General features: G+C 65.5%; 101 protein-coding genes, 1 pseudogene and 1 riboswitch (1 of these 103 only partly in view). Of the genes and pseudogenes, 49 read left to right on the forward strand and 53 right to left on the reverse strand.

The window, feature by feature from the left end:
* The 3 genes from MHX64_RS00835 to MHX64_RS00845 all read right to left on the reverse strand — a co-directional run.
* Positions 1–412: the 5' portion of a hypothetical protein gene (locus MHX64_RS00835; RefSeq protein WP_239355592.1), read on the reverse strand. 116 nt of this gene lie to the left of the window's left edge; only the first 412 of its 528 coding nucleotides appear in the window; its start codon is at positions 410–412; its stop codon lies beyond the left edge, outside the window.
* 40 nt (positions 413–452) lie between these two features.
* Positions 453–974 (reverse strand): transcription elongation factor GreA, encoded by a 522-nt coding sequence (gene greA / locus MHX64_RS00840; protein ID WP_034999593.1) that lies wholly within the window; start codon positions 972–974, stop codon positions 453–455.
* Between the two features lie 106 nt (positions 975–1,080).
* Positions 1,081–1,539, reverse strand: a complete 459-nt coding sequence (locus tag MHX64_RS00845) for a DUF4307 domain-containing protein (RefSeq protein ID WP_239355591.1) — start codon at positions 1,537–1,539, stop codon at positions 1,081–1,083.
* Positions 1,540–1,655: 116 nt separating this feature from the next.
* On the opposite strand from MHX64_RS00845, the gene mca reads away from it, so the two are divergent.
* From mca to MHX64_RS00860, 3 genes are read left to right on the forward strand one after another with little or no spacing between them, the layout of a single operon-like run.
* Positions 1,656–2,510 (forward strand): mycothiol conjugate amidase Mca, encoded by an 855-nt coding sequence (mca, locus tag MHX64_RS00850; RefSeq protein WP_239355590.1) that lies wholly within the window; start codon positions 1,656–1,658, stop codon positions 2,508–2,510.
* Positions 2,511–2,810 carry a hypothetical protein gene (locus tag MHX64_RS00855; RefSeq protein WP_239355589.1) on the forward strand — a complete coding sequence of 100 codons (300 nt, stop codon included), beginning with the start codon at positions 2,511–2,513 and terminating at the stop codon, positions 2,808–2,810.
* Between the two features lie 18 nt (positions 2,811–2,828).
* Positions 2,829–3,608: an isoprenyl transferase gene (locus tag MHX64_RS00860; protein WP_194560363.1), complete on the forward strand. Its 780-nt coding sequence runs from the start codon at positions 2,829–2,831 to the stop codon at positions 3,606–3,608.
* Here the strand turns inward: MHX64_RS00860 and coaA are convergent, their stop codons facing one another.
* Entirely contained in the window at positions 3,609–4,532 is a 924-nt protein-coding gene (gene coaA, locus MHX64_RS00865) for a type I pantothenate kinase (RefSeq protein WP_194560362.1), read from the reverse strand.
* Positions 4,533–4,645: 113 nt separating this feature from the next.
* Here coaA and glyA point away from each other — a divergent pair, with 113 nt between their 5' ends.
* The gene (gene glyA, locus MHX64_RS00870; RefSeq protein ID WP_370642045.1) at positions 4,646–5,938 is read left to right on the forward strand and encodes a serine hydroxymethyltransferase; all 1,293 of its coding nucleotides are present in this window, start codon (positions 4,646–4,648) and stop codon (positions 5,936–5,938) included.
* On the opposite strand, the gene MHX64_RS00875 is transcribed toward glyA, so the two are convergent.
* Entirely contained in the window at positions 5,935–6,363 is a 429-nt protein-coding gene (locus tag MHX64_RS00875) for a DUF5997 family protein (protein ID WP_370642044.1), read from the reverse strand. The genes glyA and MHX64_RS00875 overlap by 4 nt on opposite strands.
* Here MHX64_RS00875 and MHX64_RS00880 point away from each other — a divergent pair.
* The 3 genes from MHX64_RS00880 (at position 6,362) to MHX64_RS00890 (ending at position 8,223) form a co-directional block, all read left to right on the forward strand.
* Positions 6,362–6,940, forward strand: coding sequence for a LysR family transcriptional regulator substrate-binding protein (locus MHX64_RS00880; RefSeq protein ID WP_239355587.1), 579 nt, complete (start codon positions 6,362–6,364; stop codon positions 6,938–6,940). The two genes, MHX64_RS00875 and MHX64_RS00880, sit on opposite strands and share 2 nt — an antisense overlap.
* A gap of 53 nt (positions 6,941–6,993) precedes the next feature.
* Complete coding sequence (locus MHX64_RS00885) at positions 6,994–7,578, forward strand: hypothetical protein (RefSeq protein WP_239355586.1); 585 nt, start codon at positions 6,994–6,996, stop codon at positions 7,576–7,578.
* Between the two features lie 114 nt (positions 7,579–7,692).
* Positions 7,693–8,223: a GNAT family N-acetyltransferase gene (locus MHX64_RS00890; RefSeq protein WP_239355585.1), complete on the forward strand. Its 531-nt coding sequence runs from the start codon at positions 7,693–7,695 to the stop codon at positions 8,221–8,223.
* On the opposite strand, the gene MHX64_RS00895 is transcribed toward MHX64_RS00890, so the two are convergent.
* The 4 genes from MHX64_RS00895 to MHX64_RS00910 form a co-directional block, all read right to left on the reverse strand.
* A complete protein-coding gene (locus MHX64_RS00895; RefSeq protein WP_239355584.1) occupies positions 8,220–9,779 on the reverse strand; it encodes an MDR family MFS transporter in 1,560 nt (519 codons plus the stop codon). The two genes, MHX64_RS00890 and MHX64_RS00895, sit on opposite strands and share 4 nt — an antisense overlap.
* Complete coding sequence (locus MHX64_RS00900; protein ID WP_239355583.1) at positions 9,773–10,381, reverse strand: TetR/AcrR family transcriptional regulator; 609 nt, start codon at positions 10,379–10,381, stop codon at positions 9,773–9,775. Before MHX64_RS00900 ends, MHX64_RS00895 begins: the two co-directional genes overlap by 7 nt.
* Before the next feature lie 27 nt (positions 10,382–10,408).
* A complete protein-coding gene (locus MHX64_RS00905) occupies positions 10,409–10,921 on the reverse strand; it encodes a hypothetical protein (protein WP_239355582.1) in 513 nt (170 codons plus the stop codon).
* A gap of 65 nt (positions 10,922–10,986) precedes the next feature.
* Positions 10,987–12,387, reverse strand: a complete 1,401-nt coding sequence (locus tag MHX64_RS00910) for a class II fumarate hydratase (protein WP_239355581.1) — start codon at positions 12,385–12,387, stop codon at positions 10,987–10,989.
* A 103-nt stretch (positions 12,388–12,490) separates the two neighbouring features.
* Here MHX64_RS00910 and MHX64_RS00915 point away from each other — a divergent pair, with 103 nt between their 5' ends.
* Entirely contained in the window at positions 12,491–13,183 is a 693-nt protein-coding gene (locus MHX64_RS00915) for a CPBP family intramembrane glutamic endopeptidase (protein WP_239355580.1), read from the forward strand.
* Between the two features lie 8 nt (positions 13,184–13,191).
* On the opposite strand, the gene glpX is transcribed toward MHX64_RS00915, so the two are convergent.
* Positions 13,192–14,202: a class II fructose-bisphosphatase gene (glpX, locus tag MHX64_RS00920; RefSeq protein ID WP_239355579.1), complete on the reverse strand. Its 1,011-nt coding sequence runs from the start codon at positions 14,200–14,202 to the stop codon at positions 13,192–13,194.
* 122 nt (positions 14,203–14,324) lie between these two features.
* Between glpX and MHX64_RS00925 the strand changes: the two genes are divergently transcribed.
* A complete protein-coding gene (locus MHX64_RS00925) occupies positions 14,325–14,906 on the forward strand; it encodes a DUF4245 domain-containing protein (RefSeq protein ID WP_239355578.1) in 582 nt (193 codons plus the stop codon).
* Here MHX64_RS00925 and MHX64_RS00930 read toward each other — a convergent pair.
* Both MHX64_RS00930 and xseA read right to left on the reverse strand, forming a co-directional pair.
* Positions 14,872–15,135 carry an exodeoxyribonuclease VII small subunit gene (locus tag MHX64_RS00930; protein WP_239355577.1) on the reverse strand — a complete coding sequence of 88 codons (264 nt, stop codon included), beginning with the start codon at positions 15,133–15,135 and terminating at the stop codon, positions 14,872–14,874. The genes MHX64_RS00925 and MHX64_RS00930 overlap by 35 nt on opposite strands.
* An 11-nt stretch (positions 15,136–15,146) precedes the next feature.
* The gene (xseA, locus tag MHX64_RS00935) at positions 15,147–16,388 is read right to left on the reverse strand and encodes an exodeoxyribonuclease VII large subunit (protein ID WP_239355576.1); all 1,242 of its coding nucleotides are present in this window, start codon (positions 16,386–16,388) and stop codon (positions 15,147–15,149) included.
* A 95-nt stretch (positions 16,389–16,483) separates the two neighbouring features.
* Here xseA and MHX64_RS00940 point away from each other — a divergent pair, with 95 nt between their 5' ends.
* A complete protein-coding gene (locus tag MHX64_RS00940) occupies positions 16,484–17,461 on the forward strand; it encodes a 4-hydroxy-3-methylbut-2-enyl diphosphate reductase (protein WP_239355575.1) in 978 nt (325 codons plus the stop codon).
* 17 nt (positions 17,462–17,478) lie between these two features.
* On the opposite strand, the gene MHX64_RS00945 is transcribed toward MHX64_RS00940, so the two are convergent.
* The 3 genes from MHX64_RS00945 to MHX64_RS00955 are packed head-to-tail and all read right to left on the reverse strand — an operon-like array spanning position 17,479 to position 20,619.
* Complete coding sequence (locus MHX64_RS00945) at positions 17,479–18,150, reverse strand: DUF6542 domain-containing protein (protein WP_239355574.1); 672 nt, start codon at positions 18,148–18,150, stop codon at positions 17,479–17,481.
* A gap of 11 nt (positions 18,151–18,161) precedes the next feature.
* Positions 18,162–19,208, reverse strand: coding sequence for a DNA recombination protein RmuC (locus tag MHX64_RS00950; protein WP_239355573.1), 1,047 nt, complete (start codon positions 19,206–19,208; stop codon positions 18,162–18,164).
* Positions 19,209–19,239: 31 nt separating this feature from the next.
* On the reverse strand, positions 19,240–20,619 hold the full coding sequence (locus tag MHX64_RS00955; protein ID WP_239355572.1) for an AI-2E family transporter: 1,380 nt from the start codon (positions 20,617–20,619) through the stop codon (positions 19,240–19,242).
* 94 nt (positions 20,620–20,713) lie between these two features.
* On the opposite strand from MHX64_RS00955, the gene ychF reads away from it, so the two are divergent.
* From ychF to MHX64_RS00975, 4 genes are all read left to right on the forward strand, one after another.
* On the forward strand, positions 20,714–21,802 hold the full coding sequence (ychF, locus tag MHX64_RS00960) for a redox-regulated ATPase YchF (protein WP_239355571.1): 1,089 nt from the start codon (positions 20,714–20,716) through the stop codon (positions 21,800–21,802).
* Positions 21,803–21,820: 18 nt separating this feature from the next.
* The gene (locus tag MHX64_RS00965) at positions 21,821–22,225 is read left to right on the forward strand and encodes a recombinase family protein (RefSeq protein ID WP_074299875.1); all 405 of its coding nucleotides are present in this window, start codon (positions 21,821–21,823) and stop codon (positions 22,223–22,225) included.
* 227 nt (positions 22,226–22,452) lie between these two features.
* Complete coding sequence (locus MHX64_RS00970; RefSeq protein WP_239355570.1) at positions 22,453–24,237, forward strand: hypothetical protein; 1,785 nt, start codon at positions 22,453–22,455, stop codon at positions 24,235–24,237.
* Positions 24,224–24,958 (forward strand): ATP-binding cassette domain-containing protein, encoded by a 735-nt coding sequence (locus MHX64_RS00975; protein ID WP_016456434.1) that lies wholly within the window; start codon positions 24,224–24,226, stop codon positions 24,956–24,958. Before MHX64_RS00970 ends, MHX64_RS00975 begins: the two co-directional genes overlap by 14 nt.
* A 133-nt stretch (positions 24,959–25,091) precedes the next feature.
* Here MHX64_RS00975 and MHX64_RS00980 read toward each other — a convergent pair.
* A pseudogene (locus tag MHX64_RS00980) lies at positions 25,092–25,214 on the reverse strand (IS3 family transposase); the annotation flags it as partial.
* Between the two features lie 729 nt (positions 25,215–25,943).
* Here MHX64_RS00980 and erm point away from each other — a divergent pair.
* Positions 25,944–26,798: a 23S ribosomal RNA methyltransferase Erm gene (erm, locus tag MHX64_RS00985; protein WP_049172293.1), complete on the forward strand. Its 855-nt coding sequence runs from the start codon at positions 25,944–25,946 to the stop codon at positions 26,796–26,798.
* Positions 26,799–26,869: 71 nt separating this feature from the next.
* Here erm and MHX64_RS00990 read toward each other — a convergent pair whose 3' ends face one another.
* Both MHX64_RS00990 and MHX64_RS00995 read right to left on the reverse strand, forming a co-directional pair.
* A complete protein-coding gene (locus MHX64_RS00990; RefSeq protein ID WP_016423158.1) occupies positions 26,870–27,223 on the reverse strand; it encodes a type IIL restriction-modification enzyme MmeI in 354 nt (117 codons plus the stop codon).
* A 371-nt stretch (positions 27,224–27,594) separates the two neighbouring features.
* Positions 27,595–27,945, reverse strand: coding sequence for a VOC family protein (locus tag MHX64_RS00995; protein ID WP_239355569.1), 351 nt, complete (start codon positions 27,943–27,945; stop codon positions 27,595–27,597).
* A gap of 332 nt (positions 27,946–28,277) precedes the next feature.
* On the opposite strand from MHX64_RS00995, the gene MHX64_RS01000 reads away from it, so the two are divergent.
* Both MHX64_RS01000 and MHX64_RS01005 read left to right on the forward strand, forming a co-directional pair.
* Complete coding sequence (locus tag MHX64_RS01000; protein WP_005290974.1) at positions 28,278–28,559, forward strand: type II toxin-antitoxin system RelE/ParE family toxin; 282 nt, start codon at positions 28,278–28,280, stop codon at positions 28,557–28,559.
* Positions 28,560–28,593: 34 nt separating this feature from the next.
* Entirely contained in the window at positions 28,594–28,854 is a 261-nt protein-coding gene (locus tag MHX64_RS01005) for a HigA family addiction module antitoxin (RefSeq protein ID WP_239355712.1), read from the forward strand.
* 13 nt (positions 28,855–28,867) lie between these two features.
* Here MHX64_RS01005 and MHX64_RS01010 read toward each other — a convergent pair whose 3' ends face one another.
* From MHX64_RS01010 to MHX64_RS01020, 3 genes are all read right to left on the reverse strand, one after another.
* Complete coding sequence (locus MHX64_RS01010) at positions 28,868–29,458, reverse strand: putative glycolipid-binding domain-containing protein (RefSeq protein ID WP_239355568.1); 591 nt, start codon at positions 29,456–29,458, stop codon at positions 28,868–28,870.
* A gap of 48 nt (positions 29,459–29,506) precedes the next feature.
* Positions 29,507–29,950, reverse strand: a complete 444-nt coding sequence (arfB, locus tag MHX64_RS01015) for an alternative ribosome rescue aminoacyl-tRNA hydrolase ArfB (protein ID WP_239355567.1) — start codon at positions 29,948–29,950, stop codon at positions 29,507–29,509.
* A gap of 64 nt (positions 29,951–30,014) precedes the next feature.
* A complete protein-coding gene (locus MHX64_RS01020) occupies positions 30,015–31,217 on the reverse strand; it encodes a hypothetical protein (protein WP_239355566.1) in 1,203 nt (400 codons plus the stop codon).
* A 124-nt stretch (positions 31,218–31,341) separates the two neighbouring features.
* Between MHX64_RS01020 and MHX64_RS01025 the strand changes: the two genes are divergently transcribed.
* Positions 31,342–31,761: a VOC family protein gene (locus tag MHX64_RS01025; protein WP_239355565.1), complete on the forward strand. Its 420-nt coding sequence runs from the start codon at positions 31,342–31,344 to the stop codon at positions 31,759–31,761.
* Positions 31,762–31,802: 41 nt separating this feature from the next.
* Here the strand turns inward: MHX64_RS01025 and MHX64_RS01030 are convergent, their stop codons facing one another.
* Positions 31,803–32,861: an FUSC family protein gene (locus MHX64_RS01030; protein WP_181888128.1), complete on the reverse strand. Its 1,059-nt coding sequence runs from the start codon at positions 32,859–32,861 to the stop codon at positions 31,803–31,805.
* Between the two features lie 154 nt (positions 32,862–33,015).
* Between MHX64_RS01030 and MHX64_RS12030 the strand changes: the two genes are divergently transcribed.
* From MHX64_RS12030 to MHX64_RS01055, 5 genes are read left to right on the forward strand one after another with little or no spacing between them, the layout of a single operon-like run.
* Positions 33,016–33,831: a CPBP family intramembrane glutamic endopeptidase gene (locus MHX64_RS12030; protein ID WP_239355564.1), complete on the forward strand. Its 816-nt coding sequence runs from the start codon at positions 33,016–33,018 to the stop codon at positions 33,829–33,831.
* Positions 33,832–33,855: 24 nt separating this feature from the next.
* The gene (gene chrA / locus MHX64_RS01040; protein ID WP_239406311.1) at positions 33,856–35,013 is read left to right on the forward strand and encodes a chromate efflux transporter; all 1,158 of its coding nucleotides are present in this window, start codon (positions 33,856–33,858) and stop codon (positions 35,011–35,013) included.
* A 5-nt stretch (positions 35,014–35,018) separates the two neighbouring features.
* Positions 35,019–35,441: a GNAT family N-acetyltransferase gene (locus MHX64_RS01045; protein ID WP_239355563.1), complete on the forward strand. Its 423-nt coding sequence runs from the start codon at positions 35,019–35,021 to the stop codon at positions 35,439–35,441.
* A 9-nt stretch (positions 35,442–35,450) separates the two neighbouring features.
* On the forward strand, positions 35,451–36,089 hold the full coding sequence (locus MHX64_RS01050; protein ID WP_239355562.1) for a Fic family protein: 639 nt from the start codon (positions 35,451–35,453) through the stop codon (positions 36,087–36,089).
* A 16-nt stretch (positions 36,090–36,105) separates the two neighbouring features.
* Positions 36,106–37,206: a Dyp-type peroxidase gene (locus MHX64_RS01055; RefSeq protein WP_239355561.1), complete on the forward strand. Its 1,101-nt coding sequence runs from the start codon at positions 36,106–36,108 to the stop codon at positions 37,204–37,206.
* On the opposite strand, the gene MHX64_RS01060 is transcribed toward MHX64_RS01055, so the two are convergent.
* Together MHX64_RS01060 and MHX64_RS01065 are read right to left on the reverse strand one after the other, a co-directional pair.
* Positions 37,189–38,220: a HAMP domain-containing sensor histidine kinase gene (locus MHX64_RS01060; RefSeq protein ID WP_239355560.1), complete on the reverse strand. Its 1,032-nt coding sequence runs from the start codon at positions 38,218–38,220 to the stop codon at positions 37,189–37,191. The genes MHX64_RS01055 and MHX64_RS01060 overlap by 18 nt on opposite strands.
* A complete protein-coding gene (locus MHX64_RS01065; protein ID WP_239355710.1) occupies positions 38,217–38,885 on the reverse strand; it encodes a response regulator transcription factor in 669 nt (222 codons plus the stop codon). The genes MHX64_RS01060 and MHX64_RS01065 overlap by 4 nt, the downstream gene beginning before the upstream one ends.
* A gap of 94 nt (positions 38,886–38,979) precedes the next feature.
* Between MHX64_RS01065 and MHX64_RS01070 the strand changes: the two genes are divergently transcribed.
* Entirely contained in the window at positions 38,980–39,819 is an 840-nt protein-coding gene (locus MHX64_RS01070; RefSeq protein ID WP_239355559.1) for a DUF418 domain-containing protein, read from the forward strand.
* Positions 39,800–40,645 (forward strand): trypsin-like serine protease, encoded by an 846-nt coding sequence (locus tag MHX64_RS01075; protein WP_239355558.1) that lies wholly within the window; start codon positions 39,800–39,802, stop codon positions 40,643–40,645. The genes MHX64_RS01070 and MHX64_RS01075 overlap by 20 nt, the downstream gene beginning before the upstream one ends.
* Here the strand turns inward: MHX64_RS01075 and MHX64_RS01080 are convergent.
* The 5 genes from MHX64_RS01080 to MHX64_RS01100 all read right to left on the reverse strand — a co-directional run bounded on the left by MHX64_RS01080 (position 40,635) and on the right by MHX64_RS01100 (position 46,073).
* The gene (locus tag MHX64_RS01080) at positions 40,635–42,623 is read right to left on the reverse strand and encodes a bifunctional UDP-sugar hydrolase/5'-nucleotidase (protein ID WP_370642043.1); all 1,989 of its coding nucleotides are present in this window, start codon (positions 42,621–42,623) and stop codon (positions 40,635–40,637) included. The two genes, MHX64_RS01075 and MHX64_RS01080, sit on opposite strands and share 11 nt — an antisense overlap.
* Positions 42,624–42,697: 74 nt before the next feature.
* Positions 42,698–43,240: a DUF488 family protein gene (locus MHX64_RS01085; RefSeq protein WP_239355557.1), complete on the reverse strand. Its 543-nt coding sequence runs from the start codon at positions 43,238–43,240 to the stop codon at positions 42,698–42,700.
* A 25-nt stretch (positions 43,241–43,265) separates the two neighbouring features.
* On the reverse strand, positions 43,266–44,798 hold the full coding sequence (locus MHX64_RS01090; protein ID WP_239355556.1) for an HNH endonuclease signature motif containing protein: 1,533 nt from the start codon (positions 44,796–44,798) through the stop codon (positions 43,266–43,268).
* A 107-nt stretch (positions 44,799–44,905) separates the two neighbouring features.
* Positions 44,906–45,538, reverse strand: coding sequence for a hypothetical protein (locus MHX64_RS01095; RefSeq protein ID WP_239355555.1), 633 nt, complete (start codon positions 45,536–45,538; stop codon positions 44,906–44,908).
* 37 nt (positions 45,539–45,575) lie between these two features.
* Positions 45,576–46,073, reverse strand: a complete 498-nt coding sequence (locus MHX64_RS01100) for a DUF1707 domain-containing protein (protein WP_239355554.1) — start codon at positions 46,071–46,073, stop codon at positions 45,576–45,578.
* A gap of 48 nt (positions 46,074–46,121) precedes the next feature.
* Here MHX64_RS01100 and MHX64_RS01105 point away from each other — a divergent pair, with 48 nt between their 5' ends.
* Positions 46,122–46,895, forward strand: coding sequence for a MerR family transcriptional regulator (locus MHX64_RS01105; protein ID WP_239355553.1), 774 nt, complete (start codon positions 46,122–46,124; stop codon positions 46,893–46,895).
* Positions 46,896–46,915: 20 nt separating this feature from the next.
* Here MHX64_RS01105 and MHX64_RS01110 read toward each other — a convergent pair whose 3' ends face one another.
* The 4 genes from MHX64_RS01110 to MHX64_RS01125 form a co-directional block, all read right to left on the reverse strand.
* On the reverse strand, positions 46,916–47,668 hold the full coding sequence (locus tag MHX64_RS01110; protein ID WP_194560329.1) for an ABC transporter ATP-binding protein: 753 nt from the start codon (positions 47,666–47,668) through the stop codon (positions 46,916–46,918).
* A 3-nt stretch (positions 47,669–47,671) separates the two neighbouring features.
* On the reverse strand, positions 47,672–48,757 hold the full coding sequence (locus MHX64_RS01115; RefSeq protein WP_239355552.1) for an iron ABC transporter permease: 1,086 nt from the start codon (positions 48,755–48,757) through the stop codon (positions 47,672–47,674).
* Positions 48,758–48,760: 3 nt separating this feature from the next.
* On the reverse strand, positions 48,761–49,999 hold the full coding sequence (locus MHX64_RS01120; RefSeq protein ID WP_239355551.1) for an ABC transporter substrate-binding protein: 1,239 nt from the start codon (positions 49,997–49,999) through the stop codon (positions 48,761–48,763).
* Positions 50,000–50,114: 115 nt separating this feature from the next.
* Entirely contained in the window at positions 50,115–51,008 is an 894-nt protein-coding gene (locus MHX64_RS01125; RefSeq protein ID WP_239355550.1) for a Ku protein, read from the reverse strand.
* A gap of 35 nt (positions 51,009–51,043) precedes the next feature.
* Here MHX64_RS01125 and MHX64_RS01130 point away from each other — a divergent pair, with 35 nt between their 5' ends.
* Together MHX64_RS01130 and MHX64_RS01135 are read left to right on the forward strand one after the other, a co-directional pair.
* Positions 51,044–53,329 (forward strand): ATP-dependent DNA ligase, encoded by a 2,286-nt coding sequence (locus MHX64_RS01130; RefSeq protein ID WP_239355549.1) that lies wholly within the window; start codon positions 51,044–51,046, stop codon positions 53,327–53,329.
* A gap of 10 nt (positions 53,330–53,339) precedes the next feature.
* Entirely contained in the window at positions 53,340–53,831 is a 492-nt protein-coding gene (locus MHX64_RS01135) for a 2'-5' RNA ligase (protein WP_239355548.1), read from the forward strand.
* Between the two features lie 4 nt (positions 53,832–53,835).
* Here MHX64_RS01135 and MHX64_RS01140 read toward each other — a convergent pair whose 3' ends face one another.
* Positions 53,836–54,564: a spermidine synthase gene (locus MHX64_RS01140; RefSeq protein WP_239355547.1), complete on the reverse strand. Its 729-nt coding sequence runs from the start codon at positions 54,562–54,564 to the stop codon at positions 53,836–53,838.
* Between the two features lie 81 nt (positions 54,565–54,645).
* Between MHX64_RS01140 and MHX64_RS01145 the strand changes: the two genes are divergently transcribed.
* Positions 54,646–55,161, forward strand: coding sequence for a pyridoxamine 5'-phosphate oxidase family protein (locus tag MHX64_RS01145; RefSeq protein ID WP_239355546.1), 516 nt, complete (start codon positions 54,646–54,648; stop codon positions 55,159–55,161).
* Here MHX64_RS01145 and MHX64_RS01150 read toward each other — a convergent pair whose 3' ends face one another.
* The 5 genes from MHX64_RS01150 to MHX64_RS01170 all read right to left on the reverse strand — a co-directional run bounded on the left by MHX64_RS01150 (position 55,162) and on the right by MHX64_RS01170 (position 60,681).
* Positions 55,162–56,613 (reverse strand): DHA2 family efflux MFS transporter permease subunit, encoded by a 1,452-nt coding sequence (locus MHX64_RS01150; protein WP_370642042.1) that lies wholly within the window; start codon positions 56,611–56,613, stop codon positions 55,162–55,164.
* Positions 56,614–56,632: 19 nt separating this feature from the next.
* A complete protein-coding gene (locus MHX64_RS01155; RefSeq protein ID WP_239355545.1) occupies positions 56,633–58,084 on the reverse strand; it encodes a DUF4185 domain-containing protein in 1,452 nt (483 codons plus the stop codon).
* A 141-nt stretch (positions 58,085–58,225) separates the two neighbouring features.
* Positions 58,226–58,645 (reverse strand): cupin domain-containing protein, encoded by a 420-nt coding sequence (locus MHX64_RS01160; protein WP_239219127.1) that lies wholly within the window; start codon positions 58,643–58,645, stop codon positions 58,226–58,228.
* Positions 58,646–58,698: 53 nt separating this feature from the next.
* Positions 58,699–59,751: a hypothetical protein gene (locus tag MHX64_RS01165; protein ID WP_239355544.1), complete on the reverse strand. Its 1,053-nt coding sequence runs from the start codon at positions 59,749–59,751 to the stop codon at positions 58,699–58,701.
* 21 nt (positions 59,752–59,772) lie between these two features.
* Positions 59,773–60,681, reverse strand: coding sequence for a DUF808 domain-containing protein (locus tag MHX64_RS01170; RefSeq protein ID WP_239355543.1), 909 nt, complete (start codon positions 60,679–60,681; stop codon positions 59,773–59,775).
* An 86-nt stretch (positions 60,682–60,767) separates the two neighbouring features.
* Positions 60,768–60,887, forward strand: a riboswitch (TPP riboswitch).
* Between MHX64_RS01170 and MHX64_RS01175 the strand changes: the two genes are divergently transcribed.
* From MHX64_RS01175 to MHX64_RS01190, 4 genes are all read left to right on the forward strand, one after another.
* On the forward strand, positions 60,884–61,501 hold the full coding sequence (locus MHX64_RS01175) for an ECF transporter S component (protein ID WP_239355542.1): 618 nt from the start codon (positions 60,884–60,886) through the stop codon (positions 61,499–61,501). Its footprint overlaps the riboswitch before it by 4 nt.
* Positions 61,502–62,833 (forward strand): ABC transporter ATP-binding protein, encoded by a 1,332-nt coding sequence (locus tag MHX64_RS01180; RefSeq protein WP_239355541.1) that lies wholly within the window; start codon positions 61,502–61,504, stop codon positions 62,831–62,833. It begins immediately after the preceding gene.
* A complete protein-coding gene (locus MHX64_RS01185) occupies positions 62,830–63,591 on the forward strand; it encodes an energy-coupling factor transporter transmembrane protein EcfT (protein WP_239355540.1) in 762 nt (253 codons plus the stop codon). Before MHX64_RS01180 ends, MHX64_RS01185 begins: the two co-directional genes overlap by 4 nt.
* Positions 63,588–64,055 (forward strand): (d)CMP kinase, encoded by a 468-nt coding sequence (locus MHX64_RS01190; RefSeq protein ID WP_239355539.1) that lies wholly within the window; start codon positions 63,588–63,590, stop codon positions 64,053–64,055. The genes MHX64_RS01185 and MHX64_RS01190 overlap by 4 nt, the downstream gene beginning before the upstream one ends.
* Here MHX64_RS01190 and MHX64_RS01195 read toward each other — a convergent pair.
* From MHX64_RS01195 to MHX64_RS01220, 6 genes are all read right to left on the reverse strand, one after another.
* The gene (locus MHX64_RS01195; RefSeq protein WP_239355538.1) at positions 64,042–66,009 is read right to left on the reverse strand and encodes an ABC transporter ATP-binding protein; all 1,968 of its coding nucleotides are present in this window, start codon (positions 66,007–66,009) and stop codon (positions 64,042–64,044) included. The genes MHX64_RS01190 and MHX64_RS01195 overlap by 14 nt on opposite strands.
* Positions 66,006–67,007: an ABC transporter permease gene (locus MHX64_RS01200; RefSeq protein WP_370642051.1), complete on the reverse strand. Its 1,002-nt coding sequence runs from the start codon at positions 67,005–67,007 to the stop codon at positions 66,006–66,008. Before MHX64_RS01200 ends, MHX64_RS01195 begins: the two co-directional genes overlap by 4 nt.
* A gap of 86 nt (positions 67,008–67,093) precedes the next feature.
* Positions 67,094–68,077, reverse strand: a complete 984-nt coding sequence (locus MHX64_RS01205) for an ABC transporter permease (protein ID WP_181888158.1) — start codon at positions 68,075–68,077, stop codon at positions 67,094–67,096.
* A gap of 135 nt (positions 68,078–68,212) precedes the next feature.
* Complete coding sequence (locus MHX64_RS01210) at positions 68,213–69,919, reverse strand: ABC transporter family substrate-binding protein (protein ID WP_239355536.1); 1,707 nt, start codon at positions 69,917–69,919, stop codon at positions 68,213–68,215.
* A 364-nt stretch (positions 69,920–70,283) separates the two neighbouring features.
* Positions 70,284–70,820: a DUF402 domain-containing protein gene (locus MHX64_RS01215; protein ID WP_239355535.1), complete on the reverse strand. Its 537-nt coding sequence runs from the start codon at positions 70,818–70,820 to the stop codon at positions 70,284–70,286.
* Between the two features lie 3 nt (positions 70,821–70,823).
* On the reverse strand, positions 70,824–71,504 hold the full coding sequence (locus MHX64_RS01220) for a hypothetical protein (protein ID WP_239406312.1): 681 nt from the start codon (positions 71,502–71,504) through the stop codon (positions 70,824–70,826).
* Between the two features lie 156 nt (positions 71,505–71,660).
* Between MHX64_RS01220 and typA the strand changes: the two genes are divergently transcribed.
* The 8 genes from typA (at position 71,661) to MHX64_RS01260 (ending at position 79,702) form a co-directional block, all read left to right on the forward strand.
* On the forward strand, positions 71,661–73,577 hold the full coding sequence (gene typA, locus MHX64_RS01225; RefSeq protein WP_194560307.1) for a translational GTPase TypA: 1,917 nt from the start codon (positions 71,661–71,663) through the stop codon (positions 73,575–73,577).
* Positions 73,578–73,588: 11 nt separating this feature from the next.
* Positions 73,589–75,271, forward strand: a complete 1,683-nt coding sequence (locus MHX64_RS01230) for an ABC transporter substrate-binding protein (RefSeq protein ID WP_239355533.1) — start codon at positions 73,589–73,591, stop codon at positions 75,269–75,271.
* Positions 75,268–76,140, forward strand: a complete 873-nt coding sequence (gene mshB / locus MHX64_RS01235) for an N-acetyl-1-D-myo-inositol-2-amino-2-deoxy-alpha-D-glucopyranoside deacetylase (protein WP_239355532.1) — start codon at positions 75,268–75,270, stop codon at positions 76,138–76,140. Before MHX64_RS01230 ends, mshB begins: the two co-directional genes overlap by 4 nt.
* On the forward strand, positions 76,137–76,460 hold the full coding sequence (locus tag MHX64_RS01240; RefSeq protein ID WP_239355531.1) for a hypothetical protein: 324 nt from the start codon (positions 76,137–76,139) through the stop codon (positions 76,458–76,460). Before mshB ends, MHX64_RS01240 begins: the two co-directional genes overlap by 4 nt.
* 13 nt (positions 76,461–76,473) lie before the next feature.
* Entirely contained in the window at positions 76,474–76,797 is a 324-nt protein-coding gene (fdxA, locus tag MHX64_RS01245; RefSeq protein WP_239355530.1) for a ferredoxin, read from the forward strand.
* Positions 76,798–76,801: 4 nt separating this feature from the next.
* Positions 76,802–77,902, forward strand: coding sequence for a succinyldiaminopimelate transaminase (gene dapC, locus MHX64_RS01250; RefSeq protein ID WP_239355529.1), 1,101 nt, complete (start codon positions 76,802–76,804; stop codon positions 77,900–77,902).
* A 60-nt stretch (positions 77,903–77,962) separates the two neighbouring features.
* Positions 77,963–78,526, forward strand: coding sequence for a GtrA family protein (locus MHX64_RS01255; protein WP_239355528.1), 564 nt, complete (start codon positions 77,963–77,965; stop codon positions 78,524–78,526).
* An 87-nt stretch (positions 78,527–78,613) separates the two neighbouring features.
* Positions 78,614–79,702, forward strand: a complete 1,089-nt coding sequence (locus tag MHX64_RS01260) for an HNH endonuclease signature motif containing protein (protein WP_239355527.1) — start codon at positions 78,614–78,616, stop codon at positions 79,700–79,702.
* Here the strand turns inward: MHX64_RS01260 and MHX64_RS01265 are convergent.
* The 5 genes from MHX64_RS01265 to MHX64_RS01285 are packed head-to-tail and all read right to left on the reverse strand — an operon-like array spanning position 79,645 to position 84,909.
* Entirely contained in the window at positions 79,645–80,196 is a 552-nt protein-coding gene (locus MHX64_RS01265) for a GNAT family N-acetyltransferase (protein WP_239355526.1), read from the reverse strand. The two genes, MHX64_RS01260 and MHX64_RS01265, sit on opposite strands and share 58 nt — an antisense overlap.
* A complete protein-coding gene (dapD, locus tag MHX64_RS01270) occupies positions 80,186–81,160 on the reverse strand; it encodes a 2,3,4,5-tetrahydropyridine-2,6-dicarboxylate N-succinyltransferase (protein ID WP_194560299.1) in 975 nt (324 codons plus the stop codon). Before dapD ends, MHX64_RS01265 begins: the two co-directional genes overlap by 11 nt.
* A 5-nt stretch (positions 81,161–81,165) precedes the next feature.
* On the reverse strand, positions 81,166–82,530 hold the full coding sequence (locus MHX64_RS01275; protein WP_239355708.1) for an amino acid permease: 1,365 nt from the start codon (positions 82,528–82,530) through the stop codon (positions 81,166–81,168).
* Positions 82,530–83,918, reverse strand: coding sequence for an amino acid permease (locus MHX64_RS01280; RefSeq protein WP_239355525.1), 1,389 nt, complete (start codon positions 83,916–83,918; stop codon positions 82,530–82,532). Before MHX64_RS01280 ends, MHX64_RS01275 begins: the two co-directional genes overlap by 1 nt.
* A gap of 58 nt (positions 83,919–83,976) precedes the next feature.
* Positions 83,977–84,909, reverse strand: a complete 933-nt coding sequence (locus tag MHX64_RS01285) for a succinyltransferase (protein WP_239355524.1) — start codon at positions 84,907–84,909, stop codon at positions 83,977–83,979.
* A 29-nt stretch (positions 84,910–84,938) separates the two neighbouring features.
* Between MHX64_RS01285 and dapE the strand changes: the two genes are divergently transcribed.
* Genes dapE through MHX64_RS01320 form a run of 7 tightly spaced genes read left to right on the forward strand, consistent with a single transcriptional unit; the run spans position 84,939 to position 89,786 of the window.
* On the forward strand, positions 84,939–86,045 hold the full coding sequence (dapE, locus tag MHX64_RS01290; RefSeq protein WP_239355523.1) for a succinyl-diaminopimelate desuccinylase: 1,107 nt from the start codon (positions 84,939–84,941) through the stop codon (positions 86,043–86,045).
* A gap of 3 nt (positions 86,046–86,048) precedes the next feature.
* A complete protein-coding gene (locus tag MHX64_RS01295; RefSeq protein ID WP_239355522.1) occupies positions 86,049–86,834 on the forward strand; it encodes a TIGR00730 family Rossman fold protein in 786 nt (261 codons plus the stop codon).
* Complete coding sequence (gene folP, locus MHX64_RS01300) at positions 86,827–87,678, forward strand: dihydropteroate synthase (protein WP_239355521.1); 852 nt, start codon at positions 86,827–86,829, stop codon at positions 87,676–87,678. Before MHX64_RS01295 ends, folP begins: the two co-directional genes overlap by 8 nt.
* Positions 87,675–88,391, forward strand: a complete 717-nt coding sequence (locus MHX64_RS01305; protein ID WP_239355520.1) for a glucosyl-3-phosphoglycerate synthase — start codon at positions 87,675–87,677, stop codon at positions 88,389–88,391. Before folP ends, MHX64_RS01305 begins: the two co-directional genes overlap by 4 nt.
* 10 nt (positions 88,392–88,401) lie before the next feature.
* Positions 88,402–88,710 carry a cell division protein DivIVA gene (locus MHX64_RS01310; RefSeq protein ID WP_239355519.1) on the forward strand — a complete coding sequence of 103 codons (309 nt, stop codon included), beginning with the start codon at positions 88,402–88,404 and terminating at the stop codon, positions 88,708–88,710.
* Between the two features lie 15 nt (positions 88,711–88,725).
* Positions 88,726–88,896, forward strand: a complete 171-nt coding sequence (locus MHX64_RS01315) for a DUF3117 domain-containing protein (RefSeq protein ID WP_070475087.1) — start codon at positions 88,726–88,728, stop codon at positions 88,894–88,896.
* Between the two features lie 26 nt (positions 88,897–88,922).
* A complete protein-coding gene (locus MHX64_RS01320; protein ID WP_239355518.1) occupies positions 88,923–89,786 on the forward strand; it encodes an SAM-dependent methyltransferase in 864 nt (287 codons plus the stop codon).
* Positions 89,787–89,799: 13 nt separating this feature from the next.
* Here MHX64_RS01320 and MHX64_RS01325 read toward each other — a convergent pair whose 3' ends face one another.
* Both MHX64_RS01325 and glgA read right to left on the reverse strand, forming a co-directional pair.
* Positions 89,800–91,200 (reverse strand): GH32 C-terminal domain-containing protein, encoded by a 1,401-nt coding sequence (locus MHX64_RS01325; RefSeq protein WP_239355517.1) that lies wholly within the window; start codon positions 91,198–91,200, stop codon positions 89,800–89,802.
* Entirely contained in the window at positions 91,197–92,354 is a 1,158-nt protein-coding gene (gene glgA, locus MHX64_RS01330) for a glycogen synthase (RefSeq protein ID WP_239355516.1), read from the reverse strand. The genes MHX64_RS01325 and glgA overlap by 4 nt, the downstream gene beginning before the upstream one ends.
* A 67-nt stretch (positions 92,355–92,421) precedes the next feature.
* Here glgA and glgC point away from each other — a divergent pair, with 67 nt between their 5' ends.
* Positions 92,422–93,639, forward strand: coding sequence for a glucose-1-phosphate adenylyltransferase (glgC, locus tag MHX64_RS01335; RefSeq protein WP_239355515.1), 1,218 nt, complete (start codon positions 92,422–92,424; stop codon positions 93,637–93,639).
* Here the strand turns inward: glgC and MHX64_RS01340 are convergent.
* Positions 93,636–93,986, reverse strand: a 351-nt coding sequence (locus MHX64_RS01340; protein WP_370643371.1) for an O-methyltransferase, incomplete at its 5' end; no start/stop codon positions are given. The genes glgC and MHX64_RS01340 overlap by 4 nt on opposite strands.

Below are 93,986 nucleotides of genomic sequence, written 5' to 3' on the forward strand. Positions count from 1 at the left end.
TGTCCGGGGAGACAACGACGCGGGTGCCGGTGCCCTCGGCGAGATCCTCGCCCCACTGCTCCCAGACGATGTTTTCGAGGAAGTCGTCCTGGTTCTTGCAGTCCACGGTCAGGCGGTCCGGGCGCACCAGGTCGGTGGCGCCGCAGTTATTGAACACCGGGGCGGCGGCGACCGCGGCCTCTGCGGTCTCCTGCTCCTGCGCCGCGTTGGCCTCGGTGACGTTGGTCGCCGTCGCGGTGCTGGTGGCGGTGGTTGCAGTGCCGGCGCCCTTCAGCGAGTCCGGGTCCTGGGTGGTGGCGGTGTCGACCTTCTCGGAGGAGGGGTTCTGGTGCGGCGGGGTGCAGCCTGCCAGAGCGATGGCGGCCAGGGCGGCGACGCCGGCTACAGCTTTGCGGGAAGAGGTGGCAATCACAGGAATGGTCCTTCTGTTTTTGAAAAGAGAAAAGTACTGGCTACTTCGCGCGGGGCGTGGAGGCCTTGACTGAATCATACGGCTCGGCGGAGACGATGGTGACGGAAATCTCGCGGCCGTTCGGGGCGGTGTACTTGCGGGTTTCGCCCTCGGAAGCGCCGACGACGGCAGCGCCGAGCGGGGACTGCTCCGAGTAGGTCTCCAAATCCGCGTTGTCCGTCGAGGCTGCGCGGGTGCCGATGAGGAAAGTCTCGCGGTCGTCCTCGTCGCCGTCGTAGTAGACGTGCACGACGGAACCGACGTGGGCGACACCCTCGACGATGCCGGTGCGCTCGGTGGTGGAGTTGGACAGGATCTCGGAGATCTGCTTGATGCGCGCTTCCTCCTGGTCCTGCTGCTCGCGGGCTGCGTCGTAGCCGGCGTTCTCCTTGAGGTCGCCCTCCTCGCGGCGCTCGTTGATCTCGGCCGCGATGGCGGGGCGGTTGTCAATGAGCTGCTGCAGTTCGGCCTCGAGCTTGGCCTTCATTTCAGGAGTGATGTACTGCTGCTGGGATTCAGCCATAGGGGTCTAAACCTTCCCTGATACGTGAAATCGGCCCGCCGCTCGCGGGCCAATGTGTGCAGATATACAGCCGAAAGATTACCACACGCGAAAGTGGCGGTTTCCGCTAGCGTGCTGCGTAGAAGCTGCTCTCCGGGTCCATGTAGAAGGGGAGATTTTCGGAGCAGCCGTAGATGCGCCCCGACACCAACGGCTCGCGCACCGGCAGGTCCACGGCGATGCGGGAGTGCTCGTCGCCGCCGGCTGGCAGGACCACCTCGCGGCGGCCCACCTCGGCGTGGGAGTAGTCCACCGCCGTGACGATGCAGTACGCGGGCGTGTCCGGGTTTTTGCGGTTCACGTCGATCCAGAGCCGGCCCGTGTCGTCGTCGATATGCTCCTGCGAAATGAATTCGGCGCGGACCGGTTCGTTGAAGCGCTCCATGATCGTGCGGGCGCCGACGAAAAGAAGGGCGATCATGAGCAGCCCGGAGACAATCGCCACCACTTTGCCGCCGATCGAGCCGCCGGAGCCGCGGTTGCGGCCGTAGCGTTCGGCGGGGCGGGGAGAGGTGGCGGTGCTCACGTAAACGGCTCCTTGCAGGTGGTAAGGACTTTAGCGTTGATGGTACTAAGATGGCGCGGAGGTACAGAACTGACCCCTACGAAAGTTGGATTGATCGAGTGACCGGGTTTCGTCTCATGGCAATTCACGCCCACCCAGACGACGAGTCCTCAAAGGGTGCGGCCACCATGGCCAAATACGCCGCGGAAGGCAACCGCGTCAAGGTCGTCACGTGCACCGACGGCAGGCGCGGCGACATCCTCAATCCGGCTATGGACCGCCCCGGCGTGCTAGACAACATCCTCGACGTGCGCCGCGAGGAGATGGCGCGCGCCGCGGCGGCGCTCGGCGTCGAGCACGTCTGGCTGGGCTACGAGGACTCCGGGCTGCCGGAGGGCGACCCACTGCCGCCGCTGCCGGAAGGCTCGTTCGCGGTGCAGGACCCGGAAGAAGTGGCAGTGGAGATTGTGAAGCAGATCCGCGAATTCCGCCCGCACGTGATCATCACCTACGACGAAAACGGCGGCTACCCGCACCCCGACCACCTGATGGTGCACGCGATCTCCATGATCGCCTGGGAGCGCGCGGGCGACCCGGATTTCGCCCCCGGCGCCGGCGAGCCATGGACGCCGCTGAAGCTGTACTACTCGCACGGCTTCATCTTGCAGCGCATGAAGCTTCTGCAGGAGCGGCTCATCCAGCGCGGCGAGAAGAGCCCGTACGAGCTGATGATCAAACGTTGGGAGGAAAACGAGGGCGACGTCTTCGACCGCGTGACCACCCAGGTGGAGTGCGCCGCCTACTTCCCGCAACGTGCCGAAGCGCTGACGGCCCACGCCACGCAGATCGACCCCGCCGGCGCCTTTTTGGCCAGCCCGGTGGAGGACCAGCAGGACGTCTGGCCCACCGAGGAGTTTGAGCTGGCCGCGACCAGGGTAAAGACCACCCTGCCGGAAACGGACCTGTTTGCCGGCATCGAGGAGGAAAACTAAATGTCTACGTTCACCATCGCCGCGGCCAGCGCCGCGAACTTCGTGCTGGCCCAGAACCCGGGCGAGACCCCGGTCGGCCCGGACTTCGGCAAAGCCTCGCCGATCGGGTTGCTGCTGCTGGTGGTCCTGGCCATCGTGGTGCTGTTCATCGGCTGGTCGTTTCACCGCCGCTTCTCCCGTTTCAAGCGCCGCCAGGCGTTCGCGGAAGCCCGCGGGATTGATCCGTTCGACGAGAAAGCGATCGACGAGGCCATGGAGAAGGCTGGTTTGAAGGACCAGCGGAAGAAAAACGCTTTCTAGCTGGCTAGAATTTATCCCGTGTCTGTCCTTTCGAAGCTGCGATACCCGCTGTACCCGCTGTATGAGGCGCGCCTGAAGCGCGAGCTGCGCGGCAAAAAGCGCCCGAAGCACATTGCCGTGATGGCCGACGGTAACCGGCGCTGGGCGCGCGAGGCGGGCTTCGAGGACATCTCCCACGGCCACCGCGTCGGCGGCGCGAAGATCGGCGAGCTCGTACGCTGGTCCGCGGAGATGGACGTGGACGTGCTCACTATCTACTTGCTGTCCACGGAGAATCTGCAGCGCACCACCGAGGAGGTGGAGCTGCTGTTCGACATCATCTCCGGGGTCATCGAGGATCTCGCCACGGAGGACTACACCTGCCGCGTGCGGTTGGTGGGGCATCTGGATTTGTTGCCGGAGGACGTCGCTAAGCGGATGCGCGAGGGCGCGGCCGCAACCGATACGAAGCACGGCCTCACCGTGAATATCGCGGTCGGCTACGGCGGGCGCCAGGAGATCGTGGACGCGGTGCAATCGCTTATCGACGACAAAGCCCACGCCGGAGTGCCAGCCACGGAAATGGCCGCCGAGATCACCGTGGAGTCCATCGCGGAGCACCTGTACACCTCCGGCCAGCCGGACCCGGATTTGGTCATCCGCACCTCCGGCGAGCAGCGCCTGTCCGGTTTTTTGCTGTGGCAGGCGGCGTACTCGGAGATCTGGTTCACCGATATTTACTGGCCGGCGTTCCGCAAAATCGACTTCTTGCGCGCGCTGCGCGATTACTCGCAGCGCTCCCGCCGCTTTGGCAAGTAGCTACATCTTGCGCATGCGCACGCGTTGGACGGTGTGGTCGTAATCCTTGCGCAGCACCAGCGAGGCGCGCACGCGGGTGGGCAGGATGTTTTCAACCAGGTTGGGCAGGTTGATGGTCTGCCACAGCTCGCGGGCGGCGTAGGCGGCCTCGGCGTCGTCCATGCCGGCGAAGCCTTCGAAGTGGTTTCCGGGCTGCTGGAACGACGTATCTCGGAGTTTGAGGAAGCGCTCGATGTACCAACGCTCGATGTCTTCGGTCTTCGCGTCGACGTAAATGGAGAAATCGAACAGGTCGGAGACCATCAGCGTCGGGCCCGTCTGCAGCACGTTTAACCCCTCGAGGATGAGGATGTCGGGCTGGCGGACTTCCACGAATTCGTCGGGGAGGATGTCGTAGGCCTCGTGCGAGTAGATCGGGGCCTTGACCACCGGCTGGCCGGATTTGACCTCGGTGACAAACCGCATGAGGTTTCTGCGGTTGTAGGACTCCGGGAAGCCCTTGCGTTTCATGATCCCGCGCTCTTCCAGCACCGCCTTCGGGTGCAGGAAGCCGTCGGTGGTGACTAGGTCCACCCGCGGGTGCGAATCCCAGCGCTGCAAAAGCACCTGCAGCACGCGTGCGGTGGTGGACTTGCCCACGGCCACCGAGCCGGCCAGGCCGATGATGAACGGCACGTGCCCCGGGTCGCCGCCGATGAAGGTCTCGGTGGCGTTGGTGAGCTTCTGTCGGGCGCGCACCTGCAGGTGAATCAGGCGCGACAGGGGCAGGTAGATGTCCTCGACCTCCTGCAGGTCGAGGTTTTCGCCGATGCCGGAGAGTTTCTTCAGCTCTTCCTCGGTGAGCACCTGGGGCATCTTGGCGCGGCGCTTGCGCCAGTCCTCGCGGTGGAAGTCGAGGTACGGCGACGAATCGGCTCGTGACATAGCCACCATTGTTGCACCCGCGCAAAAGGGGAATAAATCAGCCTTCTGGGCGTGCCGACTTTCCTATACTTCGAGGAGCCGTAATCATCGCGAAAAGAAAGGACCCGGTCGACGTGTCTGAAGACCTCCGTTACCAGGATCTGGCCACCTACGATCCCGAGGTGCACGCCGCAATTGTGGACGAGCTGGCGCGCCAGCGCGACACCTTGGAGATGATCGCCTCCGAGAATTTCGTGCCCCGCTCAGTGCTGCAGGCGCAGGGTTCGGTGCTGACCAACAAGTACGCCGAGGGTTACCCGGGCCGCCGCTACTACGGTGGCTGTGAGCACGTGGACGTGATCGAGGACTTGGCGCGCGACCGCGCTAAGGAGGTCTTCGGTGCCCAGTACGCAAACGTGCAGCCGCACTCGGGTGCGCAGGCCAACGCCGCGGTGCTCATGGCGCTGGCGGAGCCGGGCGACACCATCTTGGGTCTGGACCTGGCGCACGGCGGCCACCTCACCCACGGCATGAAGATCAACTTTTCCGGCCGTCTCTACAACGTGGAGGCGTACCAGGTGGAGGAGGACACCCACCAGATCGACATGGCCAAGCTGCGCGAGCAGGCCCGCGAGGTCAAGCCGAAGGTGATCATCGCCGGCTGGTCCGCGTACCCGCGCCACGAGGACTTCGCGGAGTTCCGCTCCATCGCCGACGAGGTCGGCGCTTACCTGTGGGTGGACATGGCCCACTTCGCAGGCCTGGTCGCCGCCGGTCTGCACCCGAACCCGGTCCCGCACGCGCATGTGGTGTCCTCCACGGTGCACAAGACTCTCGGCGGCCCGCGCTCCGGTTTCATCCTCACCAACGACCTGGAGCTGCACAAGAAGCTCAACTCCGCGGTTTTCCCGGGCCAGCAGGGCGGCCCGCTGATGCACGTCGTGGCTGCGAAGGCGACCGCGTTCAAGATCGCGGGGAGCGAGGAGTTCAAGGACCGCCAGCAGCGCACCCTCGACGGCGCGAAGGTGCTAGCGGAGCGTCTGCTTGCCGACGACGCACGCGAGGCCGGCGTTTCCGTCGTCTCCGGCGGCACCGAGGTGCACCTCGTGCTGGTGGACCTGCGTAACTCGCCGATGGACGGGCAGCAGGCCGAGGACTTGCTGCACTCGGTGGGCATCACCGTCAACCGCAACGCGGTGCCGTTCGACCCGCGCCCGCCGAAGGTGACCTCCGGCCTGCGCATCGGAACTTCCGCGCTGGCCACCCGCGGCTTCGGCGAGGAGGATTTCCGCGAGGTCTCCGAGATCATCGCGGAGACATTGATCAAGGCCGAGAATGCCGACGTTGATGCGCTGCGCGGCCGCGTTGAGGCCCTGGCGCGCAAGTACCCGCTCTACCCGGACCTCGAGGATTGGAAGATGCTCTAGTCTTCCTCGGCTTCTCCGGCGTCGGCGCTTGCGCCGTCGCCGCCGTCGACTGCGTGCCCGCGCTGCTCTGCAAGAGTGGCGCGGGCTTTTTGCAGCCACTCGGGCTGGTCGTCCAGCAGCGCGCGGATTTCGGCGGTGGTCATCGCTTGGTCCACGCCGGCGTTTTTCAGCGCGGTCACGGAAATCCCCAGCTTGCGGGCCACTTCGGGGCGCGGGTGCGGGCCGGAAAGCCGCAGCTCCTGCAGCCACTGCGGCGGGTTGTCCTGGAGTTCGCGCAGTTCGGCGTGGGTCACGGCGCCGTCCTGAAACTCCTGTGGGGTGGCGGGAAGGTAGATGCCCAGCTTCTTTGCGGCGGTCACCGGCTTCATGGCGGTGCCGGAGGGGGTCTGTTCAGTCATGGCCAAAACGGTAGCATTGGTAGCCATGCTCACCATTGCCTTCGTCACCGGCACTGAGCCGGGGAAGTGGTTCCGCCGATACGAGGAACTCACAAGAAGTCGCCTTGAGACGGTGCCGTCGGATGATCCGTTCGTGCTCGTCGGCAAGCAAGCAACTGCGGCGCTCGTGCGGCTCCCGGACGAGCGCGTCACCGACGAGCACCACGTGGTGCGCCTCTACGAAGAGGCGGCCGGTGTCGCGGTGCCGAAAGATTCCGTCTACGCGGAGGTAGGGGAGGTCACCCGCGAGGATTTGGCAGATGAGATCGTGAACTTTGACGGGCAATCGCCTATCGACGACCTCCGGTCCGCCCTTCAAATCGTCGCCGCAAACGTCGGTGTGGCTTACGCGCCCCTGCCATTGTTGAAGAACCTCGCGCGAAAGCAGATAAAAGCGTTACAACTTGCTGGGGAAGAACCGGCGACCCAGATCGCGCTCGTCTGGCGCAAGGCGGACGATTCGGACGCTGTGCAGGACTTTGTCGGAGTGACGAAGGGTCGCACAGTGCGTTCCTCGCGCGGAAAGGCGCACCCCCGATCGGGTGCAAAGAGGGCTCGACGTTAACGCAAAGTTCATAATGGACGGCGCACTAATTTCAAGAATGAAAGGTATTGATTATGTTCTCCCGTAAAATCGTCGCTTCCGCAGCTGCACTGACCCTTGGCGCAACCGGCCTGGTTGCTTGCTCCGACGACGGCGAGGGTGAGCCGACCTCCACCGAGGTTGTCTCCGAGACCGCCACCGAGACCGAGGTCGCCACCGAGACCGCCGGCGAGGGCGACGCTGACGCTACCGACGGCGCCGCAGCTGGCGATGCTGAGGCTACCGAGGAGATCACCACCGCTGACGGCGCAACCGCAATGGTGCCGGCCGGCGTGAAGGCGGCTATGGATCAGTACGCTGAGCCGGAGTGGGGCGAGCCGATGGCGGTTGAAGAGACCGACGGCGGCTGGATCGTCACCTACGACAACGAGCACTACATCACTTGGAACGAGAACACCGGCGGCGCACCGACCTGGGGCCAGATCGCTAACGAGTGGATCACCGACGTCCGTCTGGACCAGAAGATGGGCTTCCCGCTCGCACCGGAGACCGAGAACGCTGATCAGTCCGGCTGGACCCAGGAGTTCGAGAACGGCACCATCGAGTGGACCCGCGGCGGCACCGAGGATGCGTTCACCGCAATCGTCACCGAGAAGTAAAACTGGGCGTAGCCTCGCCTGATTTCGAGCGCCACCTGGCTGCGGCCGGGTGGCGCTTTTGTGTTGTCTCGCCCACGTTTGCGCGCCGTGGCGCGGATCTGGACAATGGAGCGCATGCAAAAATCGGACTTTGCCATCCGGCCCATCCGACCGGAAGACTATCCGCAGGTACGAGCCATCTACGAGATGGGACTACAAACAGGCAACGCCTCTTGGGAAACCAAGGGGCAGAACTGGGAGCAATTCTCCCGCAAGAAGATCATGGAGACCGTCTTCGTGGCGGTCGATGCGGACGACGACAACAAAGTCCTCGGCTGGGTGGGGGCCGCAAAAGCCTCTACCCGCAGCGTGTTCCATGGCGTTGTTGAAGACTCGATCTACACCCACCCGGACGCACGCGGCCGTGGCGTCGCCGGCGCGTTGCTAGACCACCTGATCCAGACTTGCATCAGCCTGCACAAGTGGTCCATCCACTCCTGGATCTTCCCCGAAAATGAAGGATCCGCGGGCCTGCATAAGTCCCGCGGATTTGAAAAGGTGGGCACGTTCCACAACATGGCGCAGATGGCCTACGGCGAGCGCCAAGGCGAGTGGCGCGACTGCGACATCTGGGAGCTGATTCTGCCGATGTCGCGCAACTCCTAGCTCAGGTCTTCCTTGAGCGCCTCCTCGCGCACGGGCAGAAGCAGCAGGAAGGCGAGGATAGCCAGGGGGACCATCAGTAAGAACACCGGCGTCAAACCGTCGTTGTAGCTGCTCAGCACGGCTTCCCGGAGGGGATCAGGAAGCTGGGCGACTGTGCCGGGGGTGAGGCTATTCGCCCCGCCGTCCTGGAACTTCGCGGCGTACGCTTCGCCCTCCGGCCCCAGCTTCGCCAGCGCCTCCGGCAAGCGCTGCTCCAGGTTGTCGCGCATGTTGTGGATGAACAGCGAGCCCGAAAGCGACGCGCCAATGGACGAGCCGATCTGACGGAAGAAGTTGTTCGTCGACGTCGCTGTGCCGACGTGCTTGAGCGGGAACGAGTTCTGCACGATGAGCACCAGCACCTGCATGACCAGGCCCAGGCCAAAGCCGAAGATGAACATGTAGATGCCCAGCCTGGTCAGCGACGTGGTGACATCCAGGCGCGAGAACAGGAACAGCCCCAGCGTGGTGATGAGCATGCCAACCAGCGGGTAGATCTTGTATCGGCCGGTCTTGGAGATGATGAAGCCGACCGTCATGCCGGTGACGAGCATGCCGATGACCATCGGCAGCATCATCAGGCCCGCCTCGGTGGGGGTGAGCTGGTGGACCATCTGCAGGTAGGTGGGCAGGTACGCCAGCCCGCTGGTCATGGCCAGGCCCAGCACGGTGCCGGCCAGGGTAGTCAGGACCATGTTGCGGTTTTCGAACAGGTCCATCGGGATCAGCGGGTTGGTCACGCGCAGCTCCACGAACACGAACGCCACGGCCGCAACCAGGGCGATCAGCGAGGTGGTGATGATGGTGGGGGAGCTCCACTCGTACTGGGTGCCGCCCCACGTGGTGGTGAGGATCAGCGAGGCGGTGGCCACCACCATCAGCGTGGTTCCGAGGTAGTCGTAGTGCATGCCCTTGGCGGTCCCGCGGCGCAGGCGCAGCACGGCGGCGCACACGCTCATCGCGAGCAGGCCGAGCGGAATGTTCATCCACAGTGCCCAGCGCCAGCCGGGCCCGTCGGTGAACCAGCCGCCGAGCACCGGGCCGAGCACCGAGGACACACCGAAGACGGCGCCCATGACACCCATGTACTTGCCGCGCTCGCGGGCGGGGACGACCTCGGCGATGATGGACTGCGAGTTCACCATCATCCCGCCCGCGCCCAGGCCCTGCACGGCGCGACCGATGATCAAAAGCTCCATGGTGTGGGCGAAGCCGCCGATGGTGGAGCCGACCACGAACAGGCCGATGCCGGTGATGTAGAGCCACTTGCGGCCCAGGATGTCGCCGAGTTTGCCGTTGATCGGCATCGCGATGGTCATGGTGACCAAAAACGCTGAGATGACCCAGCTCATGTGGTCCACGCCGCCGAGCTCGCCCACGATGGTGGGCAGGGCGGTGGCGAAAATCATCTGACCCAGCGAGCTCATCAGCATGGTCAGCAGCAGGGCCGAGAACACCAGCCCCACGTTTGGCGTGCTGGCCTGGGGCGGTTGTTTGTCCGCGCGGGTTTCTACCATTTCATCTCCTTTGCGTAAACGGTCAGATCGTGTGCGTTTGCCAGCAATTGTTTGACGGGGTCGTCCTGATCCGGAGGGTGCCACAGGTAGCGGCTCACCGCGCCCTGGAAGAGGATCACGATGAACTGCGTCTCGTCCTCCAGCGTCCCGGGGAATTTGCGGTCCTCGGGGAAGCGTTCGAAGTGGGCGTAGACGGCGCGGCCGACCTCGGTGAGGAAGCCTCGTTTGCGCGCGGCCTCGGCGTGCATCAGCCCTGGGTTGTTTTCCAGTAACTCGTGGCGGCATTTCGCGGCCGGTCCGTCGAAGCGCCCTGGATCCACCTCGATGGAGCGGATGACAAGTTCGAGCACGTTCTCACTCGGCGTCGTCCGGATTGCGGCGAGCGCATCCTCGCTGAACGTGAACGGGAACGACCCTAGGATCGCCTCGTCCTTGGAGTCGACGTAGTTGAAAAACGTGCGCCTGGAAATGTCTGCGGCGCGGCAGATGTCGTCGACGGTGACGTTGTCGTAGCCCTGCGCGCGGACAAGCTTCGCGGCCTGGTCGCGGATGCGTTGCAGCGTCTCGCGACGCTTCTGCTCCCGGATTCCTTCATTTTGCACGGGGTGCAATATTACACCCAGTGCAATTTAAGGCAAACCGGCCGATAATTCGCCTTCTACCAGGGCAATGTCGCCTTCCAGGTACGTCAGTTTCACAACGCCGGGCGTCTGCTTTTCGACGTCCCAACGGCCCTGCCCGTCATTACACCTCTTCGTCAACGGGATGGATTCTCCGCCCTCGCCGATCAGCGCGGTGCAGCCGGTCAGGGGATAGGTCACCGAGGCGGTGCCGCCGCCGAAGGTCGCCACCGCGGGCCACGCCTTGACCTTCGCGTCATCCTCCAAACTGTTCAGGGTGCCGGTAAACGTGCCCGATATGGTTTCGGTGGGGGCCGACGGATCGTCGACAGGCTGCGGCTGCGCAGTCACCGTGACGGTTTCCGGCACCTCATTGGCGGGCTCGGGTTTTGGGTTGGCGTACCAGTAGGCCGCCGCGAGCGCGACGCCGATGATGGCGACGATGAGCGCGAGCACCCCACCGACGACCCACGGCTTGTTCGGGCCGCCCGCGGTGCGCAGCTCGGAGAAAGAATCAGGCATGAAAAAGCCCCCAGCAGGTTGGTTGATGTGCTGGGGGCTGATTCTAGCTAGGTGCTGTTTGCAGCCTAGTTTCGGTCAGTGTTGGCCATGGACAGCACGTTGAGGCGCTTGTCCAGCTCCTCCTCGGTGAGCTTCTCGCCGTCCACGAAGCCGAGATCGATGGTGGCCTGGCGGATGGTGATGCCCTCCTTGACCGCGTGCTTGGCAATCTTCGCGGCGTTTTCGTAGCCAATCGCGGAGTTCAGCGGGGTCACGATCGACGGGGAGGACTCGGCCAGCGTGCGCATCCGCTCTTCGTTCGGCTCGATGCCGTCGACAAGCTTGGTGGCGAACTGGCGGGCCGTGTTCGCGAGCAGGCGGGAGGACTCGAGCACGTTGCGCGCCATCATCGGGATGAACACGTTGAGCTCGAACTGGCCCTGGGTGCCGCCGAATGCGACAGCCGCGTCGTTGCCGATGACCTGCGCGGAGACCTGCGTTGCGGTCTCGCACAGGACCGGGTTGACCTTGCCCGGCATGATGGAGGAACCCGGCTGCAGGTCCGGCAGGTGGATCTCCGCGAAGCCGGCCAGCGGGCCGGAGCCCATCAGGCGGATGTCGTTGGCGATCTTGTACAGGGACACGGCCACGGTGCGCATCGCGCCGGAGAACTCGACCAAGCCGTCGCGGTTGGCCTGCGCCTCGAAGTGGTTCTTCGCCTCGGAGAGCTGCTCGACGCCGGTGAGCTTCTTCAACTCCTCGGTGACTTTGCCGCCGAACTCTGCCGGGGTGTTGATGCCGGTGCCCACCGCGGTGCCGCCGATGGCGAGCTCGCCCAGGCGCTCCAGGGTGGCCTCGACGCGTGCGACGCCGAGTTCGATCTGGTGGGCGTAGCCGGAGAACTCCTGGCCCAGGGTCACCGGGGTGGCGTCCATGAGGTGGGTGCGGCCGGACTTGACCACCTCGTGCCACTCCTTGGCCTTCTTCTCCAGGGATTCCTGCAGCACCTTCAGCGCCGGGATCAGGTCGCTGGCCGCCGCCTCGGTCGCGGCGACGTGGGTGGCGGTGGGGAAGGTGTCGTTGGAAGACTGGCCCATGTTGACGTGGTCGTTGGGGTGAACCTCAACGCCGTTGGCCTTCGCAATGGAGGCGATGACCTCGTTGGTGTTCATGTTGGACGAAGTGCCGGAGCCGGTCTGGAACACATCGATGGGGAACTGATCGTCGTGCTTGCCGTCGGCGATCTCCTTCGCGGCAGCGATGATGGCGTCCGCCTTCTCAGCGTCGAGGTTGCCCAGATCCTTGTTCACCTGCGCACACGCGGCCTTGAGCAGGCCGAGCGCGCGGATCTGCTGGGACTCCAGGCCGCGGCCGGAGATGGGGAAGTTCTCCACGGCGCGCTGGGTCTGGGCGCGCCAGAGCGCGTCCTTCGGCACCTTGACCTCGCCCATCGTGTCATGTTCGATGCGGTATTCCTGATCAGCCATGATTGTCCTTTACTTCTGTCGCGTGCACGCCGCGCACGGTAGAGTGCGCGCGTGCCTTTCCACTGCACGATTATGCACCAACCGGACATAGCGAGGAGACGAAATGCCCGAACCGCAGGCCATGAAGACCCCCACTTTGAGGGACGCGTTGGTCGCGGCCGCCGCGATGGCGTCCATGGACGTTCTGCTCATCGGGCAGGGGCTGATCTTGGTGCGCGCTGGTGTGTCCCGGACAGTGGCGCTGACGGTGCTGCCAGCTGCCGTGTTGATCGCGCTCGCGGTGCCGACCGTGCTGCTGGTGCGCTACATGCGGCGCCGCGGGCTCGAGCTCGGATTCTCGAGGCTCGGGCACCGAGGCTGGCACCTGTTGTGGCAGGCCCCAGCGGTGGTGATCGGCTCGGCGGCAGCGACCTCGGTTGTCGCGCCGCTTATCGGGCTCGAGCCCGGAGGCGACTCCGCCAGCGAGACCCTCGCCAGAGACTTGGATAGCGCCGCACCGGTGTTGCTGCTGCTGGCGGGCTACCTGCTCATCGGGCCGTTCATCGAGGAGATCGTGTTCCGCCGCGTGCTGATGAACTACTTCGACACGCTCATGCCGGCGGCTGCGAGTGTGGTGGTCACCTCAGCGATTTTCGGGGTGGCCCACATCGCGCCGCCGGCGATGGTGTTCACCTTCTTCTCCGGCATTGGCCTGGCGCTTGTGGCGCGCTTCCATGGCAACATCACGTCCAGCGTCATTGTGCACGTGGTGAATAACCTGCTGGCCAGCGCGGCGGTGATTGGCGCGCTGCTTTAGCCTGCGTTTTAGTTCTCCGGCTCGGCGTAGTCCACCACGGAGTAGTCCTGCAGCTTCGCCAGCTGGTGCTGGGACTCCACGAAGCGCACGGTGCCGGACTTCGAGCGCATCACCAGCGAACGGGTGGTGGCACCCGACTTGCGGTAGGTCACGCCCTGCAGCATGTCGCCGTTGGTGACGCCGGTGGCGGCGAAGTAGCAGTTGTCGGAGGTGACCAGGTCGTTGATGCCCAGCACGCGATCCAGGTCGTGGCCGGCGGCGAGGACCTTTTCGCGCTCCTCGTCGTCCTGCGGGGCGAGCATGCCCTGGATCTCGCCGCCCAGGCACTTCAGGGCGCACGCCGTGACGACGCCCTCCGGGGTGCCACCGATACCCATCGCGATGTCGATGCCGTTGTCGGGCTGCGCCGCGGCGATGGCGCCGGCGACGTCGCCGTCCATGATGAAGCGGACTTTGGCGCCGGCGGCACGGATGTCGCTGACAAGCTGCTTGTGGCGCGGACGATCGAGCACGACCACCGTGATGTCGGCGGGGCGCACGCCCTTCGCCTCCGCGACTGCCTGGATGTTCTCGGCCGTCGACTTCGTGATGTCGATCGCGCCGACCGCCTCCGGGCCTACAGCGATCTTGTTCATGTAGAAGGCGTCCTGCGGGTTGAACATGGAGCCGCGGTCGGCGGCCGCAATGACGGAGATCGCGTTCGGGCGGCCCTCGGCCATCAGGCGGGTGCCGTCGACCGGGTCCACGGCGATGTCCACAGCGGCGCCGTGGCCGGTGCCCACCTGCTCGCCGTTGAACAGCATCGGGGCCTCGTCCTTCTCGCCCTCGCCGATGACGATCACGCCGTCCATCTCCACGGAGTTGATCATCTTGCGCATCGCGTTCACGGCCGCGCCGTCGCCCTCGTTCTTCTGGCCGCGGCCCACCCAGCGGCCGGAGGCGAGTGCGGCGGCCTCGGTGACGCGCACCAGCTCCATCGCGAGGTTACGGTCAGGGAAAAGTTCGGACTGTTCGGTCATGGGGAGGCCTTCCTAAGCATGAATCACAAAAAGACCCCTCTATTGTGGCACTTCTATCCGCGTTAGTGCCCGTTCTTCCCACCTTTAAGGGGGAAGCGGGGGAGCATGCCATACTGATCGGCGTGGCTAGCAACAAAAAACCCCGCATCTTCCAGGACGGACGAGACATCGCGATCAACTCCGTGCTCATCATCGTGCTGATGGTCGTCGCCGTCGGCGCGACCGGGCTGTGCTCGTTTAACCCCGGCACGCCCGAGCAGGGGCCGGTCCAGGAGGTCGACGCGAAGACCTTCCTCGACCTGGAGGCGCGCGGCGTGGACTTCGCTGTGCGCTACCCGGAGATGCCGGAAGGCTGGGTCACCAACTCCGCGCGCCGCACCATGCTGGGCGGCCAGCCGGCGCCGACGGTCGGCTGGGTCACCCCGGACCGCGGCTTCATCCAGCTCACCCAGACCGGCGCAGACGCGGAGGAAGCGGCGGAAGGCGCGGATGCGAAGCCGCGCACTCTGGACCGCACCGAAACCATCGAAGGCCGCAGCGTCGAGGTCTACACCTCGGACGAGAAGGACGTGCGCGACCTGTGGGTCGTCGACGCGGGCGATGCCCGGCTCGTGCTCACCGGCGCTGGCGAGGCGCGCGAGTTCGAGGAGCTGATCTCGACCGCGCTGGCTACTGCTCCGATTCAGGCTGCTGACGGGAACTGATCGCTTCCTCGACGCGTTGGGAGGCGCCGTCGAGGAGCACCTCGCACCGCTTCGCCAGCGCCTCGCCGCGCTCCCAGTATTTCAGTGACTCGTCCAGGCTCATTTGCCCCAGTTCGAGGATCTTGACGGTCTCAATGAGCTCGTCGCGGGCCTGCTCGTAGCTCAAGGTGGCGGGATCCGGCAGCGCGTTGTCGTTGGCCTGGCCAGTGCCGAAAGAGTTCTCAGTCATGTTTTGTGTTCCTAATCTGCTTGCGTGGTGGACATGGAGGCGGCGGTAATGGAGCCGTCGCCGACGCGGATGCGCAGCTGCGATCCGGGCGGGGATTGGTCGATGGAGGTGACAACTTCGGGCTCTGAGCCGTCGCGCGGCAGCACCTGCACCACGGCGTAGCCGCGGGCAAGCGTCGCCGAGGGGCCCAAGGCGGAGACCTGGGCGCGCAAGCCCCGCACGTGCTGCGTTTCGCGCTGCAGCAGGTGGCTCACGTCGCGGCGGATCAGGGCGGTGGCGCGCTCGATCTCTTCGCGGCGGCGGTTGATGGCCATCATCGGGTCAGCGAGCGCGGGGCGCGTGCGCACCGAGGCGAGCCCGTCGCGTTCGCGTTGGACCCATCCGCGCAGGGCGGCGGCCATGCGGGCACGTGCTTCGTCGATAAGCAATCGCTCCTGCGCCACGTCGGGGACCGCGCGCTTGGCCGCATCGGTCGGGGTGGCTGCGCGCACGTCCGCGACGTTGTCCAGCACCGGGTTGTCCGGCTCGTGGCCGATCGCGGAGATCACAGGAGTGCCAAGCTTAGCGACGGCACGCTGCAGCGCCTCCTCCGAAAACGGCAGCAGATCCTCCACAGACCCGCCGCCGCGGGCGACGATGATCACGTCCACCTCGGGGTCCGCATCGAGGGCCCCGAGCGCCTCGATCACCGCAGGTACGGTGGTCGGTCCCTGGACCGGGGTGTTGATGGTTTCGAAGCGCACCTGCGGCCAACGGCCCTGTGCCACGGAGTGCACGTCGCGCTCGGCCGCGGAGCCGCGGCCGGTGATCAAACCGACCTTCCTGGGCAGGTAGGGCAGCGGCTTCTTGCGTGCGGGGTCGAACAGGCCCTCGGAAGCGAGCTGCTTGCGTAGCGCCTCGATGCGCGCCAGCAGTTCGCCCGCGCCGACGTGCCTGATCTCGGTCACGCGCATGGAGAAGGTGCCGCGGCCCGTAAAAAAGGACGGTTTCCCCAGCACGACGACCCGGTCGCCGTCGTTGAGCGGCACCTGCATGCCCGTGAGCAGCGAAGTCTCCGCGGTGAGCTGGACGCTGGCCTGCTCCTGGGTGTCGCGAAGCGTGAGGTAGGAATACCGCCACGTTGGCTTTGTGTTGACCTGGGTGAGCTGGCCCTCGATCCACAGCCAGCCGAGGCGCTCAATCCAGCCCCTCACCGACGTGTTGAGCTTGGACACCGACCACGGCGACTCCGGCGAGCTCTTCGAATCTGCCACCGCATGCTCCTTTCCATTAGACGGATGCCACGTTACCCGGCGAGCCGACACCGCCCGCCTATTGTTTTTGACGTTGATTAGTTAGGGTTGGTTCCATGACAGATCAGGGTAAAAAAGTCCTCCTCGCATCCCCCCGCGGCTACTGCGCTGGTGTCGACCGCGCAGTGGAGACCGTAGAAAAGGCCCTGGAGAAGTACGGCGCGCCCGTCTACGTGCGCAAAGAGATCGTGCACAACAAGTACGTCGTGGAAACGCTGCAGGAACGCGGCGTGATCTTCGTCGACGAGACAGACGAGGTGCCCGAAGGCGCCCACCTGGTGTTCTCCGCCCACGGCGTCTCGCCGGCGGTGCGCGACTCCGCCAAGGACCGCAACCTGCTCACCCTCGACGCTTCCTGCCCGCTGGTGACCAAGGTGCACAACGAGGCCAAGCGCTTCGCCCGCGACGGCTACCACATCCTGCTTGTCGGCCACGAGGGCCACGAGGAGGTCGAGGGCACCGCCGGTGAGGCTCCGGAGATTACGCATCTTGTCGACGGAGTGGACGGCGTGGACCGCCTGCCAGACTTCCCAGACGACCAGAAGCTGGTGTGGCTGTCTCAAACCACGCTCTCGGTGGACGAGACCATGCTCATCGTGGACAAGCTGCACGAGCGATACCCGAACCTGGAAAACCCCCCGAGCGACGACATCTGCTACGCCACCCAAAACCGCCAGGCCGCGGTCAAGGAGATCGCCCCGCGCTGCGAGCTGGTCATCGTGGTCGGCTCCCAGAATTCCTCGAACTCCCGCCGTCTGGTCGAGGTGGCGCTGGAGGCAGGCGCGAAGGAGTCGCACCTGGTGGACTACGCCTCCCAGGTCAAAGACGAGTGGTTCGACGGCGTTTCCACCGTCGGCGTGACCTCGGGCGCGTCTGTGCCGGAGATCCTGGTCAAGGAGCTGGTGGAGGAGCTCGCCCGCCGCGGCTACGCGGACGCGGAGGAAGTCACTACCACCGTGGAGACCATCACGTTCTCCCTGCCGCGCGATCTGCGCCTGCCGCGCCGTGAGACTCCGGCGGTGGCGCAGGGGTAAAGCGCAAGGGGAAAGCGCTAGCTCTTGTAAAGGTCCTCGCCGAGCCGGTCCGCAATCGAGGTGGAGCCGGATCGCGGGGACTTTTTCTGTGCCGGTGTTTGTGCCCGCTTCGCGCTGCGCTCCGAATCGGCGCGGCGCAGAAGCTCGTCCACGGACACCGCCTTGGCGCGCTCGCGGGCGCGGCGACCCTCAGAATTCGTGCGGCGGTTGCTGCGGTTGATTCGGGTGCGTTCGGCGGTCTCGCGGCGCAGCAGCTGCTCGTTGTGGCGCTTGATCAAGCGGATGCGCACAACCGCAATGATGATCGAGCCCAGCGTGACGGCGAACAGCACGGGGAATAGCTCGGTGACCGGGTAGAACACCAGCAGTAGCGCAGCTTTGCCGGAAGCGCCGCCGGCAGCAATCTGGTTGCGTGACATCACCCAGCCGGCGATCACCACGGCCACAACGAACAGGATCGGCGCGCTAGCCACGGTGAGGAACAACCCCCGCGGGTTGACCAGGGTGGCCACCACAATCACGGCGACGGCGTAGAGAGCCAGAAACGGCCAGCCGATCACCCCGGTGGACAGCGAAATCAGCACGCCAGTGAACAGCGCGGCGAAGATGATGCCAATGCCGGACCCCGTGGGCAACCCGTGAAACGTTGCGGACGGGGAGGTTGAGTTCCGGTGAGAGACATGCGACACGCCAGACGATTCTACTCCCCGGTGTCCTCGGCAGCGTGCCGGGCACGCGTTGAAACCGGTTTCAACGCCGGGGCCTCGCCGCGCCGCGACGGCACCTGCGCCTCTTCCAGCTTGCGTGCGGTGACCATCACGCGCGAATCCATCGACGCCAGCGTGGCGTTGTACGCCTCCACCGCCTTATCCAGCGAGGAGCCGACACGGTTGTAATGCTCCGCCATGGTGGCAAGGCGCTGGTGCAGCTGCCTGCCGAGGCGCTGGATTTCCTTCGCGGCGTCGTTGAGCGATTCTTGCCGCCACCCCAGCGCCACGGTGCGCAGCAGCGCGAACAGGGTGGTGGGAGTGGCGATGACCACGTCGCGGGCGAACGCGTAGTCCAGCAGCTCAGGGTCGATGGACAGCGCGGCGTCCAGGAACGGGTCCGCCGGCACGAACAGCACAACGAACTCCGGGGTGGGCTGGAACGCCTCGATGTAGGACTTCGCCGACAAGGTGTCCACGTGCGCGCGCACCAGGTGGGCGTGGCGGCGCATGAACGCCTGGCGCTCCTCCGGGTCCTCGGTGCCCAGCGCATCTAAATACGCCTGGAACGGCACTTTCGCGTCGACGACGATGTTTCGGCCCTGAGTGAGGCGGATGATCATGTCGGGGCGGACGCGTGAGCCGTCGATAAGCATGTGCTCCTGGGTGTCAAAATCGACGTGCTCGAGCATGCCGCCGAGCTCAACTACCCGCTCGAGCTGGATTTCGCCCCAGCGGCCGCGGGTCTGCGGGGAGCGCAGGGCGGTGATGAGCTGGTCGGTGCGGTCGCCCAGGCGTGCCGACGTGCGCCCGATCGCCTGCACCTGGCCCGCAAGCGAGGATGCGGAGACCGCCTGCTGCTTGTCCATCTCGTCGAGCTGTTCGCGCATGTCCTTCAGCGCGCGGGCGACGGGGCGTAGGTCCTGCGGGGGCTGTTGCGGGGTGGAGCGGCGCATCCAGGCGGCGCCGGTGAACACGCCGGCGATGAAGCCCGCGAGCAGGCCGGTGGCGAGGAGCAAGAGCACGGTGGCGGTCGACATAGCTGGCAGTCAACCACACCTGCCAGACACGCTAGCGTTCGGGTTCGCTCATATGTTCGCTTGGGGTGTCTTTGCTGCTGTCGCCCGACTGCCACCCACGCAACCGCTCGAGGCCGCTGTCGCGCAGCTTCCGCAGGCTGGAGGTGCCGAAGCGCTCGGTCTTCTCGTCGGCCTCCTCGTCGGCGACGGGGGCGTTGACCCATTCGCGCTCGCCGCGCCACTCCTGGCGTTTGTGCACGGACTCTGCCTCGACGATCTCCGCGATGACCCGGCCCTCGTCGGTGGTGAATTCGATGTCATCTGCGCCCAGCTCGCCGGCGTTGATGCGCAGTACCTCCAGCAGGTAGCGGTACACCACCGCGACCATCGCCGCAGCCGGCACCGCGAGGAAACCGCCGACAAGGCCGAACAGCGCGCCGCCGACGGTCACCGAGACCAGCACGATCACCGGGTGCAGGTTCATCGCGCGCGACTGCAGCATGGGGGAGAGCACGTTGCCCTCCAGCTGCTGGGTGGCCAGCACGATCGCCAGCACGATCAACGCCTTCGTGAACCCGAGGGTGACCAGCGCGATCAGCACCGCCAACGCGCCTGCCACCACTGCGCCGACGATCGGGATGAAGCCCGCCACAAACGTGATCAGCGCGAGCGTGAACGCCATCGGCACGCCCACAATGGCGATGCCGGTGCCGATGACGATCGCGTCCACCAGCGAGCACACCGCCTGCGCGCGGATGAACCCGGACAGGGTGTTCCAAGCGCGGGTGAGCAGCTCCGTCAGGTACAGGCCGGTGCGGCCGCCGGTGGCGGAGCGCAGCCACGGCAGGAAGCGGTGCCCGTCCTTGAGGAAGAAGAAGGTGAGCACGACCAGCACCATCAGCGTCACCGACAGCCCGGCCGCGGTGTTGATGCCGGAGAACACCCCGCCGGCGATCGCGCCCGCCTGGTTCTGGATCCACTGGGTGATCTCGTCGACGCCCTCGTTGAGGTTCTCCGGATCCAGGTTCAGCGGCGGGCCCTGCGCCCACAGCTGCAGGCGCTGGATGCCCTCGAGGGCCTGGATGTACAGCAGGCGGGACTGCCCCACGATGTCCGGGGCGATGAGCATGCCGATAAACGCCAGCACCCCGAAGAACAGCAGCATCGTCAAAAGGGCTGCCAGGCCGGCGGGGACCTTGTGTCGTCGTAAAGCAGCTGCGACGGGGGCGAGCACGGTGCACACGATGAGCGCGAGCACGACCGGCAAAATGCCCGCCCAAAACGCGCCGATGAGCTGGCCCACCGCGTACAAAAACACGGCGATGACCAGGATGCGCAGCGTGAACTTCGCCGCGGAAGCGATCCAGTCGTTGAACACAACGTTGCGGTCCACGCGGTCGTCGCGCACGGGGGTCTGGATCGGTTCACTCACGCGCACCATTGTGCCCCATTGCATTTTGCTTTGCGACGGCACACCTCACGGCCCCCTCCGAACCTCGCACAAGCCTCCGCTAGGATGTTGCGACGTGAGCCTTACTCTTGGAATTGTCGGTCTGCCCAACGTTGGCAAGTCCACCCTGTTTAACGCCCTGACGCGCAACGAGGTGCTTGCCGCGAACTACCCGTTCGCCACCATCGAGCCCAACGTCGGCCTGGTGGAGCTGCCGGATCCGCGCCTGGACCGGCTGGCGGAGATCTTCGACTCGGAGCGCGTGCTGCCCGCCACCGTGTCCTTCGTGGACATCGCCGGCATTGTCAAGGGCGCCTCCGAAGGCGAAGGCATGGGCAACGCGTTTCTGGCCAACATCCGCGAGGCGGACGCGATCTGCCAGGTCGTGCGCGCGTTTTCCAACGACAACGTCATCCACGTCGACGGCAAGGTTGACCCGTCTTCGGACATCGAGGTCATCAACACCGAGCTGATCCTCGCCGACCTGCAGACCATTGAAAAAGCCCTGCCGCGCCTGGAGAAGGACGGCCGCAAGGACAAAGACGTCGCCGCCCAGGCCGAGGAAGCCAAGAAGGCGCAGGCCGTGCTCGAAGACGGCCGCACCCTCTTCGCCGCCTCCAAGGGTGGGGAAGTGGACCTGGCGCTGCTGCACCACCTGCACCTGATGACCGCGAAGCCGTTCCTCTACGTGTTCAACTCCGACGAGGACGTGCTCACCGACGACGCGCGCAAGCAGGAGCTGCGCGACCTGGTCGCCCCCGCCGAGGCCGTCTTCCTGGACGCCCAGACCGAGACCGAGCTTTTGGAGCTTGACGACGAAGACGCCGCCGAGCTCCTCGCCGCCGTCGGCCAAGACGAACCGGGCCTGCAGACCCTGGCGAAGGCCGGCTTCGACACCCTCGGCCTGCAGACCTACCTCACCGCCGGCCCGAAGGAGGCCCGCGCGTGGACGATCCGCAAGGGCGACACCGCCCCGAAGGCCGCCGGCGTGATCCACTCCGACTTTGAAAAGGGCTTCATCAAGGCCGAGATCGTCGGCTTCGACGACCTGGACGCGGCCGGCTCCATGGCCGATGCCCGCGCCGCCGGCAAGGTCCGCCAGGAAGGTAAGGACTACGTTATGGCTGACGGCGACGTGGTGGAGTTTCGTTTCAATGTAACCTAAATACGCTATGAATAGCGTATGACTACACGCGCTGCTATTTACCTCCGTATCTCGTTAGATGCTGCCATGGACGGCCTCGCCATCGACCGGCAGCGTCAGGACTGCGAAGCCCTCGCCGAGCAACGCGGCTGGGACGTCGTGCATACCTACGTCGATCAATCGATCTCTGCATCAAAGAAGGACGTGGACCGTCCCGACTACGACGCGATGGTGGCGTCCTTTGAGCGCGGCGAGATCGACGGATTCTGGAACGCTAAGGCGCGTTCTTATTTCACCGTGAATCGGTGCCATACTTCGACTGTGACCGTCAACGGCAGAACGCAACGAAGCATCAACACCCGCGGCGGCCAGAAGTCGATCGCCGAGCTTTCGGCAACGAATTTGCCGGGCACTAAGGACAGCTACTACTACAACTTCTGCTAGAACTCATGCGCATTCGACCCCTAGTACTTGGGCTTTTGAGCCTACTTCTTGCTGCAGTCATCGCGACTACTGGGTGGCTGCTGACAGCCCTGGTTGACTCCACCAAGCCCTTGTCCTTAGGGGTCGAATCAACCTTTAGTCTTGACTACGTCGAGCCTAAGACTTCACTCGCGGAGGAACTTGAGTCAGACTACGCACCGACGGTAATCCGTAACTCACTGGTTTCATTGGCCGAGCAGAACGGCTACTCCATCTACCGGCTGACTGGCACCGATGACGCAAGCGGGACTTCCCACGAGGTTTTCATCCCGCTGGAGCAAGATTATCCAGCACCGGAACGCATTCCCCGGCTCAACCGGCCGGATGCCTTGAGCCAAGCGTCCAGTGAGCTTGGGTCGCTGGATTACCACGGTGACTACGTCTTGGTTCCCAAAGCAACGGGTGGCAATGCGAACCACTTCTACGAATCGGCCAGGAATGACGGGCTCAGGCTAAGCGAAAAGACGCAGTTCCTTCACCTCATCCAATCGGTCGTATTCCGCCTGCCCGCGTTGGTGGCGATCCTGTTTCTATTTGTCGTTTCCCTTTTTGCCCTGGTATTTGTTCTTCGGGTTTCCGGTCTTAGATTGGCAGCGCTGCGCACAATAAATGGCGGGCACCGCAGTCAAAAAGGCAATTGGCGGCAATGGGCCTTTGTCATCCTCCCACACCTAGTTCTCATTGGCCTTGCGAGTACATTCCTCGCCCGCCAAGGAAGCTATTCTTTTGCCTTCCTGTTCCTCAGGTTCTACGCCGCCGGGATAGGCTTGGCCCTGGCCACCACCGGTTTGGCCGTAGCCGTCACCGCCCCATTGTTGCGCCGCGCAGTAGCGCTGCTGGGGCAGCGTGCCCCCGCAGAGAAGGCGGCGGGAAAAGCGCTGAAAGTAATTTCGGTCTTTACCTGCGTGACCTTTGTAGCAGCGGGTCTTAGCTCAGCGGCTGCGCTCCGCTCCTACCAGCAGGAATCCGAGGCCCAGCAGACCTGGAAATCTCTCGCGGAGTTTGGAGCCTTGCATTTTTCAGCCAACTTCGACGGCCCTGCTGGCCGCGCGGAAGGAGGCGAGCTCTTGCCGCCCAGTGTGCAGCAGAACTTCCGCGACTTCGCGCTCAGCTGGGAACGGGAGCACGGGGCTGTCCTCAGCCATACTTTGCCGAAAGAAGGTACCGGTGTGCCGGACTCCTGCCCCGTGGCACTTGCTAACCGCCAATGGCACGATCTGCAGGATTATCAGTTCCGTCCCGGAGACGACAACCACTCGGTCGACTATTCCGCAGCCCAAGAGCATTTCGCAGCTTCCGTGGATCTGTGGGCTCAGGAATCCGGCGACCTGCTCCTTAAGTCTGCGCAAATTGGTCCGGTCAGTGCCGATCATGCGGTCGGATTCATTAGTGGAACAATGTCGGGGGAACTGGTTCCCGGCGATTGTTTTTACGTGCTTGAAACGGACGATCTATCCGGCTTCGACGCAGACTTCCTAAGCTCCACAGCTTCGAGTGAAAATTTGCTCTTCGCGGATTTCTCGGAACTGGGTCCAGAACTTACCGCTGCCGGCCTCGAAGGCTACGTGTACCCGGTACGCGCGGCCGATCGCGGTCTGGCCGAACTAGTAGCCAGCACGGCGCTGTTCTGGCTGAATATCCTGAGCGTCCTCGGAGCTTTGCTCGCCACGCTTGCGGCCTTGATAGTCCAGGCGCGCATCCAGCTCCGAGTTCACCGTCGCCTCCTGGTACTCCTCCACAGCGCTGGGCAATCACCGGACAAAACGATGTGGCGACTATTCAAAAGCCAACTGGTCAGCCTGACAGTTGTCGTCATATTGTCCGTCCTGGCTCCGCTACTGTTTCCCAACCCGTTCCTCTACACCTTCACCGCGCTAAGCTGCCTTGTCTTAATCGTCTACCTCGGTTTTGCCCGTCTCAGTATTTCTCAGCACATGTCCGCCTCCCCTAGGAGTCACAATGTCATTGGCTAGCCCCAATCAGTCCCCCACTCTGCCGCCGGAGATTTCCACCTCTCATCTCTGTCTCGCCGCGGAGTCGACTTTTTCTGTGGGGCGCAGCACGCGGATGGTGAAGAAGTCCCTCGTGGAAAATGCAACGTTTTCCCTACCCGGGCCAGGCTTTGTCGCCATCTGTGGAGCCAGCGGTTCCGGAAAGACTTTGCTGCTCAACACCTTGGCCGGGCTCCTGCCGCCGGCGGACGGCCTCCTCCGGATAGACGGTGAGAATGCCTCCGCGTGGAGGATGAAGCGGAGGCGGAGATTCTGGCGAGAACGCGCAGCGATAATCCACCAAGACCACGGAATCATTCCCGAACTAAGCTGCGAAGATAACCTCACCCTCGGACTATCCAGGAAGCAATACTCCAAAGAAGAATTGCTGCACTCCCTCGGCGAAGTCGGTCTTGATGTCCCCTTCGACGGGCCGGCAGCTATTCTCAGCGGAGGCGAGCAGCAGCGGCTGGCGATCGCCCGAGCCCTGCTCCGCGGCGCGGCTTATGTGTTCGCTGACGAGCCGACCGCCTCCCTCGACCCCACTAACCGCGACCAAGTTATCGCGCTCCTGCGGCGAGCTGCGGACGGGGGCGCACTCGTTCTGGCCGCCACGCACGATGCCGCAGTTATTGCTGCCGCTGACAGCACCTTGCGCATCAATGATCGCCAGGTCACAGTCTCCGGCTCTGCGCGGGATTAAATCGCGATGCCCGCGGCCTTGGCCACCTTCCGGTACCCGGCCGCATGGTCCGCGACGCTGGCGTGGGCGTTGAGTCCGCTGGGGTTGTCGAGCACGGGCCTGACCCCCGGAAAGTAGACACGTCGGGGGTTAGCTATGCTGCTTGGGCCAGCGTAGCTGATGTGAGTGCTTCGAAGTCATTGGGGGCTAGAAAGTTGCACCAGGAGTGCCGTCTGCGGGTGTTGTAGCGCATGCACCACCGGAAGACTTCTTGGCGACTGATGTCGAAGTGGTCGGGTTTTAAGTTCAATGTTAGCTAAGGGCCTTATTAAAAGCGTTTGGCAACACGCGCTCCTATTTACCTTCGTATCTCGCGAGACGCTGACGTGGATGGCCTCACCATCGACCGGCAGCGTCAGGACTGTGAAGCCATTGCAAAGCAGCGTGGCTTGGACGTTGGACATAGGACATAACTAAGTCGATCAGTCCATTTCCGCGTCAAAGAAGAATGTGGCTCGCCCCGACTACGACGCCATGGTGGCATCCTTTGAACGCGGCGAAATCGACGCGATCATCTGCTGGGACCTCGAACTACCCGCCCCACGTCGGTGGGTAGTCCGATCAGTCGGACAAAACTACTCCCGCACCACAGCGTAATAAGGGGTGCACCTTAAAAACATCCGGAGGTGGGGGTAACTCCCCCTCGTTGCCCAGAGACAAAATACGCCAGTGGCGTCTGTACGACGAGCCGAAGGTAGGACAAATTCCAATCCAGAGAGGTCTTGCACTGTTGCGGTGCGGTTGTCTTCTTTCTCACCGTATTGGACCCTGCGAAATTAATTGGATACGATAGGCCCATGTTGATTTCAGGTTCCGTTTTCATGCGGCCGCTCACCAGCCGCTAAGGCGGTTTTCTCCCTCCCGCAGGTTAGAAACCGCTCCGGTCCTTTAGCCGGGCGGCCATTTGCCATGCCCGGCTCCGTTTCAACTCCACGGAGCACACCTGATGTCTACATACGGATACGGCCGTCACGAACATGGCCAAAATTTTCTCACAGACCACAAGATCATCAACTCCATCGTCGATCTTGTAAAACAAACCTCCGGCCCCATCATTGAGATCGGGCCAGGAAGCGGTGCCCTCACCCACCCGATATCCCACTTGGGGAGGGCAATAACGGCAGTTGAGGTAGACGCAAAACTAGCTGCCAAACTCACAAAAAAGACCGCCTCGGCGTCGGTCGAAGTGGTCCATGATGATTTCCTCAACTTCCCGTTACCCGCCACTCCCTGCGTCATTGTGGGAAACATTCCCTTTCACCTCACCACTGCCATTCTTCGAAAGTTGTTGCATGCGCCGGCATGGACTGACGCTGTACTCCTCATGCAGTGGGAAGTCGCTCGCCGCCGGGCCGGGGTAGGTGCAAGCACGATGATGACAGCTCAGTGGTCCCCATGGTTCACGTTTCACCTTGGTTCCCGAGTACCAAGGTTTGCTTTCCGGCCACAGCCAAACGTTGACGGGGGGATCTTAGTGATCCGCCGGGTGGGTGACCCGAAGATCCCGATAGAGCAACGCAAAGCCTTTCAGGCGATGGTGCACACCGTTTTCACCGCCCGGGGACGCGGGATAGGGGAAATTCTCCGAAGGGCAGGGTTGTTTTCATCACGTTCAGAGACACAATCATGGTTGCGCTCGCGAGGAATCGACCCCGCAACCCTACCTCCCAGATTGCACACCAGCGACTGGATCGATCTCTTCCAGGTGACTGGTTCCTCTTCACCGCGCCATCGGCCCATTTCACAATCGGGAAGTAGTCAACGCCCTCCTCAACGGAAAAATCGAGGCCGGCGGCGGTAATCCCCCCCACCACCAAAACCGAAATCCACCAGTAGTAGTGAACGACCCATGTTCGTCTACCGTGAGCCGCGTTATGGCAGTGACGTGTTCTCGTCGGGCACAGTCATAGTTCCCGGCGTTGCCAGCGACAGGGTTCTACACCCAGCAGCGGGACCGATCAAAATCACCCGCACGGGGAACGACCCTGCTGGTGGTTTCGATTTTGATGAAAGCGAGGAGACATAGCCCCTCGCCAACTCCCCGTAGCTGGCGAACAGTAGCTCCTGGCGCTGGCGCTCGTTGGTGAGTTTGCGTGCCACATCGAAAGCCTTATCGACTTCCCGGTCCAAGTTGTTGTGAGCCTTGAGCAGAATTGGGTCCATCGATAACGGGTTGTAGTGCTCCGCGAGTGACCGCTGGGGGTGCCGCTCGCGTGCCCGCAGCACCAACTGTCCAGCGTCGATGATTCGCTGCTGCGCCTTCTCATCTAGTTCACACAGAGCTGGTCCGCAGTTGTAGCTCCCGATGTACTCCGAAAAACGGAAAAAATAAATAGTGGGGATACATCAACCTTCCACTTTCCATTCTTCCGGCTCAGAGTATTGAGGGGTCTGGGACCGGGTCCGTAAACCCTTTATGTTTTTCGCGCACAGCGGTTTTTAGCGACGCACCCTATAGGTTTTCCGCAGAACTTATATGTGTTTCTGTGCACCCCATATGTTGTCTGTTTTAGCGGTATTTCGTTGTTAATTCCGCACGCGCGCATCAAATGGTTATTTATCGACGACACTCCGTCGAATTTAAGTTCAACGTGAAGCTAGGCCTCGGGGCCGCCCACGCAGAACTCGTTGCCTTCCGGATCCTGCATCACGGTCCATACGCGTCCTGGCGCCTCGTGGGTGTCTAGTGTAGTAGCGCCCAAGCCTTTGAGGCGCTCCACTAAGGTTTCGCGTTTCGCCCCGCCAACGTCGATGTGCATGCGGTTTTTGCCGCGCGTCGGTTCCTCAACGCGCTGAAATCCCAGCGCCGGGGTGGAATCAACCATCACGAAATCGCCGTAATCCGCGGCGATTTTGCAGCCGGTTGCGGCCGACCAGAACTCGGCGAGCCTAGATGGATCGTGGCAGTCGAAGGTAATTTGCCGGATAGTGAGGTTCGGGTCGCTCATGAGCATCATTATGGGGGCGGGGCTTAGAAAGCGCAGCTTGGTGGCCGGGCGGGGACTCAGCCTTCCGGCGTAGTGGAGCGTTTTGAATCGCGAGGGTCACTCCCGCGAGAGCGTAAGAACTCGATGTCGTAGCCTTTTTCGGCTTCGGCGACCCAAGCATCAACTTGATCTTCACTGATCGGCTTCACGTTTATTGTCTTCACGGAAGTCACCGTAATGCGGGGCTTGCGACGGTGTGGTTGCGTAAAGTGGCTGTGCATTTGCATTCGGGTGAGCACAAACTTAACGTTGCGCGTTATTGACGCTTCGCGTTATGGGGGATAGGGTGAGACATGATCCAGTCGTTCGCTGACAAGGACACTGAGCGTCTGTGGAATCGAGAGCGGGTTCGCTCGATCGATTCCCGCATTCACTCAGTAGCGCTGCGCAAGCTTCGCCAGCTTGGGTACGCGCAGACGCTTGATGAGTTACGGATTCCCCCGGGGAACCGGCTCGAGGCGTTGAAAGGTGACCGGCGGGGTCAGTTCAGCATTCGAATCAACGACCAGTGGCGGATCTGTTTTCGGTGGTCCGCCGCGGGGCCAGAGGAGGTTGAGATCGTTGACTACCACTGACAAGCTCCCTCCGGTTCATCCGGGTGAGATCCTTATGGAGGACTTTCTCAAGGAAATGGAGATCACCCAGCACAAGCTCGCGGTCTCCATCGGCGTTCCGCCCCGCCGCATCAACGAAATTGTTCACGGCAAGCGCGCTATTACTGCTGACACTGCCCTTCGTTTGGCGAAGTTTTTCGGGATGAGCCCCCAGTTCTGGCTCGGGTTACAGGCTCAGTACGACTTGGATGTGGCAGAAGACAAAATCCTGGCGGAAATCGAACGGATTCAGCCGTTCCAGGCTGCCTCGGCGTAGCAGGTCAGCGACTCTAAATGCGTCGAGCCATGTCGGGGTAGTAGACGACAACCCCATCTTCGTCGACTTCGAGCTCTACATCGACTCCTCGTGTTCCGCTTGCGTAGCGAACTTTGTGTGAGTCGATTGAACTGTAGTACTGATCCGAGGCGATCACCTGGAGGGAAGGCATATCAATCCAGGCCATGATGAGCGGAGTCTTGGAGACATCTTCTTCGAGCAACCCGAGGCGCCGGATGGGCATCGTGTTTGTCAATGGGCATAGTCCGAGATCACAGTTCAGTGCAGTTTCAAGATCAGCTGGTTGCACAATGCCAGGGGATGGGAGACCGTTCGGCTGGGTACCCGATTCTTTAGTAGTCGATGTCCACTCGCCATCTTTGGTCCGTGTGAGCTCAAGGTGGCGCTCCCAACCGTCGCCCACGACGTTGACCTCCACGTTTTGGGTTACCCAGTTCTCTACAGTACTCAGTTCCCAGGTGGCTTCGTACCCTTCCCCGACCTGGGTACCGCTAGCCGTCAAGCCAGTTCGGTGAAGCTGCACTCGGGCCTCGTTCTGGATTGAGGGGTTGTCTACGTGGTGCCATGTGTAAGTCTGTTCCATGCGCCGAAGCCTACTGGCCCAGGGCGCTTGTGGTCGATGGCGACAGCTCTAGGGAATCTGAGGACGCTTCCTCGTGGACTTCAACTCCGAGCGACGCATCTTCGCTTCTCGACGGCGCCGCACCGAGCCCCTGGTCGGCTTCGTCTTGCGCCGCGGGGGAGGCGGCGGGGCGAGCGCCTCGCGCAACAGGGCAGCCAAACGCTCGCGCGCCTCGGCGCGGTTGCGGACCTGCGAGCGTTGGTTCGATGCGGCCACGGTGAGGACGGTGCCGTCCAGGCGGTGCCCGAGGTTGGTGAGGGCGCGGCGGCGTTGGGCGTCGGTAAGCGATGCGCACGCGGCGACATCGAGGGAGAGCTGCACCTTGCTGTCGGTGGTGTTGACGCCCTGTCCGCCCGGGCCCGACGATTTAGCGAACCGCTCCGTCAGGTCGGCGGCGGCGATGACCACGCCGCCGGGGATCCCCGGTCCGGGAGCGATGGTCAGGTCCTTCATGCCGCCCACCCTACATTTTCGCTGGAACTGAGAAGCTATCAGCAGGAGCCGACCCCGATGAGCACTATCGGGACTTCCACCATGCTAAGGCCAAAGTTGTGGCTAACTGCCCGACTGTCGTTAAAGTCTCGGGGTGTTCGTTGATCTCTGCAAGTTTTGCCTGACTCAACGATTTAATTGAGGCCCAGCGACCAACCGGCTGTACGGTCGAGGAATCTGCGGAGTACTGCCCCAACGCACGAAGGAAGTATTCGATTTGAGCGATTGTCGCGTTAGCATCTCTGATGATTTCGTTGTTTCTTGGTGCGTGCAACACCGAGGATGAGTTGGAGAATGAGACGGAGCTCCGAATCGCCTCTTGAATCTCGCGAAGCTGCTCGGAGACTTTTGTAAGCCGATTTTCTCGGGCATTGAGCAAGTGGGTTGTAAAGCTGACTGCAACTTCCGGCTCGTGATCGACTACGCGGACTACGGAAAGTCGGTCGTAGGTGTCAAGTAACTGAAGCGCGTGCGCGAGGATGGCGAGCCTATCGGCTGCTGCCTCTCTCAAAGATTGAATTAAATTCTGTAGTTTCTTGGCGTTACCTTCCGCTTTACTTAGTTGATTAACTGCATCGTTCATTTCGCGAATCGACTGCTCAAAAATCCCCTCCAATTCGCCACCAATAGAGGCTATGCCATCCCAGCCCGTTTGACTGAGGCGTTTATTCGCAACGAAAAAACTTTCCTCTTTGCAGAGACGACGTTGGTATCCGTCGAGTCGACTTAACGATTCGTTCCGTTGCTGGTTGAGCAGCCTGTCCAGTTTCTCGGTGTGATCACGGAGGTACCCCTTGATTTCAGTCAATGAGTGTTCAATCGCAGCCTGGGCGACGATCCCAGCCGCGTTAGAGAGCACGGCGGGTGCACGGCTTCCAGCCTCGAATGCAAGGTTCTTCACGAACTGACTGGAGTTTCGTAGCTCGCCGATGTCGCTTCTGCGAATTGTTCCGGAAATAGGGTTACGCACGCCGTGTTTTTGTAGAAAGTCATAGGACTCTTGAGTGAGCTTGAGGTATCTTCCCGACTCCAAATTGAGCTGGGACCCACCTTGAAAGAGAACGGCGGCGCGGTGCACCGTTTCTGGAGATATAGGACGCGATTGTCCTTCGGTCAGACCAGCTTCGTGTAGAGCATCCGCCGTCGAATTCAATGAATTCTCGTTCTCAAAGAACACGATGCCACCATTATGAAGGATGAAAGGCAGTTCTTGACCGTGCGTGTCCATGAGTCGATTCTAAGGCCGTGGTGATGCCCGGGCGGAGCCTGTCGCAAAGCAGATGTGCAAATGACCGGGTAGCGCAACGAAGGGAAGCTTCTCGACGCCCACGCCTCCGCTTACACTGGCGCGCATGAAGACATCGCTTTACGTTTCTTTCCCCGGCAACGCCCGTGAGGCGCTTGAGCTTTACCACGAGGTGTTCGGCGGCAAGCTCGACATCATTACCTACGGCGAGCAGCTCGACCGCGGTGCGCAGTTCCCGTTCGACCCGCCTCGCGACGCCGTCGCGCACGGCACCCTGACCGGACCGTTCACGTTCGGCGGCGGCGACGACCTGCAGAACAACTCCAGCACGCTGGACCGTGGGGTCTTCGGCTTCACCGCTGAGGTGGAGTCGCCGGAGGAGGGCGAGCAGCTCATCGAGAAGCTCACCCGCGGCGGCGGCAAGGTCACCATGCCGTTCGCACAGGCGCCGTGGGGCGCGCACTTCGGTGTCGTCGAGGACAAGTTCGGGCTCGCCTGGAACATCACTACTGGCGACGGAAGGTAGGGCCGCGGGGTGGGGCGGAGCGCCGTCGTGAAGCAAGTGCGCTACCGTCCCGGCAAAACCACGGTGGGGTACTTGCGCACGTAGCCCACCGCGATGATGACAAGCGCCGCGATCGCACCGATGACAGTTTCCGCGGTACGGGCGAGCAGCATCGGCGCGACGGGGGCGGCGTCGACGACCTGAATCATGAGCAGCGCCGTCGGGGTGATAAACGTCGCCGCGATGGTGTAGTTGCGGGTCACGTACATCTCGGTGAGGTACTGCAAAATTACAATCCACACGACGATCTGCCAGCCCTGCATCGGGTGTGACAGCAGGAAACCGGCGGCCGCGATGCCGGTCAGGGTGCCCAGCACGCGCTCGATCGCCCGGTAGTACTGCACCTTGAACCGGGAGTTCACCAGCGGCGCAACCGCGGCGACCATCGCCCAGTAGGAATGCGATAGCGGGTCGAAGATCGTCACGGAAATCAGGCCCAGCACGCCGGCGAGCAGCGGGGCGAAAAAGAAGCGGCGCGCCTCGACGCGCAGGCGCCGCCAGGGAACACGGCCCGCGTCGGGGGCGCGGGAGGGGTGCTCGGTTTCCTTCGCGTCGCCGCCCGGGCCCTCGCCGATGAGGTGGGACAGCTGCCCCAGCGCAACGCACAACAACGCTGCGCTACCGGCGATGGCGAAGGCGAGCGCCGGGTGGACCGGGTTGTTGAGGGAGCCGACCGCGGCGACAGAAAACACCACGAACACGGAACCGGTCGGCTTCATGTCGTTCGCCAGCGCCACCGTCGCCCACGCCGAGGACACCAGGGCGGTGGCGGCGATGAGCAGCCAGGGACTCAAATCCAACCACGCAATCGTCGCGCCGAGAGTAACCGACAGCGTTAAGGCGGAACCCGCGAGGATGTGATGCTTCAGCCGCACCTGGCGTGTGGCGTGGCGCCCGTAGACCCCGGTGAACGCGCCGAAATTCGCGTAGATAGCAAGGTCCAGCCGGCCGAGCGCAAGCAGGGTAAACATCGCGGCCGCAACGCCGAGCGCGACGCGGAACGCCGGGATGTGGTCGCGCCGCGCAGGGCCCATCTCAAACAGCGGGCTGAAGTGGTGCAACCGTGGACCTCCCAAACGCGTTCGTGAATTTTTCCGGCGGAGAGTCTAGCGCGGTGGGCGCGGCGACGCGGACTCGTGCCTCTGCACATATCAACCGCGAGGCATACCATGGCCCAGTTAGCCCACACGCAACAAAGACAAGGAGCATGCCGCAGTGTCCCGCACCGGGAATTTCTTTTTCGCCGCCCGCAATCAACCGAACTACGCGTGGTGGAGGCCCCTCGGCGAAATCCTCGCGGTGGCCGTCCTCGCTGTGCTGTTTACGGGAGTGCTCGACCTGTCGTTGGAAGCTGCGGGCGTGGACACCTCCAGCGGCGCGGCCGACAAGTACTTCGGCTACGGGTCGGTGATTGTGGAGATCCTCGCGGTGCTTGTCGCCGTCCGCTTCATCGGGCGCCGGCCGGCCGCGTCGGTGTTCACCGGGCAGCCGGGCACGAAGCCGTGGGTGCCCTTTGCGGCTTTCGCGGTGGCCCTGGTGGTTATCTCTGTGGTCATGTCGCTGGTGGGCGTGTACGGATACGGCGCGTCGTGGGGTCAGGTGGTCGGCAACATCGGCGCCGACTTCCCGGTTGAGCTGGTCGCGCTGCTGTTCGCAGCGCTCGCCGAGGAGATGGCGTTTCGCGGTGTGTTCCTGCAGGTGTTCACCGCGTGGACCGGGAACCCGGTGATCGGCGCGCTGCTCGCTGCGGTCCCGTTCGTCCTCGTGCACCCGCAGGCGTACGGCTCGCCGGTCGGTATCGCGCACTACGTCGCCGACGCGCTGCTGTTTACCCTGCTGGTGTGGGTGTTCAACGGGATCTGGGTAGCGGTGGCCGTGCACCTGGCCTGGAACACGTTCGGCACGGTGCAGGACCTTGGATTGCCCACGTCGGCCGCGGCCACCGCAGCGAGCTTCGTCGCCATGGCGGCCGCGACTGCACTGGTCATTGCACTCTTCCGGCGAAAGGCGTCGGCGCAGCCCGCAGCGTAGCTGCCTTCGCTACCATCTCGTCTTGTGTTGGAAGTGCTACGCATATTCACCCGCCTCGGCCTGACATCCTTCGGCGGGCCGACGGCGCATTTGGGGTACTTCCGGGACGAGTTCGTTGATAAGCGAAGGTGGCTCAGCGACGACGAATACGCCGACCTCGTCGCCCTGTGCCAGTTCATGCCGGGCCCCGCATCGAGCCAGGTCGGCATGGCAATCGGCCTCAAGCGCGCGGGCTACGGTGGCATGCTCGCGGCGTTTTTGGGCTTCACGCTGCCGAGCGTCATCCTCATGGTCGCGTTCGCGCTCGGGGTGGCGCGCCTCGGCGACATCTCGGACGCCGGCTGGCTCGCGGGACTGAAGGCGGCGGCGGTCGCGGTCGTCGCGCAGGCGGTGATGGGGATGGCCAAAAGCATCGTCACGGACCGGTTACGCGCGGCCGTCGCGCTCGCCGCCTTCCTCATCGTCCTGCTCGTCCCACACCCGGCGGCCCAGGTCGGCGCGATCGTTGCGGGCATGCTCGTGGCCAGCTTCGCACTTTCGCCTATCGACGCCCCTCCGGCCCCCAACCGCACCTCCACCGCCAGCCGCACCGTTGGGCTTGTCAGCTTAGGAGTGTTCGCGGCGCTGCTCGCGCTGCTTCCGCTGGCTGGGCGCATGGGCACGAGCTGGGGGATGTTCGACAGCTTCTACCGCTCCGGCGCCCTCGTCTTCGGCGGCGGACACGTGGTGCTGCCGCTGTTGGAGCAGGCCACGGTGCCCACCGGGCTGGTGGACCACGACACCTTCCTCGCCGGCTACGGCGCCGCCCAGGCGGTGCCCGGCCCGCTGTTCACCTTCGCGTCCTTTCTCGGCGCCTCGGCCGAGGGCGTGCACTGGCTGTGGGGCGCAACCCTGGCCACGGTGGCGATCTTCCTGCCGGCGGCGCTGTTGGTCGTCGGGATCATGCCGTTTTGGGACCGGCTGCGCGCCAACCCGCGCGCGGCCAACGCCCTGGCCGGCGCGAACGCGGCCGTGGTGGGCATCCTCGCCGCGGCGCTGTACACCCCGGTGTTCACGTCCGGCATCCACGGACCGGCGACGATGGCTGTGGCGGCCGCGGCGTTCGTGACGCTGCGCAACTTCAAGGCTCCGGCCTGGGCGGTGGTCATCGGCGCCGCGGCGGTTGGGTGGGCGGTGTTGTGATTCGGATGGCGACGGTGGGGGAGGCGGAGCTCGTCGCAAAGCTGTTGCACGATTTCAACACCGAGTTCGACACCCCGGTGCCCGACAACTTAGAACGCAGGTTCGCGCAGCTCATCGCCCGCGACGACGTGATCGTGGTGCTGGCGGGCGAGGTCGGGTTCGCGTATTTAACGCTGCGGCCAAGCCCGTACTACGACGGCCCGGTGGCGATGCTGGAGGAGCTCTACGTCGCCCCGGCGCACCGCGGCCGCGGGCTGGGCACGCAGATGATGGCGCGGGTGCTGTCTGAGCTCGAAGCGCGAGGGGCGGGCGAGATGCAGATCAACGTCGACGAGGTCGACGCGGGCGCTCGCCGGTTCTACGAGCGGCACGGCTTCACCAACATCGAGGCTGGATCAAGGATGCTGCTGTATATCCGGGAGCTGTAGCGTAAAGGCATGCACGCGACCGATCTGCTCGACGTCATCTACACCGCCGGTGTCGTCTTCGACGGGCTGTCCACCAGCCGTCCTGCCACCGACCGCTACCTGCGCTCGGGCGATACGGACGGGGTGCGTGGCCGCGGTGATCTGGCGTTGCTGCAGGACCTGGAGGCGGCGGCGGAGTTCGTCATCGCCACCGCCGGCGAGCCAATTACCGCGGCCTATCTTGGGCGCATCAATGCGCAGCTCACCCGCAGCGCCGCGCTCAACCCTGGAAAGCTGCGCCGGGCGGAACAGGGCATCGGCGTGCACACCGCCCACGGCCGGCACGAACCCGCGGCGCACACGGCTGAAGAGCTCGACGCGCTCATGCAACAGCAGCTCAAGCTTGACGACTCCCTCCGGTCCGCCGCACACCTCTTCGTCGAAGTCGCTCGAGCCCAGCCTTTCGAAGACGGCAACAAACGCACCGCGATCTTCGCCGCGAACAGTTACTTAATCGGCCAGGGAGCAGGTGCGCTGATGGCGGTGCCGCACGACGACGCGGACCCGTCGGTGAGCCGCGAGTTTCACGATCTACTCGCTCGGGCCTACGTCTTCGGCGAGACAGGACCGGTTGTGGAAGCCCTGGTCCGGCACAACTCGCGCCAATAGGGAATACTTAACCCCCATGACGAGTAAGAACCAAGCAGAAGTTACCCAAACCGTGATCCTCCCGCAGTCGCGGGACGCGCTGTTTATCACCCTCGGCTTCAAGGAAGGCGGCGAAGCGGCGGCGCTGGAGGTGCTGTCCAGCCTGTCCAGCCTGACCAACGCCGTGGGCTTCCGCTACCCCAAAGCGCACCTGACCGCGGTGGCCGGCATCGGTGCGAAGATGTGGGACCGCCTCTTCGCGCTGGACAAGCCGGAGCACCTGCACGAGTTTGTGGAGCTTCAGGGTGCGAAGCACCACGCGCCGTCCACCCCGGGCGATCTGTTCTTCCACATCCGCTCCGACGAGTTCGACGTCGCCTTCGAGCTGGGCCGCCGCATCAACGCGATCGTGGAGGACCACATCGACTACCACGACGAGGTCCACGCGTTCCAGTACCAGGACTTCCGCGACCCGCTCGGCTTCGTCGACGGCACCGAGAGCCCCCGCGGCCAGGAGGGCGTCGAGGTGGCGATCATCCGCGACGGCATCTGGAAGGGCGGCAGCTACATCGTCGAGCAGAAGTACGTGCACAACCTGAAGGATTGGAACGACCTGCCGGTGGAGGAGCAGGAGCAGGTCATCGGCCGCACGAAGCACTCCGACATCGAACTGGATGAGAAGGCGCCGAACAGCCACGTCGCCGTCAACCAGGTCGAGGATGAGGACGGCAACGGCCTCGAGATTGTGCGCAACAACCTCTCCTTCGGCGACGCGTTGGGCAAGCAGGGCACCTTCTTCATGAGCTACGCCCGCGACCCGCGCGTTACCGAGGTGATGCTGCGGCGGATGTTCATCGGCGAGCCGGAGGGAAACTACGACCGCATCCTGGACTTCTCCGAGGCGCTGACCGGCTGCAACTTCTTCGCCCCGCCGCGCGTGTTCCTGGACCACTGCGCCGACTACGCGCACCCGCACCTGCGCGGTGAGGGTGGCGAGGAGCCGAACCAGCCGGCGATCAACCTGCCGCAGGGCAAGGCCGTCTTCCCGGACCGCGCGGACGTGCCCACCTCCCACAACGCCGAGGACGTCGAGGCGGCGAAGGCGCGCTTCGAGGGCGCGTTACGTAGGGAGCAGTAGCTTTACGACGAGCCCGCCCCCAGCCCGCGGCGCCAACTCAACTGAACCGCCGTGGGCCTTTGCTATCGCCTTGACCAGGGCCAGACCCAGCCCGTGGCCGGAGCCCGAGGTGCGGCGGGCGCGGGTGAACGGTTCGGTCCAGGTGTCCACCTCCGCCGGGTCGAGCGGTTCACCGTCCGACTCGACGGTGATTTCGGCGAAGGCGCCGGCCGGCCGGAGCGCGATTGCCCCGTCGGCGCCGTGGATGGCGGCGTTGCGCGCGAGGTTGTCCACGGCCTGGCGGATCAGGCTGGGGGAGGCCTCGACGGTCAGCGGTGTCGCGTCCACGGGCATGCCGTGGGCGGCGCCGACCTCCCGGCACACGGTGGCCAGATCCACGGCCGCGCGGTCGCGGACCTGCACGTTAGCCAGCTGCAGCAGCGAGGACACGGTCGCGGCGTTGCGGGCGTTGACCTCGCGGATCCGGCCGAGCGCCGGGCGCAGGTCGGCGTCGTCGCCGGAAAGCGCGACGTCGGCGACGGTCTGGATGGTCGCGATTGGGGTCTTCAGCTCGTGAGAAGCGTTGGCGGCGAAGCGGCGCTGGCGCTCGACGGCGTCGGCGAGCTCGTCCAGCATGGCGTTGAGCGCTTCGGCCAGTTCGCCGACCTCGTCGCGGGGGCCGTCGTAGTCGATGCGGGCGGAAAGGTCGCCGCGGGTGACGGTGCGCGCGTCGTCGGCGATCGAGCGCAACGGGGTGATCACGAGCCCCGCCACGAACCAGCCCACCACGCCCGCGAGCGCGGTGAGCAGCGCGAGCGCCCCGAGCGAGGCCAAGAGGATGCGGCGCAGGATCTCGTCGGTCACGGGCACGGCGCCGTCGATGACCACGCCGTCGTCGGTGCCCGGAAACGATGCCATCACCGGCACCGGGGTGAGCTTCAAGTAGGCGTAGACCAGACCGATCAGCGCGAGGCCGACACCGAGGACGGTGGCCACGAACATCACCGTGATGCGGGCGCGCAGGCTCAGCCTCATCGCTCAGCCTCCGCCACGTAGTACCCGGCGCCGGTGACGGTGTGCACGATGCGCGGCTCGCCCAGCTTCTTGCGCAGGTGCGACACGGTCACGCGCGGGGAGTTGGTGAAGGGGTCGGCGTTTTCGTCCCAGGCCTCCGCCAGCAGGTCCTCGGCGGAAATCACCCCGCCGTCGGCCTCCATGAGCACCTTCAGCACCGCGAACTCCTTCGGGCTCAGGCTCACCGGCACCTCGCCGCGGGTCACCTCGCGGCGGAACGTGTCCAGGCGCACGTCCCCGCAGCGGTACACCTCGCCGCGGGCTGGCGCGTTGCGCTTGGCCAGGGCTTTCACCCGCGCGACCAGCTCGGGTAGCTCGAACGGCTTGGCCAAGTAGTCGTCGGCGCCGAGGTCGAAGCCTTCCAGGCGGTCGTCCAAGGTCCCGCTGGCCGTCAGCATGATCACCCGCGTGGCGGGCTCGGACTCCACGATGCGGCGGCACACCACGTCGCCGTGCACCCCGGGCAGGTCCCGGTCCAGCACGACGACGTCGGGCGGCAGTTCGTCGATAAGCTTCAGCGCCTCGAACCCGTCGTAGCTGAGGCGAGTTTGCATCCCGGCGCGCGACAGGCCGGTGGCGATGGCGTCGGCGAGGAAGGTCTCGTCGTCCACGATAAGCACCCGAATTGTCATGGTTGCGATCGTATGCGCCGCGATGTTGCGGAGACATAAACATCCGGGTTAACGCGGGCGCAACACCGGGGTTTCTAGCTTGAACCCCATGCAGACCAGAATCGTTGGAATCGACGCGGCCCGGGCGGTGGCGCTCATCGCGATGATCGTCGCGCACCTGACCGTGCACGACGGGCTCAAAGCCCAGGTGCTCTTCGGCTTCCCCGCGGGGCTCTTCGCGTTCCTCGCCGGGGTGTCCATGGGGCTCATGCGCGCCCGGCCGGCGCAGTTCGTGGTGCGCGGGGCGTGCCTCGTGGTGCTGCACTTCGCGCTGGTGCCGTTTTCCGGGACCATCGAGGTGGTCCTGGGCACGATCGGGGTCTGCATGATCGTGCTTGCGTGGGCGCCGAGGCTGGATTCGGCGTGGCTTGTGTGGCTCGCCTGTGCGGGAGCTTTGGGATCGGCGGCGCTTGCGCCGTCGGCCTCGCCGTACCCGCCGCTGATGTGGGCAGTGCTCATGGTCGCCGGGATCCTGTTCGCGCGCCACATGCCGCTGCGCGCCGGGGCGGTTGTCGGGTGCTTGCTGTTCGCGGCCGATGTTGCGTTGCGGTGGTGGGTGCCGTTGCCCCCGCTTCTCGACGCTACCGGCCACACCGGCGGGCTTACCGATGTGGTGGGGACCGCCGGGGCGTCGATAGGCATGTGCTCCCTGTGCTGCCTGGCGGGCCGCTGGTTGGGGTGGCTCGCGCCGCTGGGGCGGATGACGCTGACCCTGTACTGCCTGCACGTGCCGAGCGCGCAGTGGGCCGGGGTGTGGGTGAGCCTCGCCGGCGCCGCAGTGATCGCGTACGGCTGGCTCGCCGTGTTCCGGCGCGGGCCGATGGAAAGTATTGTTCGCCGCCTCGTGGCGGTGGTTGGAAAGGAAAATAGTGAAAAAGTTGGCGTTTAGTGTTGCAGTTGGTCTCGCCCTGGCGGCGCAGCCCGCGTGGGCGATGGAATCCGAGCAGTTCGCCGGCGACGCGGCTGAGGCGCAGCCGGTGGTCTCGGTGCGCGTGGACGACTCCGACCCCGACGACGGCGTGTGCACCGGCACCGCCATCGACCCGCACTGGGTGATCACCGCCCGCCACTGCGTCGAGGCGGCCGCCAAGGCGGGCGGCTCGGTGCGCACCGGGCAGGGCGAGAACCAGAAGGTGTTCCAGGTGGACCGCCACGAGGTCGCGCCACGCGGCGACATCGCGCTGCTGCACACCACCGAGGACATGGGGCTTTCCTCCTACGCCTCGGTGGCCGAGGAGGTGCCGAGCGGGGATGTGAACATCTACGGCTGGTCCTCCGACGGCTCGGGAGGCTCGACCAAGCTGCCCGCCGCGGAGGCCACGGTGCGTGGGGAATCGCCGCTTGCGCTCTTCGACGCCCCGACCGCCCTCGACGTCGCATTGAAGAACGGGGCGCGGATCCAGCCGGGCGACTCCGGCGGCGCCATCTTCGCCGACGGCAAGGTCGCCGGCGTCATGTCGGCCGGCCTGTTCGAGGATCCGGAAAACCCCACCGAGGAGGAGTTGAACTCGAACGCCGCGGTGGCGGTGGCGCCGGTGGCGGAGCAGGCCGAGTGGATCCGCGGCGTGGTCGGTGGTGATGCTTCGGATTCGGCCGCGAGCGGATCCTCTGAGCCCTCCGCCTCCCTGCGCTACGTGGTCCTCGGCCTGGGCGCGCTGGCGCTGGTGGCGGGTGGTTTGTTCATGGCCACCCGCCGCAAGGGGGCTAACGCTTAGCGACGGGCCCCAGCACCCGGTCCACCGCGAACGGGAACAGCAGCGCAACCAGGTTGGCTAAGCCGAAGGCGCCCGCGATAGCGACGGGGATGATCCAGCCGAGGTCGCCGGAGCTCGAGCCGCCGGTGTTCGGCTCGTTCGGCTCTGCGGGCTGCTCGGGCTTGTTCGGCTCTGTGGGCTTGTTCGGCTTGGCCTGGTCCGTGGGGGCCGCAACCTCGACCGGGACGGTGACCTCGGTGCCGGCATCGGTGGTGATGCGCAGCTCCTGGGTGCCCGACATGCCCGCCGGGACCGTGAGCTTCACGGTGGCGGTGCCGTACTCGTTGGGGGTCATGTCGCCGTTGTTGGGGGAGATGGTGGCGGAACCGGAGGCGTCGCCAAGCGATGCGGTGGCGGTGGTGGCGCGCTCGCCCTTGTCGAAGAGGAGGGAGCTGAGCTCGATGGTTGCCTCCTTGCCCGCGGTGAGCGGGGCGGGGAGGTGGACGCCTACGTTTGACTGGCCGGTGCGCTGCTTCTGGCCGGAGCTGAGCGCCTCCACCAGCGCGTTGAGGTCCACGTAGCCCAAGTTCGCGGGCTCGGAACCCTTGGTGAAGGCCTTGAAGTTGTCGCCGCCGGCGAGCAGGAAGGTCGAGCCGGCCACCACGTAGGTCTTCTCCGGGTCGATCGGGGCGCCGTCGACGGTGACGGAGGTGATCTTGGAACCGACCGGCGCGGCCGGGTCGTAGGTGTAGGAGACGTTGTCGGAAATGCCCAGCGGGAACATGGGGCGGTCCGGGTCGTCGCGCCACTGCTCCTCCAGCGCCTGTACCACGTCGGAGCCCTTCAGCTCGACGTAGGTGTTCTCGCCGCCGAACGGCTGGACGGAAAACGCCTGCTCGTAGGTGACGTCGCCGGCCTCGAGCTCGGCGCGGACGCCGCCCGCGTTCATCACGCCGATGTCGGCGGTGACCGACGAGTTCTGGGTCACGCCCTGGCGGGTCGCTTCCGCGATGTAGTTGTTGAGCTGGGACTCCTTGTCGCCCGCCTTGTACAGGTCCTCGTCCGTGTGCCCGATGACCTTCTTGCCCTCGGTGCCGGCCTTCGCCAGCGCGTCCTTGACCACGGCGTCGATTTCGGGCTGCGGGGTGTCGCAGGCGCGGATCGTGTCGGCGTCGAGAAGCTCGGCGTTTCTCACGGTCAGCTTCTTGGTGGCGCGGTCGAAGCTCAGGTCCACGTTGGCAAGGTTGGCGCCGTAGGAGCCGGCCTGGATCAAAAGCGGCTTCTCGCCGGTGGGCTCGATCGACTGGTGCGAGTGGCCGAGGAACGCCACGTCGACGGCGTCCGAGAACTCGTCGGCCTTGATGCCGCCCTCGTGCACGAGTGCGATGACCACGTCGGCCTCGCCGCTATCTTTTAGCTGCTCGGCGAGCTTGTTCGTGGTCGCGACCGGGTCGTTCCAGGCGATGCCCTCGATGGACTTCGGGTTGACCAGGTTCGGCATGTCGTCGGTGATGGTGCCCACGAAGGCCACCTTCGCGCCGTCGAGGTCCTTGATCACGTAGTCCTTCGTGTTCTTCACGGTCTCGGCGTTGGCGGCGAGGTAGTCGAAGTCCGCGGTCTCGGTGACGCGGTCGGAGAACTCGGCGGCGCCCTCGTCGAGCTCGTGGTTGCCCAGCGCGGAGACCTGCAGGTTCATCAGGTTGAGGATCTCCAGAGTGGGGGCGTCGTCCAGCAGCTTCGATGCGAAGGGGGAGGCGCCGATGTTGTCGCCGGCCGAAGTGAAGATGTGGGTCTTGCCCGCGGCAGCCTCGTCCACGGCGCACTTGAGGTGGGCGGCGCCCGGGACGAACTTCGTCTCTTCCCAGTAGCCGTGGAAGTCGGTGACGTTGGAGATGGTGAATTCGGAGGTCTCGGCCGCCATCGCTGCCGGGGCGAAGGTGGCGGCGAGGGCGGCGGCGGTGGTCGCGGAGATCAGCTGGATGCGGAAGCGGGCGGACACGAGGGGCCTTTCTTTTTGGAGCGGGTTGTGTGTGAGAGCAACCTTAGAAAGACCGTTTTGCGGTGAGGTTTCGCTCAGGTGAACTCTGGGTAGCGAACGAGGAGGTCGTCGCCGATGACGGCGCCTTCGTTCAAGGTTGCCTCACTTATCGACGCACCTTCGGCCTTCAACCCCATCACATGCCCCACCTCGTCCCCGTGGGCAATGAGGTGGTCGGCGATGATGCGGCGGTGGCAGCGCCACCACACTGCCTCTGAGCACATCACCGTGGTAGGGGTTTCGGCGGCCTGGTCGCGGAGTTCGGCGAGGGCGTCTGCGAATTCGTCGCCGAGGGCGTGGTCGGCGTAGTTGTGGAAGCTGCGGTTGCGCCAGTTGTCGTTGACCTCGAAGGGGACGGTGTGCGAGACGTTGCGGCGGCCGGTGAGGCCTTCGCTGCGGCTGTAGGCGATGCCGCGGGTGGGCAGGTGCGCGGCGAGGTGGTCGTCGTTGAACCACGGGTACTTGCGTGAGCCGGGGAGTTTGCGCACGTCAACGACGGACTCCACCCCGGCGGCAGAAAGCATCGCGGTGAAGTCGTCGAAGTCCAGGTTGGAGTGGCCCACGGTGTAAATGCGCATACGGATAACGCTACGCGCGGGGGAGTCACACCCGCATCGGGGTCCAGGTGTCTTTCATCGGCGGGTGGCCGGGCGGGTAAAAAGCCGGGTCGCGACCTGTATGTTTGGCGCATTCGCACCGGCCCTTCGCCGCATAGATCCTGCTCACCGCCGAATGTTTCGCCGGGACCGATTGGTTGAATTTCATCGGGTCACCGGGTCGCCGTCGGAACCCTGACCTGCCCGTTTGCGGGTCGAAATCCATGTACCCCTTGTTAAAGGAGCCATCTCTGTGGTCGTTGTTACACCTGTGGTGTTCGCGGCACAGCCCGGTGAGGTTTTCAATGTCGGTGTTTCCACCTTTGATCCACGCGAGGATGTGGTGGGCCTCGCATTCCGACATAGCCGCGGTGCAGCCGAGCCAGGAGCAGACCCCTTGCACCGCGAACATGGCGATGCGCTGGGCCACCGATGCCAGCCGGCTGGTGCGCCCCATCCACAGTGGCACGGAGCTGACCCCGTCGACCTGCAGCAGGAAGTCGGTTGTGCCGTCCATGCCGAGGCGTACGAGGTCGAAGCAGTCTACTTCGATGCCGGTGTTGGTGTCGAAGAGCATGGCGGCGTCGCCGTCCGCGAGGTCGTCCAACGTCAGGGCAAGCACCACGGAGGCGGCGCCGTCGTTCGACTTCTGGCACTGCTCCTCGTACTGCTCAAAGATGGCGAAGAACTGATCGAATCGGCGTTGCTCCGGTGTGCGCGAATCCGCCTCGCCCTGCAGTTCCTCCGGCAGGTTCGAGTTCGGTGCCAGCCCCTTGTCCATCTGAGCCTTCATTAGCGCCGCGTGGCCGGCGGTGGCGTTGATGTGGATGTCCACCATGCCGTCTGCCTTGCGACGGCCAAAGGTGGCACTCCTCTTTTCAAACCCGGCGTTCGGGTTGGAGTGGGGCGCGTGCTTCCGGTTCGCCGCGTTCACCGCCTTGCGCACGAACAGGCGCAGGTCCTCGGGGCTGCGGTGCAGTGCCTCCTCCATGGCCTCAGAATGAATGCGGGTTCGCTCGCAGGCCGCGGCCTTGAGCAGCTTGTCCAGCTCGCGGCGGATAATGTCCTGCTTTTCCGCGCTGACCTTCGACGAGTTCTCGCGCGCTTTCTTCTGACGGGCGCGTTCCTCCTCGGCGGCAGCCTCCGCGGCGGCCTGGGCTTCGGCCTCGGTATCCTCCCCGGTCATGTCGAACAGGTCCTCCACGTCCTCGGGCGGGGGAGGGGTGGGCTCCGGTGGCGCGCCGTACAGTAGCCGGCCGCGCTCGAGGCGGTTGTAGGCCTCGCCTTTGGACAGGTCCAGGCACTGCTGCAGGTAGGCGTTCGGGTAGTTGGCTCCGACGACACGTCCGGCATCGTCCCGGTCGGCGATGAAGGCGAAGGCTGCGTCGATAGATGCCTTCTTTTTAAACTGTTCCTCCAAGCGCTCCATGTCGTGCCGGACGTCCTCAAATGCGAGAGCGGAGGGGTCCTCGAACAGCGTGCTAAGCGTGCGCAGTGCTGAAGCAATCTCGTCGACGCACCGGGTGATCTCGCTGGTCATGGCTCCTCCTTCCTGCCGGGAGTGCGGTTGTTTGAAAGTGATGAACTCAATCTAACAACGCTGCCGACACGGCCATTCGAAAATAGAACAACCGTTCGAAAGGGGGATTAATTTAGCACTTCAATGCCCACTTCGGCGTTGTCGTTGAGCATGAGCTGGCTGCCGAAGGGCAGGCTCATGTCGGATGAGTACGAGAAGTGGCTAGGTGGAACCCGCAGCCGCACCCGCTTTCCTACGTATTCGTCCCAGCCGTTGGTGTGATCTGAGGTTCCGAAATCCCAGTGCTGCACAGACCCGAGGCGGGCGAAGGGACTTTCCTGCGCCACCTGGCTTCCGGCCTTAGTCGCCGTGATGTTGGCAGGGGAGTCGAAGACCAGCACGTAGTACACGTTGTCCGGGTCTTCGTTGGCCGGAGCAGGGCGGCCCTTCCGGGCCTGTTCGGTCGACCACGCCTCCACGTTGCCGGTGACGAGCAGGTCACCGTTCGAGTCGACGACTACCGGCGCGTCTTCCGCAGGGCTATCGGCAGGTGCATCTTCTTCGGCTGGTGCTTCGGGCGCGGCCTCAGATGCCTCGACTGGTGCCGAATCCTCGCCAGACTCCACAACCGCGCCCGAATCCGGATCCACCCACTGCGTGGACGTGACCACCACGGTCTCGGGCTCGCCACCCCCAGCGCAACCCGAAACCACACCGACAGAACCGACTACAACAAGCGCGAGCGCGCGACGAAAACGCATGCGCCCACTCTAACCGGCGCGCACAGGAAACTCGCGGCTATTTCCCGAGCTCTTTGCGGCGCTCGGCGGCGAGTTTCAGCCGCTCGGCGCGATCAGCACGCTCCTTCTCCAGCAGTTCCTCGAGGACCTTGTCTTCCTCGTCGGAGATGTCGAAGATGGCGTACCAAGCGACCGCGAGTATGCCCATCACCGGCCACACCACCCAGGCGTAGTCCAGGTCGAGCCCGATCTGGAGCACGAAGTACACCGCCAGGCCGCCGATCAACGTGGTGTAGATCGCAGTGTCCAGCTTCCGCTTCGCGGCGAGTTTTTCCTCCAGTTCAACCTGAGACGGCTCGCGTTTTTCTAATGTGGCGGGCTCGGCCGGGAGGTCGTCGAAAAGCACCGTAAGCTCCCCGCGCGTGCGCGCAACCGCCGCCTGACCTGTGCGTTCCTCGAACTCGCCGACATCGAGGTAGCCGTCCGCGAACAGCGTGCCCAGCCGGTCCAGCGCGTCCGAACGCTCGGCGTCGCCCACGCGGATTTCGTCCATCATCGCTCCCAACTTGCGCTTGCCCCTGCGGCAAGCTGTTCAATCGCAGTCATGACAGATGGTATCGAGTACACGATCGGCGAGGCCGCCGAGGCTCTCGGGGTTTCCACCAAGGCGTTGCGCCACTGGGAGGCGCTCGGCCTCATCGCACCCGCGCGCACGTGGTTCGACCACCGCGTTTACAGCGAGGCGGACCTCGAGCGCGGCGCGGCCATTGCCCTCTACCGCGGAGTCGGCGTGCCGCTTGCGCAGATCGCGCAGCTTCTCGACGCCTCCGGAGCCGCCCTCACCCGCGCCCTCAAGCACCACCAAGAAGCACTCGCTTCTCGACGGCGCACGCTCGACGCCCAACTCACATCTGTCCAGCACCTCATTGACAACGCAACGAAAGGATCCATCGACATGGACGCAATGAAGAAATACCTCGGCGAAGATATGCCTGCCTACCAGAAGGAGGCTGAGCAGCGCTGGGGTGATACCCCGGAGTGGGCGCAGTCCCAGGAAAAGCTCGCTCAAATGGGCGAAGGTGACTTCAAACGCCTCCAGGAAGAACAGGACACGCTCGCCACGGACTTGGTCAACGCCCGCGACGCCGGTGTCGAGCCCGGCTCGCAGGAAGCCGAAGCCCTGGTGGAGCGCCACCGCGCAAGCATCGCCCAGTGGTACGAGGCGACCCCGGCTCGCCAACTCATCCTCGCGCGCATGTACGTGGATGACCCCCGCTTCCACGAAGCCTACAACGGCGCGCAGGACTACCTGCTGGAGCTGGTCACCGCCCACGCGGCGGCCGAAGGCGTGGACGTGGACAACCCGCAGTGGGGCTAACCACGCCCCACTTGTCCTCCCTACACGGGGCAGACCACGGGCACGCCGGCGTCGTCTAGGACGCGGGCGCGGAAGCCGTACACGTCTTCGAGCAGGTCGGGAGTGAGCACCGCATGGGGTGTGTCTTGGCCGACGAGGCGGCCGGCCTTGAGCACGAGCAGCTCGTCGCAGTAGCGGGCGGCGAGGTTCAGGTCGTGGATGGCCACCAGCGCCACCCGGTCGGTCCCGCGGACCTCGTCGCAGATGAGCTGGAGCAGTTCGACTTGGTGGCGTAGGTCGAGGGCGGACGTGGGTTCGTCGAGAAGCATGACGCTCGGCTCGCGCACCAGCATCTGCGCGACAGCGACGAGCTGGCGCTGACCACCCGACATGTCCGAGACCAGCCGGTCGGACAGATGCGTGATACCCAAACGGTGCATGACGTCGGCGGTGCGCTCCAGCGGGTCCCACCCGTCGACGCCGCGGCGGCGGGCGGAGACCATGACCGATTCGAACGCGGTCAGCGTGGCGCTGCTCAACAGGTCCTGCGGCACGTAGCCGATCGCCTCCACGCGGTCCCTGCCGGTGAGCTCCGTGCCGTCCTTACTGATGGTCACCGACCCCGCCGTCGGCTTTTTAATCCCGGCGATGGCTTTGACCAGCGTCGACTTGCCGGCGGCATTGGGGCCGATCAGGCCGACGACCGTCCCGCCCTCGAGCGGGTCGAACGACAACGAGTGCACGATGGTGGACCGTCCGTAGGAAACGGAGAGGTTCTGCGCGCTAACGGTCATGGTCTACGCCCCCTTCCGGCGGGCACGGGTGAAGATGAGGAACACGAAAAACGGCACGCCGACCAGCGAGGTGATGATGCCGATCGGGATGGCCAGGCCGGGGATGATAGACAGCGACACGGCATAGGCCAAGCTCAGCAGCATCGCGCCCGCGGCGGCCGCGGCGGGGAGGAAAAACTTTTGGTCCTCGCCCACGAGCATTCGCGCCACGTGGGGCCCGACGAGCCCGATGAACCCGATGATGCCGGTGAACGCCACAGACGCGGCCGCCAAAAACGATGCGACGAGCAGGGTGGCAAGGCGCAGGCGTTTGACGTCGATGCCGAGGGCTGCGGCGCGGTCGTCGCCAAGCCGCAGCGCGGTCAGGCGCCACGCGTTGGCCACGCAGAACGGGATCGCCGCAGCGAGGACAACAGCGAGGATGATGTTCGCTGTCCAGTTTGCGCGCTGCATCGACCCCATAGTCCAGAAGACGATCTGCTGTAGCGCCTCAACGTTAGCGCCGTACTGCAGCAGCGACAGCAAAGCCTGAAAGAAGAAGGACAGCGCGATGCCGAGCAGGATCATCGACTCGGCCGTGGCGCCGCGCCACACGGAAGCGCCCGCAACAATCGCCACGGCGATCAGCGCCGCCAGCGCAGCCGTGGCGGCGAGGTTGAACTGCGGGTTGGCCACCAGCGACCAGCCCATCACGATGGACAGCGCGGCGCCGAACGCCGCTGCGGCCGAGATACCGAGGGTGAACGGCTCCGCCAGCGGGTTGTCCAAAATTGTCTGCATCTGGCCGCCCGCCAGCCCCAGCGCGGCACCGCACAGTACCGCCATCACCGCGGCTGGCAGGCGCAGCGTGCGAATCACCACCAGGGTCTGCTCGTCCACCCGCTCCGGGTGGAACACCGCGTTAAATACGTCGGCCACGGCGATGTCGATTGGGCCGACCACAACGGCGAACAGGAAGCTCACCACTACCGCGACCAGCAGGCCGGCAATGGCGAAGGACTTCTTCCGCCCGCGTTTGAGGTAGCTGTCAATCGCGGTCCGGCGGGCGTCCTCGGCCACGGCGGGTTTCGCGGGCACGTGCGTGGTCATGCCCTACATCGCCTCCGGGTGTGTGGGGTCGACGAAGAACACGCCGCTGTACTCGAACGGCAGCCACTCCTTGTGGAAGTCCTTGAAGTCCTGCGCCGGGTCCAGGTCCGCGAACTCCTCCGGGTGCAGCCACTTCGCAAACGCCTCGAGGGCGAACACGTTGAAGGGGTTGTCGTAGAACTGGTGGTAGATGGCGAAGTAGTTGCCTTCCTTTGGTGCGTCGAGAAGCTCCATGCCCGGCTGCTGCAGCGGGCCCTCGCACGTTTCGAGCACAAGGTCGGGGTTGGACTGGTAGCCCAGCTCGACGTGGCGGAAAGTGCCCGGCTTGTTCGGGTCGCGCGCCCACTCGCCGCCGGTGACGATGAGCTTGTCGGGATTGAGCTCGACCAGCTTCTCCGGGGTGAGTGTCTTCGTCTCCGGGCCGAGCACCTCGGGGCCCAAGTTGTGCCCGCCGGCGGCGGTGATCAGCGTGCCCAGGTGCACATCCCCGGCGACGGCGCAGCAGTCGCTGAACCCCGCGGCCGTCCACAGCAGCACATCCGGCTTGTCAGCGATCTTCGCCGCCCGGTCAGTGATCTCCTTGACCTTGGCCTGGTAGAACTCGTTGTACTTTTGCGCACGCTCGCTCTGTCCGAGCAGGTCGCCCAGCAGCTGGATGGACACCGTGGTGTTTTCCAGCGGTTTCTGACGGAAATCGATGAACGCGTAGGTGATGCCGGCCGCGTCCAAATCGGAGATGAAGCCGCTTTCTTCCACGGACTTCTTCTGATCCAGCGTCATGATCACCACGTCCGGCTTCTGCGCCAGCAAGTTCTCCACGGTGACGTCGCCCTTCTGGATCATGCCGATCTCCGGCATGTCCTTGGCCTCCGGCTGCATCTCGAAGAGCTTCTCGCGGAACGCCCCGGCCGCCTTTTCCAAGTCCTGGCCATAGGCGACAACATTGTCCAGCGGATTGTCCTGCAGCAGGGCAGTGGCGTACGCCGCGCGGCCCTCCGCCAGCACGATGCGCTCCGGCAGTTCGTCGAACTGGAGCGTGCGGCCGGCGGCGTCGGTGACGGTCACTGCGCCCTCAGCGGATCGGGTCTGAGTTGAGGCAGCGGCGCCGCTCGCCCCTGTGCTGACTTCGGTGTCGGCTTCGTTGCCGGCAGTGGGGGCCGTCTCGGCGCCCGTGCAGGCGACCAGTCCGCAGACGGTGGCGAGTGAGACGGCGAGGGTGCCGATCCGGTGTGAACGTTTCATCACGTTTCCCTTCGTTAGGTGACGTTAGCCTAAGCTAAGTTGTAGGAACCATGGCGACACTAAGGTAAGCCTAAGCTGAGTGTCAACTGTTGCGGGGGGAGGCGGGGGCGCGGATTTAAGCGCTCTTGCCCTTCTTTGCGGATTCTTTCCCAGACTTCTTCCCGGACCCAGACTTCCCGCCACTGGAAGACCGCTTGTCCAACGACGCCTTCAGCGCGGCCATCAGGTCCACCACATTGTCATCGTCGTCACCCGAGCCATCCGAGTCACCCGAGCCCTCCGCGCCATCAGCGCCGAACGTGGCCTCGGTGTCCAGGGTCTCGCCCTCCTCGAACTTCGCGTCGATGAGTTTGCGCAGCTCCGCCTGGTAGTCGTCCTCGAACTCCTCGGGCGTGAAGTCGGAGGCGTAGGACTCCACCAGCTGCTTGGACAGCTTCAGCTCCTTTTCACCGATTTTCGCCCGGGATTTCGTGCCTTTGAACTCGTCGTCGAAGTCGAGCTCGCGCACTTCGTCGGCCCACATCAGCCCCTGCAGCACGATCACCTTGTTCACCACCCGAAGCACGCCCAACCTGGTCTTTTGTCGCAGGGCGAAGCGCACCACGGCGATCAGATCCGAATCCAGCAAGGTTTGCCGCAGTAACAAATATGACTTCGGTGTCTTGCCCTCGGGCGCCAGGTAGTAGGACTTCTCAAGCATCAACGGGTCGATCTGGTCCGCGGGCACGAACTGCACGACTTCGATCTCGTCGTTGTCGGCTTCGGGCAGGGAGTCGAAGTCTTCGTCGGTGATCACGACGGTGTCGCCGTCTTCTTCAAATGCTTTGTCGATGTGCTTGTACTCCACCTTTTCGCCGCAGACCTCGCAGCGCCGCTCGTAGCGGATGCGCCCGCCGTCTTTGTCGTGGACTTGGTGGAATGACAAATCGTGGTCCTCGGTCGCCCCGTACGCCTTGACGGGGACGTTGACAAGGCCGAATGTGACGGAACCGGTCCAAACTGCGCGCATGCGCCTCACTCTACGCACGCCTCTACAGTGGGGCCATGGGCAATGACCAAAAGGTGCGCGTCGGCGGCCGCGAGCTCACCGTGAGCAACTTGGACAAGGTGCTCTACCCGGCCACCGGCACCACCAAGGCCGATGTCATGCGCTACTACCAGGCAGTCGCCGAGGTGCTCATCCCTCAAGCCAACAGGCGGCCGGTGACCAGGAAGAGGTGGCCCGAAGGCGTCGATAAGCAAAGCTTCTTCCGCAAAGACCTCGAGGATTCGGCGCCCGAGTGGGTGCCAACCCGCACCATCCAACACACCACAAGTGTCAACGCCTATCCGCTTCTCGACGGCTCCGCCACCCTCGCGTGGCTTTCCCAAGTCGCGGCACTAGAGCTGCACACCCCGCAGTGGCGCTTCGGCGCGGACGGCAAACCCGAAAACCCCGACCGGCTGGTGCTGGACCTAGACCCGGGCCCCGGCGTCGAATTACACGACACCGCAAAAATCGCGCTGGAGTGCCGCGAGATCCTCGAAGACATGGGGCTGACCTGTGTGCCGGTGACCTCCGGGTCCAAAGGCATCCACCTCTACGCCAGCCTGGACGGCCAAAGCGACGCCGATGCGGTGACCAAGGTGGCCAAGACCCTTGCGCAGCACCTGCAGCGCGCGCACCCGGACCGCGTCACTGCCGCCATGGCGAAGGCCGAGCGCAAAGGAAAAGTGTTCATTGACTGGAGCCAGAACAACGGAAAGAAGACCACCATCAGCCCGTACTCGCTGCGCGGGCGCGAGCGTCCCACGGTGGCGGCGCCGCGCACCTGGGAGGAGATCGCGGACCCGGTGCTGTGGCAGCTGGAGTTTGAGGAGGTCATCGCGCGCGTCGAAGACGGGCTCGACCCCATTGCGGCCCTCGGCGCGCCGGGGGAGGACCGGCTGGCCACGTACCGCTCCATGCGCGACAAAGCAAAAACCGGCGAACCGGTGCCCGACGCCGCCCCAGCCCCGCGCGACGGCGAGCCGATCTTCGTCATCGGCGAGCACGACGCCTCCCACCTGCACTGGGACTTCCGCCTGGAGCACGACGGGGTGCTCGTCTCCTGGGCCGTGCCGAAGGGCCCGCCGCTTAAAACCGATATCAACCGCCTCGCCGTGCAGACCGAGGACCACCCGATCGAATACGCCGAGTTCGAAGGTGAAATCCCGAAAGGCCAGTACGGCGCGGGCACGGTGAAAATCTGGGACATCGGCACCTGCGAGATAGAAAAGTGGCGCGAAGACGAGATCATCGCCATCCTCCACGGCCGCGACGGCGGCGGCTTGGGCGGCATCCCGCGCCGCTTCGCACTCATCCGCACCGACGAGAAGAATTGGCTGCTCAAGCTCACCCGCGGCCAACCCAGCGCCGCCGCCGAAACAACGCCGCTGGCACCGATGCTGCCCACCGTGGCCACCCGCGGCGACATCACCCTCGAACAACACGACGGCACCGAGTTCGCCTACGAGATGAAGTGGGACGGCTACCGCATCCTCGCGGACGTCGGCGACACGGTCCGCCTGCGCAGCCGCAGCGGCAAGGACTACACGTACCTGTTCCCGCACACGGACGAGCTTGCGCATTTGCTTGTCGACGGCGGCTGCCTCGACGGCGAACTCATCGCCCTCGACGCCAACGGAAAGCCGGACTTCTCCGCCCTGCACCGCGCCGACCAGCACGGCGCAGAGGCGCAGCTTCGCTACATGGTCTTCGACCTGCTGCGCCTGGGTAGTCGGGACCTGACCGGCACACCCTGGCACGCCCGCCGCGAGCTGCTCGAGCGTCTCGACGAAACCGAGCACGTGGTCATCCCACCCGCAACCACCGGCTCCTTCGACACCGCATGGCGCGCCGCCGAGGAACTCGGGCTGGAGGGCGTGGTGGCCAAGCGCACCGACGCCGAATACGCGCCGGGAGAGCGCTCCCGCGCGTGGCTAAAAGTCAAGCGCGCCCTGCACCAGGAAGTGGTGGTCGTGGGCGTGCGCACCGGCAAGCGCGGCATCGCATCGCTGCTGGTCGCGGTGCCCGACGAGGACGGTGAGCTGCGCTACGCGGGGCGTGTGGGCACCGGTTTTTCCAACTCCCAGCTCGCCGACATCGGCCGCAAGCTGCGCCGCGTCGAGCGCAAGACCCCGCCCATTGACATCCCCGCTTCCGACGCGAGCGACGCCTGGTGGGTGACCCCGAAGTTCGTCGCCGAGGTGCAGCTCGCCGGCGCCACCGTAGACAAAAAAGTGCGCCAGGCATCATGGAGAGGTTGGCGCGAGGACAAGGACCCCAGCCAGGTCCGCTGGGAAGTATAAGGAGCAATCGGTGTCGCCCGAGAACATACTGCTGCGCCTGCCCGAGACCGAAGAGCAGGCCGTGCGTGCGATCTACGCCGAGCTCGCCGAGCGCGGCTTCCCGCAGCAGCACCAGCGTCCGCACATCTCCGTCACCTTCGCGCCCGCCATGCACCGCCGCGCCATCGCCGCGGCGAGCGACCTTCTGCCGCCCGTGTTGCCTGCAGCTTTACGACGTTCCGGGCTCGCCATCTTCGGCACCAAGTCCAAACAGACCGTGGCCTGGCTGCTCGAGGCGCCGGAAGAGCTCGAGCGCGCAGCCCGCACCGTCAGCGCCGCGAACCCGGAGGGCCGCGGCGAGCGCTGGATCCCGCACCTGACCATGGGGCTGCGCCTGCCCAAACGCATCGTGCCGGACTATATCGCCGCGCTACAGGAGGTCACCTCGCCGCACTTCAAGGAGCTCACCGCGCAGCGGGCCGCGTTCTACCAGCCCAGTTTGGGCGCTGAGTTCGAGTTCTAGAGGGTTAGTCGTGCAGGGGCGAAGCACCATCGAGAGGCAATTGGTCTCCAGCGAGCGGCGCATCGGACGCGGCAACGACGACGTTGCCGTAGCCGCGGCCCGTAAACGTCGCGGCGGTGTTGGCAAAGACCTCTTGCAGCCCGGCGACAGTGGCACGGGCGCGGGGCAGGCCGGCCACATCGCCGACGTTGACCACGAATAACCCGCCCGGTGATAGCGCGCGGTACGCCGCCCGGTAGAACTCCACCGTGGTCAGCGGTCGGGGAGTGTCGGGACCGGCGAAGACGTCGCGCACGATCACGTCCACCGATCCAGGTGCGAGCGCGTGGGTGAACGCACGCGCTTCTGCGACAGCGATCTCTACCGGCGGGTCGAACGCGTCTCGCACCAGACGGGCCAACCCACGGTCCAGCTCGACGGCGATGTTGCGGCTGTCCCACCGGTGCTGCACGTAGCTCGGTAGCGCGCAGCCGGCCGCGCCCAGGTGCACCGCGGTAAACGGACGCGGCAGGTCAGCGGCCTCGATGAAGTCCGCGATCCACCGCATGTAGTCGTACTCCAGCACCTCTGGCGCGCCGGGCACGACGTACGACGAAGGCACCCGGTTGACCTCCAACACGTGCGCGCCGTCACGGTCCGGGTCCGCGAGGATGCTGGCCGTGCCGGTGTCGATGGGGTAGGTGCCCTCGATGCGCTTCTTCCGAGCTCGGGGCTTGCGGGTGCGCTCTGCCATGGGACCATACATACCTGTTGTGTGGCTGGTATCGCATGTGATTTTGATGATTGCGGGGCGTTTCGTTGATACGCTTGCTCCATGATTTACCTGTCGCAGGACTATGTCGCGGGGTTGGAGAAGACGCAGACCTCGCGGATCGAGGTCGACTTCGCCTCGCTGCCTCGCGACCCCAACGTGTTGTTCGCCGAGTGGTTCGAGTACGCCGTGGACGCAGGGCTTCGCGACGTCTCCGCCGTCTCCCTCGCCACCGTGGACGAGCGCGGGCTTCCCGAGGTGCGCATCGTCGATCTACTCCACCTGAATTCCGACGGGTTCCACTTCGGCACTGGGAAGCGAACCGCCACCGTGAAGCAGCTGGAGGTGTCCGGGGGCGCGGCGCTGAACTTCTGGTGGCAGCCGCTGCGCCGCTCCGTGCGCGTGAAGGGCACCGCGCATAGGAAGTTCGACGGCGAGAGGCTCAACATGTGGTGTATCGAGCCGGAGCACTTCGAGTTCTTCCAGCTCTGGGGCAACCGGGAGCACGCCGACAAGTTGATCTACCGCCGCGATGAGTTGGGGGATTGGGAACGCATCCCGCTGCCCGGCGGCGTGTAGTTAGTCGTTCCAGGATTTCGTCCGCGCGAAGAAGCAGGCGGCGACAGCGCCGGCCGCGATGACGGCGCATGGCAGCCAGATTGAGTTGCCCATCGCCAGCGCGAACGGCTCATGCAGCGCCTCTGGGAGCGGGCCTGTGGCTTGACCGGTGGCGGCGAAATCACCCGCGCCCGCCCCATTGCCAAGCTTTGCGGCGAGCTGCGACGACATCATGGCCGCGATCGCCGCCGAGCCGATCACCGCGCCGATCTGGCGGGTGGTGTTGTACACGCTCGAGCCGGCGCCGGCCAGGCGCGGGTCCAGGTTGCGGGTGGCGATCATGGAAAGCGGGCCCCATATCAACGAGTTGGCCACGCCGTAGACCACGGCGACCGCGTACATCCAGCGGGGATCCACCGCCGGGGTGGTGATCAGCGCGGAGATACCCATGGACACCGCCGCCAGGGACAGGCCGGTGATCGCGAAGGGCTTCGGGTCGTGCGTGTTGGTGAGTTTGCCAATCCAGGGCGACAGCAGTCCGGAGACCACACCCGACGGCAGCACCAGCAGCGCCGCCTGGGTGGGGGTGAAGCCCTGCACCGTCTGCACGTAGATCATCCACGGAATGATGTAGGTGGAAACAGCGAATCCGACAGTGGAGATGGTGGCACCGGCCAGGGAGAAGTTACGGTCGTTGAACAGTGCCAACGGCACCAGCGCGCTGCCGCCCTGCCGCGACTGCCAGCGGAAAAACAGCGCCATCGTCGCCGCGCCTGCGAGCACCAGCGCCCACACGCGCCAGTCCCAGTTGAAGTTCTCCGCCTCCTGGATGCCGAAGACAAGGCAGAACATGCTCACCGTGCTCAATGCAACACCTACCCAGTCGAAGTGCCGGTTCGTCTTCTCCAGCCGCGGGACGTAGATCCACGCCAACACCAGGCCGAGCAGACCGATAGGCACGTTGACGAAGAAGATCCAGGGCCAACCGGAGGCGTCGACAAGCACACCGCCCAACAGCGGGCCCGTCACAGTGGCGAGGCCCGCAGTGGCGCCCCACACGCCCATCGCGCCGCCGCGCTCTTTCGGAGAGAACGTGCGTATCATCATCGACATGGTTTGCGGCGTGACCATCGCACCACCAAGGCCCTGGAACGCGCGGGCGGCGATCAGCGCAGCCGAGGTGGACGCCAGCCCGCACGCCAGCGACGACGCCGTGAACAGCGCCAGTCCGGCCAAGTAGATGGTTCGGGGGCCGAAACGGTCGCCGAGGCGGCCAGTGATCAACAGCGGCACCGCGTACGCCAAAAGGTACGCGGAGTTGACCCAGATGACCTCATTATAGGAGGCGTCGAGGCCCTCCGAAATTGCGGGGATCGCCACCGAAACAATGGTGGAATCCACCAGGATCATGAAAAACCCGAGCATCATCGACCACAGGGCCGGCCACGGTGAACGAGTTGAGGTTTGACGCACCGGGGAGATGATACCGGGCCTAAAACGGCAGCATCTGCTGGATCGGCTCCGGCAGCATGTCCCTGTACATCGGCAGCGTCACCGCACCGATGGCACCGACGGCCGCCAGCACGCCCAGAATGATGCCGACGGTGCGCAGGGTGCCCAGCGCGTCGCTGTCCTCCGAGGACAAGAACAGCTCGGGCTTGTCGTTGACCAGGTTGTCCTCAGCCTCCATGTCGGTGGTTGACTCCGACCCCTGCTTGACCACCGTGACCTCGGGCTCCTCGCGCACCTCGTCCGCATCGATGCCGTACACCTTGTCCAGCCCCTTCACGTTGAATTGGGTGGCGGTGTAGCGGCTGTTGTCGGTGGTGTTCCACTGAGAGACGACAATGTCCATGTCGTCCAGGTGCGAGCCCGGCACGATGTAGCCGCCGTAGGGCTGCGACCAGTTCAGCGGGGTCTGCTCGTTGTCCCAGGACCCGTTCCGTGCGATCTTGGCCACCCGGACATCGTCCCAGTCGCGTTCCAACGTCTCGGAGATGCGCACCTCGACGCTCAGCGTGGACTCGTTGAACATGACCAGAACCCAGTGGCCGTCGATGTAGCGCAGGCACATCTCGCCGGCCTTCACGTTGTCCTCCAGGATCGGTTCGGCGCGATCGGTCCAATCGTCGATTGAGGCGCTGTAGCCCTCCCAGTTGCCCGGGTTGTCAATGTTTTCCGGCTTGAAGCGGAACAGATACACCGCCGAATCGCGGCCGAACTTGGTGGTGGTGGCGTAGATGTAGCCGTCCGGGCCCTTGTCCCAGCTAATCAGCTGCGTCACGCCACCCATGTGGTTGCCGCGGACGGAGCTGATTTCTTTCCAGGTTTTTCCGCCGTCGTCGGACTTCCACACGTTGGAGGAGACCACGGTGCCGAAGGGGGCATGGAAGGTGCCGTGCAGGTACAGCGTTCCGTCGATGTTGATCACGTCGGACGGAATCAGGGTGTTCTCGTTGACGCGGTGGTACGAGATCATGTCGCTGACCTCGGAGGTGTTGTCGATGGGGCGCAGGATCTTGATAAAGCCGTCCTCGTCCATGGTGGCCACCACACCGACCGGGCTCATCCAGCCTTGGCCGAAATTCCCGCGGAAGGAGTCGCCGAAGATCATGGCGAACTCGCCGTTGCCCATCGGCGCCATGGCACCCAAGTCGCCGGTGCGGAACCCGGTGTGGGCGGAGTATTTACCCAGCACGTCGTCCATGATTTGGATGGTGGTGCCGTTGGGCAGCTTCAGCGGCTTCGACGCGGTCTTCGTCGGCGGCTCCACGGGCACCCACGGCTTCTTCTCGCGTTTCTTCTTCGCGGGGGTGCCGGTGGAAGAAGACAGGCTGGACAGGCTCGAATCCGCATGCGCCGGGGGCGCGGTAACGGCCGTCAGTGCGAGGGCGCTAGCCACACCGGCGCTGAGAAGGATCTTCGGGGTTGTCTGGGTGCGCATGAGGCTCGCCTTTTCTACAGATGTTGGTTAGACATTTCAGAACCAGAGAGCACTCTAGCACCGGATACGCCCTCGAGTTGGCGTTTGAAAAAGCCCGGAAACGAACCTTTCCGTTTCCGGGCCTTTAGACCGCGCCGTCATTTACACAGCGTCGGTTTCCTGCGGGTCGTTATCCGCGTCCGCCTTGGTTTCGTGGCGGGTGCCGGGGGCGTGCTCCGGCGGGGCGTAGATGGAGTACAGCTTCGCCGGCGCGTCGGATTCGTTGACAAAGTTGTGCCACTTGCCGGCCGGCACGAATGCGGCCCAGTCGGCCTGGATCACTTCGTCGATTTCGAGATCGTCCTCGGACGGGCCGATCTGTGCGCGCAGTTCGCCTTCCTCGAGGCGGAGGAACTGGTCATGGTCGTCGTGGATCTCGGCGCCGATTTCGCCGCCGACCGGGATGGTCATCACGGTCAGCTGCAGGTTCTTGCCGGTCCACAGCGTGTCGCGGAACGCCTCGTTGTCCAGCGTCGCCTTCTCAATGTCCACCACAAACGGGTTCGGGCCCTTGTCGGCCATCATGCCTCCTCGGTTGTTGGAAGTATTCCACCCACGAGCCTAGGGGCTTTCGCTTATCGACGGTGGCGTCCGCCCCGCCGACGTTTCCTATTTTTCCTCCTGAGCTGGACTTTTTCCACCTCGGTGAGGTAGCCGTCCCGGGTGTTTTGCGCCGCCACTGCGGTCGGTTCCGGTCGTTTCGGTGCCTCGGTTTCGCCAGGCTCGTCCACGCGGCCGAACATCTCCGTCGGCGCGGCAATGTCCTCGGGGCGCGCCCCGCCGCCGAGGGAGACGTAGCGGGCGGTGTGCTTCGGCTTGACCGCATCGGCCGGGTCGGTAGCGAAGTCGCGCTCCACGGTGACGGCCCAGCCGCCTCCGGGAAATTCGATGAGCTGCCACGGTTCCGGACGGCGCTGCGGCGCGGCACTTAAGGCGGGGATGTTCTCCGTGCCCTCGTCCGGGGCGGCGGCGTCGAGGGCCGCCATGCCGCCCAGGACAACCGCGCGCGCCCACAGCCCGCCGTTGGGGAAGCCCGCCAGCCACTCCAGCACGGCCTCACCGTCGGGCCCGGCAATAGCGCCGAGGACGCGGCCGTCGAGGGTGGCCAGCGCGGTGCCGTCGATAGGCAAAAGCCCCACGAACCACTGGCCGGGGGAGCGGGCCGCAAGCTCATCGGCTGAGAACTCGCCGACGGAAGTGTCGATGACCAGCATGTCTCCCGGCAGCAGCACCGCGGCTTCCTCAGGCGCGTTGTTGCGGGGCACCACGAGCTGCGGCTCCGGCAGTACCACGTGCACGTCGAAACGCCCTGTGTCCTTGTTCAGGCTGACCGCGGCCACCGTCGCAGGCTGCAGAAACGACGAGTGCACGCGCTCCACCTCGTCGAAGTGGGCGCGCCACTCGGGCGCGACCTCGCCGAGCACGGGACCAGGCAGCTCGCCGCCGCTGCGACGGCGCACCCGCCACGAGCGGTTCAGCGGGTTCGCCTCCAACACAACGTCGACGTACGTGGTGCCCTTGTGGCCCGCGAAATCGGAGAAGAGGGCGGCCTGCGAGACGTGGTCCACCGGGACTTCCACGCCGGCACCCCACGTGGACGGGGCGAGAGAGTACTGCTTGGCTGCCATGGAGGAAATTGTAGGCAGGCGCTAGTGCAGTTTCTTCACCAGCTGCACCACGCCCAGCACAATGAAACCGACGACAAGGCCCGCCACCAGGGAAACGCCGGTCTCCACCAGCCAGCCCAGCGCGCCGCCGCCGACGGCCTCCTGGCCCATGGCGATGACGTCGTGCTGCCAGTGCCAGCCGAAGACCTCGTCGAAGCCACGGATGAGCAGGTGGCCGCCCACCCACAGCATTGCCACGGTGCCGATGATGCCGATGGCGTTGAGCACGTACGGCATGCCCTTGACCAGCGCACGGCCGGTCTTCGGGGCGTTGCCGCGCTTGATCATGCCGTGGCCGATGTCGTCGATCTTGACCAAAAGCGCCACGGCACCGTAGACGGCGATGGTGATGAAGATCGCCACCGCGATCAGCACGGCGGCTTCCATCCACACCGACTGGTCCTTGACCTCATCGAGGGAGATGAACATGATCTCCGTGGACAAGATCAGGTCCGTGCGGATAGCGCTGTTGACCAGCGCGTCTTCGTCCTGGTCGGACTTGTTGGCCGCTTTCTCGGCTTCCTCGTCGTCGTTGGAGGACAGCTTGTGCGCGATCTTTTCCGCACCCTCGAACGCGAGGTAGGTGCCACCGAGCATGAGAATCGGGGTCAGCGCCCACGGCGCGAACGCGTTGAGCAGCAGCGCGACCGGCAAAATGAAGACCAGCTTGTTGCGCAGCGACCCCTTGGTGATGCGCCAGATCATCGGCAGCTCGCGCGCCGGTGTGACCCCTTCGACGTACTGCGGGGCGACCGCAGCATCGTCGATGACCACGCCGGCGGCCTTGGAAGATGTCTTTGCGGTCATGCCCGCGACGTCATCGATGCTCGCGGCGGCTTGGCGCGCGATCAAGGCGACGTCGTCGAGCAGGGCGAGTAGGCCACCGGCCATGTGGGGGTTCTCCTTGGGGAGTCGGGGGCATAGACCAGACCAGCATACGGAGCGATTGCCCGATGAGGTAGCATCATCGGGCGAAACTGCTCTACACACGGGTGCTGTCGCAGAACGATGCGGTGGCTGAGATACCGAAACGATTCGGTGAACCGTTGCACCTGATCCGGGTAATGCCGGCGATAGGAAGGAAGATTCGCACATGACTGCGCCTGCAAACTCTGCCGCGCCGAAGAACTACTCCTGGCGCGTGGTGGACATTGTCACCGCCGCCGTCCTCGGCGTGGCCTGCGGCCTGCTGTTCTGGGTATGGAACAGCATCGGCTATGCCGGCTTCAAGGCCCTGGACACCCTGACCCCGGGCCTGGGTGGTTTGGCCGTGGGCATCTGGCTCATCGGCGGCGTGCTCGGCGGCTTGATCATCCGCAAGCCGGGCGCCGCACTGTTCGTCGAAGTTGTCGCCGCCTCCGTCTCTGCGGTGCTGGGCAGCCAGTGGGGCCCGGAGACGCTGTACTCCGGCCTCGCGCAGGGCCTGGGTGCGGAGCTGGTCTTCCTCATCTTCGCCTACCGCCGCTTCAACCTGTCCGTGGCGGCGCTGGCCGGCATCGGCGCAGGTATCGGCGCGTTCATCCTGGAGCTGTTCACCGAGCCCAACCTGGCCATGAGCCTGCAGTTCAACCTGATTTACCTGACCTGCCTGATCATCTCCGGCGCGGTCCTCGCTGGTGTGGTGGCCTACTACCTGGTCAAGGCGCTGGCGCAGACCGGCGCGCTGGACCGCTTCGGCGCCGGCCGCGAGCGCTTCGACACAGCCGCGTAAATGTCGCTGGCCATCTCGGCGAGGGGGCTTTCCTACCAGCACGCCACGCGCCCGCAGCCCGCGTTTACCAACGTCGATCTCGACGTCGCGCGCGGGGAGCGTGTGCTCATTACCGGCGATTCGGGCTCGGGAAAGTCCACACTGCTTGCGGTGATAGCCAAGCTTATCGACGACTCCGAGGACGGCAGCCGCGCCGGCACATTACACGTGGACGGGACTGTCGGCATGGTGCTGCAGGACCCGGAGGCGCAGACGATCCTGTCGCGGGTGGGCGACGACGTCGCCTTTGGCGCCGAGAACCTCGGCGTACCCCGCGAGGAAATCTGGCCGCGTGTGGAGCGCGCCCTCGACGCCGTGGGCCTCGACATCCCCCTGGACCATCGCACCGCGCACTTATCCGGCGGGCAGAAGCAGCGCCTGGCTTTGGCGGGCGTGATCGCGATGGGGGCGGACATCCTCATCCTGGACGAGCCCACCGCCAACCTGGACCCGCGCGGGCGCGACGAGGTCATCGCTGCGGTGGACCGTGTCTGCCAGCGCACCGGCGCCACATTGATCGTGGTGGAGCACCGGCCGAAGCACTGGGCGCACGTGGTTCAGACCTACTACCGCCTAGACCAGACGGGTCTTTCCCGCATCGGCGCGGACGAGCTGCCGGACGCCCCGGTCCTGCCGCCGGCGAAGAAGGTGCCACGGGGAGTACCTGCGGCCGTCGCAACGCATGAGGTGCTCACGCGTTTCGGCCCGCCGCGCACCATGCACGCGCCGGAGGGGTATTCCACCGTGATTACCGGCGAGAACGGCTCCGGCAAGACCACGCTGGTGCAGGTGTTGGCGGGCCTGACCCCGCCGGAAAAGGGCGAGGTCGAGTACTCGGAGACTATCCGGCAGGGACTGACCTCCCCGTCTATCAAGTGGTCTTCGAAGGATCTGGCCAGTCGCATCGGGTATGTGTTTCAAGAGCCGGAGCACCAGTTCGTCACCGCCACCGTGCGCGAGGAGATGGCGCTGTCCGGCGCGCCCCAGGAGCGTATCGACGACCTACTGCACCGCCTGCGCCTCGAGCATCTGGTGAACGCGAACCCGTTCACCCTCTCCGGCGGCGAGAAGCGGCGCCTGTCGGTGGCCACCGCGCTGGTCAACGCCCCGCAGCTGCTCATCCTGGACGAGCCCACGTTCGGCCAGGACGACCGCACATTTGTCGAACTCGTCGGCCTGATCCGCGAGCTGACGGAGCAGGGCGTGACCGTCATGTCCATCACCCACGACGAGGCGTTCATCGCCTCGCTGGGCGACCACGTCGTAGAGATCGTCGCCGGAGGCGACCGATGAACCTGCTGCGCGACATCAACCCCGTCACCCGCATCCTCGGCCTGGTGCTTCTGACCACGCCGCTGATGTTCACCATCGACTGGGTCTCCGCCACCTTCGTGCTCGCGTTCACGCTGCTCATGGTGCCCGTGTGCGGGCTGGGCTACGGCCGCTTCTTCAAACGTGCGCTGCCGATCCTGCTCATCGCGCCGCTGGCGGGCATCCCCATGGCGCTCTACGGCCAGGCGGGCGGGGACACCTACCTCGAGTGGGGACTTGTGCACGTCACCGAGCTGTCGGTCTCGCTGGCGTGGGCGGTGATCTTGCGCGTGCTCGCGATCGCGCTGCCGGTGGTGCTGCTGTCCGCGGACGTGGACCCCACCGACCTCGGCGACGGGCTCGCGCAGGTGCTGCACCTGCCCGAACGCTTCGTCATCGGCACCGTCGCAGCGCTTCGCATGCTCACCTTGCTTCGCGACGACCTCGACGCCATGCGCCGCTCCCGCCGCGCCCGCGGAATCGCTGACCAGGGGAAAATCAAGTACTGGTTCTCGCTGTCGTTCGGCCTGCTGGTGATGTCGCTGCGCCGCGCCGGCAAGCTCGCCACCGCCATGGAAGCGCGCGGCTTCGGCGGGCCGAACAAGCGCTCCTGGGCGCGCGAATCCAAGCTGCACTCCCGCGACTGGGTAGTCATGGCCGTCTGCCTCGCCGTCGCGCTCGCCGCGCTCGCGCTCGCGTGGGCGACCGGCTACCTGCGCCCGGTGTGGGCGGTGCGATGACGTACACCCTGCTTATCGACGGTCCCTCGGGCTCCGGCAAAACCACCCTCGCCAACCAAATCGGAGCCGCCCTCGGCATCCGGGTGGTGCACTTGGACGATTTCTACCCCGGCTGGGGCGGGCTCGCCGAGGGCGCCCGGATGGTCGCCGACGACGTCCTCGACCCGGCGACGCCCGGGTACTGGCGCTGGGACTGGGAGCAGAATACACGTGCGGAATGGGTGCCGTTGGTGCCCGGCGCGGATCTCGTGGTGGAGGGGGTGGGGGCGGTGACGGAGGCGTCGATAAGCAAGGCGAAAGCGCGCGGGGACGTAGACACGCTGCGAGTTGTCGCGGACACCGAGATGCGAAAAGCCCGGGCCCTGAAGCGGGACCCGGGCTACGCGCCCTGGTGGGACATGTGGGCCGAGCAGGAAAGGCTCCTGCCCGCAATCCCCGTGGACGTGGAGGTTAGGAGGGTGTGACCTCATCCGGCTTGTACACCGTGCGCTCGCGTGCACGCTCCGCGTCGGGATCGGGGATCGGAATCGCCGACAGCAACGCCTTGGTGTAAGGGTGCTGCGGGTTGTCGAAGACGTCGTCGGTGTCGCCGAACTCCACAAAGTCGCCCTTGTACATCACCGCCACGCGGTCCGATAGGTGACGCACCACCGATAGGTCGTGGGCGACAAACAGGTAGGACAGGCCCAGCTTGCGTTTGAGCGAATCCAGCAGGTTGATCACGCCGGCTTGGATGGACACGTCGAGGGCGGAGACCGGCTCGTCCAACACGATCACCGACGGGTTGGTCGCCAACGCGCGGGCCAGGCCGATGCGCTGGCGCTGACCGCCGGAGAAGTGGCCGGGGAAGCGGTCGATCTGCTGCGCGTCCAGGCCCACCGTGCGCATCAGTTCGGAGATGCGGGCGTCCTTGTCGCCCTCGTAGCCAAGGGCGTCCAGCGGCTCCTGGATGATCTCTTTCACCGTCATGCGCGGGTTGAGCGAGCTCATCGGGTCCTGGAAGACCATCTGGATGTTTTTGCGTGCCTCGCGGCGCTGCGCGGAGTTCATCTTCACCGCGTCCTGGCCGCAGATGACAATGCGGGATTCCGCCTCCGGCTCGAGGTTCATGATCTCCAGCAGCGTGGTGGTCTTGCCCGAGCCCGACTCGCCCACGATGGCCATGCACTCGCCGGCGCGCACGTCGAAGGAGATGTTCTTCACGGCCTCCACGGTGCCGATGCGGCGCTTGACCAACGCGCCTTTTGTCAGCGGGAAGGCGCGGTAGAGGTTCTCTACCTCGAGCGTGATTTCGCGGTCCTCGCGAGGTATGCCCGCGTACTTGTTCTCCGGCAGTTTCGGAGCGGGGAAGAGCGGCTTGCCGTCGATTTTGCCCTCCACGATCTCATCGCGGCGGATGCAGGCGACCAGGTGCTCATCGTCGTCGCCCTTGTCCGGGACCAACGCAGGCTCCTTGGCCAGGCACTCGTCGACTGCGATGGGGCAGCGGGGGGCGAACTGGCAGCGGTCCGCGACGTCGATAAGCATTGGCGGGTTGCCGTCGATGTACGTCAGCGGCTCGGTGGACGGCTGGTCCACGCGCGGGGTGGAGCCCAACAGGCCCACGGAGTACGGCATTTTCGGGTTGCCAAACAGCTCGTGCACCTCGGCGCGCTCCACCGGGCGGCCGCCGTACATCACTAGCACGTCGTCCGCGGTGCCGGCGACGACACCCATGTCGTGGGTGATCATGATGCAGGCGGCGCCGGTTTCGCGCTGCGCCTTCTTGATCACCTCGAGGATCTGCGCCTGGATGGTCACGTCGAGCGCGGTGGTGGGCTCGTCGGCGATGAGCACCTTCGGGTTGTTCGCGATCGCAATCGCGATGACGACGCGCTGGCGCATGCCGCCGGAAAACTCGTGAGGGAAGGAGCGCAAGCGCTTCTTCGGCTCCGGGATGCCCACCAGATCCAGCAGCTCCGCGGCGCGGTCCATCGCCTTGGACTTGGGGATGCTGTTGTGCGCCTGGATGGCCTCCACCAGCTGGGTGCCGATGTCGTAGACCGGGGTCAGCGCGGACAGCGGGTCCTGGAAGATCATGCCGATGCCGTTGCCGCGGATCTTGGACATCGCGCTATCGGATTTGCCCAGCAGCTCGTCGCCGGCGAACTTCACGGAGCCGGTGACGTTGGCGTACTCGGGGAGTAGCCCCATCACCGCGAGTGAGGTAACGGACTTGCCGGAGCCGGACTCGCCCACGATGCCGAGGGTGCGGCCGGGGTAGAGGTCGAAGTCCACGCCGCGCACCGCCCGGACCACGCCCGCCTCCGAGGGGAAGGAGACGTGGAGGTCGCGCACGGACAGCACCGGGTCGCCAGTAGGCGCCGGGGCCGCGCCGCCGAAGCCTGCGCCGCCGGGGTTGTGGATGCTGGTTGTCATGCTGCGGAACCTCCGGAGTTCGAGTTCGGGTCAAGCGCGTCACGCAGGCCGTCTGCGATAAACGCCATGGACACGGTGAGCAGGGTCAGGATCAGCGCCGGGAAGTAGAACTGCCACGGGGCGGTGATCAGCGTCGACGTGCCCGTTTGCAGCAGCGTGCCCAGGGACACGTCGGGAAGCTTCACGCCCAGGCCGAGGAAGGACAGCGCGGTCTCCGACATGATGGTGGAGACGATGCCCAGCATCAGCTGGATGATCAGCAGCGAGGCGACGTTCGGGATGATGTGGCGCATGATCGTCTTCGGGCGGGAGACACCCATGAACTTCGCGGCGCGCACGTAGTCGTTTTCGCGGATGGACAGCGACAGCGACCAGATCACACGCGCCGAGTACATCCAGCCGAAAGCGATGAGAACGACGGTGAGCACCTTCCAGTCGCCGCCGGAGCCGGAGACCAGCAGGGCGATGATGAGGAAGGTCGGCACTGCCAGAAGGAAGTGGATGACGGCCAGGACAACCTTTTCCACGCTGCCGCCGTAGAGCGCCGCGCCCGCGCCGATGAGCGCGGAGATGATGGTGGTGGCGATCGACGCCGGCACCGCGATCGTCAGCGAGCGGCCCAGGCCGTGGACGACTTGGGCGAAGAGGTCGTTGCCGGAATCCGTCGTGCCGAACCAGTGCTCTGACGACGGCGGCACGGACAGGTTCAAAAAGTCCGGGTCCTGGTAGTTCCACGGGGTGAGGAACTTGCCGAAGACAGCGAGCAAGACCAGCAGGAAGAAAATGATTAGGCCGAGGACCGCAGCCTTGTTGCGCATGAAGCGGCGGAAGTAGATTTTCGACTTCCGCGTCGCGCGCATCGTCCGCTGGTCGTCGATGCTGTTGCCCTGCTTCGGGATGGGTGGGGGAGTGTCGCGCTCCTCGCTTCGCACACCATCAGCCTGGCGGCCGGTCTCGGAGATGGCGGTGAGGTCGTTCAGCGGCATGTTCGCGTGCATGCCCAGGCTGGTGGAGCTGTGCGCGCGGGGGTCTTTCAGTTTGCGGGATACGCCGCGGGAGGTGTTCGGTGCCATTTCGGTGCTCCTTAGCTCACGCGCACGCGCGGGTCGAGGGCGACGACGATGAGGTCCGCCAGGATGGCGGAGACGGCCGTCATGGCGGCGCCGAACGCGGCCACGACGACGACCCCGTGGACGTCGTTACGCGCAATGGTTTGGATGAAGTACTGGCCCATGCCCTGCCAGGCGAAGATGCGCTCCGTCATCACGGCGCCGGTGAAGATGCCGGGCACGGAGAACGCCACGGAGGTGGCCACCGGGATCAGCGAGGTGCGCAATGCGTGACGACGCACCGCCTTCGCCTTGGTCAACCCCTTCGCGCGAGCGGTGCGCACGTAGTCCGCGTTCAGGTTATCCAGAAGTAGTGTGCGCTGCATGAAGTGGTAGCCGGCGTACGAGATGATCAACAGTGACAGGGTGGGAAGCACCAGGTGTTGGGCGTAGTCCACCATCTTCGCGCCGAAGCCTTCAACACCGGGGGAGGAGGCGCCGGTGACGTAGAAGATGCGCTTGCCGGTCCACTCGTTGACCTTGAGGCCGAACCACACCACGGCGATCGACGCCACAACCACGTGGATGTTCATGGTGATGATCGAGATGCCCTGCCACATGCGGTCCGCCCGCTTGTACTGGCGCGATGCGGTGTATACGCCGAGCGCGACACCGATGATGATGGACAGCAGGGTCGCGAACAGCGTCAGCTGGGCGGAGACCCAGATGCGGTAAGAGACCTGCTCGTTGACCGAGTCGCCGAGCGGGGATTTGCCCCAGTCCCAGCGTGTGAGGATGCCGGTGAGCCAGGTCCACCAGCGCTCAAGGAGCGGGGTGTTGGGGCTCAGGTTCAACGGCTCGAGCAGAGCGTCGATCTGGTCTTCGGGCAAAGGTGGGCGGCGGCCGAAGTAGTTGGCTCGCGGGTCGAGGAAAAAGCTGGCGAGGAAGTAGGTCAGGTTGGTGGCCAAGAAAACGATCAGGCCCCAACTCAGCGTCTTCCTGAGCAGGTATCGAAACATGTGCGCTCTCAGTTCCGGTGTCAGCGGGTGTGCAGGAGGTTATTCGGCGATGCAAGTGCGGAAGCCCGCCCAGCGCTCACGCTGGGCGGGCTCACACTCATCGCGGGTGTTTCACCAGGTTGAAGGTGGGGGGAGTTACTTCGCCCAACCCACGTTCTCGATCGGCAGGACCGCAAAGGAGTTGGCGCCGTAGTTGGCCAGGCCCTTCTTCACGGCCACGATCTCGGGGCCGTTGGCGTACGGCATGATGCCGTACTGCTGCAGGGCTTCCTTCTCCAGCTCGTTGGCGCGCTTGATCTGCTCGTCCGCGTCCGCGATCTGCTGCAGTTCCTCGATCTTCTTGTCCATCTCCGGGGTGCCGGTGGCGGACTTGTTCAGCTCGGAGTCGGAGGCGTAGATCTGGCCGAAGTACGCCACGCCGAACGGGTCGGAAGAGTTGAAGCCGGACATGAACAGGTCGAAGTCGCGCTCAGCGGTGACCTTGGAGAAGTCGGATCTCGGGCGCTCCTCCACCTGGACGTCGATGCCGATGTTGCGCAGCATCGCCTGGATGGCGGAGGTGGTGGCCTGCACCATCGGGGAGTCGCCGAGGGTGACGTAGCGGATGGACAGCGGGTTCGCCTCGTCGTAGCCGGCCTCCTTCAGCAGCTCCTTGGCCTTCTCCGGGTCGTACTGGACTACTTCGCCGAAGTTGTCCTCGTAGCCGTCCTGGGTCTGGAAGAGGTTGAACGAGCCCGGCAGGTCCTCCTCGTAACCCAGGCCCTGGAAGCGGATGGCGGCGAGCTGCTCGCGGTCCACACCGCGCATGATCGCCTCGCGCACCTTGATGTCCTCCAGGCCCGGGGCGGTGGAGTTGATGGTCATGAGGAAGGTGGACGGGCGCAGCGCGGTGCGGATCTCCACCGCGTCGCCCATTTCCTTCGCGGTGGCCAAGCGGTCGCGGGTGCCAACGCCGGTGGCGTCGAGCTCACCTGCACGGAACGCGTTCAGGGACGCCTGATCCTCCATCTGGCGGTAGCTGATCTTGTCCAGCTTCGGCTTCTCGCCCCACCAATTCTCGTTGGGCACGAAGGACGCGGTGCCGCCTTCAAAGTCGACGTTTTCCACCTTGAACGGACCTGCGCCCCACTCGGGGTGGACCTGCTTGAGGTAGGCGTTCATGAAGGTGTCAGCGTCCTTGACCTGCGGCGGAACCAAGGAGCCGAAGAGGCCTTCCCACCACGGGTATGCCTGCTTGAAGGTGACTACGGCCTGCTTGTCGTCCTCGCCGCGCTCCACGGACTCGATCAGCTCGTAGCCGTCGGTGGAGTTAACTTGGACGTCCGGGTTGGTACCGTTGTTGAACTTCCAGGTGTTCTCGTAGGCAGTCCAGTCGATCGGGGTGCCGTCGTTGTAGTTGGCTTCCGGGTTGATGGTGTAGGTGACCACGGTCTTGCCGTCGACGGTCTCATCCTTGACGTCGGTGAGGTACGCCGGGTTCGGGTGATAGGTGCCGTCACCGTCGAAAAGCGAAAACACCGGGTTGTACTTCGTCCACAGCGAAAGGGTGTACAGGTTCATGTTCGCGTGGAACATATTCTGCTGCTCGGCGATCTCGGTGATCGCGAGCGTGAGTTCGCCGCCGTCCTGGATCTGGTCGCGCTCGAGCGGGTTGTAGTCGCCCGCGGCGTTGACTTCGAGCTTCTCGCCGTTGTCGCCGGACTTGTCAGCCTGGGTGTTTGCGGTGTCCTGGCCGCCACCTGCGGCAGTTCCCTCGGAGTTTCCGTCCGAGGAGCAGGAGGCGAGGACGAGGGAGATGGAGGAGAGGCCGGCGAGAGCCGCGACGCGGAGGCGTTTGCTCATGGTCAGTTCCTTTCGTAGGTCGTCCGTTCGCAGTGTGCTTTGCGACGGTTGCCCAAGGCGGGCAATGGTGCCGGTAGATTCCGGCGGCCCCTGCACACGACACCGTTTTGGTAAACACGACGTGAATCAGGTTGAACACAACGTACCGCACGTGTCACCTAGTTCACATTGCTTTGGGAAAGTATTTTGCGTTTTATGCCCAGCGATTTTTCAGCGAATTTGAATGGTCCTGTAAAGGCGCACGTCAATCGCGGTGTTTGGTTGGCCTCGGTATAGCTGCCCAGCTATAGAAAAACTGAATGATATTTGAGCAACGTAAAAACCCCACCCGCCGGAGCGGCGGATGGGGTTAACGGAAGATGAATTAACCGGCCGGTGTCAGTTCCACGTTGTCGGCCCACGTCAGTTCGATGCCCTGGGCGCGCAGCCATTCCATGGCGTCGTCGCCGTGGCGGGTGATGCCCTCGACGGCGGCCAGTGTGACGTCGATAGCCTTCTCCGCGTCCTCGGCGGTGATAAAGCCCGCGGAGGTGGCGGCGGCGAGCTCGTCGATGTCGAGAACAACGATGGGGTTGCCGGTCAGCGACACGAGGTCGACGTAGAGGTCGCGGGTGTTCCACACCTCACCGTCGACGTCGATGTCGGCGACGTCGAAATAGAAGTCCTGCTCCCGCTCGGCGCCCTCGCGGAAGTGGAAGATGTTGGCGCGCAGCCCCAGTTCCGGCAGTAGCCAGCTCTCCAGGTAGCCGAACTCCGGGTGATCCGCGCCGCGGCCCATGTAGAGGCCAAAGTCGGTGACGCGGAACGTGTCCACCTCGCGCAAGAAGCCCTTTGGGTCGGTGTTGATGTTCGCTGCGGTGTCGAACGTCTCCTGTTTCACGGGGTGCAGATCGGCGGCCATGGGTTACCTCACGTCAATAGATGCGGCGGTCGGTGCAAAGGGGCAGACCTTGTCGACGGTGCGCACACTCCCGTCAACGACTGCCAGAACCCGCCCAGAGCCCGTGTCCGCGGTCGCGGACAGGGTGGCCGGTCCTGTCGGGTTAATCCCGTTGTTGCCCAACGGCGTTACGCCGGTTCGGAAATTGGCCAGGTTGATCCAGTACGCCTTCATGCCGCCCTGCTCCTTCGCGGCCGCTGGGGTGCCCAGCGCGGTGAAGACGAAGGTGGTCTGGCCGGCCTTCGCGCCTGGGGCGGGGGACTCGGCTGGCCCGGGCACCGCGATCGCGGAGGCGGTGGAGTGCAGCCCCTCGCCGATGCAGTTGCCGGAGACGGTGGGCCAGTAGAACTGGGTGAACCTTGGGGCGTTCGCGGGCAGTGGCGGGCCGCCGATCTCGTCGCCACCCGCGTAGAACTGTACCGCGGTGCGCAGCGCGTTGCCCACCTTTTGCGGGACGTGGGGCTGGTCCGCGAACGCGTTGACGCGCGCGACGGTCTCGGGCGTCGGCCGCCCCAGCGGGTCGAGGAACGGGGACTGCGCAGAAGCAGTTTGCGTGAGGGCGCCTCCGGTCACCAACAAACCGGCAGCGCACACCGCCGCAACGACGGTCCTGGAGCGTGAGAGGTAGTTGTGCACTTGCGCCACATTAGTCACATCCGTAACAACGTCAAGCGGAACTGGGATATTACTGTGGGAACCGTGCGCGCGCATCGCCCCGGTTTGCTGGCGGGATAATGCGATTCCGTGCAGGCGGGAGTATCGTTTAGGCGTTATTTCCGCCAACGCAAAGGACCTATCTCTGTGTCGCACCCTGAATTTCGCAACGTAGCCATCGTCGCCCACGTCGACCACGGTAAAACCACCCTGGTTAACGCCATGCTGGAGCAGTCCGGCGTGTTCGGCGACCACGGCGAACACGGCGACCGCGTGATGGACTCCGGCGAGCTCGAGTCCGAGCGCGGCATCACCATCCTGGCCAAGAACACCGCCATCCGCCGCGCCGGCAAGGGCAAGGACGGAGCGGACCTGGTCATCAACGTCATTGACACCCCGGGCCACGCCGACTTCGGCGGCGAGGTCGAGCGCGGCCTGTCCATGGTCGATGGCGTTGTTTTGCTTATCGACGCATCCGAAGGCCCGCTGCCGCAGACCCGCTTCGTGCTCGGCAAGGCCCTCGAAGCGAAGAAGCCGGTCATCATCTGCGTGAACAAGACCGACCGCCCGGACGCCCGCATCGACGAGGTCGTCGAAGAAGCCCAGGACCTGCTCCTCGAGCTCGGCGCCGGCCTGGAAGACCCGGAAGCCGCAGAAGCCGCAGAGAACCTGCTCGAGCTGCCGGTGCTCTACACCTCCGGCCGCGCAGGCCGCGCCTCCCTGGAAAACCCGGGCAACGGCAACCTGCCGGACAACGAGGACCTGCAGCCGCTGTTCGACGTCATCTACGACGTGCTGCCGGAGCCGTCCGCCGAGATCGACGCGCCGTTCCAGGCGCAGGTGACTAACCTGGACTCGTCCTCCTTCCTGGGCCGCATCGGCCTGATCCGCGTGTTCAAGGGTTCCGTGAAGAAGGGCCAGACCGTCGCCTGGGTCCACTACGATTCCGAGGGCAATCAGCAGGTCAAAAACGTCAAGATCGCGGAGCTTCTGGTCACCGAGGGTCTGGAGCGCGTCCCGGCCACCGGCGACGTGGTCGCGGGCGACATCGCCGCCGTCTCCGGCGTCGAGGACATCATGATCGGCGATACCCTCTGCGATCCGGAAAACGTCGAGCCGCTGCCGCGCATTGCCATCGACGACCCGGCGATCTCCATGACCATCGGCGTGAACACCTCCCCGATGGCCGGCCGCAACGGCGGTGACAAGCTCACCGCCCGCTTGGTCAAGGCCCGCTTGGACCAGGAGCTGATCGGTAACGTCTCCATCAAGGTGCTGCCCACCGAACGCCCTGACGCATGGGAGGTGCAGGGCCGCGGCGAGATGGCCCTGACCGTGCTCATCGAGACCATGCGCCGCGAAGGCTTCGAGCTGACCGTGGGCAAGCCGCAGGTGGTGACCAAGGAGGTCGACGGCAAGACCTACGAGCCGTACGACCACATGATTATCGACGTGCCCGCCGAGCACCAGGGCGCCGTCACCCAGCTGATGGCCAGCCGTAAGGGGCAGATGACCTCTATGGGCAACGCTGGCTCCGGCGACTGGGTGCGCATGGAGTTCGACGTGCCGTCGCGAGGCCTGATCGGCTTCCGCACCACCTTCCTCACCGAGACTCGCGGCGCCGGCATCGCCAACTCGTACTCCATCGAGCACCGCCCGTGGGCCGGCGAGATCAAGGGCCGCCCGACCGGCTCCCTGGTCGCCGACCGTTCCGGCCAGGTCACCGCCTACGCCCTGCAACAGCTGGCAGACCGCGGCGACTTCTTCGTCGAACCCGGTGCGGAAACCTACGAGGGCATGGTCGTCGGCGCGAACTCCCGCGACGAAGACATGGACATCAACATCACCAAGGAAAAGAAGCTGACCAACATGCGCTCCGCCACCGCGGACGCCACGGTCACGCTGCAGAAGGCCCGCACCCTCTCCCTGGATGAGGCCATCGAGTTCTGCGACGACGACGAGTGCGTCGAGGTCGCACCCGAGGCGATGCGCGTGCGCAAGATCATCCTCAACGCCACCGAACGCGGCCGCGCCCGCTCCCGTGCGAAGCAGAAGAACAGCTAGCCTGTTCTTCCATGCACCCAAGTAGAACGCGCCGCCCAGCCACCCGTGCTGCGGCGGCGTTTTCCGTGCTCTGCCTTGTGGCGTCGTGCGCGGCCAACCCCGGCCCGCCGCCGCTGGTGGAACCGGAGGACCGCCCGGATGCCGTCTCGGAGCACGACGCCGATAGCGGCGACGCAGACAGCGCTAACGGCGCAGACAACGCCGAGGAGCAGGGCACCGACCACGAACCCGCCAATGGACGTCCGCAGGTCCAGATCGGCGTCGACCCGGTACGCGCGGGGTTCAACCCGCACCTGGTCGGCGACGAGTCCGCCGTGGTGCGCGGCATCGCAGACCTTGTCCTGCCCAGCGCGTTCCAAGCAGACGGCGCAAAGGACCCGAACCTGCTCGTCGGGGCGTCGGTGCTGCCGACGTCCCCGGACGCGTTCACGGTCCGGTACGTCATCGCGCCGAACGCCCAGTGGTCCGACGGCACCCCGATCACCGGCGCGGACTTCGCCTACCTGTGGCGCGGAATGACAACAACCGCCGGCGTGGTGGACCCGGCAGCGTACCGCGCGGTGACCAACGTGCGCGTCAGCGGCCCCGGCGGCAAGGTCGTGGACGTGGATTTCGCGCAGCCGGTGGCGAATTGGGAGGTGCTGTTCCGGCACCTTTTGCCGTCGCACTTACTTGCCGCGGATGCCGCCGATTTCGCTTACGCGCTGCGCAACACCGTCCCCGCCTCCGCGGGCCGTTACCTGGTGCGCAGCGTGGACCGCGCGCACGGCACCGTCACGCTGAACCGCAACGACAGGTTCTGGGGGCCGGACCCGGCGCCGATTGACATTCTTACTCTCGCCGCAGCGCGCGACACCACCCAGGTGGCGGATCAGCTGCGCAGCGGCCAGCTCGCCTTCGTGGACATGGTGCCGCAGGACACCACCGAGGATGTTCTCGGGCTCATCCCGGGGGCGGACACCCGCACGTTTGCGGGCACCCGCACCCTCGGCGTGACGCTTTCGGCGACCAGCGGGCTTTCGCCGCAGGCGCGCGCCGAGGTGCGGTCGCTTATCGACGTCCCCCTGCTCGCCCACATCGCCGCCCGCCGTAGCACCAACGTTCACGCCGCGGCACCTACCGAACCGGGTTCACTGGCGCTGCTGCACGCGCTGGCCGCGGACGGCAAGGTGCTGCGCGTGGCCGCCGACGCCGCGGACCCGGCGGCCACCGCGGCCGCGCGGTCGCTGGTGGATTTGCTGGACGCCGCCGGCGTGCCCGCACGCATCGTGGCCAATGAGTTGCCCGCCATCGCCGCGCGCAGCTTGCCTGCGGGTGAGGTGGACGTTGTGGTGCATTGGCGCAACGACGGCGACTCCGCAGACACCCTGGCCAGCCGCATCGCGTGTCCTGCGGAGACCGGCCGCGCCGGAAACCTCGCCGGCTTTTGTTCGGTGGCCGGCGACGAGTTGGCCCGCGCAATCCTCGCGGGCGAGATTCCGCCCGCCGCCGCAGCTGAGCGCGCCGCGGCGATCGAGCACCGCGAAGCGCTCTGGGTGCCCCTGCTGCACGAAACACGCCTGGCCGCCACCGCTGGCGGGGTGCGCGCGGCCGGCACGCAGCCGGGGCAGTGGCCGGGCGGGTTGTCGTCGGCAGGCAAGTGGAAGCTAGCCGATACAGTGAAGCGGCGATCAAAAATTCAGGAGGTTCCATGACCGTTCGAGACCTTTCCGGCTACCGCGTTGTCGCCGTGCACGCCCACCCGGACGACGAAGCAATCACCACCGCCGGCGCCCTTGCAGACCTTTCCGCCCGCGGCGCGGACGTGCTGATAGTCACCTGCACCCTCGGCGAGGAAGGCGAGGTCATCGGCGAGCCGTACCAGCACCTCGTGGTCGATGAGGCGGACCAGCTCGGGGGTTTTCGCATCCAGGAGCTGCGGCGCTCCCTGGACGCGATCGGCGCGCGCGGGCAGTTCCTCGGCGGTGCCGGCCGCTTCCGTGACTCCGGCATGGCGGGCTCGCCGGCGAGTAAAAATCCGCGGGCGTTTGTGAATTCGGGCGACGCGGCCGTCGAGAAGCTTGCTGCCATCTTCGAAGCGGAAAAGCCGCACCTTGTGCTCACCTACGGCCCCGACGGCGGCTACGGCCACCCGGACCACATCCGCGCCCACGAGATCACCCACGCCGCCGCCGAGCGCGTGGATGTCCCGCGGATCATGTGGGCGGTGCGGCTTGCCGAGGAGACCGCGGCGCTCATGCCCGCCGAGGCCCCCGAGGGCTGGCGCCTGCCCGAAGACGGCGAGCTCGACGGCGTGGAATCCTCCGACGTCCGCGTCGAGCTCGACGACGCCGCCTACAGCGCCAAGGTGGAGGCGATGCGCGCGCACGCCACGCAGCTGTGGATCGCGGACGGGCGCACCACCGACGTCAACCCGCACGCCGCGCTCGCGACGGGCCCCGTTGTGTACTACGCGCTGTCCAACCTGATCATCCAGCCGATCCAGCGCGTCGAGCACTACCAGCTGGGCGCGGGGCTTCCGCTTCACGACGGCACTTCGCTGCTCGCCGGGATCGAGCGATGACCCAACCTGTAGTGCGCGACGACTTCTCCAGGGGCGAAGCCGTCGCCGGTTTAGTGTGGCTCAGCGTCGGCGCACTGGTCTCGCTCGCGCTAGAGGTGGTCTACCTCAACTGGATCTGGGCGGTTGTGGCGCTGCTGTTTAACGCGGTGCTGACGAAGACGGCGCGGCTGTGGTCCGAAACCTGGGCGCTCGCGCCGCTGGGGGTGTGGGGATGCGCGTTTTTCCTTTCACTGGCCGTACTCCCGCCAACCGGCTGGTCGTTGGTGCTCTTTGTTGCCGGCATAGTGGGTGGCGTTTGGCCCATGGTTCGACGGAAGTGACATACTGTTTGCCATGACTTACGTGATTGCTCAACCGTGCGTCGATATCATGGACCGCAGCTGCGTTGAAGAGTGCCCCGTCGACTGCATCTACGAGGGAAAGCGCATGCTCTACATCCACCCCGACGAGTGCGTCGACTGCGGCGCCTGCGAACCGGCATGCCCGGTCGAGGCCATCTTCTACGAGGACGACACCCCCGACGAGTGGAGCGAGTACTACGACGCCAACGTCGGCTTCTTCGACGAGCTCGGCTCCCCGGGCGGCGCCGCCAAGACCGGCCCGCAGGACTTCGACCACCCGTTCGTGGCCGCCCTGCCGCCGCAGAACCAGGACTAGGCCCTTGGCTCGCACTCCACTCGGATCGCGGCTGCCAGATTTCCCCTGGGACACCATCGCGGACGTGCGTGAGCGCGCCGCTGCGCACGAAGGCGGGCTCATCGACCTTTCCGTCGGCGGCCCCGTCGACCCGGTCGCGCCGTCGATCCAACTCGCGCTGACCGAAGCCGCCGCGGCCCCCGGCTACCCGCAGACCGCCGGCACGCCCGAGCTGCGTGCCACGATCGTCTCCGCGCTCGCGCGCCGCTTCGGCATCGCCGGGCTGAACGAGCGCTCCGTGCTGCCCGTCATCGGTCTGAAAGAGGCCGTGGCGTGGCTACCCACGCTTTTGGGCCTGCGCGGCGCGAAGGTGGTCATCCCGAAGGTCGCGTACCCCACCTACGAGGTCGGCGCACTGATGGCCGAATGCGAAGTCGTGCGTTGCGACGACCCCGCGGCCGCCCCGCGCGACGCCTCGCTAGTCTTCGTCAACTCCCCGTCGAACCCGACCGGGGCAGTGGCGTCCGCAGAGCAGATGCGCGCCTGGGTGGAGTTCTCCCGTGACACCGGCGCGATCATCGCCTCCGACGAGTGCTACCTCTACCTCGGCTGGTCCGCCGAGCCGGTGTCCATCCTGCACCCGTCCGTCACCGGCGGCGACAACACCGGGCTCCTCGCCCTGCATTCGCTGTCGAAGACGTCCAACCTGGCGTCCTATCGCGCCGGCACCATCTCCGGCGACGAGGAGCTGGTGCAGGAGCTGCTTCTCGTGCGCAAGCACTCCGGCCTCATCGTGCCGGGCCCCATCCAGGCCGCCATGGTCGCGGCCCTCGGCGACGACTTGCACGAGGAAATGCAACGCTCCACTTATGCCATGCGCCGCGTCGAGCTCATGAAGGCGCTGCCGGAAGCTGGCTTTACTATCGACGACTCGGATGCCGGGTTGTACCTTTGGTGCCGTCGAGAAGCAATGAGCTCCCGCGAAATCCTGGAATGGCTCGCGGACCGCGGCATCCTGGCAGCCCCCGGCCACTTCTACGGGCCCGCCGGCGCGAACCACGTGCGCATCTCGCTGACCGCCACCGACGATCGCATCAGCGAAGCCGCCAAGCGCCTGATTTCTTAGCGTCGACCTCCCGCGACTACACTCACGTAAGTTTTGCGTACTTTTTCGAGGAGGTTGACCGTGACGCATGAGCACACCGCCGCCCCAGCCGGCGGGAGCACAGCGGTGCGATTCGTCGCCGGACTGCGCCAGTTTTTGCGCTTCGGCATCGTCGGCGGCTCCGGAGTGCTGGTCAACTTTGTCGTGTTCTACTTGGCCAACAAAGCTCTGGAAAACGGCCTTGACCTCCACGCCAACGACGTGTTGATGCAACTCGGCTCCACCCGCTGGAACGTGCGCTGGTACCACGTGATGTCCACGCTCGCGTTCGTGCTGGCGAACACCTGGAACTACCAGCTCAACCGCTCCTGGACCTTCCGCGGCGTGCACGCGCGCTCCTGGCTGCGCGGTTTCTTCCCGTTTTTGGCCACCGGCGCGCTCGCGTTCGCGGTGTCGCTGACCTGCATGACGCTTCTGATGAACCCCACGACGCGGATTGGCCTGCCGGACCACATCTTCGACGACTCCTCCGGGCTGCGCACCAAGTCCTACTGGGCGCAAGCCATTTCGACGTTCATTGCCATGCCGGTGAACTTCATCATCAACAAATTCTGGACCTTCGGAAAGTCAAAATCTTCCGTCTAGCTGGGGATTGTGAAATTCTCAGGAAAAGTTATCCACATTTTGGCACGGGTCTAGTGTCGGGTCTTGCGCGGTCGTAGCTTGTGTGCCATGACACCATTCCAAGAGTTCCTAGACACACAACCGACCATCCGCGTGCTTGAAGGCTTTGACAAGCGCGCCGCCATCGCCGCCGGCGTAATACCGAACCTGGCCAGCAAGTGGGAATCCATCCACAAGCTCTATTTCGGCGCCACCCGGTGGACCAAACACCAACGCTTAGGCCGCAAAGCCGCCGAAGCCTTCCCGCTGAGTCAGCTGGTCTACATCGAAGACCGAGTAAAGAAGATCCCCAACGAAGCCGAGCGGTGGCGCGTGCGCCGCAAGCTGCTGGAAAAGTTCAGCACCCACCACGAGCTGAAAGCCAAAGCCGACCGGCTGATTCTCAAGCCGGCGCGGACCAAACCTAAGCTGCAGGTCACTTTTGGACGGTCGGTGCACGGCCGACGAACGATCCACATCACTGCCGACGAGCACGACGCCGCCGACATCGAGCACTACCTGCGCGAAGACCTCGACCCGACAAAGCCGCCGGGGCCGCAGATGCTGCGAAGATTCTTAGATCTCGTCCGGGGCTGCGGCGGAGGCATACCCTTCGCCGTCCGACGCCCGATTGTGGTGGTGGGGCTGGACCAGCACGTGCAGATCCTCTCTGGCGACGGCGACGAGGTGATACTCGGTCTCACCGACGGCACCACCATCACCGGCGCCGAATACCTGGCAATGGAACCCGAGTTAGCAGAGGTCGCGCTGTTCCACCCGAACGAGGGGCCGGTAAACCTCTACCACACGCAGCGCTACGCCAACGACAAGCAGCGCGACCTCGCCCGCATGACGCTCACGGTGTGCCCGTGGCCGGGCTGCCGACACGGCTCCGATGCCTGCGAGATCCACCACATGCAGTCGTGGGCAGAAGGCGGCGAGACGAACATGCGGAACCTCGTCCCGGTGTGCCGCTACCACAACCAAATCAACCATGACATCGCCTCGCACGCGAACAGGCGCGGCAGCGTCAAACGCGTCAAAGGGATCCCGAGGTGGGTCTCGCCGAACGGGATCCCGGCGTCGAACCGGCACCACCCCTACGGGGCGATGGAGGTGCTGTTCGGCTCCGCCTCGTCTGGGGCGGGGAGGACGTAGCGGGCCAGCGCGTCCTCGTGGCCGCGCAGGCGCACCGGGTCGGGGAGAAGCCCGTCGAAGGTGTAGCCGGCTTTCTCAGCCGTGCGGCGCGAGGCAGCGTTGTCCACGGCGATGTGCAGTTCTAGCCGCCGCAGACCTTGGGTGAACGCGTGGGCGGCGACAAGTCGCAGCGCGCGGGCGGTGAGCCCCTGTCCGCGGGCCCACGGCGCGGTGTTGTATCCCAGTACACCGCCGGGGCGCAGCTCGATGTTGCCGCAGTAGCGGCCGTCGACCACGTAGGCCCATCTGTGGACGCCCTCGGGTGGATCCAGCAGGAAATCGTCGGCGTGCTCGCCGGTATAGGGATTTGGGATGGTGGTCCAACGCACCATGTCCGGGTCGTTGCAGGACGCGACGAGATCGTCGCGGATCCCCGGCAACGAGGGTACCTCGCGCCAGGGGAGCAGGGTCAGCTCCGCGTCACCGAGCGGGGGAATGTATCCCTTAGTTGGCATGCAGGGCTTCGTTGAGCTCGATGCCCTTGGCGGGAACCGCCTCGACGGAGCCGGAAACGGAGTTGCGGCGGAACTGCAGGCCGTTCGCGCCGGAGAGCTCCAGTGCCTTGATCTCGGCACCGGGCTCCTTGCCCAGCGCCTCGGCGACCGGGGCGGTGAGCACGACCTTGGTGCCGGCGGTGACGTAGAGGCCGGCTTCGACGATGCAGTCGTCGCCGAGCGAGATACCTACGCCGGCGTTGGCGCCGAGGAGGCAGCGCTCGCCGAGCGAGATGACTTCCTTGCCGCCGCCGGACAGGGTGCCCATGATGGAGGCGCCACCGCCGATGTCGGTGCCGTCGCCGACGACAACGCCCGCCGAGATACGGCCTTCAACCATGGAGGCGCCGAGGGTGCCGGCGTTGAAGTTCACAAATCCTTCGTGCATGACGGTGGTGCCTTCGGCGAGGTGGGCGCCGAGACGGATGCGGTCGGCGTCGCCGATGCGCACGCCGGACGGCACGACGTAGTCGACCATGCGCGGGAACTTGTCCACGGAGAACACCACGACCGGGCCCTTGGCAGCGAGGCGGCCGCGGGTCATCTGGAAGTCGGAGACGGCGCAGGGGCCGTAGTTGGTCCACACCACGTTGGAAAGCAGGCCGAACACGCCGTCCATGTTCGCGCCATGGGGGCGGATCAGACGGTGCGACAGCAGGTGCAGACGCAGGTAGACGTCATAGGCGTCCACGGCCGGCTCGGCCAGATCCTTGATTGCCGTTTCCACGGCCACACGCGCCACACCGCGCGCCTCGTCGGGGCCGACGAGGTCCTCGAAGCGGGCGTCGGGCTCTGCCAACCGACGCGTCCCGGTTTCCTCAACCGGCTCATCTACTAACGGGGCGGGGTACCAGACGTCAAGCACGGTGCCGTCATGGGTGATGGTGGCGACGCCGCGCGCGATAGCGGAAGTTGGGGAATTCATGCCAGTCACCTTACGGCACCCCGGTCACGGGTGAGGAAGGACATGGCGATCAGGATCAACGACAGGATGGTGACGCTGATGACCTGGGAGCGCGAAGTGTCGTCGAAAAGCATGAGCACCGTCAGCCCCAGCAGCGCCGCCAGGGTTACCCACGGCACCCACGACGCGCCGCGCACACGCACCACGGAAGCGCTGATGCGCGGGTGGAGCTTGATAAAGCTCAGGGTGATCATGATCCAGGTGACGATGAGGCAGCCGCCGGTGGCGGACATGATGAAGTCGATCATCCCCGGCGGGTTCCACCACTGCAGACCCACGGCCACGAACGCGAAGAACACGGAGATGAGCACGGAGTTGCGCGGCACGCCGGCGGCGTTGGTGCGCGCCATCCACGCTGGCGCGTCGCCCTCGAGCGCCTGCTGGTAGCCCAGGCGTGAGGTGCCGTAGATCTGCGCGTTGAACGCGGACAAAAGGGCGAGCACGATCACGACCTCCATGAACCCGGCTGCGCCCGGGATGTTGGCCATTTCCAACACGGCGGTGAACGGTGAGTCGGCGGCGGAGTCCGCGCCGTCGATCGCCGTGTACGGCAGCAGCAGGATGATCACGGTCACGGAGCCGATGTAGAACAGCGCGATGCGCCAGATAATGGAATTGACGGCGCGCTTGACGTTGTCGGAGGGGTTTTCGGACTCGGCCGCGGCGATGGTGACCACCTCGATGCCGCCGAACGCGAACGCCACCGCGAGCAGGCCTGCGGCGATGCCTGCGACGCCGTTGGGGGCGAAGCCGGACTCGCGCACGTTGCCGAAGCCGACGAACCCGCTCGCGGGCAGGACGCCGGCCCACAGCAGCACGCCGATGACCAAAAAGCCCAGGATCACGGCGATTTTGATCATGGCGAACCAGTACTCGAACTCGCCGAAGCCTTTGACCTGTGCGAGGTTCACGGCGGTGAGCACGACCACGACGATGAGGCCGGGCACCCATTGCGGCACGCCGAACCAGCCCGCCATCATGGCGGAGGCGCCGGTGAGTTCGGCGCCGCACGCCATGATCAGCAGGAAGTAGTAGATCCAGCCGAGCAGAAACCCGGCCCAGTGGCCGAACGCCATGCGCCCGTAGGTGGCAAAGGAGCCGGAGGAGGGGTGCGCGGCGGCCATTTCGCCGAGCATGCGCATCACGGCGATGACGATTAGCCCGGCGATCGCGTAGGCGATGAGGATCGCGGGCCCGGCGGCGCGGATGCCCACGCCGACGCCGAGGAACAGCCCGGCGCCCACGGCGGTGCCGAGCCCCATGAGAGTGAGGTGCCGCGATTTCAGGCCGGAGCCGAGATCGCTGTTGCTTGTCGACGTCCCTCCGGCCATCACGCGACCGCCTTCTTTTGCACGTTCTGGTGGATCACGCCGGCGATGGCGATGACGCCGACGACGACGGTGACGGCGAGCATCTGGAAGCGCCCGTCCGCGTCGGCCAGCATCAGCGCGATGACGCCCGCGGCGAGCGCGATCATGACCCACGGCAGGACAGCCGGTGCCCACATGCGCACCTCGGTGATTTCGCCGGTGGCCACCAGCTTCGGGTGGAGCCGTACGAACGACAGGGCGACGACGATCCACAGCACGATCAGGCAGCCGCCGACCGCGTTGAGCAAAAATGCCAGCAGGCCCGGCGGGTTCCAGTACTGCAGCGCCACGGCGGCGAAGCCGAAGGCGACGGAGACCACCACGGCGCGCATGGGCACGCCGCGGGTGTCGGTGCGGGCGAAGGAGGCGGGGGCGTCGCCGCGCACGGCGAGGTTCTGCAGAAAGCGCGAGGAGCCGTAGATCTGGGTGTTGCAGGCGGACAGCAGCGCCACGACGATGACGGCCTCCATGATGCCCACCGCGCCCGGGATGTTGGCCAGCTCGAGCACAGCGGTGAAGGGGGAGTCGGCGGCGGAGTCGGCCCCGCCGATCTGGTCGAACGGCAAAAGCAGCACGATCAGCAGCACGGAGCCGATGTAGAACACGGAGATGCGCCAGATGATGGAGCGGATGGCGGAGTGCACGCCCGCCTGCGGGTCCTCGGATTCAGCTGCGGCGACGGTGACCAGCTCAATGCCGCCGAACGCGAACGCCACGGCTAGCAGCGCGGTGGCCACACCGGACAAGCCATTGGGCATGAAGCCGACTTCGTTGACGTTTTTCAGCCCAACGAATCCGCTGGCGGGCAGTAGCCCGAGCCACAGTGCGACGCCGATGATCAAAAAGGCGACGATGACCGCGACCTTGATCAGGGCGAACCAGAATTCGAACTCGCCGAAGTTCTTCACGGCGGAGAAGTTGATCACGGTAAACGCCACGATGGCCACCAGCGCCGGGATCCACGGCGAGATGCCGAACCACGCGGCGACGATGGCGGAGGCGCCGGTGATTTCCACGGCCATGATCATGATCATCATGAACCAGTACAGCCAGCCGATGGTGAATCCGGCCCACGGCCCGAACGCCTGGGCGGCGTAGGTGGAGAAGGTGCCGGAGGACGGCCTGGCGGCGACCATCTCGGCGAGCATCTGCATGAAGCAGACGGTGATGAATCCGGCGATGACGTACGCGATCAACACGGCGGGCCCGGCGGCTGCGATGCCCACGCCGGTGCCCAGAAACAGGCCGGCGCCGATGGCGGAGCCGAGGCCCATCATGGTCAGGTGGCGTGTCTTCAGCCCGCGGGCGAGCGCGGTGGAATCCGCGACGGGGGAAACTGGTGTCGACATGTCGAACACCTTAAACGCAAGCTATTGCGTCAAGGGCAATATATTCCGCAACTTTTCGCTAATCGACGCCTAAAGTGCGCCGCCGCACCACCGGCGAGGTGGAAAACGGTTCGCGTTCGATGCGAAGATCCGCGCGCCCGGCGATGGTCCGCGCGGGCACCTGGGTGCCGGTTTCCACGTCGAAGACCATGGTTTCCGGTTCGAGCATGACGTTGACGCCGATTTCGCACCGGTCGCCCAAATCCACCCCGATCACGCCGGCAGACGGGTGCAGCCGACAGTCCCGCCCGACCCGCATCGGTGCACGCTCAAACTCGCTGACCCGTGATGCCATCAGCGCCGACGACAACGACAGATCGGTCCCGCCGCCGACCACCGCGAACGACGAAAGCCGCCCCTCAATCCGCGCAGGTCCCAGCGAGCCGGCGTTGTAGGAGACGTAGCCTTCGCGCATCACCGAAGTCCCCTCGGCCAGGTACGCCCCGAGCCGTACGCGCTCGGCTTCGGCGATGGTCACCCCGGACGGCACGACGTAGTCCACCATGCGCGGCAGCCGATCGATGCCGTAGACGTGGATCAGCCCACGCGCCCGCAGGTTGGTGCGCACGGTTTCGAAGTTGTCCGCCAGGCACGGGCCTTTGTTGGTCCACACCACCGGCTGCAGCAGCTCCAACGCGCCGGCCATGTTGATCGACAGCGGCTCCACCATGCGGTGCGAAAGCAGATGCAGGCGCAAAAACACGTCGTGGGCATCAATGGGCGGTGCGTCCAGGTCCGCGATGACGGTGCGCACCGGCACGAGTTCCACCAACCGGTCGTGGTCTGCGCCAATAAGTTTCAGAAACTTCGGGCTGAGTTCGTGGGCGGAGACGCGGTGGGTGCCGGAGGTGCCGTCGATAGGCAGTAGCTCCGGCGACGGGAACCAAGTGTCCAGCACGGTGCCGTTCATGGCGATGTTGGCGATTCCGACGGCGCGCGCTCCTTGAGACATGCCTGCGAGTCTAAACGTAGGATCGCCGTGTGACTTCCTTAGATCTCTTCGCCGACCCAATTGCACTTTCCGCGGCGCTCGTGGACATCGAGTCGCCCTCGCACCACGAGGAGGCGATCGCGGACGCCGTCGAAGGCGCGCTTCGCGGCCTCGAGCACGCGGAGGTTGCGCGCTTCGGCAACACGGTGGTGGCGCGCACGAACTTCGGGCTGGGTTCAAGGGTGGTCCTCGCCGGGCACATCGACACCGTCCCGCTCGCGGACAACACGCCGCATCGGCTCACAAGCTCGCCGGAGGGTCAGACGGTTTTGCACGGCTGCGGCTCCGTCGACATGAAATCCGGCATGGCCTGCTACCTGGCAGCGTTCGCGCGCTTGGCCGAGCCGGGCAAAGCCGCCCACGACCTGACCGTCATCGCCTACGAGGGCGAGGAGGTCGCGCAGGAGTACAACGGCCTGCACCACCTGGAGCGCGACCACCCGGAGTGGCTCGAGGGCGACATCGCGCTGCTCGGCGAGCCGTCCGGCGCCATCATCGAGGCCGGCTGCCAGGGCACCATCCGCGTGTTCGTGGACGCGCACGGCACCCGCGCGCACTCCGCGCGAAGCTGGCTCGGCCACAACGCCGCGCACGATCTGGCCGGTGTGCTCACGCGCATCGCCGCCTACGAGCCTCGCGCCGTGGAGATCGACGGCTGCGAGTACCGCGAGGGCCTCAACGTGGTGGGCCTGGAGGGCTTCGTGGCCACCAACACCATCCCGGATCACGCGCGGTTGATCGTGAACTTCCGCTACGCGCCGGACCGCTCCGTGGAGGATGCGAAGGCGCACTTGGAGGAGGCACTTTCGCTTGACGACGGGCTCACGCTGACCTACGACGACATCGCGCCGGGCGCACTGCCCGGCCTGGGCGACCCGGTGGCCGCCGGTCTAGTCAAGGCTGTGGGCGGGAATTTCCGCGCGAAGTTCGGATGGACTGATGTCGCGCGCTTTTCTAGCCTGGGTGTTCCCGCGGTCAATTTCGGTCCCGGCGACCCTGGTTTTGCCCACAAGAAGGACGAGCAGTGCCCGACGGACCAGATCACGCAGGTCTTCGAGCAGCTGATGTCGTACCTGAGCGTCAACGAAAGCGAGTAGTCAATGGCCCCGCTGAACATTCCCCGTCCGGAGCGCGACCGGAAGCTGCGCGGCCCGATCGCGCTGCGCGGTTCGGACCACCAGGCGTCCACGTTCGACCAGCGCCTGCTTGAGGCGTTCGGGCACGCGGACAGCCAGTGGCGCCACGAGGACCCGTGGCGCGTGATGCGCATCCAGAGCGAGTTCGTCGCGGGCTTCGACGCACTCAGCGAGATGCCGAAGGCCGTCACCGTGTTCGGCTCGGCGCGACTGGGGGAGGGCACGGACGAGTACCAGCTGTCCTACGACGTGGGCAGGGCGCTGGTGGAGGCCGGCTACGCGGTGATCACCGGCGGCGGCCCGGGCTTGATGGAGGGCCCGAACCGCGGCGCGCACAACGCCGACGGCCTGTCGGTGGGCCTGGGCATTGAGCTGCCGTTCGAGCAGGGTTTGAACGACTGGGTGGATCTGGGGCTGAACTTCCGCTACTTCTTCGCCCGCAAGACCATGTTTTTGAAGTATTCGCAGGCGTTTATCGCCCTGCCGGGCGGCTTCGGCACGATGGACGAGGTCTTCGAGGTGCTGTGCATGGTTCAAACCGGCAAGGTCACCAACTTCCCGATTGTGCTGATGGGCACCGAGTTTTGGTCGGGGCTGGTGGCCTGGATCGAGGAGCAGCTGCTGGGCCGCGGGCTGATTTCGCCGGGCGACGAGAAGCTGTTTTTGGTCACCGACTCGGTGGACGAGGCGGTGGCGCACATCGTGGAGAAGCACAAGGTGATGACGGATCAGCGCCTCAAGGATGACTAAGCAGCTCGCCGAGGTGATGGCGATTGTCAACCGCACACCCGATTCGTTCTACGACAAGGGCGCGACGTTCGCCTCCGAGAAGGCACTTTTGCGTATCGACGGCGCCGTGTCCGCCGGCGCCAGCATCATCGACGTCGGCGGGGTCAAGGCCGGGCCTGGCGACGATGTGGACGTGGCCGAGGAGATCGACCGCGTCGTGCCGCTGATCGCCGCCGCGCGCGGGCGCCACCCGGATGTGACGTTGAGCGTGGACACGTGGCGCGCGCCGGTGGCCGAGGCCGCGGTTGCCGCCGGCGCGGACCTGATCAACGACACGTGGGCCGGCTTCGACCCGGAGCTGGTGGAGGTCGCCGGCCACCACCGGGTGGGCTACGTCTGCTCCCACACTGGCGGGATCACCCCGCGCACCCGCCCGCACCGGGTGCATTACGACGACGTGGTCGCCGACGTCATCGCCGAAACCACGGCGCTGGCCGAGCGCGCGGCGTCGCTGGGCGTGCCGGAAAAGCGCATCTTCATCGACCCGACCCACGATTTTGGCAAGAACACCTACCACGGCCTGGAGCTTTTGCGCCGCGTGGACGAGCTGGTGGCCACCGGCTGGCCGGTACTGATGGCGCTGTCGAACAAGGACTTCGTCGGCGAGACGCTGGGCCGTGGGCTTTTCGGCGCGGACATCACCGAGCGCGTCCCCGGCACCCTCGCCGCCACCGCGTGGGCGGCCGCGCGCGGGGTGGCGGCGTTCCGCGTGCACGAGGTCGAGGCCACGCTGGACGTGATCCGCATGACCGCCGCGATCCAGGGCGAGATGGCCCCGCTGCACACTGTGCGAGGGCTCGCGTGAGGGTCAGTGTTGTCATTCCTGCGTTGAATGAGGAAGCGACGGTGGCGGGGGTCGTCGAGAAGTGTCTGGCATCGCACGCCGACGAAGTGCTGGTGATCGACCCGGACTCCACCGACGCCACCGCCACACTCGTGGCGGAGGCGGGCGCGCGGGTGGTGCCGTGGCGCGAGGTGGACCCCCGCGAGCCGTGGGAGGGCAAAGGCGAGGCGCTGTGGCGCGGGGTGAAGGCGGCCGCCGGCGACGTCGTGGTCTTCGTGGACGCGGACGTGACCTCGCTCGAGCCGTGGTGGGTCGACGCGCTCGCCGAACCGTTGCGCGACGACACCGTCCACCTGGTCAAAGCCTCCTACGAGCGGGCCCGCGCCGGCGGCCGCGTCACCGAACTGACCGCCAAACCGCTCCTGCGCGCCCTGTTCCCGCAGCTCGCCCACATCCGCCAGCCGCTCGCCGGCGAGTACGCCATCCGCCGCTCCACCGCCCTGCGCCTCCCGTTCGTCGCAGGTTACGGCGTCGAGGCGGGCCTGCTCATCGACGTCGCCTCCGCCCACACACCCGCCTCCATCGCTGAAGTGGAGCTGAGCCCCCGCGAGCACCGCAACCGCCCGCTGACGCAGCTCGGGCCGATGGCGGACGTGGTCTCCCGCACGATCCTGGCGCGCGCCGGGGTGGGCGAAATCCAGGTCCGCGAGCGCCCCGCCTGGGTCGCCGGTTAAACTAGCCGTCATGCTTTCCTGGATCGTGCTAATCCTCATCCTCGCGCTGCTGAGCATCATCGGTGTGCGCGTGTTCGCCTCCGTCTTCGGCCGCGGCGAGGCGCAGCCGCCGATGCCGCCGACCGCCGACGTCAAAGAGGCCAACCGTCGCGCCGTGGAGGAGGGCAACTTCGGCGACATCCAGCTCGAGGTGGTGCACCGCGGCTACCGGATGGATCAGGTGGATGCGCTGCTGGAGCAGTTGGCCGGCGGCAACCTTGGGCCCGTCGAGAGGCAGGATGCTCAGGTAGAATCGGCTGCGTCAACTATCGCGAAGTAAAAGGAGCGTAGACGAATGGCAGCAATGAAGCCGCGTACCGGCAGTGGCCCGATGGAAGCGGTGGAGGAGTCCCGCAAGATCGTGATGCGTATCCCGTCCGACGGCGGCGGCCGCCTCGTGGTGGAGCTGTCCAAGGAGGAGGCCGGCGAGCTCGGCCGACTGCTCACGGAGGCCGCAGAAGCCTAACGCGCCGAACGCGGTAGTATCGCCACATGCTCAACGACATTGTGGACGTGCTCGCCGACCCGGCAGACCTGACCCCGCTTCGGGGCGAAGACGATTTTTCCCGTCTCGTTTCCGAATCGGGGCATTCTTATGACGTGGCCAAGCAGGGCTACGTCACCCTCGCCGCCGGCAAGGGCATCGGGCACGAGGGTGACTCGCTGGAGATGGTCAACTCCCGCGAGACGTTTTTGTCCAACGGCCACTTCGCGCCGTTCGTGGAGGCAGTCTCCGACGCGCTCGCCGACGTTGTGGAGCGCGCCGCCGGCGACGCCGCGAACCCGGTGATCATGGAGGCCGGCGCCGGCACCGGCTACTACCTGGCGCACACGTTGGACCTGATCGAAGGTGCGCGCGGCGTCGGCCTGGACGTGTCCGTGCCGGCCGCGAAGCACCTGGCCAAGGCGCACCCGCGACTGGGCGCTGTGGTGGCGGACGTGTGGGAGCAGCTGCCCATCCGCACCGGCAGCATTCACGCGCTGGCCGTGGTGTTCGCGCCGCGTAACCCGGCCGAGTTCGCGCGCGTGCTCGTGGACGGCGGCGAGGCCGTCATGCTCGTCGCCGACCAGGGCCACCTGGATGAGTTGCGCGAGCCGCTGGGCATCCTCGGCGTCGAGGAGGGCAAGGTCGAGCGCCTCATCGCCCAGTCCGAGGGTCACCTGGCCCCGGCTGCGGAGCCGGAGCTCATCGAGTTCCCAATGCTGCTTGAGCGCGACGCCATCGCCGCCCAGGTGGGCATGAGCCCGTCCGCGCGCCACCTGGACCGCGACACGCTTCAGGCCCGCCTCGCGGAGCTGCCGGAGCAGATGAAAGTCACCGCTCGCGCGCAGCTGATCCGCATGCGCAAGGCCTAAGCCTTACGACGGCCTAGCGCACGTAGCCGCGGCGCCACTCGGAGTGGATCTCCGCGCCGTCGTGGGCGCGGGTGCGGATGCCGGAGCAGCCGCCGTCGAGCCACACACGCGAGGACATGACCACGCTGCCGCCGCCGGCGTAGACCTCGATGGTGGAGCCGTCGACGATGACGGTGATGTTGTCCTCGTCCTCGTCGTGCAGCGCGGCGCTGGCGGGGGAGCCGTGCAAGCGGTCGAGGGTGATCTGGTCGCCGGAGTGGGTGATCACCACGCCCGGCTCGCCGTTTCCGTCCAGAACTTCCACGACGACGGAGGAGCCCGGCGCGACCTCGCACAGCCCGGCCCACATGCGGGCGCGGTCGGTGCTGTCCACGGCGTCCGGAAGTCCCGGGGCGGGCACCTGGTAGAGGCGGCCGCCCTGCAGGGTGACGCGGCGCGGCAGGGTCAGGGCGTTGGCCCAGCCTTCGGCGTCCCAGTTGGGTTCTTGGGTGGGGTCGCCGGCGCGGTCGGTGTTGGTCATGAACCCGTAGAGGTAGGCGCGCTCGTACAGCTTCGCTGTTTCCACCAGGTTGTAGGTGGTGTTGCGGGGGCGGGTGAAGTCGTGGCCGTGGTCAACGATGGTGAACGGGGTGTCCACGCGGAAGACATTGCCGCGCAGTTCGCCGACGGCGTAGACGGCGGTGTCTTTGCCGTCGCGCTCGAGGGTGGCAAACAAAACGTCGCGGATCTGGCCGTCCACTTCGTCGCGCAGGCGCACGATGCGCGGGGCGACGAGGGAGGCGTCGAGGTCGAAGCCGGTCTCGCCTTCGAACTCGAGGACGCCTTCGAGTTTCCAGTCGCGGCCGTCGCCTGAGGTGAGCACGACCGGCTTCGGCGCGGTTTCGGGCCCGGAGACGGCGAGCATGAGCCAGCCGTCGTGGGCGTCGTCGCGGTCGGTGTCGGCGTCCCAATCGGGAACGACGCAGGGGGAGCGGAAGTTACTCACGCCGGCGACGTCTTCGACGACGGCGCCGAGGCGGGACGCGGCCGCGGAAACGTCCAGGTCGGTGTCCTCGTCGAGGTCGGAGCACAGCTCGTCGACGTGCGGCACGTGCGCGACCTGGATCGTGTTGCCGGCCGCGGTGGCGGAGGTGAAGTACAGGTCCACGCCGTCGCCTGCGGGGGAGACGCTGCCTGCGCGGACGGCGATTTCGCCGCCGACGGGCACGATGACGTCGTTGCAGTCCACCCAGCTAAACGGGTCTTCTTCGCTTTGCTGGTGGCCCCAGCGGCTGGGCGCGTCGGGGGTGGGGCGGTACTGGTAGAACATGTTCCAGACGCGCTCGGATGCAGCCCCGGTGCGGTAGATGCCGGCGGGCCCTTCGAGGATGCCGCGCTCGGCGGTGACGTGCAGTTCCGGACGGTAAACGGTCATCTGTTCAGCCCCTTGTAAATCTCTACGGTCTCTTGCGCGATGGTTGCCCAGGAAAAGTCGGTTTTGGCCCGCTTGAGCCCGGCCGCGCCCATCGCGGCGGCGCGCTCGCTATCGCCTGCGACGGCGTTGACGGCTTCGGCCAGGGCGGCCTCGAAGCCTGCGGTGTCGTTGGCATCGTAGTCCACCAGCACGCCGGTGTCGCCGTCGACGACGACCTCCGGGATGCCGCCGACGCGCGAGGCTACCACGGCGGTCTCGCACGCCATCGCCTCAAGGTTCACAATGCCGAGCGGCTCGTAGATCGACGGGCACACGAACACGTCGGCAAGCGAGTACACCTCGCGCACCTTCTCCGCGGGCATCATTTCTTGGATCCAGAACACCCCGTCGCGAGAAGCTTTGAGCTTGTCGACGAGCCCTTCGGTCTCCGCCGCAATCTCCTTGGTGTCCGGGGCCCCGGCGCACAGGATGAGCTGGATGTCCTCGTCGAAGGCTTGGGCCGCCTTGAGTAGATGGGCCACACCCTTTTGACGGGTGATGCGCCCGACGAACGCCACGACGGGTTTGTCCGGGTCCACGCCCAGCTCCTCGGCGATGGTGCCGGAGTCGGGGTACCACTTCTGCGGGTCGATGCCGTTTAAGACGGTGTGGATTTTAGCTTCGTCGATACGCGGGTAGGCCCGCAGGACTGCCTCCTTCATGCCGGCGGACACCGCGATGACCGCATCGGCGTACTCGAAGGCGTTCTTCTCCGACCAGGAGGAGACGTTGTAGCCGCCGCCGAGCTGCTCGCGCTTCCAGGGGCGGTCCGGCTCCAGGGAGTGGGCGGTGACCACGTGGGGGATTTCGTGCAGCTGGCCGGCCAGGTGCCCGCCGAGGCCGGCGTACCAGGTGTGCGAGTGCACCACGTCCAGCCCAGCGGCGGCATCGGCCATGCGCAGGCCGGTGGACAGCGTCTTGATTGCCCCGTTGGCGTCCTCCAACGCGGGGTCGACGCCGTGGACATAAACGCCTTCCGCGTCGCGGGGTGCGCCCATGCAGTGCACGTCCACGTCGACGATGTCGCGCATGAAGCGCGTCAGCTCGGTGACGTGGACGCCGGCGCCGCCGTAGACCTCCGGCGGGTATTCGCGGGTGAACATTCCGACTTTCATGACCGCCGAGCCTACTTACGCGCGCGATTCCCTGCAGGGACCTGAAATTCTCATTAGCCTGGCTGGTATGAAAAGCCAGCCTCGAGTTCTCGCCATCGTCCTGGCCGGCGGTGAGGGCAAGCGCCTGTTTCCGCTGACCGCTGACCGTGCCAAGCCCGCCGTGCCGTTCGGCGGCAACTACCGTCTCATCGATTTCGTCCTGTCCAACCTGGTCAACGCGGGCTACATGCGCATCGCGGTGCTGACCCAGTACAAGTCCCACTCGCTGGACCGCCACGTGGCCACCGCATGGAACGTTTCCGGCCCGACGCAGCAGTACATCGCCTCGGTGCCGGCCCAGCAGCGCCGCGGCAAGCGCTGGTACTCGGGCTCGGCGGACGCGATTGTGCAGTCGCTGAACCTGATCTACGACGACGCGCCGGACTACGTGCTGGTCTTCGGCGCGGACCATGTCTACCGCATGGACCCGTCGCAGATGGTGGAGGATCACATCGCCTCGGGCAAGGCCGCCACCGTGGCCGGCATTCGCGTGCCGCGCTCGGAGGCGCACGCGTTTGGCTGCATCCAGGCGGACGACGACGGCACGATCACCGAGTTCCTGGAGAAGCCCGATAACCCGCCGGGCACCCCGGACGACCCGGAGACCACGTTCGCGTCCATGGGCAATTACTGCTTTTCCACCGAGGCGCTGATCCAGGCGCTGCTGGAAGACGAGCAGAACGAGGACTCCGCCCACGACATGGGCGGCGACATCATCCCGTACTTCGTGGCCCAGGGCGAGGCGAACGTGTACGACTTCTCCCGCAACGAGGTCCCGGGCGCGACCGAGCGCGACCGCGGTTACTGGCGCGACGTGGGCACCGTGGACTCGTTCTACGAGGCCCACATGGACCTGATTTCCTCGCACCCGGTGTTCAACCTCTACAACAAGGCGTGGCCCATCCACGCGACGGAGGAGGACAACCTGCCGCCGGCGAAGTCTGTCATGGGCGGCATCGCGCAGGAGTCCATCGTGGCGTCCGGCTCCATCATTTCGGGTGCGACGGTGCGCAACTCGGTGCTCTCCACCGACGTCCGCGTGGAGGAAGGCGCCACCGTGGAAGGCTCAGTGCTGATGCCGGGCGTGCGCGTGGGTAAGGGCGCGGTGGTGCGCCACTGCATCCTGGATAAGAACGTCTATGTCTCCGACGGCGAGACCATCGGCGTGGACGCGCAGCGAGACGGGGAGCGTTTCACCGTCTCCGACAACGGCGTGGTGTGCGTGGGCAAGAGCGAGGTAATTTAGCGGCGCTTGGTCAGAAGCGTCAGCCCGCCGTCGAGAGGCAGGCGCGCAAGGGCCGCATCTTCGAGCGCAAGCGTATCGACGTAAGCGTCCGCCTCGCGTGCCGCTTCAGTGTCGCGGTCGCGGCGGGTGGGGTCGGCCACGGTGCCGTCGAGAAGCGAGCCCGCGATGACGAGCGTGCCGCCGGGGGCGAGCAGGGGCCACGCGGCGTCGATGAGCGGGCGCAGCTCCACGGCGGAGACGTCGGCGTAGATGAGCTGGTACGCGCCGGTGGCCAGGCGCCCCATCACATCCAGCGGGCGGGAGGTGAGGAAGCGCACCCGCGACGGCGCGAAGCCCGCGGCCACCAG

This window comes from Corynebacterium sp. ACRPZ, from assembly GCF_022346205.1.
In the GTDB taxonomy this organism is placed as follows: domain Bacteria; phylum Actinomycetota; class Actinomycetes; order Mycobacteriales; family Mycobacteriaceae; genus Corynebacterium; species Corynebacterium lehmanniae.

Bases quoted from the DNA above. Each gene is read 5' to 3' on its own strand.
- greA (WP_034999593.1), bottom strand. From the start codon at position 974: ATGGCTGAATCCCAGCAGCAGTACATCACTCCTGAAATGAAGGCCAAG.
- mca (WP_239355590.1), top strand. From the start codon at position 1,656: ATGGCAATTCACGCCCACCCAGACGACGAGTCCTCAAAGGGTGCGGCC.
- MHX64_RS00855 (WP_239355589.1), top strand. From the start codon at position 2,511: ATGTCTACGTTCACCATCGCCGCGGCCAGCGCCGCGAACTTCGTGCTG.
- coaA (WP_194560362.1), bottom strand. From the start codon at position 4,532: ATGTCACGAGCCGATTCGTCGCCGTACCTCGACTTCCACCGCGAGGAC.
- MHX64_RS00880 (WP_239355587.1), top strand. From the start codon at position 6,362: ATGCTCACCATTGCCTTCGTCACCGGCACTGAGCCGGGGAAGTGGTTC.
- MHX64_RS00875 (WP_370642044.1), bottom strand. From the start codon at position 6,363: ATGGCTACCAATGCTACCGTTTTGGCCATGACTGAACAGACCCCCTCC.
- MHX64_RS00885 (WP_239355586.1), top strand. From the start codon at position 6,994: ATGTTCTCCCGTAAAATCGTCGCTTCCGCAGCTGCACTGACCCTTGGC.
- MHX64_RS00890 (WP_239355585.1), top strand. From the start codon at position 7,693: ATGCAAAAATCGGACTTTGCCATCCGGCCCATCCGACCGGAAGACTAT.
- MHX64_RS00895 (WP_239355584.1), bottom strand. From the start codon at position 9,779: ATGGTAGAAACCCGCGCGGACAAACAACCGCCCCAGGCCAGCACGCCA.
- MHX64_RS00905 (WP_239355582.1), bottom strand. From the start codon at position 10,921: ATGCCTGATTCTTTCTCCGAGCTGCGCACCGCGGGCGGCCCGAACAAG.
- MHX64_RS00910 (WP_239355581.1), bottom strand. From the start codon at position 12,387: ATGGCTGATCAGGAATACCGCATCGAACATGACACGATGGGCGAGGTC.
- MHX64_RS00915 (WP_239355580.1), top strand. From the start codon at position 12,491: ATGCCCGAACCGCAGGCCATGAAGACCCCCACTTTGAGGGACGCGTTG.
- glpX (WP_239355579.1), bottom strand. From the start codon at position 14,202: ATGACCGAACAGTCCGAACTTTTCCCTGACCGTAACCTCGCGATGGAG.
- MHX64_RS00930 (WP_239355577.1), bottom strand. From the start codon at position 15,135: ATGACTGAGAACTCTTTCGGCACTGGCCAGGCCAACGACAACGCGCTG.
- MHX64_RS00940 (WP_239355575.1), top strand. From the start codon at position 16,484: ATGACAGATCAGGGTAAAAAAGTCCTCCTCGCATCCCCCCGCGGCTAC.
- MHX64_RS00950 (WP_239355573.1), bottom strand. From the start codon at position 19,208: ATGTCGACCGCCACCGTGCTCTTGCTCCTCGCCACCGGCCTGCTCGCG.
- MHX64_RS00965 (WP_074299875.1), top strand. From the start codon at position 21,821: ATGACTACACGCGCTGCTATTTACCTCCGTATCTCGTTAGATGCTGCC.
- MHX64_RS00975 (WP_016456434.1), top strand. From the start codon at position 24,224: ATGTCATTGGCTAGCCCCAATCAGTCCCCCACTCTGCCGCCGGAGATT.
- erm (WP_049172293.1), top strand. From the start codon at position 25,944: ATGTCTACATACGGATACGGCCGTCACGAACATGGCCAAAATTTTCTC.
- MHX64_RS00995 (WP_239355569.1), bottom strand. From the start codon at position 27,945: ATGAGCGACCCGAACCTCACTATCCGGCAAATTACCTTCGACTGCCAC.
- MHX64_RS01000 (WP_005290974.1), top strand. From the start codon at position 28,278: ATGATCCAGTCGTTCGCTGACAAGGACACTGAGCGTCTGTGGAATCGA.
- MHX64_RS01005 (WP_239355712.1), top strand. From the start codon at position 28,594: ATGGAGGACTTTCTCAAGGAAATGGAGATCACCCAGCACAAGCTCGCG.
- MHX64_RS01010 (WP_239355568.1), bottom strand. From the start codon at position 29,458: ATGGAACAGACTTACACATGGCACCACGTAGACAACCCCTCAATCCAG.
- arfB (WP_239355567.1), bottom strand. From the start codon at position 29,950: ATGAAGGACCTGACCATCGCTCCCGGACCGGGGATCCCCGGCGGCGTG.
- MHX64_RS01020 (WP_239355566.1), bottom strand. From the start codon at position 31,217: ATGGACACGCACGGTCAAGAACTGCCTTTCATCCTTCATAATGGTGGC.
- MHX64_RS01025 (WP_239355565.1), top strand. From the start codon at position 31,342: ATGAAGACATCGCTTTACGTTTCTTTCCCCGGCAACGCCCGTGAGGCG.
- MHX64_RS01045 (WP_239355563.1), top strand. From the start codon at position 35,019: ATGGCGACGGTGGGGGAGGCGGAGCTCGTCGCAAAGCTGTTGCACGAT.
- MHX64_RS01050 (WP_239355562.1), top strand. From the start codon at position 35,451: ATGCACGCGACCGATCTGCTCGACGTCATCTACACCGCCGGTGTCGTC.
- MHX64_RS01055 (WP_239355561.1), top strand. From the start codon at position 36,106: ATGACGAGTAAGAACCAAGCAGAAGTTACCCAAACCGTGATCCTCCCG.
- MHX64_RS01060 (WP_239355560.1), bottom strand. From the start codon at position 38,220: ATGAGGCTGAGCCTGCGCGCCCGCATCACGGTGATGTTCGTGGCCACC.
- MHX64_RS01070 (WP_239355559.1), top strand. From the start codon at position 38,980: ATGCAGACCAGAATCGTTGGAATCGACGCGGCCCGGGCGGTGGCGCTC.
- MHX64_RS01085 (WP_239355557.1), bottom strand. From the start codon at position 43,240: ATGCGCATTTACACCGTGGGCCACTCCAACCTGGACTTCGACGACTTC.
- MHX64_RS01090 (WP_239355556.1), bottom strand. From the start codon at position 44,798: ATGACCAGCGAGATCACCCGGTGCGTCGACGAGATTGCTTCAGCACTG.
- MHX64_RS01095 (WP_239355555.1), bottom strand. From the start codon at position 45,538: ATGCGTTTTCGTCGCGCGCTCGCGCTTGTTGTAGTCGGTTCTGTCGGT.
- MHX64_RS01100 (WP_239355554.1), bottom strand. From the start codon at position 46,073: ATGATGGACGAAATCCGCGTGGGCGACGCCGAGCGTTCGGACGCGCTG.
- MHX64_RS01105 (WP_239355553.1), top strand. From the start codon at position 46,122: ATGACAGATGGTATCGAGTACACGATCGGCGAGGCCGCCGAGGCTCTC.
- MHX64_RS01110 (WP_194560329.1), bottom strand. From the start codon at position 47,668: ATGACCGTTAGCGCGCAGAACCTCTCCGTTTCCTACGGACGGTCCACC.
- MHX64_RS01115 (WP_239355552.1), bottom strand. From the start codon at position 48,757: ATGACCACGCACGTGCCCGCGAAACCCGCCGTGGCCGAGGACGCCCGC.
- MHX64_RS01120 (WP_239355551.1), bottom strand. From the start codon at position 49,999: ATGAAACGTTCACACCGGATCGGCACCCTCGCCGTCTCACTCGCCACC.
- MHX64_RS01125 (WP_239355550.1), bottom strand. From the start codon at position 51,008: ATGCGCGCAGTTTGGACCGGTTCCGTCACATTCGGCCTTGTCAACGTC.
- MHX64_RS01130 (WP_239355549.1), top strand. From the start codon at position 51,044: ATGGGCAATGACCAAAAGGTGCGCGTCGGCGGCCGCGAGCTCACCGTG.
- MHX64_RS01140 (WP_239355547.1), bottom strand. From the start codon at position 54,564: ATGGCAGAGCGCACCCGCAAGCCCCGAGCTCGGAAGAAGCGCATCGAG.
- MHX64_RS01145 (WP_239355546.1), top strand. From the start codon at position 54,646: ATGATTTACCTGTCGCAGGACTATGTCGCGGGGTTGGAGAAGACGCAG.
- MHX64_RS01155 (WP_239355545.1), bottom strand. From the start codon at position 58,084: ATGCGCACCCAGACAACCCCGAAGATCCTTCTCAGCGCCGGTGTGGCT.
- MHX64_RS01160 (WP_239219127.1), bottom strand. From the start codon at position 58,645: ATGGCCGACAAGGGCCCGAACCCGTTTGTGGTGGACATTGAGAAGGCG.
- MHX64_RS01165 (WP_239355544.1), bottom strand. From the start codon at position 59,751: ATGGCAGCCAAGCAGTACTCTCTCGCCCCGTCCACGTGGGGTGCCGGC.
- MHX64_RS01170 (WP_239355543.1), bottom strand. From the start codon at position 60,681: ATGGCCGGTGGCCTACTCGCCCTGCTCGACGACGTCGCCTTGATCGCG.
- MHX64_RS01175 (WP_239355542.1), top strand. From the start codon at position 60,884: ATGACTGCGCCTGCAAACTCTGCCGCGCCGAAGAACTACTCCTGGCGC.
- MHX64_RS01180 (WP_239355541.1), top strand. From the start codon at position 61,502: ATGTCGCTGGCCATCTCGGCGAGGGGGCTTTCCTACCAGCACGCCACG.
- MHX64_RS01185 (WP_239355540.1), top strand. From the start codon at position 62,830: ATGAACCTGCTGCGCGACATCAACCCCGTCACCCGCATCCTCGGCCTG.
- MHX64_RS01190 (WP_239355539.1), top strand. From the start codon at position 63,588: ATGACGTACACCCTGCTTATCGACGGTCCCTCGGGCTCCGGCAAAACC.
- MHX64_RS01195 (WP_239355538.1), bottom strand. From the start codon at position 66,009: ATGACAACCAGCATCCACAACCCCGGCGGCGCAGGCTTCGGCGGCGCG.
- MHX64_RS01200 (WP_370642051.1), bottom strand. From the start codon at position 67,007: ATGCACGCGAACATGCCGCTGAACGACCTCACCGCCATCTCCGAGACC.
- MHX64_RS01205 (WP_181888158.1), bottom strand. From the start codon at position 68,077: ATGTTTCGATACCTGCTCAGGAAGACGCTGAGTTGGGGCCTGATCGTT.
- MHX64_RS01210 (WP_239355536.1), bottom strand. From the start codon at position 69,919: ATGAGCAAACGCCTCCGCGTCGCGGCTCTCGCCGGCCTCTCCTCCATC.
- MHX64_RS01215 (WP_239355535.1), bottom strand. From the start codon at position 70,820: ATGGCCGCCGATCTGCACCCCGTGAAACAGGAGACGTTCGACACCGCA.
- MHX64_RS01230 (WP_239355533.1), top strand. From the start codon at position 73,589: ATGCACCCAAGTAGAACGCGCCGCCCAGCCACCCGTGCTGCGGCGGCG.
- mshB (WP_239355532.1), top strand. From the start codon at position 75,268: ATGACCGTTCGAGACCTTTCCGGCTACCGCGTTGTCGCCGTGCACGCC.
- MHX64_RS01240 (WP_239355531.1), top strand. From the start codon at position 76,137: ATGACCCAACCTGTAGTGCGCGACGACTTCTCCAGGGGCGAAGCCGTC.
- fdxA (WP_239355530.1), top strand. From the start codon at position 76,474: ATGACTTACGTGATTGCTCAACCGTGCGTCGATATCATGGACCGCAGC.
- MHX64_RS01260 (WP_239355527.1), top strand. From the start codon at position 78,614: ATGACACCATTCCAAGAGTTCCTAGACACACAACCGACCATCCGCGTG.
- MHX64_RS01265 (WP_239355526.1), bottom strand. From the start codon at position 80,196: ATGCCAACTAAGGGATACATTCCCCCGCTCGGTGACGCGGAGCTGACC.
- dapD (WP_194560299.1), bottom strand. From the start codon at position 81,160: ATGAATTCCCCAACTTCCGCTATCGCGCGCGGCGTCGCCACCATCACC.
- MHX64_RS01275 (WP_239355708.1), bottom strand. From the start codon at position 82,530: ATGGCCGGAGGGACGTCGACAAGCAACAGCGATCTCGGCTCCGGCCTG.
- MHX64_RS01280 (WP_239355525.1), bottom strand. From the start codon at position 83,918: ATGTCGACACCAGTTTCCCCCGTCGCGGATTCCACCGCGCTCGCCCGC.
- MHX64_RS01285 (WP_239355524.1), bottom strand. From the start codon at position 84,909: ATGTCTCAAGGAGCGCGCGCCGTCGGAATCGCCAACATCGCCATGAAC.
- MHX64_RS01295 (WP_239355522.1), top strand. From the start codon at position 86,049: ATGGCCCCGCTGAACATTCCCCGTCCGGAGCGCGACCGGAAGCTGCGC.
- folP (WP_239355521.1), top strand. From the start codon at position 86,827: ATGACTAAGCAGCTCGCCGAGGTGATGGCGATTGTCAACCGCACACCC.
- MHX64_RS01310 (WP_239355519.1), top strand. From the start codon at position 88,402: ATGCTTTCCTGGATCGTGCTAATCCTCATCCTCGCGCTGCTGAGCATC.
- MHX64_RS01315 (WP_070475087.1), top strand. From the start codon at position 88,726: ATGGCAGCAATGAAGCCGCGTACCGGCAGTGGCCCGATGGAAGCGGTG.
- MHX64_RS01320 (WP_239355518.1), top strand. From the start codon at position 88,923: ATGCTCAACGACATTGTGGACGTGCTCGCCGACCCGGCAGACCTGACC.
- MHX64_RS01325 (WP_239355517.1), bottom strand. From the start codon at position 91,200: ATGACCGTTTACCGTCCGGAACTGCACGTCACCGCCGAGCGCGGCATC.
- glgA (WP_239355516.1), bottom strand. From the start codon at position 92,354: ATGAAAGTCGGAATGTTCACCCGCGAATACCCGCCGGAGGTCTACGGC.
- glgC (WP_239355515.1), top strand. From the start codon at position 92,422: ATGAAAAGCCAGCCTCGAGTTCTCGCCATCGTCCTGGCCGGCGGTGAG.